We start from the raw sequence: 114822 nt of genomic DNA on the forward strand, positions 1-114822 counted from the left end.
AGTGTGTGTGGGGGGGGAGGGTGGCGGGGTGCGGGTCGCGTTCGGGGTGGGGGATGGGCGCGGCCCGTCTGGAACGCCGACGGGCCGGATGTGCTCAGGCCCTGAGCCACACCCGTAGCGGGCCCGCGGGCTCGCAGCCCGACCGCAGCGCCGCCGTCAGGTCGTCGCCCCCTTCGTAGCCGACCACCGGGAGCCGGGGCCATCTCGACGTCACCGCCGACAGGCAGCCCGCCCAGGCCGACTCCAGGTCGTCGTCCAGCGTGAAGAGGTTGGAGATCCCCGCCGCCCCCACCGTGGTGCTCAGCACCACTCCCGCCGTCACACGGCCGCCCCGGTCGCGTGCCGCGAGCAGCGTTGTCGTCGGGTCCGCGAGCAGTTCCGCGCGGAACAGGCCGGCGAGCCCCTGGCCGCCGTCCCACGCCGTCGCCCACTCGGCCAGTTCCCCGGCCGTCGTCACCGGCGACCACGGCAGGCCCTCCGGGGCCGCGGGGGCCGGCAGGCCCGCCGGGCGGTACAGCCACTGCGCCTCGAACAGCACCTCGAACCCGGCCGCCGCCAGGTCCAGGCGGGCGAAGCTGTCCTTGACCGACGCGCCGGGGCTCGCGGCCGAGGCGTCGATACCCGCCAGGACGTCGGCGGCGGTCGCCTCCGGGGTCAGCGTCACCGCGTCCGGATACAGCGGGGGCGTACGGCGGGTGTTCGTCCACGCGTGTGCGCCGAACGAGCCCGGACGTCCGTGCGCACGGCACATGGCCTCGCACCATTCGGCGTTGTTGCGGGCCGCTCGCAGTGCCCTGTCGTTGCTCATGGACGTGATCATGGCAACTGGCGGCACCCCGGACGAACCGTTTCCGAACGGACCGCGTCTGACCTGCCGTGAGGGGATTCAGGAAGATCTCGCGTCGCGCTCAGCGCGGCATCGCCCAGGCCGTCATGCTCGGATGCGTGCTCGCACTCGCGCCCGCGACCTGGATGCACGCCGTGGCCGACAGCCGGGTCCGTGCCGTTGCCGACGTGCCCGCCCAGGAGGTCGCCGTCGTCTTCGGGGCCGGACTGTGGAACGGCCGGCCCACCCCGTATCTCGCCCACCGTCTGGACGCCGCCGCCGAGCTCTATCGGACCGGCAAGGTCAGGGTCGTCCTCGTCACCGGCGACAACAGCCGCGTCGAGTACGACGAGCCGGACGCGATGCGCACCTACCTGACGGAGCGCGGTGTCCCGGACGGCCGGATCGTCAGCGACTACGCGGGATTCGACACCTGGGACTCCTGCGTCCGGGCGAAGGAGATCTTCGGTGTCGAAGGTGCGGTGCTCGTGACGCAGGGCTTTCACATCCGGCGGGCCGTCGCCCTGTGCCGTTCCGCCGGGATCGAGTCGTACGGTGTCGGCGTCGCCGAGCCCCACGACGCCACGTGGTACTACGGCGGCGTCCGGGAAGTGTTCGCCTCCGGCAAGGGGGCGATGGACGCCGTGCTGCGGCCCGACCCGCGGTTCCTCGGGGCGAAGGAGCCGGGCGTACGGGAGGCACTGGAGTCGGCCGGCCGCTGACACACCCCGTCGCGGCACGCTCGCATCCGCGTCCCCGGCGCGCGACAGTGAACCGCATGACGAAAGACGACGCTGCAGAGCTCCTCGCCCGGCACTCCGAGGCGCTCGCCCTCTTCACCGACCGGGTCCACGCGGTGCGGGCCGATCAGTGGGAGGATCCGACCCCGTGCACCGAGTGGTCCGTACGCGATCTGGTCAACCACCTCACGGCCGAGCAGCTGTGGGTGCCGGACCTGGTGACGGACGGAGCGGCCGTCGACGACGTGGGCGACGCGTACGACGGCGACGTGCTCGGCGCACGGCCGCGGGCCGCGTGGGACGCGGCGGCGCGCGCCGCACGCAAGGCGTTCGCCGCCGAGGGCGCGCTGGAGCGGACCGTCCGGCTGTCGTACGGCGAGACACCGGCCGTCGCGTACTGCGCGCAGATGACCGCGGACGCGGTGGTGCACGCCTGGGACCTGTCGCGGGCGATCGGCGCGCCCGAGCAGCTGCCCGACGCACTGGTGGCCTTCGCTCTGGAGGAGGTCACCCCGTACGCGGACCAGCTGGCGGGATCGGGGCTCTTCGCGCCGCCGATCGAACCGCCGCCGGGCGACAGCCATCAGTCCCGGCTGCTGGCGATGCTGGGCCGCCGCGGCTGAGTCCCCCGGCCATCGCGCACGGGCCGCCGCGGCTGAGCGCCCGCCACGCACGGGCCGCCTCACGAGGCACTGCACCACGTACGGGCCGCCTCACGAGGCACGGCACCGTGTGCGGAGCCCGGCGTACCCCGCTTGTAATGTGATGCGCCCGCCGACGTAACACGGATGTTCCACGCTGGGCGTCATGCGCGACGAGACCATCCCGACCCACTGTCCCTACTGCGCCCTGCAGTGCGGTATGAATCTGCGCCCCGGCGGCGCGGCCGAGACGGTCGTCGAGGTGGTCGAGCGCCCCGATTTCCCCGTGAACCGGGGGGCGCTGTGCGGCAAGGGCCGTACCTCCCCCGCCCTGCTCTCCTCCCGGGTGCGCCTGACCGAGCCGCTCATCCGATCCCATGCCACAGGCCGGCTCGAGCCGGCCACCTGGGAGGACGCTCTGCGTACGATCGCCGACGGGCTGCGGCGGACGAAGGACGTCCACGGTCCTGACGCGGTGGGCGTCTTCGGCGGCGGCGGGCTCACCAACGAGAAGGCGTACACCCTGGGCAAGTTCGCCAGGGTCGTCCTCGGCACCTCGCAGATCGACTACAACGGCCGCTTCTGCATGTCGTCGGCCGCCGCCGCGCACAACAAGGCGTTCGGCCTGGACCGCGGGCTGCCGTTCCCGCTGGAGGACATCCCGAAGACGGGATGCGTGATCCTCGTCGGCTCCAATCTGGCCGAGACCATGCCGCCCGCGCTGCGGTTCCTGACGGAGCTGAAGGAGAACGGCGGCACGCTGATCGTCGTCGACCCGCGGCGTACGAAGACCGCCGAGCAGGCCGACCTCCACCTTGCGCCCCGGCCCGGCACCGATCTGGCGCTGGCGCTCGGGCTGCTGCACGTGATCGTGGCCGAGGGGCGGACGGACGAGGCGTTCATCGAGGAGCGCACGAGCGGCTGGGCGGACGCACGGGCCGCGGCGATGGCCCACTGGCCGGAGCTGGTCGAGCGGATCACCGGCGTGGGCGTGCCCCAGCTGCGCGAAGCGGTACGGATGTTCTGCGACGCGCCGACAGGCATGGTGCTCACCGCCCGCGGGCCCGAGCAGCAGTCCAAGGGCACGGACACGGTCAGCGCCTGGATCAACCTGTGCCTGGCCACCGGCCGGGCGGGCCGCCCGCTGTCGGGCTACGGCTGCCTGACAGGACAGGGCAACGGGCAGGGCGGCCGCGAGCACGGCCAGAAGGCCGACCAGCTGCCCGGCTACCGCAAGCTGGACGACCCGGCGGCGCGGGCGCATGTGGCGGAGGTGTGGGGCGTCGACCCGGAGTCGCTGCCCGGACCGGGCCGCAGCGCCTACGAGCTGCTGGACGCGCTGGGCGGGGACGTCAAGTCGCTGCTGCTGATGGGGTCGAACCCGGTGGTTTCGGCGCCGCGCGCGGCACATGTCGAGGAGCGGCTGAAGTCCCTGGACTTCCTGGCCGTCGCGGACGTGGTGCTGTCGGAGACCGCCGCGCTCGCCGACGTGGTGCTGCCCGTGACGCAGTGGGCGGAGGAGACGGGCACCACGACGAACCTGGAGGGCCGGGTGCTGCTGCGCCGCCGCGCGGTCGACGCGCCGCCCGGTGTGCGCAGCGACCTTCAGGTGCTGGGCGGGCTCGCGGGCCTGCTCGGGCACGAGAAGGGTTTTCCGTCCGACCCGGAGGAGGTCTTCGAGGAGCTGCGCCGGGCGTCGGCGGGCGGGCCCGCGGACTACTCGGGGATCACGTACCGCAGGATCGCCGAAGAGGACGGGGTGTTCTGGCCCTGCCCCGAGCAGCAGGAGCCGGAGGCCCATCCGGGGACGCCGCGGCTGTTCCTCGACCGGTTCGCCACGGACGACGGGCGGGCGCGGTTCGTGGCCGTGGGGCACCGGCCCGCCGCCGAGGAACCGGACGCCGAGTACCCGGTGCTGCTGACCACCGGGCGGGTCGTCGCCCAGTACCAGTCGGGGGCGCAGACACGTCGCGTCGACGAGCTGAACGCCGCCGCGCCGGGTCCGTTCGTCGAGCTGCATCCGCAGTTGGCGGAGCGCATCGGCGCCGCGGACGGCGACCCGGTGGCCGTGGTCTCGCGGCGCGGACGGGCGGTCGGCCCCGCCCGGATCACCAACGGGATCAGGCCGGACACGGTGTTCATGCCGTTCCACTGGCCGGGCGAGGGCCGGGTGAACACCGTGACGAATCCGGCGCTCGACCCGACCTCGCGGATGCCCGAGTTCAAGGTGTGTGCGGTGCGCGTGGAGCCGGCGGCCTGAGCCGGCGGCGGGTGCGTCGGAGCGGGTGCGTCGAGGGCGGGCGAGCGGGCCCCGGGCCGGCTTCAGCCGGCGCGGCCCGGTTCACCTCCCCGCCGTACGCGCCCGTCCGCACCAGTCGCCGCTCGCGATGCACCTCCCGTGCGACCGGAGCCCGCGGGCCACGCCGTCCGCGGCGACGTACACCCAGGCGCGTGTCGCGGTGCCGTCCGCGAGGGTCACCTCACGGACGACCCGCTCGTAGAGATTGCGCGGGTGCCCTGGGGCGACGAACTCCTCCAGCCGGTCCAGCGTCGTGAGGAGCCGGGCGTACTCCCCCGGTGCCGCGGTCACGGACGCTCCCGTGACCGGGCCGCCCTCATCGGCGTCCTCCACCAGGTACGGGTAGCCGGGTCCGTCGTACAGCAGGGCGCCGGCGAGTGTCGCCGGGTCCTCGGTGGCGGTCCGGCCCGCGAGGAACAGGCCGTGGTTGTGCTCGCCGGGCCGCAGGGTGCCGTAGACGAAGAAGGGCAGCTGCTCGTTCACGGCGCCGTCGTCTCCGCACGCACCCATGCCGCGTACGCGGCGCCCGACCGCACCACCGGGAAAGCGATGATCTCGGGGGTGTCGTAGTCGTGCACGGCGGTCAGGTGTGCTTCCAGGGCGTCGTAGCAGGCCGGGGTCGTCTTGAAGAGGACCTGCCACTCCTCGGCGCTCTCGATCGCGTTCTGCCAGCGGTACACCGATGTCATCGGTGCAAAGACCTGGGCACAGGCGGCGAGCCTGGCCTCCACGGCGCCCTGCGCGAGTGCGTGCGCCTTCTCGGCGCTGTCGGTGGTCGTCAGCACGGCGAACAGCGGAGGGGAGGCGGGCAGTTGCTCCACGGCGGGTGCTCCTTCGGTAGGCGGCGGATCGGGCCGGGTCGGGTCGCGGGCGGGTCGGGTCGGGGGCGGGCCGGGTCGGGTCAGGTCAGGTCGCGGTCAGGTCGGGTCGCGGGGCCGGGCTCGTACAGGGCCGGGTCGCGGGGCCGGCCAGGGTCGTGGCGCTGATTCACCGGGACCCTGTCCGCCACCGTACGCACCGCCCGGCCCCTCGCCCCGCTCAGGCCGCGTAGGGCCGAACGGCCTTGGCCGACCGCAGTGCGCTGCCCCACCAGGCGAGCTGGTCCAGCATCGTCTTGGCCGCGGCGTCGGGTCCGGCCGGGTCGCGGTGGTTGCCCTCGTCGTCGAAGTGGGCGCCGGCGTTGTGGAAGGAGACGGTGTCGCGGACGGTGACGGCGTGCAGCTCGGCAAAGACCTGCCGCAGATGCTCGACGGCGCGCAGCCCGCCCGAGATGCCACCGTAGGAGACGAAGCCGACCGGCTTGGCCTGCCATTCGCCGAAGTGCCAGTCGATGAGGGACTTGAGGGAGGCGGGGTAGGAGTGGTTGTACTCGGGGGTGAGGACGACGAAGGCGTCGGCGGCGGCCAGGGCGGGGCTGACCTTGGCGAGTTCGGCGGTCACGGCGGGCGACGGCCTGGAGGACAGGGAGGTGGGCAGTTCCGTCTCGGCCAGGTCGACGAGCTCGACCGTGAAGTCCTCGCGCCGGGCGGCGCGGGAGAGGAACCAGTCGGCGACGACGGAGCCGAAGCGTCCTTCGCGGTTGCTGCCGACGATGACGGCGAGCTTCAGCGGGGCCCGGTCGGCGAAGCCGGCGACGGTCGTCTTCTCGGGCGGGTTCTCGGGCGGGTTCTCGGGCGGGTTCTCAGACATGTTCTCGGGCGTGTTCTCAGGCGTGTTCTCAGGCGTGTTGAGGTCCATGCGGAAGAGCGTGGTACCTCATGTTTGGTTGAGGTCAAGCGGCCATATCCCGTCACCCGTTCGGCAGGCGGAGAGCGCGCGACACCAAAGGCACGGCGTCACACCCGGTGACCTGCGGTGACGCCTCACGTCCAGTGCAACACGCCGTTCCGGACCGGTGAATCTGATGGCCCATCAGCAGGCATGGGCTCTGGCGCCGCCCTTATCTCGGAGGGGACGGACCACCGCATCACGCGCCTCCGGAGGACTCCATGCGCACCACTGCCCGCCTGCTGACCGGCGCCGCGCTGGTCATCGCCGCGATAGGCATAGCCGCCCCGGCGACCTTCGCCGGCGACTCCGGATCCCTGGAGATCCACCCATCGGCGGCCGCACCGGGCGACACGGTCACCGTCAGCACTCAGGCCTGCGGCAAGAACGGGCGCGGCACCGGTGACGCGCGGGCGCTGGGCGCGGATGAGTTCAAGCTGTGGCCGGGCACGCACAAGGAGCTCGCGGTGGGGCAGTTCACGGTGCCCGACGAGGCCCGGCCCGGGACGTACGAGATCGGCGTCCAGTGCAAGAACGGCAAGAAGGCCACCGGAGACGTGACCATTCGTCATCACGGTCCGAGCGGCCATGTGAGGACCGGTGTCGGCGGCAGCGTCGGCCCGGACTCCGCCCAGATCGCGGCGGGCGCGGCGGTACTGGCCGCGGCCGCCGTCGGCGGGACCCTGCTCCTGCGCCGCCGGGCGAGCGGCGCGCAGGACAGCTGACGGGCCGGTTCCCACCGGTCCCGTACCGCCCGAGCCCCCGTTCCCGTCCGGCCCCGAGCCGACGGGGGCGGGGTGCGAGCCGGTCCGGCCCCTGAACCTCCGGAGGAGAGATGAGCGCCAGGGCCAAGGGCCTGGGTGTCGCCCTCGCCGTGTGCGCGGGCCTGTGGCTGGTCCAGAACGGTGCGCGGGACGTGACCCCTCCGATGCCGTCGGCCGCGGAGGCGTTCGCGGCGGGACCCGACCAGCACACCGACGCCGCCGCCGACCCGCTGCCCGCTTCCAGGCCCCTGCGGCTGCGCATCCCCGTGATCGGCGTGGACGCTCCCATGACGGGTCTGGGCCTGGCGCGGGACGGCAGCCTGGAGGTGCCGCCGGCCGCGGACCGCAATCTGGCCGGCTGGTACGAGGACGGCACCGCCCCCGGTGCGAAGGGCACGGCGATCGTCGCCGGTCATGTGGACAACGCCCGGGGCCCGTCCGTCTTCTACAGCCTCGGCGCGCTGAAGAAGGGCAACCGGGTCGAGATCACGCGCGAGGACGGCCGGACCGCGGTGTTCACCATCGACGCGATCGAGGTCTACGAGGCGGACGCCTTCCCCGACAGGAAGGTCTACGGCCCCAGCGACCGCGCTGAACTGCGCGTGATCACCTGCGGCGGCGGCTTCTCGGGGAAGACGGGCTACCGGGGCAACGTGGTGGCGTACGGGCATCTGATCGGCGTGCGGCAGGGCGCCGCCGGCAGCACCGCGCAGGCCGGCGCGGCCGCGCGCGAGGCGATCCGGAGCGGCTGACGTCACCGTGAAGATCGACGAGGCGAGGCGCCGAGGCGGCCGGCTCCGGCCCGGTCGAGACCGCCGTCTCGGCGGTGACGGACCGCATACGGACCGCATACGGACCGCACACGGACCGCATACGGATCGCCGCGGACCGCATACGACCATCGCGGACCGCATACGACTCATCGCGGACGGCCGGGCCCCCGCAGTCCCGCCTCGCGGCCTTCTCCACCGAGGTCGCCTACCCCGCGTCCACGGCACGGTCCCTGAGGCGCGGACCTGACGGGCCGCGGGCCGCGTCCTGCTGGAGATCGCCGAGCGCGCGAAGGCCGTGTACGCGGAGACCGCCGCCCCCTCCTGAGCAGCGGTGGCGTGCCCTGGGCCCCGGCAGGCCGACCTACGCGTTCCACTGGTCGAAACCGAGCTTGGCGACCAGCGAGAAGACGACGACCAGCAGCACACCACGTACGAACTCGCTGCCCTTGCGCAGTGCCATACGGGCGCCGATCAAGCCGCCCACCAGGTTGAACACGGCCATGACCACGGCGAGCTGCCAGAGCACGGTGCCCTGGTACGCGAACATCGCCAGCGCTCCCGCATTGGTGCAGACATTGACGATCTTGGCGGTCGCGGAGGCGGTCACCAGGTCGAGGTGGAGGACCGCCGTCAGCGCCAGGACCAGGAACGTGCCGGTGCCGGGCCCGAACAGGCCGTCGTAGAAGCCGATTCCGCCGCCGACCAGGACGATCGCCGCGACCGTACGCGCCCGGCTCACCCGGCGCCGCGCCGCGTCGGTCGCCGTGCCGAAGGAGGGCCGCAGCATCACGAACGCCGCCACTCCGAGCAGCACGACCATGATCACGGGACGCAGGACGTCGCTGCTGATCCCGGCTGCGAAGAAGGCGCCGCCCATCGAGCCCGCGAGGGCCGCGAGGCCGATCCGCACAGCGGTCTTCACCTGGACCGGCGCCTCGCGCACATAGGTGACCGCGGCGCCCGAGGTGCCGACGATCGCCACCGCCTTGTTGGTCCCGAGGACATGCGCGGCCGAGACGTTCGGCAGGCCGAGCAGCAGGGCGGGCAGGAGAAGCAGTCCACCGCCGCCCACCACCGCGTCGATCCAGCCGGCCGCCGCGGCCGCGAGACAGAGGACGACCAGTGTGGTCAGTGATATGTCGGGCACTCTGGCGACCCTATGAACAGGCCGAGTGCGTCGTCCAACAATCCGCTGACTTCTTGAGCGGCCTCTGAGGTTCCCCGCCGGACGGCTGCCGCCTCGGCTCACCCTCTGCGGACCGGGCACCCTCACACTCGCTCTCCACCCCCGCTGAGGGCAGCGTTCCTCGCGGGAAACAGAGGAGAACCTGTCGGGAAACACCGACGACGCACGCTGCTTGCATGACTTCGGAGATCGTGGTGATCGGCGGCGGGACGGCGGGCGCGCGGCTCGCGCGGCAGCTCGGCGCGGACGCCCGCGTCACCGTCATCGGCGAGGAGCAGCACGCCCCTTACAACCGGGTGCTGCTCGCCGAGGTGCTCGCCGGGCGGTACGGCCCCGAGGTGATCGCCTTGCCCGAGGTGCCCGTGCGGCGCGGCGTGCGGGCGACGTCCGTCGACCGCGAACGCCGGCTCGTGCACTGCGCGGACGGTACGGCGGTGGCCTACGACCGGCTGGTCCTCGCGACCGGATCCAACCCGGTTCTGCCGCCGCTGCGCGGCATCGGCCCCGGGCTCCCCGACGGTGTGCACCCCTTCCGCACCCTCGACGACTGCGCCGCCCTGTCGGCGGCCGTCACCCCCGGCATCCGGGCCGTCGTCGTCGGCGGCGGGCTGCTCGGCGTCTCCGCGGCGCGGGCGCTCGCCGAACGCGGCGCCAAGGTGGTGCTCGCCCAGCAGGGCGAGCACCTCATGGAGCGCCAGCTCGACGTCTCCGCCTCGACGCTGCTGCGCAGCCACCTGGAGGCCCTCGACGTCGAGGTGCACACCGAGTGCCGGGTGCGCGGACTGCGCACCGGCCCCGACGACGCGGTCAGCGCCGTGGTCCTCGCCGACGGCTTCGCGCTCGACGCCGAGATCGTGGTCCTGGCCTGCGGGGTACGTCCCCGCGTCGGCCTCGCGGCGGACGCCGGGCTCACGGTGCGCCGCGGCATCGTCGTCGACGACGAGCTGCGCACCTCCGACCCGTACATCCACGCCATCGGCGACTGCGCCGAGCACAACGGCGTGGTCCAGGGCCTCGCGGGCCCGGCCCTCGAACAGGCCGACGTCCTCGCGTCCGTGCTGAAGGCAGAGATGCCGAACGCCGACGGCACCGCGGACACCGGGACCGCCGAGGCCCGCTACACCGGCACCCGGGCCCTGACCCGGCTCACGCTGGCGTCGGCGACGAGTCCACTCGACCTCGCCGCCTTCGGCGACCCGACGCCCCGCCCGGGGGACGACGTCGTCCAGCTCGCCGACGCCACCCGCGGCGCCTACCGCAAGGTCGTCGTCCGAGGGGACCGGCTCGTCGGCGGGGTGCTGCTCGGGGATCTCGCCTCCGTCGGCGCGCTCGCCCGGGCATGGGAGGGCGACGAGGCCCTTCCCGACTCCGTGCCCCTGCTCCACCTGCTCACCAATGATGGAGGCCTCTGAACATGGCTGCGATGTCCACTCCCGCGATCACCCCCACCATCGTGGTCGTCGGCCACGGCATGGTCGGCCAGCGATTCCTGGAGGCCCTCGCCGACCGTGGCGTCACCGAGCGGGCGCGCGTCGTCGTGCTGTGCGAGGAACCGCGCCCCGCCTACGACCGGGTCCGCCTCACCTCGTACTTCTCCGGGAACACGCCCGAGGACCTGTCCATGGTCGAGGACGGCTTCCTGGAGAAGCACGGCATCGAACTGCACCTGGGCGACCCGGCCGAGTCGATCGACACCGCCGGCCGCACGGTCACCGCGCGCTCCGGAGCGACGATCAGCTACGACACGCTGGTGCTGGCGACCGGCTCGTACCCGTTCGTGCCGCCGGTGCCGGGCAAGGACGCCGAGGGCTGCTTCGTCTACCGCACCATCGAGGACCTGCTCGCGATCGAGGAGTACGCGAAGACGGCCCGCGTCGGCGCGGTGGTCGGCGGCGGTCTGCTCGGTCTGGAGGCGGCGGGCGCGCTGAAGGGCCTCGGCCTGGAGACCCACATCGTGGAGTTCGCGCCACGCCTGATGCCGGTCCAGGTCGACGACGGCGGCGGTGCCGCTCTGCTGCGCACCATCGAGAACATGGGGCTCGCCGTCCACACCGGCGTCGGCACCCAGGAGGTCACCGCCGGCGAGAACGGCGCCGTGAACGGCATGGCCCTGTCGGACGGTTCGGTCCTCGCCACCGACCTGGTCGTCTTCTCCGCGGGCGTACGGCCCCGGGACCAGCTCGCCCGCGACGCGGGCCTCGCCGTCGGCGAGCGCGGCGGCATCGTCGTCGACGAGCAGTGCCGCACCTCCGACCCGGCTGTGTTCGCCATCGGCGAGTGCGCCCTCGCCTCGGACGGGCGGGTGTACGGCCTGGTCGCGCCCGGCTACGAGATGGCCGAGACGGCGGCGGCCGCGCTGGAGGGCGACGTGAGCTCGTTCACGGGCGCCGACCTGTCCACCAAGCTGAAGCTGCTCGGTGTGGACGTCGCCTCCTTCGGTGACGCCCACGGCACGGCCGAGGGCTGCCTCGACGTCGTCTACTCCGACTCCCGCGCCGGTCTCTACAAGAAGCTCGTCATCGGCGCCGACGGCACGCTGCTGGGCGGCATCCTCGTCGGCGACGCCGAGCAGTACGGCACCCTGCGGGCCTTCACCGGCTCGAAGCCGCCGGTCTCCCCCGAGCAGCTGGTGCTGCCGGCGGGCGCTGGCGCTCCCGTGGCGCTGGGCCCGGCGGCACTGCCTGACGACGCCGTGGTCTGCTCCTGCCACAACGTCACCAAGGGCACGATCCGCGGCGCCGTCACCGAGCACTCCTGCACCACCGTCCCCGAGGTCAAGAAGTGCACCAAGGCCGGTACGGGCTGCGGCAGTTGCGTCAAGGTGCTCGGCCAGCTGGTCAACGCCGAGCTGGAGGCCGCGGGCGTCGAGGTCGACAAGGGCCTGTGCGGCTGCTTCGGCCAGACCCGCCAGGAGCTGTACGAGATCGTCCGCGCGCTGGGCATCACCTCGTACCAGGAACTCCTCGACAACCACGGCCGCGAGGCGGCGCGCGGCACCGACGGCTGCGAGGTCTGCAAGCCCGCCGTCGGTTCGGTCATCGCCTCGCTGGCGCCCACGATCGGCGCCTCCGGCTATGTGCTGGAGGGCGAGCAGGCGGCGCTGCAGGACACCAACGACCACTTCCTCGCCAACCTCCAGAAGAACGGCTCGTACTCGATCGTGCCGCGCATCCCGGGCGGTGAGATCACCCCCGAGAAGCTGATCGTCATCGGCGAGGTGGCCCGCGACTTCGGCCTCTACACGAAGATCACCGGCGGCCAGCGCATCGACCTGTTCGGCGCGCGGGTCGACCAGCTGCCGCAGATCTGGGGCCGGCTGGTGGACGCGGGCTTCGAGTCCGGGCACGCGTACGGCAAGGCGCTGCGGACCGTGAAGTCCTGTGTGGGGCAGACCTGGTGCCGCTACGGCGTGCAGGACTCGGTCCGCATGGCGATCGACCTGGAGCTGCGGTACCGCGGCCTGCGCTCACCGCACAAGCTGAAGTCGGCGGTCTCCGGCTGCCAGCGCGAGTGCGCGGAGGCCCAGTCGAAGGACTTCGGCGTGATCGCCACCGCCAACGGCTGGAACCTGTACGTCGGCGGCAACGGCGGCGCGACCCCGCGCCACGCCGATCTGCTCGCGCAGGACCTGTCCGACGCCGAACTGATCAGGCTCATCGACCGGTTCCTGATGTTCTACATCCGCACCGCCGACCGGCTCGAGCGCACCTCGACCTGGCTGGAGCGGATCGAGGGCGGCCTCGACCATGTGCGCGACGTCGTCGTGCACGACTCGCTCGGCATCTGCGCCGAGCTGGAGTCCCTGATGGCCGACCATGTCGCCGGTTACCGCGACGAGTGGGCCGAGACGCTGAACGACCCGGAGCGGCTGCTGCGGTTCGTGTCGTTCGTCAACGCCCCCGACGTGCCGGACCCGACGGTGAAGTTCGTGCCCGAGCGCGACCAGGTCAAGCCCGACCTGCCGCTGCTGTCCATCCGTCCGCTGGGCGAAGCCCTGGAAGACTCCCTGGAAGGTACTGCCGCCCGATGACCATCGCGCCTGAGAAGACCCTGCAGAAGACGGACACGCACATCCAGCTCCGGCTGGGTGACGAGTGGCTGGCCGTGTGCCCGCTGTCCCGGCTCACGCCCGGCCGCGGGGTCGCGGTCCTGCTGCCGGACGGCCGGCAGGCCGGACTGTTCCTGGACCGTGACGGCGTGCCGTACGCGATCGACAACCGCGACCCGTTCACCGGGGCACATGTGCTCTCGCGCGGACTGATCGGCACGGCGGCCGGCCGGCCGTTCGTCGCGTCGCCGCTGCTCAAGCAGCGCTTCGACCTGGTGTCCGGGCGCTGCCTGGACGACGAGACGGTTTCGGTGACCGCCTACGAGGTCCGCCTCGGCTGACAGACCCCCGGCTCCGCTCACGCGTCGTCTGTCACTGCCCTGACTCTTCGCGGCGCGTGAGCGGAATTCCCGTCGCCTGCCGGGCCCCTGCGGCCCGGCAGGCGTCCCTGGGTCACGGCGAGCACCGCGCCGGCGAGGAGCACCAGGGCGCCGGCGGCCTGGACGGCGCCGAAGGACTCGTCGAGGAAGATCATGGCCGCGGAGCTGCCGAAGACGGGCACGAGGAACATCATCACCGACGCCGAGGCAGGTCCGACCGTGCCGACCCCGCGGTAGTAGAGGAGATTGGCGAGGGCCGTCGGTCCCACCGCGAGGAACACCACGTTCAGCCAGACCCCGGTGGGTAGTTCGCCCCAGTTCACGTCACCGAGCCGGGGAGCGGAGAACAGGCCGAGGGCCACGGCCCCGGCGCAGGTGGCGTATGCAGTGGCCCGCAGCGGCTCGATGCCGGCGAGCACGCGCGGCCCGGACAGGGTGAAGGCGGCCCAGCAGACGGCGCTGAGCAGGAACAGCAGATCGCCGGTCAGCCGTGTCGCGCCCCCGCCGCCGGTGCTCGCGCCGACGAAGAAGACCACGGCACCCACCACGCCCAGGCCGAGCCCCGCGATGCGCGCCGGCGACGCCGACTCCTTGCGGGTGATCAGCAGGAACGCGGTGGTGAGCACCGGGCTCATGACCGGGACGATCACGCCCGCGTCCATCGAGGGCGCCAGCGAGAGACCCCAGAAGAAGCTCAGGTTGTACACGAAGACGCCGAGCAGCCCGGCGAGTGCCGCCCTTCCCCGGTCGCGGGGTGCCACCCGTGCGTCGCGGCGGCCGAAGAGGCGCACGGCGAGCAGCAGGGCGATCGCTCCGCCGCCGAAGCGGAGGAACGCCGCGACGCTGTACGGCAGTTGCTCCACGACCGTCTTCGAACTGCTGAAGGCGCTGCCCCACAGCACCATGGTCACCGTCAGCAGCAGATACGGATTGTCCTTGCTCTTGGGGGTGTTGATCGTCTTCGCCGAGTCCATGGGGCCAGCGTCGCAGCCCGTGCCCTGCCCGGTCTTGTACGTATGTGCGGGGGGACAATGGGAGCGTGGACACGGCTGACGGGGCACCGGGCGCGTACGGGGAGGGCTGGGCACGCTATTGGCGCGACCCGGACCGTCCGCTGGAGGCGATGCACGCCCACTTCTTCGACCACGTCTACCACCCGCACAGCCATGACGCGTACTCGTTCGGGATCACCGAGGCGGGCGCCCAGCGCTTCAGCTGCCGGGGCGGCGCGCACACCAGCGGCGCGGGCATGGTGATGGCGTTCAACCCGGACGATCCGCACGACGGGCGGGCCGCGGCCGATCTCGGCTACCAGTACCGGATGGTGCACATCGGCCCCGATGTCGTACGCGAGGTGCTGACGGACACGGCCGGTGGGCGGGCGGTCATGCCGCTGTTCCCCGAGCCGGCGCTGAGCGACCCGGTGCTGAGCGGCGCCCTGCTGCGGCTGCACACCGCCCTCGTCGGCGACGCGGACCCTCTGGTGCGCGACGAGCGGCTGATGGCGGCGGTCACGGCCATGGTGGCCCGTGGCACGGCGCGTCCGCCGCGGGCCCGCGTCCCGGCCCGTGAGAGTGCGGCCCGGACGGCGGCGCGCCGGGCCCGGGCGCTGCTGGCGGACGCGTACGCGGAGAAGGTGACGGCCGAGCACCTCGCCGAGACGGCGGGCTGCAGCCGGTTCGCCCTGTACCGGGCCTTCCGGTCCGAGTACGGGATGTCACCGGCCGACTGGCAGCGGCAGGTGCGGCTGCGGCGGGCCCGTGGGATGCTCGCGGCCGGCACATCGGCGGCCGACGCGGCCGCCGCGGTGGGCTTCAGCGACCAGAGCCATTTCCACCGGTGGTTCGTGCGCTGTTTCGGCGTGACGCCAGGGCTGTACCAGCGGGCCGGTCGGTCGTGACGGACGTGTCACAACCGGCCGGCCCGGCCTTCGCGGGGTTCACTTGCCCTGCGCCATTGCCTCCGTGGCCGCCTCCATGTCCATCCAGATGACCTCCCACAGGTGGTGGTCGGGATCCTGGAAGGAACGGCCGTACATGAAGCCGTGGTCCTGGGGGTCGTTGGCCGGCGAGCCGCCGGCGCCGAGGGCCGCGTCCACCAGCTCGTCGACCTTGTCCCGGCTCTCGGCACTCAGGGCCAGGATCACCTCGGTGGACGTGGCGGCGTCCGCGATCTCCTTCTTGGTGAAGTCCTTGAACCGGGGCTCGGTCAGCAGCATCGCGAAGATGGTGTCGCTGATGACCAGACATGCGGCGTTCTCGTCGGTGAACTGCGGGTTGAAGGAGTAGCCGAGCTTGCTCCAGAAGGCCTTGCTCGTCTCCAGGTCGTTCACGGGAAGGTTCACGAAGATCATCTGGGGCATGGCCGTCTCTCTCTCACGGGGCTTCGGTCGGGCGCTTGTGCGGTGCTGTGCGTTCGAAGAGGTAGACGGTGCGGGCGCCGCGTACTCATCGCTCGCGCGCAGAAAAGTTTCACCCCGGCCTCGGGACCCGGACCCGGGCTTGCGCGGAGCCGGGCGCGACGTCCCAGCGCACACCGGGACTGCCCGGAGCGGACGCCTGTGAGCCATGACACGTTGACGTGGCGTCCATGCGCCTCTCCTATGTTCTGCCACGCGCGACCCCGCGGCGCCGGCCGGCGCCGCGGGGCGGTCATCCCACACTGGAGTGACAAGTGGAACGTCGTAGTTTCCTGCGTGGCGCGGTCGTCGGCACATCCGCCGCGGCCTTCGGCTTCACCCTGTGGCAGGGCGCCGCGTCCGCGGCGCCGGCGCAGCCCGGCCCCGGCCCCTACGGTGCGCTCGGCGCGGCCGACGCGAACGGCATCCAGCTCCCGACCGGCTTCACCAGCCGGGTGATCGCCCGGTCCGGCCAGACGGTCGGCTCCACCTCGTACACCTGGCACAACGCCCCCGACGGCGGCGCCTGCTTCGCCAACGGCGCCGGCTGGATCTACGTCTCCAACTCGGAGATCTCGTCGACCGGCGGTGCGAGTGCGATCAGATTCGACTCGTCGGGCGGCATCACCGGTGCGTACCGCATCCTGTCCAACACCAACCGCAACTGCGCCGGCGGGGCCACTCCCTGGAACACCTGGCTGTCCTGCGAGGAGGTCAGCACCGGCTACGTCTACGAGACCGACCCGTGGGGCGTGAACGCCGCTGTCCGCCGCAGCGCGATGGGCCGCTTCAACCACGAGGCGGCCGCGGCCGACCCGGTCCGCAAGGTGATCTACCTGACGGAGGACGCGTCGGACGGTTGCCTCTACCGGTTCGTGCCCACCACCTGGGGCAACCTCTCCTCCGGCACGCTCCAGGTCCTCAAGGCCGGCACCGCCACGTCCGGCAGCTTCACCTGGGCGACCGTGCCGGACCCCGACGGCTCGCCGACCCCCACACGCGACCAGGTGTCCGGCGCCAAGCTGTTCAACGGCGGCGAGGGCTGCCACTACGCCAACGACACTGTGTGGTTCACCACCAAGGGCGACAACCGGCTGTGGCAGCTGAATCTGCTGAACAGCACCTACGAGCTGGCCTACGACGACTCGCTCGTCGTCGGCGGCGGTGCGCCGCTGACGGGTGTGGACAACGTGACCGGTTCCTCGTCCGGTGACCTGTTCGTCGCCGAGGACGGCGGCAACATGGAGGTCTGCGTGATCACGCCGGACGACGTCGTCGCGCCGTTCCTGCGCGTCACCGGGCAGTCCTCGTCGGAGATCTGCGGCCCGGCCTTCTCGCCCGACGGCCGTCGGCTGTACTTCTCCAGCCAGCGCGGCACCACGGGCAGTTCCTCGGGCGGCATCACCTACGAGGTGACCGGTCCGTTCCGCGCGTAGGTCTCCGGCTCCGCCGAGGCGCCGCCGCGCAGCAGGGCGGCGCCCAGCGGGGTGAGCGTGTGCAGGACCGCGTTGCCGTGGCGCAGGGTGACGACGAGTCCTGCCTCGCGCAGCACCGCGGCGTGCTGGCTCGCGGAGGCGAGTGAGACGCCCGCCCTGCGGGCCAGTTCGCTGGTGGTGCAGCCGTTGCGGATGGCCTGGAGCACGGCGGAACGCGTGTGGCCGACGAGGCGGCCCAGCGAGGGGCCCGCGCACTCGCCGAAGGCCGGCTCGCCCCCGTGCGCGACGGGGTAGACGAGCACCGGCGGCAGTGAGGTGTCGCGCAGCACCACAGGCGTGCCGCGGCAGAAGAACGACGGCTGGAGCAGCAGGCCCCGCCCGTCCAGGCACAGTTCGCGGTCGACCGGGTAGTCGGCCTCCAGCACCGGGGCCCGCCAGCGCAGCACGGGCGGCAGCGAGGCGAGGAGCTCGTCCGCGCCCCCGTCGAGCAGCGCGCGGCCCCGCACGGCCCGGTCCGCCTCCACGCGGGCCTGGATGTGCGGCCAGTACGGCTCGACGGCGGCCCGGTAGTACGCGCGCAGAGCGGCCACGAGACGCGACAGGGCCTCCGAGCGGCCCTCGGCGAGGGCGAGGAGCCGGGCGGGCAGGACGCGCAGTGGCGAGCGGTGGGCGACCGTGAGGGCCAGCTCGGTGTGCAGCCGTGCCGGCGGGGTGGCGCGGAGCGCCTCCAGACCCGCGTCGAGGCCGTGCCGGCCCTCCGCGGGCGTCAGAAAGTCGGGGAAGTATCCCCTCGGCGGCACGAGTTGGGCGAGGAGACGTGTTTCACCCTTCAACCGCGCGCGGGCTTCTGAGCGCCATTCACCGAAGACGAGTGCGCCTCGACGGTCGCGCAATCGGTGAAAACTGAGAATGGATTCCCACAACGCGTCGGGCCTGGCGGCCATGCGCACTTTCGCCAGGTCGTCCGCATTGAAATGAATTCGAAGCACCGAACCCCCACATGTTGCACCTGCAATCGCCCCCATCACTGAGTATGCATGCAATCACAGGTTGTTACCACGGTGTTTCAGCCACAGTTGAAACGCCTCGCGAGAGCACAGGGGCAACCGAAAGGCTGTACGACGTCGGGCATGAAACCTACTTCACCGATGTGACGCAGCAAGGACCGTGGGGGGCCTTCGCGTCCGGCGGCGGTGGCGGAGGTTGCGGCTCCGTGTCCGGCACGGGTAATGGGGCGCGGCCGGTGGGTGGGGATCCGCCGGTCGCGCTCCGCCGATTCCTTTGGCGAGAATTTGGCAGAAATTCGTTTCCCGCTGGACGTACGCAATTCAACTGAATGGCGAATCAGCACCGGCGCATCCGACCATTGCGGGCGTCACCACGGCCGGCCTCCCCGCACCCGGCCGCGGGGAGGCCACGCCACCCGAACCCCCGCCCGCGCCCAGGGCGCCCTGGGCGCGGGCGGGGCCGCACGGCGACATATGGCACACGACACACGGCATGCGAAGAGGCGGGCGCCCCGCACAGGCGCCCGCCTCTTTCTTTCGCGTTCCGGAGCCGACACCGGTCGTCGGTGAGGGTTTGGGGTACCGCGCTCCGGGGTCACCCCCGGACCCAGGTGACGGCTCCGGCGTTCAGTGATCCGTCAGCGGGAGTCGCTGCCGGTCGACTGCGCCGCCGCGCGGCCCGCCTCCAGGCGCGCCACGGGGATGCGGAACGGGGAGCAGGAGACGTAGTCCAGGCCCACCTCGTGGAAGAAGTGCACCGACTCCGGGTCGCCGCCGTGCTCGCCGCACACGCCCAGCTTCAGGTCCGGGCGCGTCGCCCGGCCCGCCTCCACCGCGTTGCGTACGAGCGAGCCCACACCGTCCTTGTCGATCGTCTCGAACGGCGACACCCCGAAGATGCCCTTCTCCAGGTACGCCGTGAAGAAGCTCGCCTCCACGTCGTCCCGCGAGAAGCCCCACACCGTCTGGGTGAGGTCGTTCGTACCGAAGGAGAAGAACTCCGCGGCCTCCGCGATCTGACCGGCGGTCAGCGCGGCGCGCGGCAGTTCGATCATCGTGCCGAGCGCCAGCTTGAGCTCCACACCGGTCGCCGCCTGTACCTCCGCGATGACCTGCTCGGCCTCGTCGCGGACGATCTCCAGCTCCTGGACCGTGCCCACCAGCGGAATCATGATCTCCGCACGCGGGTCGCCCTTGGCCTCGATGCGCTCGGCCACGGCCTCGGCGATCGCCCGCACCTGCATGGTGAACAGGCCGGGGATGACCAGGCCGAGGCGTACACCGCGCAGACCCAGCATCGGGTTCTGCTCGTGGAGACGGTGCACGGCCTGGAGCAGGCGGAGGTCGTTCTCGTTGTGGTCCTTGCGGGCCTCGGCGAGGGCGACGCGCACCGACAGCTCGGTGATGTCGGGCAGGAACTCGTGCAGCGGCGGGTCGAGCAGACGCACCGTGACCGGGAGCCCGTCCATCGCCTCGAACAGCTCGACGAAGTCCCGCTTCTGCTGCGGCAGCAGCGCCTGCAGGGCCTCCTCACGCTCCTCGTCCGTGTCGGCGAGGATCAGCTTCTCGACCATCTCGCGACGCTCACCGAGGAACATGTGCTCGGTGCGGCACAGGCCGATGCCCTGGGCGCCGAAGCGGCGGGCGCGCATCGCGTCCTCGGCGTTGTCCGCGTTGGCCCGCACGCGCAGCCGGCGCACCCGGTCCGCGTACGCCATGATCCGGTGCACGGCCCCGACCAGCTCGTCGGCGTCGTCCGCGCCCGCGTGCATCCGGCCCTCGAAGTACTCGACGACCGGGGAGGGCACGACCGGCACCTCACCGAGGTACACCTTGCCGGTGGAGCCGTCGATGGAGACGACGTCGCCTTCCTCGATGACCTGGTCGCCCACGGTCATCCGGCGGCGCTTGGTGTCGACCTCCAGCTCCTCGGCGCCGCAGACACAGGTCTTGCCCATGCCGCGCGCCACGACGGCCGCGTGCGAGGTCTTGCCGCCGCGCGATGTCAGGATGCCCTCGGCGGCGATCATGCCGTCCAGGTCGTCCGGGTTGGTCTCGCGGCGGATCAGGATGACCTTCTCGCCGGACCGGGACCACTTGACCGCGGTGTAGGAGTCGAAGACGGCCTTGCCGACGGCCGCACCCGGGGAGGCGGCGATGCCGCGGCCGAGCAGCTCGGTCTTCGCCGTGTCATCGAAGCGGGGGAACATCAGCTGCGCGAGCTGAGCGCCGTTGACCCGCTGCAGCGCCTCGGCCTCGTCGATCAGGCCCTGGTCCACGAGCTGGGTGGCGATGCGGAACGCCGCGCCGGCGGTGCGCTTGCCCACCCGGGTCTGGAGCATCCACAGTTGGCCGCGCTCGATGGTGAACTCGATGTCGCACAGGTCCTTGTAGTGCGTCTCGAGGGTTTCCATGATCTGCATCAGCTGGTCGTACGACTTCTTGTCGATCGACTCGAGCTCGGCGAGCGGAACCGTGTTGCGGATACCGGCGACGACGTCCTCGCCCTGCGCGTTCTGCAGGTAGTCGCCGTAGACGCCCTGGTGGCCGGAGGCGGGGTCGCGGGTGAAGGCGACACCGGTGCCGGAGTCCGGGCCGAGGTTGCCGAAGACCATGGAGCAGACGTTGACGGCGGTGCCGAGGTCGCCGGGGATGCGCTCCTGGCGGCGGTAGAGCTTGGCACGGTCGGTGTTCCAGGAGTCGAAGACCGCGTGGATGGCGAGGTCCATCTGCTCGCGCGGGTCCTGCGGGAAGTCGCGCCCGGCCTCGGTCTTGACGATCTTCTTGAACTGCTTGACCAGCTTCTTCAGGTCGGCCGCGTCGAGGTCGGTGTCGACGGTGACCTTCTTGGCGGCCTTGGCCTCGTCGAGGGCGTCCTCGAAGAGCTCGCCCTCGACGCCCAGCACGGTCTTGCCGAACATCTGGATGAGGCGGCGGTAGGAGTCCCAGGCGAAGCGCTCGTCGCCGGCCTGCGTGGCGAGGCCGGCCACCGACTCGTCGGAGAGGCCGATGTTGAGGACGGTGTCCATCATGCCCGGCATCGAGAACTTGGCACCCGAACGTACGGATACCAGCAGCGGGTTGTCGGCCTGGCCGAGCTTCTTGCCCATGGACTGCTCCAGGGCGTCGAGGTGTGCGGTCACCTCGTCACGGAGGGCCGGGGGCTCCTGGCCGCTGTCGAGGTAGACCTTGCAGGCCTCGGTGGTGATCGTGAACCCCGGAGGGACGGGGAGACCGAGGTTGGTCATCTCGGCGAGGTTCGCACCCTTCCCGCCGAGCAGGTCCTTGAGGTCCTTGTTGCCCTCGGTGAAGTCGTAGACGAACTTCTGATCTTTGTTTTCCGACACGGGTCTCGACTCCTCGAGGACTCGGTGGCTGCCCTGACGGCGAGGAACATACCCAGATCGAAGGCACCTGGGTACGTCCACTTGCGCGTCATACGGCCTTAACCACTCGTCCGCCAGCAGATCGAAAGTGCCCGGACGGACGGCAGATATAGACCACTCTCTTCAACTTCTGAAGAGATCAGCACGATCAGTCATGATCTGCTGCCGCTTCTCATACGGAGAGTCAAAAATGAAGCCAGGAGGCGAACCCCAAAAGGGTGGCACTGAGTGCCACCCTTTGAAAGATGCAGCAATCCGAATATCGCTCATCTGAGCGCACCCCCTATCAGGGGTGGCGAGGATCACGCCGACCGAGCTGACGGAATTCCACCATCCGGACCGGCCGAACAGCCTCCGAGCAGCGCTCAGCCGCCCGAAGTGTCCAGTTCAGCCTCGGCCGAGACCCCGCCACAGTCGTACGGATCCTTCAGCCAGCCGTCCGGCAGCACCACGCGGTTGTTGCCCGAGGTCCGTCCGCGCGGCCCGTCCGCACCCTCCGGCCACGGCTGGTCCAGCTCCAGCGCGCTCAAGTGAGCGCTCAACTCGTCCAGCGACGAGGTGACCGCCAGCTTCTTGCGCATCTCGGAGCCGACGGAGAAGCCCTTGAGGTACCAGGCGACGTGCTTGCGGAAGTCGATGACGCCCCGCGACTCGTCGCCGATCCACTCCCCCAGCAGCCGCGCATGGCGCACCATCACGTCCGCCACGCAGCGCAGGGTGGGCCGCGCGTAGTCGTCGCCACGGCCCTCGAACGCCGCCACCAGGTCGCCGAAGAGCCACGGCCGCCCCAGGCAGCCGCGTCCCACGACCACCCCGTCACAGCCGGTCTCGCGCATCATCCGCAGCGCGTCGTCCGCGGACCAGATGTCGCCGTTGCCCAGCACCGGGATCTCCGGGACGTGCTCCTTCAGGCGCGCTATCGCGTCCCAGTCGGCCGTGCCGCCGTAGTGCTGCGCCGCCGTGCGTCCGTGCAGGGCGATCGCCGTCACGCCCTCCTCGACCGCGATACGGCCCGCGTCGAGACAGGTGATGTGGTCGTCGTCGATGCCCTTGCGCATCTTCATCGTGACCGGCAGGTCGCCCGCGTTGGTCACGGCCTCGTTGAGGATCGCCCGCAGCAGCGGCCGCTTGTACGGAAGGGCCGAGCCGCCGCCCTTGCGGGTCACCTTGGGGACCGGGCAGCCGAAGTTCAGGTCGATGTGGTCGGCCAGATCCTCGTCCACGATCATGCGCACGGCCTTGCCGACGGTGACCGGGTCCACTCCGTACAGCTGGATCGAGCGCGGCCTCTCGGTCTCGTCGAAGTGGATGAGCTGCATCGTCTTCTCATTGCGCTCGACCAGCGCCCGCGTCGTGATCATCTCGCTCACGAACAGGCCCTTGCCGCCACTGAACTCACGGCAGAGGGTGCGGAAGGGGGCATTGGTGATTCCGGCCATGGGCGCGAGCACCACCGGCGGCTGCACGGTGTGCGGGCCGATCCGGAGCGTGGCGGCGGCGGGGGCGAGCGTGGTCATTGGCCCATTGTCCCGCACCCGCAAGGTCCTCAGGCAGCCGTACCATGCGCCCATGCACGAGATCGGCCGCCGGCACCGGCTCCTGATCCTGGCGATCTGCTGCATGAGTCTGCTGATCGTCAGCCTCGACAACACCGTCCTGAACGTCGCCCTCCCGTCCCTGCGCGACGAGCTGGACGCCTCCTTCGCAGGCATGCAGTGGACGATCGACGCCTACACCCTGGTGCTCGCCTCGCTGCTGATGCTCGCCGGCTCCACCGCCGACCGCATCGGCCGCCGCCGGGTCTTCCAGGCCGGGCTCGTGCTGTTCACCCTCGGGTCCCTGCTCTGCTCGCTGGCGCCCAGCCTCGAACTGCTCGTCGCCTTCCGCATGGTGCAGGCCGTCGGCGGCGCGATGCTCAACCCCGTGGCGATGTCGATCATCACCAACACCTTCACCGACCCGCGCGAACGTGCCCGCGCCATCGGCGTCTGGGGCGGTGTCGTCGGCATCTCGATGGCCGCGGGACCGCTGGTCGGCGGGCTGCTCGTCGACACCGTGGGCTGGCGGTCCATCTTCTGGGTCAACCTGCCCGTCGGGCTCGCCGCCCTCGTGCTCACCTGGCGCTATGTCCCGGAGTCCCGCGCGCCGAGGCCCCGCCGCGCCGATCCGGTCGGCCAGCTCCTGGTGATCGTGCTGCTCGGCTCGCTCACCTACGCGATCATCGAGGCCGACCCCGCGTTCGCCGCGCTCTCGGCCGGGGCCCTGGCCGGTCTCCTGCTCTACGAGCCGAGGCGCCGCGAGCCCCTCATCGACCTGCGCTTCTTCCGCAGCCTGCCGTTCAGCGGGGCCACCGTCATCGCGGTCTGCGCGTTCGCGGCGCTCGCCGGCTTCCTCTTCGTCAACACCCTCTACCTACAGGACGTGCTCGGCCACTCCGCCCTGCGCGCCGGCCTGTACATGCTGCCGATGGCGGGCCTCACCCTGGTGGCCGCGCCCCTGTCGGGACGGCTCGTCGGCAGCCGGGGCCCGCGCCTGCCACTGCTGATCGCGGGCACCACCATGGCCGCGAGCGGCCTCCTGTTCGCCGCGTTCGAGGCAGAGACGTCACAGGTGCTGATGTTCGCCGGCTACGTCCTGTTCGGCCTGGGCTTCGGCATGGTCAACGCGCCCATCACCAATACCGCCGTCTCCGGCATGCCCCGCGCCCAGGCCGGGGTCGCCGCGGCGGTCGCCTCCACCAGCCGCCAGGTCGGCCAGACGCTCGGCGTAGCCGTCATCGGGGCCGTTCTCGCTGCCGGAGTCCCCTCCTCCGCCCACAGCCAGGGCTTCGCCGCCGCGAGCCGGCCCGCGTGGTGGATCATCGCCGGCTGCGGCGTGTGCGTCCTGGCCGTCGGCGCGCTCACCAGTGGCCGCCGCGCGCAGGAATCCGCGCACCGCACGGCCCAGCGGTTGGCGTGTCCCGGCGAAGAGGACACCCGCGCCCTCCGGTGAGGACCCGGCCCCGTCGGGTCGGGCACTCCGCGGCTCCCGCATGAGGAGGCTCGCCATACGGCGGCCGCCGTATGGCGAGCCCCCGTGGCTTCTCCGGCCGCTCGTGGATCCCGGCCGGGGCTGCGGCTGCCGGCACTCTTCCGGATCGTGCTGTCGGACGTGTCCGCCGACCGCGCCGGGGTGGGCAGCGGAGTGAGGGCAACGACGTAGCAGTCCGCGCCGGCGCTGGGGTCGCCACCCTCGGGTCACTGTTCCTGTCGCCGGGGTCGTCGAGGCCGGCATGGCCGGGCGCTGACGGTGAGGCTGCTGCTGCGAGCTCGTGATCATCGTGCCGGCGCTGCTGAGCCCGGGCCTGCCGCACACGGGGGACCGGGGCGGGACACGCGAAGGGGCCCGGACCGCTGCACTACGCGGTCCGGGCCCCTTCGTGGTCATGCGCTCAGGAGGCGTCCTCCTGCGGCTGCTCCGGCTGTCCCTGGGCGCGCTCACGCATCTTGCGCACCAGTTCCTGCTTCTGGTCGGCGGCCGCCTTGCGGTCCGCCGTGCGCTCGGGCCCGTTTCCGTGCGCGTCGGCGCGGGACAGCTTCTTGCGCTGACCGCCGACGCCGAGGAGGTTGTTGCGGCTCTTGGCCATGGGGTTCTCCCAAAGGGGTGAGAAGTGGTTCGGGAATCGGGAGGCGGAGTGACCGCCGCCCTCTCACTCGTCGATCTGGAAGAACGAGGACATGGGTCGAACCGTACCGCGCGGCGAAGGGCCGGAGCACATGGTTTCCGCCCGCCGGGAAGCCATGTGATGACAGATATTCAAATCTGTCAGCCGTCATGTCATAGTCGTCGCTACGACCGACCCTCTGGGAGCCCTCATGACCTCCGTCCCGCACCCCACCCGCCCCCTCGGCGCCACCGGCCCGCGCGTCTTCCCCCTCGGCCTCGGCTGCATGGGCATGTCCGCGCTCTACGGCGAGGCCGACCGTGCCGAGTCGATCGCGACGATCCAGGCGGCCCTCGACGCCGGCGTCACCCTCCTCGACACGGGCGACTTCTACGGCATGGGCCACAATGAGCTGCTGATCAACGAGGCCCTGCGCACCGCCGGCCCCACCGCCCGTGAAAAGGCCCTGGTGAGCGTGAAGTTCGGCGCGCTGCGCACCGTCGAGGGCGGCTTCACCGGCTACGACGGCCGGCCGGCCGCGGTCAAGAATTTCGCCGCGTACAGCCTCCAGCGGCTGGGCACCGACCACATCGACGTCTACCGCATCGCCCGCGTGGACCCGGACGTTCCGATCGAGGAGACCGTCGGCGCCATCGCCGAGCTCGTCGAGGCCGGGCACGTCCGCCACATCGGCCTCTCCGAGGTCGGGGCACAGACCATCCGGCGGGCCGCCTCCGTCGCCCCGATCGCCGACCTCCAGATCGAGTACTCGCTGATCTCGCGCGGTATCGAGGAGGAGATCCTTCCCACCGTCCGCGAGCTCGGCATCGGCGTGACGGCGTACGGGGTGCTCTCGCGCGGGCTGATCAGCGGGCACTTCACCCGTGACCGCGAGCTGGGCCCCGGCGACTTCCGTGGCATGAGCCCCCGTTTTCAGGGCGACAACCTCCGGCGGAACCTGGATCTGGTGGAGCAGCTGCGCAAGGTGGCCGAGAGCAAGGGCGTCAGCGTGGCGCAGACGGCGATCGCCTGGGTGCTGTCGCGCGGCGAGGACATCGTGCCGCTCATCGGCGCCCGCACCCGCACGCGTCTGGCCGAGGCGCTGGGGGCACTGGACGTGGAGCTGTCGGCCGACGATCTGGCGGCCGTCGAGCAGGCGGTCCCCGCGGGTGCGGCGGCCGGTGCGCGGTACCCCGAGGCCCAGATGGCGCACTTGGACAGCGAGCGCTGACGGGTCCGCCTCGGCGGTACTGTCACACCATGCCCACCGAGACCCTGACCGCCGAGCGCATCCTCGAAGCCACCGAGGAGGTGCTGCGCCGCTACGGCCCGGCCAAGGCCACCGTCGTCGACGTCGCCCGGGCGCTCGGGGTCTCCCACGGCAGCGTCTACCGCCACTTCCGCACGAAGGCGGCACTGCGCGAGGCGGTGACCGAGCGCTGGCTCGGCCGCGCGGAGGTCGCCCTCGCGGAGATCACCGGGGCAGCGCACCGCACCGCGTCCGAGAAGCTCGCCGACTGGTTCTCCGCGCTTTTCGAGGCCAAGCGCCACAAGGCGGGCGACGACCCCGAGCTGTTCGCCACGTACGGCGTGCTGATCGACGAGAACAGCGGTGTCGTGGACCGGCATCTGGACGCCATGCTCGACCAGCTCCGGCAGATCGTCGAAGAGGGGGTCCGGGCCGGTGACTTCGCCGACGCCGATCCGGCGGCCACGGCCCGCGCCCTCTTCGACGCGACCGCCCGCTTCCACGACCCGGCGTACGCGCCGGAGTGGCGAAAGCCCACGATCGATGCGGAGTTCGGCGCGGTGGTGGATCTCCTGCTGCGCGGACTGCGCGCCTGAGGGGCCTCTTCCAGCAGGCCCGCCCCTCCTACGTCGCCGTCGGGTCGACCGTCGCCTGGTGCTCCTGGACCAGGTGCTCCTCCGCCTTCAGCCAGGGGTGGTGGTACCACCGGCGAAGCCAGGGGGAGAACTGGACGCTCTTGCGCCACCCGCAGGTGTCGCAGCGCAACAGCCGCTGCACACCGGACCGTTGGACGCGCACGACGTGTTCCCTGCCGTGTCCGTCCCATCTGCTGACCTTGCTGGTGGTCATCGACACCATGCGCCTCAGTCTGCACACAAGCCCCCGGTTCCGTATCAGGAACCGGGGGCTTTGTGACGAACGGGCAGCGGTGATCAGCAGCCCAGCAGGCGGCTGCCCAGGTAGCCCTGGATCTGGTCCAGGGAGACACGCTCCTGCTTCATGGTGTCGCGCTCGCGGACGGTCACCGCGTTGTCGTCGAGGGTGTCGAAGTCGACGGTGACGCAGAACGGGGTACCGATCTCGTCCTGGCGGCGGTAACGGCGGCCGATGGCGCCGGCGTCGTCGAACTCGATGTTCCAGTTCTGCCGGAGGTCGGTGGCCAGGCCCTTGGCCTTCGGCGAGAGCTGCGGGTTGCGGCTCAGCGGCAGCACGGCGACCTTGACGGGCGCGATGCGCGGGTCGAGGCGCATGACGGTGCGCTTCTCCATGACGCCCTTGGCGTTGGGGGCCTCGTCCTCGTTGTAGGCGTCGAGGAGGAAGGCGAGCATGGTGCGGCCGACACCGGCGGCGGGCTCGATGACGTACGGCGTCCAGCGCTCGCCGGCCTCCTGGTCGAAGTACGACAGGTCGGTGCCGGACGCCTTGGAGTGCGCCGAGAGGTCGTAGTCGGTGCGGTTGGCCACACCCTCGAGCTCGCCCCACTCGTTGCCGCCGAACTGGAAGCGGTACTCGATGTCGGCGGTGCGCTTGGAGTAGTGGGAGAGCTTCTCGGCCGGGTGCTCGAACCAGCGCATGTTCTCCTCACGGAGACCAAGGCCCGTGTACCAGTTCCAGCGCTGCTCCATCCAGTACTCGTGCCACTGCTCGTCCTCGCCCGGCTTGACGAAGAACTCCATCTCCATCTGCTCGAACTCGCGGGTGCGGAAGATGAAGTTGCCCGGCGTGATCTCGTTGCGGAACGACTTGCCCATCTGGGCGATGCCGAACGGGGGCTTCTTGCGCGAAGTCTGCTGGACCTGGCCGAAGTTGGTGAAGATGCCCTGCGCGGTCTCGGGCCGCAGGTAGGCGATGGAGCCGGAGTCCTGGGTGGGGCCGAGGTGGGTGGAGAGCAGGCCGGAGAACTGCTTGGGCTCGGTGAACTGGCCCTTGTTTCCGCAGTTGGGGCAGTTGACCTCGGCGAGGCCCTCCGGGAGGCGGCCGTGCTTCGCCTCGAAGGCCTCCTCCAGGTGGTCGGCGCGGTAGCGCTTGTGACAGGAGGTGCACTCGGTGAGCGGGTCGGTGAAGGTGGCGACGTGGCCGGAGGCCTCCCAGACCTCGGTGGCCAGGATCACCGACGAGTCGAGGCCGACGACGTCCTCGCGGGAGGTGACCATGTAGCGCCACCACTGGCGCTTGATGTTCTCCTTGAGCTCGACACCCAGCGGCCCGTAGTCCCAGGCGGCCTTCTGGCCGCCATAGATCTCGCTGCACGGGTAGACGAAGCCACGGCGCTTGCTCAGGCTGACGATGGTGTCGATCTTGTCGGCGGCCACGGTGCTCTCTTCATTACGACGACGGACAGGTGGTGGCGCGGAGCGCCTCGATGGGGGTGATGCTCTGGTACGTGCGGGCGAATGCTTCAGGTTACCGGCGGCCGCACCCTCCGGATCAAATCGGTCCGGGTGGATGCCCAGGCCACAGGGTTTATTGACAATCGTTTCCGATTTTGTTGAAAATGAGTGTCATGAACGTACGACGCCTCATACCCACCACCGCCGTCGCCGGAGCTGTCGCGCTCGGCCTCATGGCCGTCTCCGCCTGCTCCACCTCCGACGCCGCCGAGGGCGGCAGCAGCGACGGCAAGCTGAAGGTCGTGGCGTCTTTCTATCCGATGCAGTATCTCGCCGAGCAGATAGGTGGCGCCAATGTCTCCGTCACCACGCTCACCAAGCCCGGCGTCGAGCCGCACGATCTCGAACTGAAGCCCCGCCAGACCGCCGAGCTGAACGACTCCGGCCTCATCCTCTACCTCAAGGGCGTCCAGCCCGCCGTCGACGACGCGATCGCGGAGTCCGGCGTGAAGCACAAGATCGACGCCGCCACGCTGACGAAGCTGGAGAACCACGCCGCCGAGGGCGGCCACGACCACGGCCACGAGGAGAGCGGTCACGAGGCCGAGCCCGGCCAGGAGAAGAGCGCCCACGAGGGCGAGAGCGAGGCCGGCGCCGACCCGCACATCTGGCTCGACCCCGTGAAGTACGCCGAGGTCGCCAAGGGCGTCGGCAAGGCCATGGAGAAGGCCGACCCGGACCACGCCGCGGCCTACGCCAAGAACACCGACGCCCTCGTCGCGAAGCTCGGCGACCTGGACGCCGACTTCGAGCGGGGCCTGAAGAACTCCGCCACGAAGACGTTCATCACCACGCACTCCGCCTTCGGCTACCTCGCCGAGCGCTACGGCCTGGACCAGGAGGGCATCGCGGGCATCGACCCCGAGTCCGAGCCCAGCCCGGCCCGGATCAAGGAGCTGCAGACCGTCGCGAAGGAGGAGAAGGTCACCACCGTCTTCTTCGAGACCCTCGCGAGCGACAGGACTGCGAAGACCCTGGCGGCGGACACGGGCCTGAGGACGGACGTCCTGGACCCGCTGGAGGGAATCACCGACCGGTCCAAGGGCGATGACTACATCGAGGTCATGCGGGCCAACCTCGCCGCGCTGCAGAAGGCTCTCGGCGCGAAGTGATCCCGCACGACGCGACCCCACCCCGCACACACGAAAGGCGCACGCCATGGAGCCCGTAACGGATTCGGTCGTCTCCGTCAGCGGCGCACGGGCCACGCTCGGCACGCGCACCGTGCTGCGCGGCGTGGACCTCACGGTCGGGCACGGTGAGGTCGTGGCACTGCTCGGCGCCAACGGTTCGGGCAAGTCGACCATGGTCCGCTCCGTGATCGGCCAGGTGCCGCTGACGGATGGCTCGATCGAGCTGTTCGGCACGCCACTGCGCCGGTTCCGGCAGTGGGCGCGCATCGGCTATGTGCCGCAGCGGACGACGGCCGCGAGCGGCGTGCCGGCGACGGTACGGGAGGTCGTGTCCGCGGGCCGGCTCTCCCGGACCCGCTTCCGCTTCTCCTCGCGCGCCGACAGAGCGGCAGTGGAGCGGGCGATCGAGGTGGTGGGGCTCGCCGACCGCATGAAGGACTCGGTGACGGCGCTGTCGGGCGGCCAGCACCAGCGGGTGCTGATAGCGCGGGCGCTGGCCTCCGAGCCCGAACTGCTGATCATGGACGAGCCGATGGCGGGCGTGGACCTCGCGAGCCAGGACATCCTGGCGTCGACGCTGCGCCGACAGGTCGCCGACGGCACGTCGGTGCTGCTGGTGCTGCACGAGCTGGGTCCGCTGGAGCCCCTGATCGACCGCGCGGTGGTGCTGCGCGACGGCTGCGTGGTGCATGACGGACCGCCGCCGCAGGCAGTGGGCCAGCACGCCCTGCCCGGTCACGACCACGTACATCCGCACGCGGCCGACGAGCCGCTCCGCACGGGACTGCTGACCTGATCATGGAAATCCTGGAAACCGACTTCATGCAGCGGGCGCTCCTCGCGGCGCTCCTGGTCGGCATCACCGCCCCTGCGGTCGGCATTCACCTGGTTCAGCGCCGGCAGGCGCTGATGGGCGACGGAATCGGCCACGTCGCGATGACCGGCGTCGGCCTCGGATTCCTGCTGTCCACGAACCCGGTGTGGATGGCGACGCTGGTGTCGGTGCTCGGCGCGGTGCTGATGGAGCTCATCCGCGCCTACGGGCGCACCCGGGGCGACATCGCACTGGCGATGCTGTTCTACGGCGGCATGGCAGGCGGTGTGATGCTCATCAACCTCTCCGACACGGGCTCGACGGCGAATTTGAGCTCCTTCCTGTTCGGTTCGCTGTCCACGGTGTCGCCGGAGGACCTGACGGCGATCTCGCTGCTGGCCGGCTTCGTCGTCCTGGTGTCGCTGGGGCTGCGCAAGCAGCTGTTCGCGATCAGCCAGGACGAGGAGTTCGCGCGGGTGACCGGGCTGCCGGTCCGCGCGCTGAACCTGCTGATCGCGGTGACTGCGGCGGTCACGGTCAGCGTGGCGATGCGCGTGGTGGGCCTGCTGCTGGTCAGCGCGCTGATGGTGGTGCCCGTGGCGGCCGCGCAGCAGGTGACGCGCTCGTTCCGGACCACCTTCTCGCTCGCGGTCGGCATCGGGATCGCCGTGGCCCTGGCCGGAACCACCACCTCCTACTACCAGGACGTGCCGCCGGGAGCGACGATCGTCCTGCTGGCCATCGCCGTCTTCGTGGTGCTCACGGCGCTGGCGTTGCCGCTGGCGCGCCTGCGGGCGAAACCGGCGGCCGGCAGCACCGAGAGCACACTGGACATGCCGGGTACACGACGGCCCACTGACGACGTCAAGGTCTGAGCGCGGACGGTGCCCGCACGCGGGCCTGGCAGAATGGCCCGACACATGTGCGGGCGAGGCGAGGAGGCTCCTGTGACCACGGCGCCAACCGGCGGGAAGACCGCCCCGGTGCGAGGCCGGTCCACCCGGCAGCGTGCAGCGGTGGCTGCGGCGCTCGACGAGGTGGACGAGTTCCGCAGTGCGCAGGAGCTGCACGACATGCTCAAGCACCGCGGTGACTCGGTGGGCCTGACTACGGTCTACCGCACGCTCCAGTCGCTCGCCGACGCGGGCGAGGTCGACGTGCTGCGCACGAGCGACGGCGAGTCGGTGTACCGGCGCTGTTCGACGGACGACCATCACCACCACCTGGTGTGCCGGCTGTGCGGCAAGGCGGTGGAGGTCGAGGGCCCGGCCGTGGAGCAGTGGGCAGAGACGATCGCCGCGCAGCACGGTTATGTGAATGTGGCGCACACGGTCGAGATCTTCGGTACGTGCGCGGAGTGCGCGGCGAAGACCGCCTGACCGGTCCGCTCCCCCTGCCCTTCTCCCTGTCCTTCTCCATGGGGGGCGGCTGGTGGGGTCAGCCCCCGTTCTCGTCCTCGTCGTCCTCCTCGTCCTCGTCGTCGTAGGGGTCGTGCAGGACGCCGCGCAGGTGCGGCTCGATGGGCTCGTCCCACTCGTTCACGGTGCTGTACAGCTCGTACAGCGCCCCCATCGGGTACAGCCACTCGCCGTCCACCGAGCCCGGCAGCCCCACGAACGGGGTGTCGGTCACCACGCGCGTGGCCGGGTCGAAGAACGACGACGGGGCGCGCCCTGTGAGGGGCGCCGGGTCGTACATCCACACGAGCGGATCGTGCGTTCCGCACTCCGCGAACGACCGGCGGATCGCCTCGCCGATGTACCAGGTCGCTCCCTGGACGAACGCGCCGCTCTTCGCGGCCATGACCTCCTCCGCGTCGGCGAACCTCTCCCGCACGAGGTCTTCCAGAGCGTCCAGTGACCGAGCACTGAAGTCCCATCGTTCGAGGGGGCGCCCCAGGGCGGTGGCCCAGGGCTCGAATGCCGCTTCGCGTTCGGCGAGCCATGCCAGCAGTTCGGGACAGCTCTGCCGGTCGAGGCCCTCGTCGATCTGATCACCCATGCGGTCATGGTAGAGAGGGTCTCCGACAGCCCTCTGAACCGCCGTGCCGTGTAACGAAGTTGGCACACGCCACGCCGGCAAACTCGTTGCATCGGGCACCGCATGTGCTTCTAAGGTGGGGGAGTTGGCGGTGGCATGTCACGGGGGCCCCACCGCCCGCACCTTCTGTTCCCATGCCCCCCAGGGGACACCACGTTGAGCAATTCCCTACGCACACGCATCCGGGCACGCATGGCGGCCTGCCTCGCGTCCATCGCCGCAGCCGGAATCCTGGTCACCGGCGTGCCCGCCTTCCAGAGCGAAGCCGACGCCGCACCCGGCACCATCCGCTGCGACAAGAAGTGGCTGGGCAAGGAGTACGGCTCACCGCCCGCCGGCTCCGGCATCCAGGGCAAGAACCAGCCCTTCAGCCAGCGCCCGCAGAACGAGTGGGACGACTACTGGTTCGAGAACCCCTCGCACGCCTTCGACGGCCTCAAGGCACCCAACCGGGCACAGAGCGACCTCGCCGGGGACACCGATGCCGACGCCCAGAAGTGGAAGAAGAAGTTCGAGGCCACCCAGAACCCCAAGTACCGGGTCCTGGAGATCTATGCCCGCTACAACGTCCAGGCCAAGAAGTCCACGGGCATCAAGACGTGGGGCACCTGGCTGGACCAGCGCCTGATCGGCTACGAGGCCAACCGGCTCAAGGGCGACGGCTTCGAAGCCAAGGTCGTGCGTGACTTCAAGCTCGTCGGCCCGGACTGGATCTGCCAGAAGGACGTCCCGGTCTTCGACAAGGACGGCAAGCCCGTCATCGATCCCAAGACGGGCAAGCAGGCCGTCCGCAAGTACGACGCCTACAACGCCAAGACCAAAGAGTTCGTGGAGTTCAAGTCCAACGGCAAGCACATTGCCAAGCAGTTCCGCTACGACAACCACGTCCTGCGCAATCAGCAGTACAGCGACCACAAGCTGCGCCTGATCACCGGCGACTCGACCTCGTCCAACACGGTCAAGAAATACGCCACGCTCAACAAGCAGCTCGAGGCCGAACGCGGCGGCAAGCAGAACCAGGCCACCATCCGTGAGCACCGCTCCACCGGCGCGCCCAGGTGGCGCCCCAACCAGTACACCCGCTACAACCCGATCATGAACCCGGACCCGCGCAGGGTCGGCTCCATCGGCCCGATCAACGACGCCGCCTTCCGCTCCGGATCCACCCCCGGCACCGCCCGGCAGATCCAGCACCAGTACCGGGGTGCCAACGGCAACGGCGTCTTCGGCCGCGGCGGACCGGGCGGCATCGACTTCTCCACCCTGGAGCTGAACTACGTCGGCAGCCCCGTCAAGGGCAAGGGCCTGGACTACTCCTTCAAGGCCGACTACGCCAAGGACCCGGACAACAACCCCGGCTGGGGCGGCAAGGCCAGGCTGCAACTCGCCTCCGACGCCATGTTCACCTGGCTGGCACTGACCCCGGACACGTTCTGGGTCAACCTCAACCCCGACCAGCCCGACAAGATCATGGACAAGACGTTCGGGAAGACCGACGCCGGCCGCGTGCTCCTCGAAGCAGACCTTGAGATGAAGCACGACTACGCGAAGGACATGGACCCCCGCGAGGGTGTCGGCAAGCAGTACTGGGACGCCATGCAGGCCGCGAACATCCCCTGCGGCCACCAGATCCGCCTGTGGATCGTCCCCAAGACCGCCAAGGTCCGCGTGGAGAAGGACGGCATCTACATCCTCGACGCGCCCCTGAAGGTCAACGCCGAACCGCAGAAGGTCGAGTATCCCGACCCCAACGGCAGCGACTGCAAGCTGACCGAGGCGCAGATCCGCACGTCGCAGAGCCTCGTCGACCAGTACGTCATCCCCGATGTCGAGAAGAAGGTGAACACCGGTCCGGCCTACGCCGACCTGCGCCGCGTCTACTCCTCCCGTGTCGCCGCCGAGTACATCCGCGACCAGGACAAGGACCGCGCCACCGACTTCCGCCCCATCATCAACAGCAACAACGTGGCGCGGTGGCCGCTGAGCGCGGAGCACAGGAGCTGGACGCCGAAGAAGACCTGGGACGCCTACATGAAGTCCTACACGGAAGGTGACTACAGCTACCCCTGCAACGTCGGCGGCCAGAACAAGACCTGCGTCATGGGCGGCGTCGACTTCTCCAAGGCCCCCAAGCGCAACATCACCCGGGTCCGCTTCGACCTGGAGCACCCGCGCCTGGACAAGAACACCAAGACGTCGGTGAAGACCGAGACCGCATACCGCGACACCGACACCGCCCTCATCGGCGGCAACGGCTCCGGCGAACCGGCGGGCGGGGACGACGACCCGATTCCCACGCCGACCCCGACCCCGACGCCGACGGACGGTCCGTCCACCCCGTCGCCGTCCGACACCCCCAGCCCGCAGCCCAGCACGCCCGGCGGCGACAAGCCGACCCCGCCCGCGAAGGACCCGGACGGCGACCTCGCCGACACCGGCTCCAGCACACCCGTCGGGCTGATCGCGGGCATCGCCGCCGCCCTCGCGGCGGCCGGCGCAGCACTCACCTGGTGGATGCGACGCCGGAAGGCCACCACAGGCTGACCCGGCACCCGGCGAACACGGCTTCGGCCCCGCACCTGGTCACAGGTGCGGGGCCGAAGCGATTCGGCGTCCACGAGGCCGTAGGCACGCCGACGGGCCGGCGGGGGCCGTCACATCCGCTGGACGTGCCGGTCGAGGAGGTCGCGCAGGCGGTCGACGTCGTCCGGGGCGGGGACGCCGCGCTTGGGGAGGAGCATCACGCCGACGCCGTGCTTGTCTGCGGTGAGCAGGACGAACAACTCGTCGGTCTCGGCATAGCGCGGGTACAGGTCCCAGCGGCTGGTGGCCTCGCTGTCGCGCGTGGTCAGCCGTATGCCCTTGGCGTCGACCGTGGCACGGAACTCACCCTGCCGAACGGCCAGTTGCTGGAGCTGACGGGCCTGTGCCCGGGGCAGCAGATACAGGCTGCCGAAGGCGAAGAAGGTGGTCGCGACGCCCGCGACGAGCCGGGTGGTGTCGATGTCGCCGCTGACGACGGTCAGCGCGACGAGGCACAGGCCCACCACGCCGGTGAAGAGCAGCAGGCGGCGGGTGCGGCGACCGGAGGGTGTACTGCGCGCACGGGCGTCGAGGGCGCCCTTCATGTCGGCGGTTGTGGGCTCGTAGACGAGCGTCACCGTCTGTCCGTCCTGCTGCTGCACCTCTGCCACAAGCTCTCCCGTACCCGAATTGCCGAGCCGTGATCGTATCGGCGGATGCGCTCAATGCTCACGTGGGGTGAGGCGGTTGCTCACAGCTGCGGCAGGTGTCGGCCGAGCGTCGCGCGGAGCCGGTCGGCGTCCTCCGGATCACGCAGGCCGCGCTTGGGCAGGACCTCCACCCACATCACGCCTCGGTCGCGGCTGAGCAGGACGAAGCTGTCGGCGGTCTCGCGGTGGCCGCGGAAGAGGGTCCAGCGCTGGGTGAGCGCGCAGTGGTCGTTCACCGCCGTGACGCCGTCCTCGGTCACCGTCGTGCGGTAGTCGCCCTGCCACTGGACGATGCGCAGCGCCTGCGAGGCGTACAGGTGCGGGATCGCCCACACGAAGGCGCCGAGCAGCATGGGCACCACGGCCGGCCCGCGCGAGGCGGGAGCGAACATCGGCAGGATCCCCCAGGCCAGGAGCAGGGCGGCCGCGACCCACCGCACCCACGTCAGCCGCCGGTAGCTCTCGCGCACGCGGACCGCGCTCAGAATGTCGGCGCGCGCCGGCTTGTAGACCAGCTCGATCGCGTCCGTCGTCCGATCGGTGTCCCGCCCCTGGTGATCCATGGGCGGGACCCTAGCGGCCTTGCGGAACGGACCGTCAGCCGGCCGTCCCCTCGGGCCGCCCGCGCATCGCCTCCAGCTCCTCGTTCGGGATCGCGCCGCCGAAGCGCCGGTCGCGCTGGGCGTACTCCAGGCAGGCACGCCACAGGTCACGGCGGTCGAAGTCGGGCCACAGCACGTCCTGGAAGACCATCTCGGCGTAACTGCTCTGCCAGATCAGGTAGTTGGAGGTGCGCTGCTCTCCGCTGGGCCGCAGGAAGAGGTCGACGTCCGGCATGTCCGGGTAGTACAGGTACTTCTGGAACGTCTTCTCGTTGACCTTGGCCGGGTCGAGCTTTCCGGCCGCCACGTCCCGTGCGATGGCCTGCGCCGCGTCCGCGATCTCCGCTCGGCCGCCGTAGTTGACGCAGAAGTACAGCGTCATCGCGTCGTTGTCGACGGTCTGCTCCTGGGCGATCTGGAGCTCCTGGACCACCGACTTCCACATCTTGGGCATGCGGCCCACCCAGCGGATACGGATGCCCAGTTCGTCCATCTCGTCGCGGCGGCGGCGGATGACGTCGCGGTTGAAGTTCATCAGGAAGCGGACCTCGTCGGGCGAACGCTTCCAGTTCTCCGTGGAGAAGGCGTAGAGGGAGAGGTTCTTGACGCCCATCTCCAGGCAGCCTTTGAGCACGTCGAGGACGACGCCCTCGCCGACCTTGTGCCCCTCGGTACGCGGCAGGCCGCGCTCCTTGGCCCAGCGGCCGTTGCCGTCCATGACGCAGGCCACGTGGTTCGGCACGAGCTCGCCCGGGATCTTGGGCGGGCGGGCACCGGAGGGGTGCGGCTCGGGGACCTTGTACTCGCGGCGGGACCGGCCCAGGAATCCGCGTCGTGCCATGCGGCTCACATCTCCTATTTCTCTACGTATCTGAGCGAGCGCAGGCCGCGCTCCAGGTGCCAGTGCAGATAGGCGGACACCAGTCCGCTGCCCTCCCTGACGTGACGCGCCTCGGCCGCGTCCGCCGTGGCCCAGTCGCCGGTGAGAAGCGCGCTGAGCAGGCCGATGGCCTCCGCCGAGGGTACGACGCTGCCCGGCACCCGGCAGTCGCCGCATATGGCGCCGCCCGCGGCGACGGAGAAAAAACGGTTGGGGCCGGCCAGCCCGCAGCGGGCGCAGTCGTCGAAGCTGGGCGCATAGCCGTTGACGGCGAGGGAGCGCAGGAGGAAGGCGTCGAGCACGAGCCCCGGCGCGTGCTCGCCCCGGGCGAGGGTCCGCAGGGCGCCGACGAGCAGGAGGTACTGCTGGACCGAGGGCTCGCCCTCGTGGTCGGTGAACCGCTCGGCGGTCTCCAGCATCGCGGTGCCGGCGGTGTAGCGGGCGTAGTCGGTGACGATCGCGCCGCCGTAGGGCGCGATGGTCTCGGACTGGGTGCACAGCGGCAGTCCGCGGCCCACGAGCTCGCTGCCCCGGGCGAAGAACTGCACATCGACGTGCGAGAAGGGCTCCAGCCTGGCCCCGAACTTCGACTTGGTGCGCCGCACGCCCCGCGCTACAGCGCGCACCCGTCCGTGACCGCGAGTGAGCAGCGTGATGATGCGGTCCGCCTCACCCAGCTTCTGGGTGCGCAGGACGACGCCGTCGTCACGGAACAGGCTCATGGAGCCATTCTCCCGCACGGCGGACGGCTGCCCGCCCCGGGTTCGTCAATCCTGGATCCGCTCGGTGAGCCGCACGATCACGGTGTCGCCGGCCTCCTTGTGGATCGCCTTGCGGATGTCCGCCTTGACCGGGAGCATGTGCCGGCCGTCACCGAGCGCCATGAAGGAGCTCCGGAACGGATGCCCGTCGATAGTGCCGCGCACCTTGACCAGGCCGCGGGTGCCGAAGAACTCGACGGACTCGGGCCACACCAGATACGTCCACCCGCCCTCGGCGGAGCTCTTCTGCAGCGTCGCGCTGAATTCCCTGTCCATGCAGGAGGGACGGCCCCCGGCGCCGGAACTCATCGGGCCGTGCCGGCCGTGCCCGTTTCCTTCGTTTCTCGCATCCTGAAACACTGCGTGCGCCCGCTTGGCGCCCTGGAGAATCCGGGGCGGACCCATCTCCCCCACACGAGCAGGCCCACGCCCTGGCCGGAGGACCGTTGAGACGCGACATATCCGCCGACACATCCGCCGACGTATCCACCGGCACGTCCACCGGCGCTCCGGCGACCGACGAGCCCCGCTCCCCTGCCACCGCCGGGGAGCCCGAGCCGCCCGGGCTGCTGCGCGACGCTTCCCTGTCCGCGGTGCTGGCCGGACTGGTCGCCGTCGTCGTGTCGTACTCGGGTCCGCTGGTCATCGTGCTCGCGGCCGCGTCGGCGGGACATCTGTCGGCCGGCCAGACCTCCTCATGGCTGTGGGCCATCTCCATCGGCAGCGGTCTGACCTGCATCGCGCTGAGCCTGCGCACGCGGATGCCCGTGATCACCGCATGGTCGACCCCGGGAGCCGCCCTGCTGGTCACCAGCCTGGGCGCCTACCCGTACGAGGAGGCCGTGGGCGCGTTCCTCGTCACCGGCGTGGTCATCACGCTGGTCGGCCTGACGGGTGTGTTCGGCCGGCTGATGCGGCTGATCCCCGGCCCCGTCGTGAGCGCGATGCTCGCGGGCATCCTCTTCTCGTTCGGCACCGGGGTGTTCGCGTCACTGGGGACCGGCCCGTGGATCGCCGGAGCGGTCCTGGTCGGCTATCTGCTCGCGAAGCGGTGGCTGGCGCGGTACGCCGTACTGGTCACCCTCGCCGCGGGCGTCGCCGCCGCAGCGGCGAGCTCCCGTATCGACATCCGACTGGACCGGATCGAACTGGTCCGCCCGGTTTTCACGGCCCCGGACTTCTCCCTCGCCTCCCTGATCGGCATCGCCGTCCCGCTGATCCTTGCGACGCTCGCCTCACAGAACGCCCCCGGCATGGCGGTGCTCTCCGCGTCCGGGTACCGGCCGGACGACCGCCTGCTGATCGGTTCCACCGGGCTCGTGTCCACGGCGCTCGCCCCCTTCGGCTCCCACGCCGTCAATCTGGCGGCGATCACGGCCGCCATCTGCACCGGCCCGGAAGCCCACCGCGATCCGCGCCGCCGCTACGTCGCCGGTGTCTCCTGCGGGGCGTTCTACCTCATCGTCGGGGCGTTCGGCTCGACACTGGTGGTCCTGTTCGCGGGCCTGCCCAAGGAACTCGTGGCGGCCGTGGCCGGCGTCGCCCTCCTCGGTGCGCTGGCCGGCGGGCTCACCGGGGCGATGCAGGAGCCCCGGGACCGGGAGGCGGCACTGATCACGTTCCTCGCCACCGCCTCCGGCCTCACCCTCTTCGGCATCGGATCAGCCTTCTGGGGCCTGCTGTCCGGCGTCGTCGCCCATGTCGTCCTGTCCCGGCGCGGCGTACGCGCGCCGAGCTGATCGGCCCGCTTGGGCCCGGCCGAAAAGGTGGTGCCTCCGCGCGGCCGCTGCGATAGCGTCCGCGGCCATGACACCTCCCCGCATACGGCCACCCTTCTCCGCGGACGAGCGGACGCAGCTGCTCGGCTGGTACGCAATGCAGCGCGCGATCGTCCACTACAAGTGCGAGGGTCTCACCGAGGAGGACGCCCACCGCGCGGTCCTGCCCTCCTCGCCCCTGATGACCATGGCGGGCATCGTCTCCCATCTGCGGTGGACCGAACAGACCTGGTTCGAGGTGCTGTTCCTCGGCCGCCCCGCCGACGGGCCCCAGTTCTCCAAAGACCCATGGGACGCCGACATGCGCGTCGAGGGCGTTCCGCTCGCGCAGCTCCTCGACGAGTACGAGAAACAGTGCGCGATCTCGGACGAGATCATCGCCACGCATTCCCTCGACGAGGCCGGCCGCCACCCGGACTTCGCCTCCGCCAAGGCCTCGCTGCGCTGGATGCTGATCCACATGGTCGAGGAGACCGCCCGGCACGCGGGCCACATGGACACCATCCGGGAACTCCTGGACGGCGAGACCGGCTACTACTGAGCCCGGCCTACGGCAGCTCGCCCCGGCTGCGCGCGTTCACGTACGCGGTCGTCGCGCTGATCCGCTCCGCCGCTGTCGCGGGCCGCACCTCCTCCGGGGCGCACTCCCACTCCCGGCCCCCGCCGACGGGTCTCAGCGAGAGGAAGGGACCGGCCTGCCCCATGAGCCGGCCCACCCGACCGGTGCGGGTGTCGACGACGTACGTACCGATGGGCAGGGTCATGGCGTACGGCCCCCTTCCCTGGGCAGAGCTGCCGCGATCAGGCGGACAGTGTCCACCGAGCAGCGCCCCAATTCGACGAGCGGGCACGGCGTGTCCCGGGCGTATGAGGCGGGTTCAACGCGTAGGGAGGGCAGCGTGATGCCGGACCGTTTCAGGGCTGCGCGCAATACATTCACTGCTTCCTCCGCACCGTTCATGCACATGGTCGCGTGCCCGGCCTTTTCGTTGCTCGGCATGGATTCCCTTTCTGCTCGGAGTTCACGTTTCGCATGAAGATCGTGACGCTGTGCGAGTACGCTGAACAAGGCTGTGCCCACTACAACTGGCCAGCTGCACAAGGGGGTTGGTCCATGGCCAAAGCTCCGCGTCAGGCGGCGTGGGAATTCTTCGGCGCGGAGCTCAAGCGGCGCAGAGAGGTCGCCCAGCTCACGCAGGAGGAACTGGGCGGTCGGGTGTTCGTTTCGGGCGGATACATCGGCCAGTTCGAACAGGCGATTAGGAAGCCGCAGTTGGATGTGGCACAGCGGATCGACGAGATACTGCAAACCGACGGTATTTTCGAGCGGATGTGTCGCAAGCTGATCAATGACTCCCGCTATGCGGAGTACTTCGCTGCCGCGGCGGAGCTGGAGGCGCTGGCGACGAAGATCTGCGACTTCGCGCCCACACTGGTGCCAGGGCTCATGCAGACCGAGGCGTACATGCGGGCAATGATGCTCGCGGACAACCCGTTCACCTCGGACGAGTCCGTCCAGGAGAGGATCCGCGCCCGCCTGGACCGTGCGCTCATCCTGAACAGCGCTTCACGGCCCGTCTACTGGACGATCCTGCACGAGTCGGTGCTTCGCATCCCCGTCGGCGGGCCGGCCGTCATGACCGAGGCGCTGGAGCACATCGCGACGCTCGTCCGCGAGCGGAAGGCCTTGGTTCAGGTCCTCCCGTACGCGACGGGGGCGTACCCGCTGATGGGCAAGATGCTGCGCCTCATGGAGTTCGAGGATGCTCCGCCAACCGCCTATACGGAAGCGGTGTATTCGGGGAATCTGCTGGACGATCCGGCTGTGGTGAAGCGATCCCAGGCGGCCTACGATCTGCTCAGGGCCGCCGCGCTGTCGCCGGAGGCGTCCCTGGCCTTGATCGAGTCGGCGGCGGAGGACTACAGACGATGCGCGAGTACGACCTGAGCAACGCCCAGTGGCGCAAGAGCAGCTACAGCGACGCCAACGGCGGCGAGTGCGTCGAAGTCGCGTACGGCTTCGCGGGCGCGGCCGCCTGGCGCAAGAGCACATACAGCGATGCAAACGGCGGCAACTGCGTCGAGGTGCTGGACGACGTCCCCGGCGTCGTGCCCGTACGGGACAGCAAGAACCCCACCGGCCCCGTACTGATCATCGGCACCGGCGCCTGGGGTACGTTCATCAAGCAGACCTTTGAGAAGGCATAAGCTCGGCTTATGAGGTCATAGGTCAGGGGTGAGTACAAACTTAGGCTTGCCTTTGTTTAGGGTGGCCGACGAGCCAGTTGTCGCCGCTCGAAGGGAACCTGAACATGCCCCGCCCCCTGCGGGTAGCCATCGTCGGAGCCGGCCCCGCCGGGATCTACGCCGCCGATGCGTTGCTGAAGTCCGAGGTGGCCGCCGCCGAGCCCGGCGTCTCCATCGATCTCTTCGAGCGGATGCCCGCGCCCTTCGGGCTGATCCGGTACGGCGTCGCCCCCGACCACCCCCGGATCAAGGGCATCATCACGGCCCTGCACCAGGTGCTCGACAAGCCGCAGATCCGTCTCTTCGGCAACGTCGACTACGGCAACGACCTCAGCCTCGACGATCTGCGCACCTTCTACGACGCGGTGATCTTCTCCACCGGCGCGACGGCCGACCGCGCGCTGGACATACCCGGGATCGAGCTCGACGGCTCGTACGGCGCGGCGGACTTCGTGGCCTGGTACGACGGCCACCCGGACTGGCCGCGCACCTGGTCGCTGGAGGCCGAGAAGGTGGCCGTGCTCGGTGTCGGCAACGTCGCGCTCGACGTGGCGCGCATCCTGGCGAAGACGGCGGACGAGCTGCTGCCGACCGAGATCCCGCCGAACGTCTACGACGGCCTCAAGGCCAACAAGGCCATGGAGATCCACGTCTTCGGGCGTCGCGGCCCGGCGCAGGCGAAGTTCAGCCCGATGGAGCTGCGCGAGCTGGACCACTCCCCCAACATCGAGGTCATCGTCGACCCCGAGGACATCGACTACGACGAGGGCTCCATCGAGACCCGCCGGGGCAACAAGCAGGCGGACATGGTCGCGAAGACCCTGGAGAACTGGGCGATCCGGGACGTCGGCGACCGGCCGCACAAACTGTTCCTGCACTTCTTCGAGTCGCCCACCGAGATCCTCGGCGAGGACGGCAAGGTCGTGGGTCTGCGCACCGAGCGCACCGCGCTCGACGGCACGGGCAATGTGAAGGGCACGGGCGAGTTCAAGGACTGGGACGTCCAGTCCGTCTACCGGGCCGTGGGCTACCTCTCCGACGAGCTGCCGAAGCTGCCCTGGGACATCGAGTCGGGCACGGTCCCGGACCAGGGCGGCCGCGTGATCGAGGAGTCCGGCGAGCACCTGGACTCGACGTACGTCACCGGCTGGATCCGGCGTGGCCCGGTCGGGCTGATCGGCCACACGAAGGGCGACGCGAACGAGACCGTCGCCAATTTGCTGGTGGACTACGCGGGCGGGCGTCTGCAGACGCCCGCTTCACCGGAGCCGGAGGCGGTGGAGTCCTTCCTCGCGGACCGGAACATCCGCTTCACGACGTGGGACGGCTGGTACCGCCTGGACGCGGCCGAGAAGGCCCTGGGCGAGCCGCAGGGCCGCGAGCGCGTGAAGATCGTCGAGCGCGAGGACATGCTCAAGGCGAGCGGGGCGTAGGCGCCGCGAACGAGGGCCCGGTGGCAGCAGCCGCCGGGCCCTCGGCGTTCACGGCTTGGGGACGGTGCACCCCGCGCGGCTCAGGTCGATCTTGCTGCCCGGGCCGATGCAGGCTGCCAGGGGGTACGTCTGCTGCCCGTAGTTGATGCCCTCGCGCACTGTCACGTTGCCGCTCTCGTCGACTTCGCACGGGTTGTTGTCGGTGCACCGACCACCGGACTCGTTGCCCGTGTTGTTGACGGCGACGACCTTGCCGGTGGCGTTGTCGATGACCGGGGAACCGGATGTGCCACCGATGGTGTTGCAGCTGGAGGTGTAGCGGACCGAGTCCTTCCAGGTCCAGGCGCCCTCCTTGAGCCTGTAGGCGAAGCCGTCGATGCTGCAGCTGTAGATCCGCTTCCAGTAGCCCGAGACGACCTTGATGGCCGTGCCCTCGGCCGGGCGGGTGGTGTTCAGCTCCAGGGCCTTGATGCCGTGGCGGGTCTCGATCTGCCCGTAGGTGCTGGTGAGTTGGTAGAGCGAGGCGTCCGTGTCGGTCATCGTCGCGTACGCGATTTTGTCGGCGCGCAGGGTGGCGACGCGAGATCCGGAGGAGTCGAGCAGGCCGAAGCTGCGCGAGGACGGCTGGTCCATCACCACCTCGCCGGGCTGGGGAAAGCCCGTCTCCAGGCAGTGGCCGTTGGAGAGCACGAGCGCGGGGTCGCTCGGCTGGGACGCGGCGGTCCTGACGACGGAGCCGGAACAGTTGCTGAGCGCGACCGTTCCCGCGAAGGTCACCGCCTTTGCGCGCACGGCCGGTTCGGTGGCCGTGTCGGCGGCGACTGCCGGTGCGGCGCCCGCTCCGAGGAGGGTGAGGGCGAGCAGCGTGCCGGCGAGAGGCTTGTTCATGTGGGGGGTCCCCTCGAATGCGACGTGAGTGGCCGATGGGACGGCCAGAGTTGTCATGTGCATTGTTGGGGCACGGCTCTGGTGCGACAAGGCATTGTTTTCGGCCACCGGGGGGTGCCGGGCCCAGGCAGGGCGCGTCGTCCGGGCGGGCGGGCAGGGCGCGTCGTCCGGGCGGGCGAGGGTTTCCCGCCCGGACGGGCCGCTCCTATCCTTGAGGTGGAAGGGAGCGGCCATGGCCGTCCAGTCGGCCCCCTCGGTCGAGCGGGCGCGAGACGCGGCGGCCCGGGATTCCTGGGCCGAGGCGTACGTCCTGCTGCGTGCCGCCGACTCGGAGGCTCCCGGCGCTCTCGCCCCCGCCGACCTCGACACACTCGCCGACGCGGCATGGTGGACCGGGCACGTCGACGAATCGGTCGACGCACGGCTGCGCGCGCACGCCGGATACGAAGCCGGGGGTGACCACCGAGGGGCGGGCTGCACCGCGTGGTGGCTCTTCTTCGAATACCGCAGCCTGGGGCGTCCGGGAGCCGCCTCGGGCTGGCTCCACCGGGCCCGGCGGCATCTGGAGAACGAGCCGGAGTGCCCCGAGCAGTGCTTCCTCGCCTGGACCGATGCGGAGGAGGCGCAGGGGAACCGTGACACCGACGCCGCGCTCGCCGCCGCCCGCCGGATGTGCCGCATCGCCCAGCACTCGGGCGATCCGGACCTCATCGCCCTCGGCCGTCAGGCACATGCGGCGGTCCTGCTCGCCGACGGCCGGACGGACGAGGGCCTCGCCCTGCTGGACGACGCGATGTGCTCGGTCACGGCGGGCGAGCTGAGCGGGATGTTCACCGGCATGCTGTACTGCCTGGCGCTGAGCCGGTGCATGGAGGCCGCGGACTTCGCGCGGGCCGCCGAATGGACGGGCGCTGCCATGGCCTGGTGCTCGGTGCCCTGGTCGGAACACGTCACGCCCCCTTCCGGATCCGTCACGCCGCCCTCCGGCGACACCCCACCGCCCTCCGGCCACACCGAGCCGTCCCCTCTCGCCGCGGCCGGGGCCCCGAGTGCCGCCGCCCCCGTCGACAATCCGTTCCGGGGGCTGTGCCGGGTGCACCGCGTCCAGGTGCTCGACCTGCTCGGCGCATGGCCGCTCGCCACGTCCGAGGCCGAGCGGGTCTGCCAGGAGGTGTGGCCCGACTGCCTCGAAGCCGCCGCGGCAGCCCACTACGCGGCCGGGGAGATCGAGCGCCGCCGAGGCCGGCTCGACGCCGCCGCGGCCTCCTACGCCGCCGCCCACGAACTCGGCATCGTCCCCCAGCCCGGCCTCGCCCTCCTGCGCCTGGCCCAGGGGAAGGCCGACGCCGCCATGACCGGCCTGCGCCTGGCCCTCGCGGAGCGCGACGACGCCCCCGCCGACCTGCTGGGCCGCTCCCGGCTGCTCGCCGCACAGACGGAAGTGGCCCTGGCCATCGGGGACGTGGACCGTGCCGAGCTGGCTGTCGAGGAGCTGGAGACGCTCGCCGGACTCGGCCCCCGGACCCCGGGCGTGACCCTGCTGGGCGCCATGGCCGACACCGCCCGCGGCGCGCTCGCGCTCGCCCAGGACGGCGACCGTGATCCCGACGCGGCCCTGCGCCCGCTGCGCTGCGCGCTGACGGCCTGGCGGGAGATGCGTATCCCGTACGAGACGGCGCAGGTCCGCATGCTGCTGGCCGCCGCGTACCGGGCCGCCGGTGACGCCGAGGCCGCGCGGCTGGAGCTGCGGGCCGCCCGGACCGCCTTCGAGCAGCTCGGCGCGGTCCCCGACGCCCGGCGCGCGGCGGCGCTGCTGAACGAACGGGCCAGGGCGCTGCCCGACGGTCTGACCCCGCGGGAGGCGGAGGTGCTGCGGCTGGTCGCGGCGGGCGGCACGAACCGGGACATCGCCCGCGAGCTGGTGATCAGCGAGCACACCGTCGCCCGGCACCTGAACAACATCTACGCCAAGTTGAGCGTGACCTCCCGCGCCGCCGCCACCGCCTACGCCTGTTCCCACGGCCTGGCCTGAGCCTGCTCCCTGTGCACGGATGGGCTGTTCTGCCCATGTCGCGCGCCCGGACGGAGTGGACGGTTCAGGCGATGCGCACCGCGGTGCCCCCGGCCTAGAACGGACTGGTGAGAGCCAGACGCCCTCGCCGGACCCGAAAGCTGGTGCCGTCATGACCGCGCTCACCACCCCCTCCGCCCCCTCCACGCCCACCGCCCTGCTGCCCGGTCCGGCCCGGGAGCTGCTGCACCAGACCGTGCGCGGCGACGTCATCGAGCCCGGCGATCCGGCCTACGACGAGGCCCGCCGCGTCTACAACGCGATCCACGACCGCCGCCCGGCCGCCGTCGTCCGGGCCGTCGACGCCGGCGACGTGATCGCGGCCGTGCACACCGCCCGCGACCACGCCCTGCCGCTCGCGGTCCGCGGCGGCAGCCATGCCGTCGCCGGACACGGCACCTGCGACGACGGGCTGGTCGTCGACCTGTCCCGGATGCGTTCGGTCCGCGTGGACCCCCTCATCCGGACCGCCCGCGCCGAGGGCGGCTGTACCTGGGGCGACGTCGATCACGCCACGCACGCTTTCGGCCTCGCCACCACTGGCGGAGTCGTCTCCACCACCGGGATCGCCGGACTCACCCTCGGCGGCGGCATGGGGCACCTCTCCCGCCGCTGTGGCCTGAGCTGCGACAACCTCATCTCGGCCGATGTCGTGACCGCGGAGGGCACCCTCGTCACCTGCGACGCCGAGCACCACCCCGACCTCTTCTGGGCACTGCGCGGCGGAGGCGGCAACTTCGGTGTCGTCACCTCTTTCGCGTACCGCCTGCATCCCGTGAGCGACATCCTGGGCGGGCCCACCTTCTACCCGCTCGACGGCGACGTGGCGCGTCGCTGGCGGGACATGAACGCCGACGCCCCCGAGGACTTCAACGCGATCTTCGCCGTCCTTCTCGGACCCCAGGCCCCCTTCCTGCCGGAGCGCTGGCACGGCCGCCCGGTCTGCGGTGTCCTGACCTGCTTCAGCGGGCCCGCCGACGAGGACGACAGGATCCGCGCCCGGCTCGGCGAACTCGGCCCGGTCATCGGCCAGTTCCTCGACCGGATGCCGTACCCCGTGATCAACACGATCTTCGACGCAGACCTGCCGCCGGGCCTCTACCACTACTGGAAGGGCAACTTCAGCCGCGAACTGACCGACGGCGCCATCGACGTCCACATGACGTACGGGGAGACGATCCCCTCGATGGAGAGCGACACCGTGCTCTTCCCGATCGACGGCGCGTGCCACCGGGTCGGGGCCGAGGACACCGCCTTCGCGTACCGGGACGCGGCCTACTCCCACGCCTTCGGCGCCAGTTACACCGACCCGGCCGACACCGGGCACAACGTCGCCTGGACCCGCGCGTACGACACGGCACTGCGCCCCCACACCGAGGAGGCCGGGTACATCAACTTCATGGACGCCGACGACCAGGACCGCGTGCGCGCCAACTACCGGCAGAACTACGACCGGTTGCGCGCGGTCAAGCGCCGGTACGACCCGGAGAACCTGTTCCGCATCAACCACAACATCGCGCCCTGAGTCCCCGCCCGAGGCGCTACTCGCCCGGTGTCACCAGGCCTGACTCATAGGCAGTGATGACCAGTTGGGCCCGGTCGCGGGCGCCCAGCTTGCCCATGATGCGGCTCACATGGGTCTTGGCCGTCAGCGGGCTCAGGCCCAGGGTCTCCGCGATCTCCGTGTTGTTCAGGCCGCGCGCGACCAGCGTCAGGACCTGGCGTTCACGGTCGGTCAGACCGTCCGGGCCGCCCGCCTCCGGGAGCCGCGGTGCGCTCAGGACGCGGGCGATCAGCCGTGCGGTGGGGCCCGGGGAGAGCAGGGACTCCCCCGCCGCGACCGTGCGGATCGCGGCCAGCAGGTCGGCCGGTTTGGTGTCCTTCACCAGGAACCCGGACGCGCCCGCGCGCAGCGCCTCGACGATGTGCTCGTCCGTGTCGTACGTCGTGAGCACCAGCACCTTCACGCCCGCCAGGTCCTCGTCGGCGGCGATCAGGCGCGTGGCCTCGATGCCGTCGAGCTCGGGCATGCGGACGTCCATGACGACGACGTCCGCCCTTTCGCTCCGGGCCAGTTCGACGGCCTCGGCCCCCGTCCCGGCCTGGCCCACGACCTCCATGTCGCGTGCGGACTCGACGAGCATCGCGAACGCGGCGCGTACGAGGTTCTGGTCGTCGGCGAGCAGTACGCGGATCATGCGGCGGCCTCCGTGGGCTGCAGGGGCAACATCGCGGCGACCTCGAAGCCGGCCGCGTCCGTGCGCGGACCGGCCGACAGCGTCCCTCCGACGCTGCGGGCGCGTTCACGCATCCCGATGATGCCGAATCCGGACGGACCCGAGGGTGTTCCTGCGGTGCCGGACGACGCCGTGCCGTCGTCGGTGACCGTGACGTGCAGCGTCTCGCCGCGCCGGGTGAGGGCGACCTCGACATGGGCGTCCGCACCGCCGTGGCGCACGGCGTTGGTCAGGGACTCCTGCACGATCCGGTATGCCGCCGCCTCCACCGCGGGCGGCAGCGCGCCCTCCCCGGCGTCCAGCGTCAGCCGCGCGCCCGCGGCCCGTACCAGTCCCGGCAGCGCGGCCAGGTCGGGCAGCGGCCCATCGCCGTCCGGCCCGTCGGCGCGCAGCACCTCCAGGGTGGTGCGCAGCTCACCGCGCGCGGTGCGGCAGGTGTCGGCGATGTCGTCGAGCGCCTTGGCGATCTGGGCCCGGTCGAGGCGGTCCGGGTCGACGGACAGGACGTGGGAGGCGACGGACGTCTGGACGCCGATGAGCGTGATGGAGTGAGCCAGCAGGTCGTGCAGATCGCGGGCGATGCGCAGCCGCTCCTCGGCCACGCGCCGGGCTGCCTCCTCCTCCCTTGTGCGCTCGGCCCGTTCGGCACGGCCCACCACAGAGGCGATGTAGAGGCGGTAGACGCGTACGTCGACGCCGAAGACCAGCACGGCGAGGATCCAGCCGGAGGTGCGCAGCGTCTCCAGCCCCTCATGGGCGCCGACGCCGAACATCACCGTGACGGCGATGCCGATGACGCCGCCGCCGACGAACAGCGTGTGCAGGGGGCGCGCGGTTGCGGCGTATGTGTACAGGGCGAGCAGCGACGCCGGTACGGGGGCGGCGTGGGCGTTGTCGAGCGCGTGGTACGGCGCGACGCACAGCAGCACGGCGACGAGCACGAGGCCGGGGCGCGCCCGGCGCCACACCAGGGGCACGGCGGTCCCGGCGAGCAGCGCCCAGCCGAGGGCGTCGGGCCGCCGGCCGTCGTCGACGAACAGGGCGAGCACGAGTCCCGCCACGCCGACGACGGCGGCGAACACGGCGTCGTTGCGGGTGCGGTGGGGCACGGTGAGGGGGTCGCGGCTCACGGCGGTGAGCAGGCGCTCGCCGAGACGGGGGGCGGGTCGGGCGGTCACGGTTCCATCCTGAGCCAGTCGCTGTCGTTTCCCCACACCCCGCTCCTTCCCGTACCGGGGGCTCCTCCCCCGGGCCCCGGCACCTCAATCTCCCCCACAGGCCGGCGGCCCGGCCCCAGCGGTGCTGGATTTCGCTGCGCGAAAACAGCCCGCCCGGGGTCTCCCTGGCCCAAGCCCGGGGGAGTTCGAGGACACTCCCCTACGGCCTGACCGCCGTGGGTGGGCCACCGGCGAGGCCAGGGGGAGTGTGCCCAGCGGGGCCGGAAGTTGCCCCGCGAGCAACTCCAGCCCGTCCGGGGTCTCCCTGGCCCAAGCCAAGGGGGAATTCGAGGACACCGCCCCGAAGGGCGGTACGAGGCGTGAGGCGAAGCCCCGGGTCGGGATGGGGGCACTCCTCTGGCGGCGCAGGGGGACCCCGCCTACGGCCGCCGGGCCGCAGGGGGTGGGCGGCCCGGCCCCAGCGGTGCTGGATTTCGCTGCGCGAAATCAGCCCGTCCGGGGTCCCCCTGGACGAAGTCCAGGGAAGTTCGAGGACACCGCCCCGAAGGGCGGTACGGGGCGTGGGGCGAGGCTCCCCGAAGCCCGCGCCCAACAGGGCACAGCGCCGCGGAGCCTGGGGCGAGGCCCGGTTCGGGATCGGGGCACTCCTCCTGGCTTCGCCGGGCCCCGCCCACGGCCGCGGGATGGGGAACTGCGCACCCACCTACCGCCGCGCCGCCGGTTCCGGGCGACGCGGCCCCGAGACCACCGGCACCCCCTCGTGCCGCCCCGCCCGCGACAGATTCCCCGGCCACCACACCCGCCGGCCCAGCAGCAGGCTCGCCGACGTCACCAGGTACGTACGGACCAGGAAGGTGTCGAGCAGCACGCCGACCGCCACCAGGAAGCCCATCTCGACGAGCGGCACCAGTGGCAGGTTCATCAGCACGACGAACGTCGCGGCGAGCACGATGCCCGCGGAGGCGATCACGCCGCCCGTGGTGCGCAGGGCGGTGAGGGCGGCGGCTCGCGGGTCGGCGCCGTTCAGCGCCTCCTCACGCATGCGGTGCATCAGGAAGATGCCGTAGTCGACGCCGAGTGCCACGAGGAAGACGAAGGACAGCAGCGGCAGGCTGGGGTCGACTCCCTGGAAGCCGAAGAGCGGCTCGAAGACGAGCCCCCCGAGCCCCATGACCGCGCCCCATACGGCGACGACCGCGGCGATGAGCATGAGCGGTGCGACGAGGCTGCGCAGCAGCGCGATCAGGATGAGCAGCACCGCGCCCAGCACGAGTGGGACGACGATCCTGCGGTCACGGGCGCCCGTGTCCGCGAGGTCCAGCTGCTGGGCGCTGGGGCCGCCGACGTGGGCGCCGTCGACCTCCCCGCGCAGCGCCTTGATGGTGGCTGTCTCCCCGGCGGTCTCGGGCGCGTCCTTGGCGAGGACGGTGATCTCCGTCCAGCCGTCGCCGCTGCGGCCGGGCCGGGCGCTCGCCACTCCGTCGGTGCGGCGGACCTCCTCCAGTGCCCGGCCGGCGGTGTCCGACGGGACGATGACGCTGATGGGCTGGTTGCCGCTGTCGGGATAGGCGTCGGCGAGCGTCCTCATCGCCGAGACGGAATCGGGCCGCTCGGTGAAGGTGTCCTCCTGGGTGAGGTTGCCCGGCGCGCCCAGCGCACCGAGCGCGAGGGTCCCGAGCAGCACCGTGCCCGCCGCGAGGACGACGCCGGGGCGGCGCGCCGCGGAGCTGCCCATCGCGCCGAACAGCGAGCGCCGCTGCTTCGGCTCACTGCCGTGTACGGGCACGAGCGGCCAGAACACGCGGCGGCCGAGGAGCACCAGAACCGCCGGTAGCAGGGTGAGCATGGCGGCCAGCGCGCAGACGACGCCGACGGCGCCGACCGGACCGAGCCCGCTCGCACTGTTGAGGTCGGCGGCGAGCAGGCACAGCAGTCCTGCGGCGACGGTGCCGGAGGAGGCGAGGACGGCTGGTCCACAGCCGCGCAGTGCGGCGAGCATGGCGTCGTACGGCCGCTGGACGCGGCGCAGTTCCTCGCGGTAGCGGGCGACGAGGAGGAGGGCGTAGTCGGTGCCGGCGCCGAAGACGAGGACCGTCATGATGGCGGCGCTCTGGCTGGTGACGGTGAGCCCGAAGCCCTGGATGAGGCCGTACACGACGGCTTGGGAGGCGACCGCGGCGGCGCCGACGACGACCAGCGGCACGAGCCACAGGAACGTACTGCGGTAGGTGAGGATCAGCAGGACGGCCACGACGAGGACGGTCGCGAGCATCAGGGTGCCGTCGATGGTCCCGAAGACCTTCTCCATGTCGGTCTGCACGGCGCCGGTCCCGCCCAGTTCGGCGTCGAGCCCTTCGACGGGGTCGCTGCCGAGTCGTTCGCGCACGTCGTCGACGAGGGCGGCCCGCGCGTCGTTGTCGGTGCCGGGCTCGGTGGTCGACACCGGGTACATCAGGGTGGTGCCGTCCTTGGACGGCACGCCCTGCGGCGGGCCGCTCGCGAGCTCGTGGGCGTCCGCGATCGCGTCGAGCCGCTCCTGCGCGTGGGCGTGGTCGGCGTCCGTCAGCCCGCCGTCGCGGTGGAAGACCACGACCAGGTCCGTGGACTCCCCGCCGGGCAGGGCCTGCTGGATGCGGGCGACCTGGGTGGAGTCGGCGCTCGCCGGGAGGTAGTCCACGACGTTGTCGCGCTGGGCGTCGTCGAGCTTGCCGGCGAAGGGGAAGGCGAGGGCGATGACGGCGGCCCAGAGGACGACGATCGCCCAGGGCAGGACCCGGCGGGCGGACGTTCTCGTCGGCGGTGGCTCGATTGCGGTCGGCAGGGCACCCATGGGCGTCTCCCCTTCGTCACGGTTCCGGTGGCGCGTTTGCGTCACCAGATTCCCGTCGCGCGGAGGGGGTTTCGTCGCACGGAGGACCGAGATCGGGCGTACTGCCCCAGGTGTCGCCCGAGGTCGGTTACTCCCTGGGGAGTACGCCCGTGGGAGCGGTCAGAACGGGGTCCGTGCCGTTTCGAGCAGACGTGCCGTGTCGTCCTCGCCGAACTGGAGCGCGGCGCCGACGGTGGTCAGCACCTCCCGCTCGGCAGGGGTGTAGGGGCCGTCGGCGAGGGCGATACGGGCGCCCTGCAGCAGGATCGACTCCCGCCCCGCGGGCGCGAGATGGGGAGCCAGCGGCTCCAGCGCCTCGTGCAGTTCGATGGCGAGCGCCGCGCCGTAAGGGGTGGTGTCGGTGACATAGCGGCCGGTGTCGGCGGCGAGTGCCTCGATGAGGGAGGTCAGCTGGTCCTCGGTGCAGTCGTCGAGCCCCGCGGCACGGACCGTGTGCACGGCGGTCTCGCGCACGGAGCGGGAGGAGGTGCCGCCGGAGGCGAGGACCGCGAGGGCGACGGTGTGCACGGCGTCCCTGAGCATCGCCGAGAACCGGCTCGTGGTGGGGTGATCCAGGGCGTCGGGGCCGAAGTGGGTGTGGCAGGCGGCGCATTCGACGACGGGCCCCGCGATTCCGCGGCCCATCAGGGGCACGCCGAGGAGCGTGAAGCGGCGGAGTCCGGTGCGGCGGCGGTAGTTGCGGTCGCCTCCGCAGCCGGGGCAGAAGAACTCCCCGTCGCCGACGGTGCTCCAGGACGTATGAACGCCGCATACCCGCTGAATGCCGCAGACCCGCACTTTCCGGCCGAACACTCCCCGGGCTGGCAGCACGCCGCACCTCCGTAACTTCCCCGTAGCCCTTCGGGCACGGGTGGTGCCCCCACGGCAACATTGCCGCGTGGACGTGATGTTAGCCACACGATTGAGGCCGCGTCAGCACCCCGACGGGAGTACGCGCGGACATGGCCGGATCCGCGCGATGCCGAATCAGGCGCACAACGGCGCAAAATCGCCGGGCGCGCTCGGATGCGAGCACGCCCGGCGAGGGAGAAGGTCTTCGGAGTATCAGCGACCCGCGCGGTTGACGGCCGAGACGACGGCCTTCAGAGAGGCGCGGGTGGTGTTGGCGTCGATGCCGATGCCCCACAGGACCTTGCCGTCGATGGCGCACTCGATGTACGAGGCAGCCTGCGCGGACGCGCCCTCGCTCATCGTGTGCTCCTGGTAGTCCAGCAGGCGTACGTCGACTCCGATGGCGTTCAGCGCGTCGAAGAAGGCCGAGATCGGGCCGTTGCCGGAGCCGGTCAGCACCGTCTCGGCGCCCTCGACGACCGCCTCGACGGTCAGGGTGTCGACGCCGTCCTTGTCGGTCGTGGTCTGACCGGAACGGATCTGGATGCGACCCCACGGGTTCTGCGGATTCGGCAGATACTCGTCCTGGAAGACGGACCAGATCGCGGCCGGAGTGACCTCGCCGCCCTCGGTGTCGGTCTTGGCCTGGATGATCCGGGAGAACTCGATCTGCATCCGCCGCGGCAGGTCCAGCTTGTGGTCGTTCTTCAGGACGTAGGCGATACCGCCCTTGCCGGACTGGGAGTTGACGCGGATGACGGCCTCGTAGGAGCGGCCGACGTCCTTGGGGTCGATCGGCAGGTACGGCACGGCCCACTCGATCTCGTCGACCGTCTTGCCCTGCGCGGCCGCGTCGGCCTCCAGCGCGTCGAACCCCTTCTTGATGGCGTCCTGGTGGGACCCGGAGAAGGCGGTGTAGACCAGGTCGCCCGCGTAGGGGTGGCGCGGGTGGATCTCCATCTGGTTGCAGTACTCGCTGGTGCGGCGGATCTCGTCGATCTGCGAGAAGTCGATCTGCGGGTCGACGCCCTGGGAGAACAGGTTCATGCCCAGGGTGACCAGGTCGACGTTGCCGGTGCGCTCGCCCTGCCCGAAGAGGCAGCCCTCGATGCGGTCGGCGCCCGCCATGATCGCCAGCTCGGCGGCGGCGACGGCGGTCCCGCGGTCGTTGTGCGGGTGGACGGACAGGCAGATGTACTCGCGCCGGGTCAGGTTCCGCGACATCCACTCGAACCGGTCGGCGTGCGTGGAGGGCGTCGAACGCTCCACGGTGGCCGGCAGGTTGAGGATGATCTCGCGGCCCGGGCCGGGCTGCCACACGTCGCAGACCGCCTCGCAGACCTCCAGGGCGAAGTCCAGCTCGGTGTCGGTGAAGATCTCGGGGCTGTACTGGTAGCCGAAGGCGGTCTCGGGGCCCAGCAGCTTCTCCGCGTACTCCATCACCAGGCGGGTGCCGTCGACGGCGATCTGCTTGATGTCGTCCTTGGAGCCCCGGAAGACGACACGGCGGAAGGTCGGCGCGGTGGCGTTGTACAGGTGGACCGTGGCGCGCTTGGCGCCGACCAGGGACTCGACGGTCCGCTCGATCAGGTCCTCACGGGCCTGGGTCAGTACCGAGATGGTGACGTCGTCGGGGATCGCGCCCTCTTCGATGATGGAGCGCACGAAGGCGAAGTCCGTCTCGCCCGAGGAAGGGAAGCCGACCTCGATCTCCTTGTAGCCCATGCGCACCAGCAGGTCGAACATCTCGCGCTTGCGGGCGGGGCTCATGGGGTCGATCAGCGCCTGGTTGCCGTCGCGCAGATCGGTGGACAGCCAGCGCGGCGCCTTGGTGATCCGCTGCTCGGGCCAGGTGCGGTCGGGGATGTCGACGGCCTCGTAACGGCCGTACTTGTGGATCGGCATCCCGGACGGCTTCTGCGTGTGCGTCGTGTTGGTGATCGGGGTGGGACGGCCGATCCACTGCGACTGGGACATTGCGTAGGGCTCCTCGGGGTCCATCTAAGGGACGGCCGACTGTGTCGAAGCAGCACCAGACTCCGCGGTGAGGGGGTCGGCCTACGACTACAGGCCCTCGCCGCGGCAGCTAAGGAGAAGCAGCCCGAAACGCATGATGCAAAGAAGGCTAACTGAGCCTCGGCGGGAGTGCGCGTCCGTTCCAGTATGCGGGACGACCAATCAGTAACGGTCAAATGTGGCCTATCACTCCATTTCACTAATCGATGTCGCATGTCGTGACAGTCACTTCACTCACTGCCACATTGCCGGACATGGACATTCACACCCCGGTCTTCTGCGGCATCGTGCCGCCGCACATCCTCGACAAGCTCGCCCGCTCGGGCGATCCGGGCCTCTCGGAACCCGCCCGCCGCACGCTCCAGGCGGACGCCGCGCAGCGCACCGGCCGGCGGCTGACCACGGTTCTCGGCCCCGCCGCCCGGCCCGCTCCGGAAGCCGCCGAGGGCCCCCGCCGTACGCTCTACGACGCCGAGAACGGCACCGCTCTGCCGGGCACGAAGGTGCGCGGCGAGGGCGAGGAGCCGGTCGCGGACGCCGCCGTCAACCGCGCGTACGCGGGGCTCGGCGCCACCTTCGAACTGCTGCGCACCGCGTACGGACGAAACTCGATCGACGGCCAGGGGCTGCCGCTCGACGCGAGCGTCCACTACGACGAGAAGTACGGCAACGCCTTCTGGAACGGCGAGCAGATGGTGTTCGGCGACGGGGACGGCGAGATCTTCCTCGACTTCACGGTGGCCGTCGACGTCATCGCCCACGAGCTCGCCCACGGCCTGACCCAGTACACGGCGAACCTGAGCTACTTCGGCCAGCCGGGCGCGCTCAACGAGTCCGTGTCGGACGTGATCGGCTCGCTGGTCAAGCAGCACACCCTCGGGCAGACGGCCGACCAGGCGGACTGGCTGATCGGCGCGGGCCTGCTGGCTCCGCGCGTCACCGGGAAGGCCCTGCGCTCGCTGAAGGCGCCGGGGACGGCGTACGACGACGACGTGCTCGGCAAGGACCCGCAGCCGGCGACGATGGCGGACTACGTCCGCACCGGCCGCGACAACGGCGGCGTCCACATCAATTCGGGCATCCCCAACCACGCCTTCTACCTGCTGGCGAACCGGCTGGGCGGCCGGGCCTGGGAGCGGGCGGGGCAGATCTGGTTCGACGTGCTGACCGGCGGCGACCTGTCCGCGGACGCGGACTTCGCCAGTTTCGCCCGGTTGACGGCGGCCGCGGCCCGCGACCGGTTCGGCGCGGGCGAGGAGCACGAAGCGGTGATGAAGGCCTGGTCGCAGGTCGGAGTCCAGACCGCCGGCTGAGCCGGCGGCAGGCTGCGGGCGGGCGGCTGCGGGGCGTTCCGGTGTCGCCCGCACACGATCCGTACTAGAACGGGAGCCATGCGTATCCAGGTAAGGCGTACGGGCGGGTTCGCGGGGATCGAGCGGCTCGCCGAGGTGGAGACCGACGGGCGCGCCGACGCGGACGAGGTGCGCGGCCTCGCCGAGCGCGCGATGGCCGACGGCCGGGAAACGCCCCCGGTCGGGGTGCCCGACGGGTTCAGTTACCAGATCACGGTGGACGGGCGGACGGTGTACTGCTCAGATCCGCGGCTGTCCGAGGCCCAGCGGGACCTGATCTCGCTGGTGCTCAAGGAGGGTTCGTGACGACGCTCGACCGGAGGCCGCCGGCCACCGAGCGGGCGGCGCGCTCCCGTTCGTCCCCCGCGGCTACGGCGAAGTCGACGAGCGCGCCGGTGAGGACGTCCTCCGGCGTGTAGCCGCCCATGATGTAGCCGGCCCGGTCCAGTTGGGCGATCCCGTGCATCTGCGCGAAGAGCTGGCGCACCAGCAGGTCCGGGTCCACGTCCGCGCGGAAGCGGCCCGCCTCCACGCTGCGGCTGATCGCGTCGCACGGGAGGCGCAGGACGGACACGGCCATGCTGCGGTCCTCGTCGTCAAGCTCGAATCCGGCCAGGGTGGAGCCGCCGAACAGGACCGCGTAGACGTGCGGCTCGTCGCGGGCGAAGTCCTGGTAGCAGCGGCACAGCGCGGCGACGGCCGCGACGGCGTCCTCACTCTGCGGAACGGCCAGCGCCCGGGTGCGGAAGCGGTCGAACCCCTCCCGCATCACCTCGCGGATCAGGTTCGGCATGGAGCCGAAGTGGGTGTAGACGGCCATGGTCGAGGCACCGACCGCCTTCACGAGCCGGCGGGCGCTGAGCGCGGCGGGCCCCTGCTCGGCCAGCACCCGAGCGGCTTCGTCGAGAAGCCGTCGGCGGACCGAGGGGGCCGGGGAAGCGGCGGTGGGGGCGGAATCTGCGGTTGGCACGGCAGCAGGGTAACGCCGTTATGGGCATGACAGTGTTACGCAGGGGACCATGCTGTGAGGCGTGACAGCCCATGTCCCCCGCCTGTCGGCGGCCGACGGGACAGCGGACTCACCACGGGCCACGGCCCGGGGGTTCGCAGCCGACCGCTTCCGGCGGCCACGCCGGTGGACTGTCCCCCCGCGCTCCCCGGCGCCCGGGCTCAGAATCCGAGCTTGCGGAGCTGCTTCGGGTCGCGCTGCCAGTCCTTGGCGACCTTCACATGGAGGTCGAGAAAGACCGGCGTGCCCAGCAGTGCCTCGATGTGCTTGCGCGACTTGATGCCCACGTCCTTCAGGCGCTTGCCCTTCGGGCCGATGATGATGCCCTTCTGGCTGGGCCGCTCGATGTAGACGTTCGCGTGGATGTCGAGCAGCGGACGGTCCGCCGGGCGGTCCTCGCGCGGCAGCATCTCCTCGACGACGACCGCGATCGAGTGCGGCAGCTCGTCCCGTACGCCTTCCAGCGCGGCCTCGCGGATCAGCTCCGCGACCATCACCTGCTCCGGCTCGTCCGTGAGGTCGCCCTCCGGGTAGAGCGCCGGGCTCTCGGGCAGCATCGGGATCAGCAGGTCCGCGACCAGCTGCACCTGCTTGTCGCCGACCGCCGAGACCGGGACGATCTCCGCCCACTCGATGCCCAGCTCCTTGCCGAGCCGGTCGATGGCGATGAGCTGCTCGGCGAGGGTCTTGGAATCGACCAGGTCGGTCTTGGTGACGATCGCGACCTTCGGGGTCTTCTTGATCCCGGCGAGCTCCTTGGCGATGAACCGGTCGCCCGGACCGAGCTTCTCGTTGGCGGGCAGGCAGAAGCCGATGACGTCGACCTCTGCCCACGTGGTGCGCACCACGTCGTTGAGCCGCTCGCCGAGCAGGGTGCGCGGCTTGTGCAGCCCCGGGGTGTCCACCAGGATCAGCTGCGCGTCGGGGCGGTGCACGATGCCGCGCACGGTGTGCCGGGTCGTCTGCGGGCGACTGGAGGTGATGGCCACCTTCTGACCGACCAGAGCGTTCGTCAAAGTGGACTTGCCCGCGTTCGGACGACCGACGAAACAGGCGAAGCCGGCCCGGTGGGGGGCTTCGGAGGACTGGGTACGAGCGCTCATGGCGCCCATTGTCCCCCAAGCCGGAAGCGCCCGGTGACGCCAGGGCCCGCGCGGGTCAGCCGGCGGTCACCGTGGACCTGAGCTCCCCGTCGGGGCCGGCCAGCAGCACCGGGGTCGCGGCGCCGCCCAGGTCGCGTACGGCGGCACGGTCCGCGTCGGACGCGGTGTCCGCCTCCGAGACGACGGCCGCGGCCTCCAGGGACTTCGCGCCGGACGCCACCGCCATCGCGACCGCGGTCTGCAGGGCACTGAGCTTCAGGGAGTCGAGCGCCACGGTCCCCGCGACATACGTGCGTCCGGTCTCGTCGCGCACGGCGGCGCCCTCGGGCACACCGTTGCGGGCCCGGGCACTGCGGGCCAGCGTGATGATCTTGCGGTCCTCGGGGCCGAGGTCGGTGCTCTGCGTCATGCCCCGAGCATAGATCGGCCGCCCGGAGGAGCTCCGGGCGGCCGGTCATGAGGTGGTGGGGGGTCAGCTGGTGGCGCCCTTGACGAACTTGTCACCGACCCGCGTGACGACGTCGCCGAAGCTCTTCTGCGCCGCTGCGCCACCGTCGTTCAGGAACGCGACGCGCGTGGCGCCCGTGCCCTGGTGGGCGACGACCAGATTGGAGTTGATCGCGATGCCGGGCGCGATCTCAAGGGTCATCGTGAAGGCCTGCGAGGCCTCACCGACCTTCGGGGCCCCCTCGATCCGCTTGATCTTCACCGGGACCTTCGTGCCCTCCATCTCGACGGACAGGCTGGTGCAGCTCCCGAGGGCCGTGTCGATCCCCTTGATGTAGTCGGCGGCCCCCGTGGCGGGGAACGTGAGAACCAGCTGGCTCAGCTGGGTCTTGCCGTCCTTGTGCTTGAAGTCGACGCTCCCGCCGTTGGTCGCGCCCTTAATCTCGTCGCCCATCACGTCGGCGAGCGGCTGGCACTCCGGCTTGTCGGCCTTGGGAGCCGCGTCGTCCGAGGCCGGGACCTTTGTAGCGGTCCAGCCGGCCGGCAGGTCGCCGACCTCAGTGAGCGCGGCCTTCATCTGCGCGGCCGTCAGCGGCTCGGTGGACGCCTTCTCCTCGGCGGGCTTCTCGCTCGCCGAGTCCTTGGCGCCGCCCTTCTTGTCGTCGCCGCTGCCGCAGGCGGCCGTGAAGCAGAGTGCGGAGACCGTCAGTGCCGCGGCGACGCCGCGAAGGATGTTCCTACGCATAAAAGTGCTTCTCCCCATGGGAAATCGCTCGTTGGGGAGCTTCCCCCCTCCCCGGTGACGCACAGACGATACACAGAAGCGGAGGTCAGCCCGCCACCGGATACAGCGTTCCCCGGCGTCCTTCCGGGCTCGCCAGCCAGTGAAGCTTCGCCGCGGTGTCCGACTTCGCGTCCGGAACCGGAGTGTGCATCACGATCACCAGGTCCGGCCGGGCGGGGACGCGCAACTGGGTCGACTCCACCACCAGCCTGCCGACCAGCGGATGTTCCATCTCCTTGCGGATCTGGCCGCCGGGGGCGACGTCACGCCGCTCCCACAGTTCGGTGAACTCCGGGCTGAGCGCCTTCGCCTCCTCCACCACGGCCTTGAAGCCCTCGTCGTCGGGGCATTCGGAGCAGGCAGCCCGGAACTGGGCGACGAGCCGCGGGGCGACCTCCTCCCAACCCCAGCTGCGGGCCCGGTAGACGGGGTCGGTGAAGAACGCGAGGAGGCAGTTCTGGACGACGCCGGGGCGCATGCCGAGCACCATCGCCGCCGCGTCGTTGTACATCACGGTGTTCCAGTAGACGTCCATGATGTGCGCGGGGTAGGGCATCCACGTGTCGATCAGGCGACGCAGTCCCGCGCACATGTCCTTGTCGCCCGGATCCACCTCCGGAGGCGGCGGGTTGAGCCCGGCCAGCACATACAGATGGCGGCGCTCGGTGCTGCTGAGCCTGAGCACCCGGCCCACCGCGTCGAGCACCTGCGGGGACACGGTGATGTCCCGGCCCTGCTCCAGCCACTGGTACCAGGAGACGCCGACGCCCGCGAGGACCGCGACCTCCTCCCGGCGCAGACCCGGAGTGCGGCGGCGGGCGCCGCCGTCGGGCAGCCCCGCCTCGGTTGGGCTGATCCGCGCACGCCTGCTCATCAGGAACTCGCGCAGCTCTGCCAGCCGGTGCGCCTTCATCGCGTCCGGTTCGGACGTGGCCACCTGCTTCCCCCGTCCGTCAGCGTGGTGGTGCGACCAACAGGATAAGTCCCCGCTCCCCACGGGTATTCCGGCCGCCGGAAGGTGGTGGCCATGGTTACCGACACCTCCCTCCCCACGTCTGCGGGCACCGTCCCGCCGCCCCGGCTCGCCCCCCGGGCCCGGCTGATCCTGTTCGTGCTGTGCGCCGCCCAGTTCATGGTCGCCCTGGACTTCTCCGTACTGAACGTGGCACTGCCCGACCTCGGCCGGGACCTCGGCCTGAGCCCGTCCGCCCTGCAGTGGGCGGTCACCGCCTTCGCGCTGCCGTCGGGCGGTTTCCTCCTGCTGTTCGGCCGGATCGCCGACCTGTACGGGCGGCGCAGGCTCTTCCTCTTCGGCCTCGCCCTCTTCGGCGCCGCCTCGCTGCTCGCGACCTTCGCCTGGGACCCGGCCTCCTTCCTCGCCGGCCGTGCGCTGCAGGGTCTCGGCGCGGCCGTCATCGTGCCGACCGGCATGTCGTTGCTCACCACGACGTTCCCGGAAGGCCCTCAGCGCGACCGGGCGCTCGGCATCAGCGGCACCCTGCTGTCCCTCGGCTTCACCATCGGCATGGTGCTGGGCGGCGTCATGACCGACACGCTGGGCTGGCGCTCCACGATGGGGCTGCTCGCGCTCTTCACTCTGGTCGTCCTGCCGCTCGCGCTCCGGTTGCTGCCCGAGTCGCGGACGCCGGAGCGGCCCCGGCTCGACATCCCCGGTGCGGTGAGCGTCACCGGCGGTCTGCTCGCCGTGATCTACGCCTTGTCCACGGCCGCGGACCGGGGCTTCGGCGGCACGGACGTCCTTCTCACGCTGGTCGCGGGCATCGCGCTGCTGATCGTGTTCGCCGTCGTGGAGTCCCGCAGCGACGCGCCGCTGGTGTCCCTGCCGATGCTGCGCCGCCGTACGGTCGCGTTCGGCAACCTGGGCGGCTTCGTGACGTTCTCGATGATGAGCACGGTGGTGTTCGTGCTCACCCTCTACCTCCAGGAGACGCTGGGGCTCTCGGCGTTCGCGACCGGCCTGGTCTTCGGTGTGCAGGGCGTCGTCTCGGTGTTCGCGGGTTCCTTGGTGCCGAAGGTCATCGGCCGCATCGGGGCGCACCGGACGCTGGTGTACTCGCTGCTGGGCCAGGGCGTGTTCGTGGCGGCACTGGTGGGCGTGGGCGCGGAGTCAGGCGCATTGCTGGCCGGGATCGGCGTCTCACTGGCGAGCATGTGCCACCTCGGCGCGATCATCTCGTACGGGGTGACGGTGACGTCCGGGGTCCCCGACGGGGAACAGGGACTCGCGACGGGCCTGGTGACGACGACGCAGCAGGTGGGCATCACGGTCGGCATCCCGCTGCTCGGCGTCCTCGCGACGACGACCGGCACGTCCCTGCTGGAGGGCGTGCGGCTGGTGCTGGCGATCGACGCGGGGTTGGTGGTGGCGGTGGCGCTGTTGGTGGGCGCGGGCCTGCGGGGCGCGGCGCGGAGGGTGTGACGTTCCGCTGCTGCCCCGTCCCCGCCCCGGGGGCCGGGGCTTCGCCCCAAGCCCCCGTGTGGCCTTGTGCCTTGGGGGCACGGTCTACGGGGCTTCGCCCCGGGCCCCGTATCGCGCTTCGCGCGGTGTCCTCAATCTCTCCCTACGGCCTGGCGGCCGTGGGAGGGGACCCCCAGACGGGCTGATTTCGCTCCGCGAACAGCCCCGCCGGGGGCACCCCCCTGGCTTCGCCAGGGGGACCCGCACCCGCAACCGCCAGGCCGCAGGGGAAAGCGGACGCGGTGCCCGCCGGCAGCACTCCCCGTCGCCTCGCCGGACAACCCCCAACCCAGCCCGCCAGGCCGACAGACCGCAGCGGCAGCGGCAGCGGCAGCGGCAGCGTGAGACGCGGTGCCCGCCGCGAGCACTCCCGTCGCCTCGCCGGAGAACCCCCACCCCAGCCCGCCAGACCGCAGGCGTGGTGGGGGTCCCCCGCCCGCCGGACCGTAGGGGAAGGGGCCCCCTGCTAGCCCCGGTCCAGCCGGAGGCGCTCCGTCTTCGGCAGACCCGCCACCACCAGGTCGTACGAGTCCTCGATCAGCTCCCGGACCATCCGGTCCGGGAGCTCGCCCACCGTCACGGTGTTCCAGTGGCGCTTGTTCATGTGCCACCCCGGCACGATCGCCGGGTGCTCCGCCCGTAGCTGGATCGCCAGCTCCGGCTCGCACTTGAGGTTCACCGTCAGGGGCTCGGCGTCCAGCGCGCCGAGGGCGAACATCTTGCCCAGCACCTTGAACACCGACGTTTCGGGGCCGAACGGAAACTCCTCGACCGCCGCGTTGAAGCCGAGGCAGAACGCCCGCAGTTCCTTCGCCTTCACCCCATCGCCCCCTCTTCCGCCGGCTTCTCCACCGGCTCCGACAGCACCGTGACGATCTTGTTCCGCCGGCCGGCGGGGGACTCGGCCGTCAGTCGCAAGGCACGTCCGTCCGGCAGGTCGACCACCGCACGCGCGCCCGCGATCGGGACCCGGCCCAGCGCCTTGGCGAGCAGGCCGCCGACCGTCTCGACGTCCTCGTCGTCGAGCTCGTCGGCCCCCAGGCCGTACAGCTCACCGAGGTCGCCGATGTCGAGGCGCGCGGTGACCCTGAAGCGTCCGTCGCCGAGTTCCTCGACCGGCGGCAGCTCCCGGTCGTACTCGTCGGTGATCTCGCCGACGATCTCCTCCAGGATGTCCTCGATCGTGACGATGCCCGCCGTGCCGCCGTACTCGTCGATGACGACGGCGACGTGGTTGCGCTTCTGCTGCATCTCGCGCAGCAGGTCACCCGCGTTCTTCGTGTCGGGGACGAACACGGCCGGACGCATCGCCGTGGAGAGCGGATCGGTCTCCGCATCGCGGTTGACGTGCGTCTTGCGGACCAGGTCCTTGAGGTAGACGACACCCACGACGTCGTCCTCGTTCTCCCCGGTGACGGGGATGCGCGAGAAGCCGGAGCGCAGCGCCAGCGTCAGCGCCTGCCGCACGGTCTTGAACCTCTCGATGGACACGAGGTCGGTGCGCGGGACCATCACCTCGCGCACCAGGGTGTCGCCGAGTTCGAAGACCGAGTGCACCATGCGGCGCTCGTCGTCCTCGATCAGCGACTCCCGCTCGGCGAGGTCGACCAGGGCCCGCAGCTCGGCCTCGGAGGCGAACGGCCCCTTGCGGAAGCCCTTTCCGGGCGTGAGCGCATTGCCGATGAGGATCAGCAGCTGTGGGATCGGGCCCATGATCCGGGCCAGCGGCAGCAGGACGTACGCCGCGGCGGTCGCGGTGTTCAGCGGGTGCTGACGGCCGATGGTGCGCGGCGAGACGCCGACGGCGACATAGCTGACGAGCACCATCACGGCGATGGCGACCAGCAGCGCCGACCAGGTCTCCTCGAACTCCTCGAGGCACGCATAGGTGACGAGCACTCCGGCCGCCATCTCGCACGCGACCCGCACGAGCAGGGCGACGTTGAGGTAGCGGGTGGGGTCCGCGGCGACCTGCTCCAGTTTGGTGGCGCCGCGCCGGCCCGACCGTACGGCCTCGGCGGCGCGGAAACTCGAGACCCGGGCCAGACCGGCCTCCGCGCAGGCGGCGAGCCAGGCGACGACGACCAGCGCGACGGCGCCCGCGAGCAGTTGGCCGATCATGAGACGGTCGGCGCCGGGGAAGGACCGGTGAGGCCCTTCTCCGACCGCCAGCCGTCGACGATCGCGGCCTGCAGCCCGAACATCTCCGCCTTCTCGTCCGGCTCCTCGTGGTCGTAACCGAGCAGGTGCAGCACTCCGTGGACGGTGAGGAGCTGGAGCTCCTCGTCCATGGAGTGCTGCGTCGGGGCTTCCTCGCCCTGCTTCTTGGCGACCTCGGGGCAGAGCACGATGTCACCGAGGAGACCCTGCGGGGGCTCGTCGTCGTCCTTGCCCGGCGGACGCAGCTCGTCCATCGGGAAGGACATGACATCGGTCGGACCGGGGAGGTCCATCCACTGGATGTGCAGTTGCTCCATGGCCTCGGCGTCCACGACGATCACCGAGAGCTCGGAGAGCGGGTGGATACGCATCCGCGCGAGCGCGTAGCGGGCGACATCGAGGATCGCCTGCTCGTCGACCTCGGTTCCGGACTCGTTGTTGACGTCGATCGACATGGTGCGGCTGGTCTACTTCCCGTTTCGGCTGTCGTACTGCTCGTACGCGTCGACGATACGGCCGACGAGCTTGTGCCGTACGACATCCTGCGAGGTGAGCAGCGAGAAGTGCACGTCCTGCACGCCGTCGAGGATCTCCCGGACCTGGCGCAGACCGCTCTTGGTGCCGCCCGGCAGGTCGACCTGCGTCACGTCACCGGTGATCACGATCTTCGAGTCGAAACCGAGCCGGGTCAGGAACATCTTCATCTGCTCGGGGTTCGTGTTCTGTGCCTCGTCGAGGATGATGAACGCGTCGTTGAGCGTGCGGCCGCGCATGTACGCCAGGGGCGCGACCTCGATCGTGCCCGCGGCCATCAGGCGCGGGATCGAGTCGGGGTCGAGCATGTCGTGCAGCGCGTCGTAGAGCGGGCGCAGATACGGGTCGATCTTCTCGTACAGCGTGCCGGGCAGGAAGCCGAGGCGCTCACCGGCCTCCACCGCGGGCCGGGTCAGGATGATGCGGTTGACCTGCTTGGACTGCAGCGCCTGCACGGCCTTGGCCATGGCGAGGTACGTCTTGCCGGTGCCCGCCGGGCCGATACCGAAGACGACCGTGTGCTTGTCGATCGCGTCGACGTACCGCTTCTGGTTGAGCGTCTTGGGGCGGATGGTGCGGCCGCGGCTGGAGAGGATGTTCTGGGTGAGCACCTCCGACGGGGTCTCGACGGCCTTGCCCCCGGTCTCCTCCTTGAGCATGGCGATGGAGCGTTCCACTGCGTCCTCCGTCATCGGTTGCCCGGTGCGGAGCACGAGCATCATCTCGTCGAACAGGCGCTGGATCAGCGCGACTTCCGTAGCGTCACCGACCGCGCTGATCTCGTTGCCCCGGACATGGATGTCTGCCGCGGGGAAGGCCTTCTCGATCACGCGCAGGAGGGCGTCACCAGAGCCGAGGACCGTCACCATCGGATGCTTGGCGGGGACGGTGAAGTGGGCTCGCGCCTGCCCCGGCGCTGGGGTCTGGGCTGTGGGTGTCTGAGTCATGGGCCGGCTCTGTGGCCTGCACATACCTCCCGTTGCAGGGTTCTCGCTGCTCGACAACCTCTGGACCATCCAGGGTACGACCTGTCACTGACAGGACCGAGGGCTTTTCCGGGGCCGGGCGGGTCCGGGTGGACGCGCTCAGCCGTTGCGGCCGAACCCGATCGTCGGGACCGCGCGGCGCAACGGCCAGGGTCGGGCCGCCGCCGGCAGCAGGTCCGCCAGGAAGGCGTAGCGGCGCAGGGCGGCGGGGTCCTGGCCCGGGAGGCCCTGTACCGACTGCCACCAGGCCGCGATCTCCGACCAGCCCGGCGCCGAGAGGGACCCGCCGAACTCCTGCACCGACAGCGCCGCCGTCAGTCCCGCGAAGGCCAGGCGGTCGGCGAGCGGCCAGTCGGCGAGCGTGCCCGTGACGAAGCCGGCCACGAACACGTCACCCGCGCCGGTCGGGTCCAGCGCCTGCACATCGATGGCCGGGACCTGCGCGCACTCACCGGTCGAGCCGTCGACGGCATACGCGCCCTCGGCACCGAGCGTGACGACCGCGACCGGGACGTGCTCGGTCAGGGCGTGTGCGGCGGCGAGCGGGCAGTCGGTGCGGGTGTAGCGCATCGCCTCTTCGGCGTTGGGCAGGAACGCCTCGCAGTGCTCCAGGTCCGCGAGGTCGGCCGGGTCCCAGCGGCCGGAGTCGTCCCAGCCGACGTCCGCGAAGATCCGGGTGCCCTTGCGGGCGGACTGGGCGATCCACTCGGCGCGGTCGGGCGCGAGGGAGGCGATGGCCGCGCGCGCGGGAGGCGGGCACTCGGGGGCGGGCTCGGGGGGCGGCGCCTCGTGCCCGTGGGACACCATGGTGCGCTCGCCCTCGTACGCCATGGAGACGGTGACGGGCGAGTGCCAGCCGGGGACGGTGCGGGAGAGCGTGAGGTCGATGCCCTCGCCCTGTTCCAGCGCGTCCCAGCAGTACTCGCCGTAGTGGTCGTCACCGAAGGCAGCGGCCAGGGACGTGCGCAGCCCGAGCCGGGCGAGCGCGGTGGCCATGTTGGCGACACCGCCGGGGCTGGAGCCCATGCCGCTCGCCCAGGACTCCGTACCGCGGACGGGGGCGGAGTCGAGGCCGGTGAAGATGATGTCGAGGAAGACGCTGCCGGTGAGATAGACGTCGCAGGGGGGATCCGCCGGCGTCCGCAGGGCGGCCAGGGGATCCAGGCCGGCCGCCGTGCCCAGGTGCTCTCCGTCGCGAGTGGTCACCGTGCGCGCTCCCGTACGTGGTGCAGGTATCAGGCCAGTCTGCCCGAAACCACGCGGTGGGTAGAGGCCCAGGAGAGGGAGGTGGGTGGTGGCCGGGGCACGCCGTGCCCCGGCGGCAGACATCGCCGTACGCGTACGTCGGGGCCGGGGCCCGTCCCTGCGGAGACTCGGATGAAGCCGACGCCAAGCCGAAGCCGGTTGGCCCGATGTTGAAGCCCGCGGCCGCGACGCGCTGCCCGTCCGGCGGGGAGGTGTGGCCGGCCTGCGGGGCCTCGGCCCGCGTGGGAGCGCGCCGGCACGGTCGTCTGCGTTGCCCCCGCGAGGGAGGGGCCGCCGCCCGCGCGGGGACGGTCGCGGGCGGCGCGGGGCTCGGCCGCCCAACCGCCGCAGCGCTGCCCGCCCGGCCGCACGCGTCGCAGGACGTGGCGGGGAAGGGTCCGCCAAAGGCCGCGGGTCAGGGCCGTGGGCGCCCCGCGTGGCCGCGCGGCCTGCTGTCGCGTCAGCAGGCCGCTTGCACTCGGTGCGGGGAGGGTGGCGGCGCAATACTCGATCCCGGCGTCCGGCCGGAGGCGTGTCCACCCATCGGCGACGCGCCGGCGCGCGGCGGGACACATCGCCCCGTGTCCGCGCCGTCCCGCCGCGCGCGGCGCCCATCAGCTGCATGCCGAGGCCGGAGGCGTTCTCATTCCGCCGCGGACCGCCGGACCGGTACGGGTGCCCCGCAGCAGACGCCCCGGGGCCGCACGGGCCCCCGCGGTGCCCCTCGGCCGGCACGGCACGGGCCCCGCGCGGTCCCCGAGGCGCTACCAGTGCCTCGGGGACCAGGTCGGGTCCGCCGTGCGCATCGCCGACGCGTCGTCGCGGTCGCGCATCGTGCCGTCGTCGGCCAGCCAGCGGCGGTGCAGGCGGTCGAGGCGGTCGCGGTCCAGTTCCACGCCGAGGCCGGGGAGGTCGCTCACCGCAAGGCGGCCGTCCTCGAAGGCGAGGCGTTCGGTGATCACATCCTCCGTCTGCCACGGGTAGTGGGTGTCGCAGGCGTGGTCGAGGTTGGGGACGACCGCGGCGGCATGGGTCATCGCGGCCAGGCTGATGCCCAGGTGGGTGTTGGAGTGCATCGAAAGGCCGACCCCGAACGTGCGGCAGACCGCGGCCAGTTCACGGGTGGCGAGCAGTCCGCCCCAGTAATGGTGGTCGCAGAGGACGACCTGCACCGCCCCCAGGGCGAAGGCCTCGGGGATCTCGGCGAAGTGGGTGACACACATATTGGTGGCGAGCGGCATGTCCGTGCCCGCGGCGACCTCGGCCATGCGTGCGGTCGGGGTGGTGGGGTCCTCCAGGTACTGGAGGACGCCCTTGAGCTCCTCGGCGACCTTCAGGGATGTCTCCACGGACCAGGCACCGTTGGGGTCGAGCCGCAGCGGCCGGCCGGGGAATGCACCGGCGAGCGCCCGGATCGCGGCGACCTCCTGCTCGGGCGGGAAGACACCGCCCTTGAGCTTGAAGGACGTGAAGCCGTGGTCGCGGGCGAAACGGCGCGCCTGGGCGACGATGCCGGCCGGGTCGATGGCGGCGCCCCAGTCGTCGGGCTCCCCGGCTCCGCCGGGGTGCTCCGCCCAGCGGTGGAAGAGGTAGGCGCTGTAGTCGACGGCGTCGCGGACCTTGCCGCCCAGCAGGGCGTGCACGGGCAGCCCGAGCGTCTTGCCGAGGGCGTCGAGGCAGGCGACCTCGAAGGAGGAGGCGACGGAGAGCCGGAGCTTGCCGGCTGTCTGGGCGCCGCGCAGCCCTCCGGCGTCGCCCGCGTCCGCGCCGGTCGCCTCGGGCGAGTCCCCGCAGACGCGGGCGGCGAGGGCCGGCAGCCCGTTGACGTCGCAGACCCGGCGGCCGGCCAGCGCATCGGCGAGGGGCCGTGCCAGGTCGAGGTACTTGGTGTCGCCGTAGGTCTCGCCGATGCCGCTCACACCGCCCGCGGTGACGACCTCGACGATCAGCCGCGGGGTGTACGGCTGGTGCACGCCTTGGGTGTTGAGCAGTGGTGGGTCGGCGACCAGGATCGGCGTGAGCCGCACCTCACTGATGGTCAGGTCCTGGCCCATGCTGTCTCCCCACAGAGATCGCGCACATGTATGAGAACTGAGATTAGGTACGCGAACCAGACATGGTCAACGGTGCCGAGTCCTCCACGGTGGGGTGTCGGTGAGGTGTCCAGGTGGATGAACGGGAGCGTCAGTGCAGCGGCATCGGACGCAGGATGCCGAGCAACATCCGCACCAGCTCGTCGACGAGTTCGTCGAGCGTCGCGTCCACCCAGCCGGCGGTCCAGTCGTGCAGCAGGCCGTTCACGCTGCCGATGAACGCCGCGGCGGCGACCCGGTAGTCGCGCGGCTCGGCCTCGCCTTGCTGGACCGCCCGCGCCGCCTCGGCGCAGATGAAATCCACCCAGCGGGCGCGCCGGGTCAGCCGCTGCCGCTCCATCGCGGGGCTGACCCCGACGATCTCGGTGAAGGTGATGCGGATACGCCGCGGGTCGCCGGTCACGTTCGCCGCGTAGGCACGGAAGACGGCCGTCGCCCGCTGCGCCAGGGGCAGGCCCTCCGCATCGGCGAGCGCGGCCAGGGCCGCCTCCTCGGCCCGGTCGTTGACCTGGAGGTGGAGCGCCGCCAGCACGTCCTCGAGCGTGCGGAACTCCTCGTAGAACTGACGGGTCGACAGTCCCGCGGCCTCGCTCAGCGCCGCGACCGTCGTTCCCCGGTAGCCGGGGCTGTCGCCGAACAGCCGCAGCCCCGCGTCGAGGAACCGCTGCCGCCGCTCGGCCTGGCGCTCCTCGGCCGACCTGCCCCCGTAACGCCCCGTCGGACCCTTGAGCCTGCCCGTCACCGGCCCTCCCTCGTCGTCCGGCTCACTTTGTCGTGTCCGGAGTCTTGTGGAGTCTGCCACCACTCGTTACTTTCCAGTAGCCCAATCTGAACGCACGTGTATTCAGACTGCGCCCGGTGTCGGACCGGCCGCCTGCCCGGAAGGAACGACGATGTCTCTGTCCAGCACCAGGCGGGCCGCGGGCGCGATCGCCGCCGTCCTCGCCCTCGCGGCCGGCGGTGCGCTCCCGGCCCACGCCGAAAACGCACAGAGCACCCCTGGCGCAGCGGACACAGCGGACACAGCGGGCAGCGCCGCGCTCCGCGAGGTGATGTTCGTCGGCAACAACTGGGACGGCACCGCCGACGTCATCGAGGCCGAGGGCGACTTCACCAGGATCGGCCGCGTCGACGTCGTCCCCGACAAGGAGGAGCGGCTGAGGGAGATCCACCTCAACCCCGTCAAGCTCGCCTTCTTCCTCGGCATCAGGCAGGGCCCGGGCGAAGGACACGACCAGTTCGTCGACGACATGTACGCCACGCCGGACGGCAGAGCCATGGTCGTCTCACGGCCGAGCTTCGCCGACGTCGTCTCCATCGACCTCGCCACCGGGAAGCTCAACTGGCGCTTCCCGGTGTCCGGTTTCCGCGCCGACCACATGGCCGTCTCCCCCGACGGCAGCCGCGTCGCCGTCTCCGCCTCGACGTCCGGCACCGTGCACGTCCTCGACATCGAGACCGGTGAGCAGGCCGGCTCGTTCACGACCGGTGACAAGCCGCATGAGAACGTCTTCACCGACGGCGGCCGATACCTGTGGAACATGTCGATCGGCGAGGTCACCACCGCGCTCGACGCGCCCTGGCTGGACTGGACGAAGGGCGACCGCAGGATCACCGTCGTCGACGCGCGGACGTTCCAGCAGGTGAAGGTGATCGACATGCGTCAGCGCCTGGACGCCTTCGGCCGCAGGGACCTCTCCGACGCGATCCGTCCAGTGGCGTTCACGCCCGACGAGTCGAAGCTCTACTTCCAGGTGTCGTTCTTCCACGGCTTCCTCGAGTACGACGTCGCCGCCGACCGGATCACCCGGGTGAAGGAACTGCCGAAGAACCCGGCGACCAGCGAGGACCGCACCACATGGGTCAACGACTCGCGCCACCACGGCATGTCGATGAGCCCCCGGGGCGACAAGCTCTGCGTCGCGGGCACGATGGACGACTACGCGACGATCGTCGACCGCGCCACGCTGCGGGAGAGCCCGCCGGTGCCGGCGTCGAAGCCGTACTGGGCGACGGTGAGCGGCGACGGGCGGTCCTGCGTCATCTCGGAGAGCGGCGCCGACGCCGTCACCGCGATCGACTTCGCGACCGGCAGGAAGGTCGCGACCGTGTCCGTCGGCGACCATCCGCAGCGGGTGCGCGTCGCCCGTGTCCCGGCGGACTGGACGGGCCCGGCGACCCGCTAGCCCCGGTGCCCGGAGTCCTGTGCGGGGCGCCCGAAGTCGTACGCCGCGACCTCGGCCAGATACCGGGCCCGCAGTTCCTCCTCGTCGTCGAGGAACGACGCCAGGAAGGAGTTGCGGGCCAGCTCGCGCAGGTCCTCGTCGCCGAGCGGCAACGCCTCGCGCACGGCACGGAAGTTGTCGCCCGCGTACCCGCCGAAGTAGGCGGGGTCGTCGGAGTTGACCGTGCACATCAGACCGGCCGCCATCATCCTCGGCAGGGGGTGGTCCGCGAGGGTGTCCACGGCCCGCAGCCGGACGTTGGACAGCGGGCACAGCGTGAGCGGGACGCGCTCGCGCACCAGCCGCGCCACCAGGTCGGGGTCCTCCATCGACCTCAGCCCGTGGTCGATCCGCTCGACGCCGAGCACGTCCAGCGCCTCACGGATGTACGCGGCCGGGCCCTCCTCCCCCGCGTGCGCGACCCGGCGCAGCCCGAGGGCGGCCGCGGCCTCGTAGACCTCGCGGAACTTCGACGGCGGGTGCCCGACCTCCGCCGAGTCCAGACCGATCCCCGTGATCCGGTCCAGATACGGCTCCGCCTCCCGCAGCGTCGCGAGCGCGGCATCGGCCGGCTCGTCGCGCAGGAAGCACATGATCAGGCGCGTGGACACCCCGTGCCGCTCCCGGGCGCCGTCCAGCGCCCGCCCCAGGCCCTCGATCACCGTGCCGATCGGGACACCGCGGGCAGTGTGCGCCTGCGGGTCGAAGAAGATCTCCGCGTGCCGCACGCCCTGCGCGGCGGCGCGCGCCAGATAGGCGTTCGCCAGCTCGGCGAAGTCGTCCTCGGTGCGCAGCACGGCCATCAACCCGTAGTACAGGTCGAGGAACGACTGGAGGTCCTTGAAGTCGTATGCCCTGCGCAGCTCTCCGGCATCCGCGAAGGACAGGTGGACCCCGTTGCGCGCGGCGAGGGCGAAGGCGAGCTCGGGCTCCAGGGTTCCTTCGACATGAAGGTGAAGTTCGGCCTTGGGGAGGGACATGTCCCGATTCTAGGCCGTACGTCCTTCAGGACCGCTTGGGCACGGGGATGCGCCACAGATCCCGGGCGACGGTCACCTCGCCGTCGAACCCGGCGGCCCTGGCCTGGCGTTCGAAGGTGTCGGCGGCGTCCGCGTAACGCTGCGAGAAGTGCGTGAGGACGAGGTGCCGTACGCCTGCCTCGTGCGCGACCCGGCCGGCCTGACCTGCGGTCAGATGACCGTGCTCGGTGGCCAGTCGCTCGTCCTCGTCGAGGAACGTGGACTCGATGACCAGCATGTCGCAGCCCTCGGCGAGGGCGTGCACCCCGTCGCAGAGCCGGGTGTCCATGACGAAGGCGAACCGCTGTCCGCTCCGGACCTCGCTGACGTCGTCGAGCGTGACGCCGCCGAGCGAGCCCTCGCGCTGGATCCGGCCGACGTCCGGGCCCTTGATGCCGTGCGCGGCGAGCCGGTCGGGCAGCATCCTGCGGCCGTCGGGCTCGACGAGCCGGTAGCCGTAGGACTCGACGGCGTGGGAGAGCCGGTGCGCGTGGAGCGTGTACGTGCCGGTCCGGGCGAACATGCCGTCGGCGGCGACGGGCGTCTGAACGAGCCGCACGGTCTCGCGGTAGGCCGTCGCGTACCGCAGACGGTCGAAGAAGCGCTGACCGCTCGCGGGATAGTGCGCGACGACCGGATGCGGGACCTGGTCGAGGTTGATCCGCTGGATCACCCCGGCCAGGCCCAGCGAGTGGTCACCGTGGAAATGCGTGACGCAGATCCGGTTGATGTCGTGCGCCGAGACACCGGCGCGCAGCATCTGCCGCTGGGTGCCCTCGCCCGGGTCGAAGAGAATGCCCTCGCCGTCCCAGCGCAGCAGATAGCCGTTGTGGTTGCGGTGCCGGGTCGGGACCTGGCTGGCGGTGCCGAGCACCACCAGTTCACGTACGGACACTGGTCTGTCCCACCCCTACCCGGGAGGCCACTCGAGACCGCGGCCGCCCAGTACGTGCGCGTGGGCGTGGAAGACGGTCTGGCCCGCGCCGGAGCCGGTGTTGAAGACGATGCGGTAGCCGGTCGCGTCGGCCTTGTCGTCGGCGGCCACCTGACCTGCCTCGCGCAGCACGTCCGCGGCGAGCTCCGGCACGGCGGCGGCGAGGGCGGCGGCGTCGCGGTAGTGGGCCTTGGGGATGACCAGGACGTGGGTGGGCGCCTGGGGGTTGATGTCCCGGAAGGCGACGGTGGTCTCGGTCTCGCGCACGATGGTGGCGGGGACCTCCCCTGCGGCGATCTTGCAGAACAGGCAGTCCGATTGCGGTTCTCCGGCCATGCGCGGGGCGCCTCCTCGCGGGTGGTGTGTCACTGCTGACGGCATGCTATCGGCCTGGAAGGGGCTGTTCCCCCCACCCCGCCCTCCCCTGCACCTGGCGGCATGGGCGGTGCCCCGACCCCGGAACCGGGGTGCAGTACTGCCCTTCAGGGCCCCTCCCGGGTCCGACGGCCGTGAGAGGAGCCCGTGGGCGATGCCCCGACCTCGGAACCGGGCCCGGGCCGGCCCCGTACTGCCCCTCGGGGCTCCTCCTGGGCCCAACGGCCATGGGACGCCGAACGAACTGGATAGCCGCTGCTCGGAACTTCAGCCGCGTCGGGGAACCCGGCCCGCCGGGAGACCCGGGCCAGGCGGCGCTGTGAGCCGCGGGATGCGGCTCACAGCGCCCCGCGGCCTGCCCATGCAGCCGCGCCGGCAATTGAGGCGTCGGCGCAGCGCTCGCAGGGGCGCGGCGGGACGGCGGGGCCCCGCCCGGGAGGACGGCCCGGGAGGGCCGGACGGCCCGGTCCGACCGCGACCGGCCGAGGCGATGACGATCGCCGGCATGGCCTTCGTGAGCCTGTCGCGGAGCTCACGCCCGGGAGGCACCCGGAGTGATTACCGATGGACCCGCGAAAGACCAGTTGGACCCGACCCGCGAGGGACCGGAACGACTCGGGAGGGACCCGGCAGGTGACCGGGACCCGGAAGGGAACCGGCAGGCACCGGGATCCGGCAGGGACCGGCAGGGACCGGCAAGGATCCGGCACGCCCTGGCGGGTCAGCGCGAGGCCGTGCGGGGCGCCTTACCGGCAGGGGCCGGGAGGACCCGGGGCGGGAGCTACGGCAGGCTCGGCGGGGTCTTCGCCGGGTTCTCCGTCAGGGCCGCCAGTGACATCCTGATCGCCTCGTCCAGTTGCGGGTCCCTCCCCGCCGCGTGGTCCTGCGGGGTGGTCACCACCTCCACGTCCGGATCCACGCCCCGGTTCTCCACGTCCCAGCCGTAACCCTCCAGCCAGAATGCGTACTTGGGCTGCGTGACCAGCGTGCCGTCGACCAGGGAGTAGCGGCTGTCGATGCCCACCACGCCGCCCCAGGTCCGCGTGCCCACCACCGGGCCGATGCCGAGCGCCTTGATCGCCGCGTTGACGATGTCGCCGTCCGAGCCGGAGAACTCGTTCGCCACCGCCACCACCGGCCCCCGCGGAGCGTCCAGGGGGTAGCTGGACGGCTGCATCCCGCGCGGCAGGTCCCAGCCCACGATGCGGCGGGCCAGCTTCTCGACGACGAGTTGCGACGTGTGGCCGCCACGGTTCTCGCGTACGTCGACGACCAGACCCTCACGTGCCACCTCGACCCGCAGGTCCCGGTGGATCTGGGCCCAGCCCGGCGCCTGCATGTCGGGCACATGGAGGTAGCCGACGCGTCCGCCGGACCTCTCATGGACGTACGCCCTGCGGTCCGCTACCCACGCGTGGTAGCGCAGCGGCTCCTCGTCGGCCAGGGGCACCACGACGGCGTGCCGCGGATCGCCGCCGCCCGCCGGGGACACGGTGAGTTCGACGGGCTTGCCGGCCGAGCCGACGAGCAGCGGCCCGGGGCCCCGTACGGGGTCGACGGGCCGCCCGTCCACGGCGACGATCGCGTCGCCCGCGCGCAGTGCGACCCCGGGCGCCGCGAGCGGCGAGTGGGCGTCCGGGTCGGAGGTCTCGGACGGCAGGATGCGGTCGATCCGCCACGACCCGTCCCCGGCGCGGGAGATGTCCGCGCCGAGCAGACCCTGCCGCGTCGCGCCGCTGCCGTACCCGCCGCGCGGCATGACGTACGCGTGCGAGGTGCCGAGTTCGCCCTGCACCTCCCACAGCAGGTCGACGAGGTCGTCGTGCGTGGCGACCCGGGCCAGCACCGGCCGGTAGCGCTCCAGCACCGCGTCCCAGTCGACGCCGCCGAGGTCCGGGCGCCAGAAGTGGTCGCGCATCAGCCGGCCGGCCTCGTCGTACATCTGCCGCCACTCGGCGGCTGGATCGATCGTCCGGCGCACGCGGCTGAGGTCGACGGTGATGTTGGTGTCGGAGTCCTCGTCACGGGAGGCCCGCCGGTCGCTGGGGACGACCTTGAGCTTGTCGTCGGTGTGCAGCAGGACCCGCCTGCCGTCGCCGCTGACGCGGAAGTAGGCGGCGTCGCCGGACAGTTCCTCGACGTGCTGCTGGGCCAGGTCGTACCGCTCCAGCACGGTCTTCGGGCCCGGGTCGTCGGGCGTGGCACGGGCCGTGCCGAGGACTCCGCGCAGCGGATGCCGCAGCCACAGCAGCCCGTCCTTCGCGGCGCGCAGCGTCGAGTAGCGGGCGGCCTCGACGGGGAACGGCACGATGCGGTCCGCGAGTCCGTCGAGGTCGATGCGGGTGACGGGCGCGGCGCCCTCGTCCGTGGCGGAGTCGGACGGACCGTCCTTGTCGGAGTCGAAGGCCCGCCCGTGCCGCTGCGGACCGAACGGCGACGGCGTCGTCGCGGCCAGCGTGATCAGATGCGGCCGGCAGCCGCCGATGAAGGCGAGGTCGAAGACATGCGTGTCGTAGACGGGGTCGAAGGCACGCTCGGACAGAAAGGCGAGGTGCCTGCCGTCGAGCGTGAACGCGGGCTGGAAGTCCGCGAACCGCAGTGGCGTCGCCTCGGAGACCGTCAGATCACCGGTGTTGGCGAGTTTGATCTGGCGCAGCGGGCTCGGGCCGGGGTGCGACCAGGCGAGCCAGCCGGAGTCGGGCGAGAAGACGAGCCCCTGGGCGTCGCCGTGCTCACTGCGGTCGACCTCGCGCACCTCGCCCGATTCGCGTTCGACGAGGAGCACCCGGCCGTCGTGCGAGGCGACGGCCGCGCGACTGCCGTCGGGGGCGACGGCGAGGCTCAGGACGCGGCCGAGCCGGCCGGCGGCGAGCCGGCGCGGCGGGGCACCCGCCGCTGCCCCGGTCGCCGGCGCGAATTCGAGCGCGTCGTCCCCCTCGGCGTCGGTCACCCAGACGACGTGCTCCTCTCCGTCGACCCGGAACGTGCGCGGCAGCCTGGCCCGTACGCCGGGCTCCACGGCCAGCGCACGCGCCGGCCCTCCGCGGTGGGTGACCCAGTGGATGCCGCCGCGGACCTCGACCGCGCTGCCGCGGCCTGTGTGGTCCGGGGCGGCGTCGCCCAGGTGGTGGTCGGCGTCGACGGGCCGGGGACGCAGATCGGTGCGCTGGCCGCCGAGCCTGATGTCGAGCCGGCGCGGTTCGGCGCCGTCCAGGTCGTCGAGGACCCACAGCTCGCCGGCCGCGGCATAGGCGACGCGGGTGCCGTCGGTGGCGGCATGGCGGGCGTAGAACCCGTCGATGCCGGTGTGGCGGCGGAGGTCGGAGCCGTCGGGCAGCGACGAGTAGAGGGCGCCGACGCCCTCGTGGTCGGAGAGGAAGGCGATGCGCTCCCCGACCCAGAGCGGGCACTCGATGTTGCCGTCGATGTCCTCGTGGAGGCGAATGAACTCCCGGCCACCGGCCTTCCCGCCACCGGCCGCCTCGTCACCCGGCTTCCCGCCACCGGCCGCCTCGTCACCCGGCTTCCCGCCACCGGCCGCCTCGTCACCCGGCTTCCCGTCGGCGGGCTTCCCGTCAGCGGCCGTCTCGATCCACAACTTGCCCGCGGTACCGCCCCGGTAGCGCTTCCAGGCGGCGGCCTCGCGTCCCATCGTCGCCGACAGCAGCAGCGTGCGCGGGCCGAAGGCGACATCGCCGACGGGCCCGTACGGCAGGGTCGTGGCGGGGCCGCCGTCGAGCGGCACGGCCCGCGCCCAGGTGCGGCGCAGCGACGCCTGCCCGTGGGTGGTGAGCGCCAGGACATGGCCGTCGGGGGTCCAGCCGCGTACGGACGTCTTGTCACTGCCCCAGTAGGTGAGCCGGTCCGACGGCCCGCCGTCGAGGGGCGCGACATGCACCTCGGGCGCGCCGTCGCGGTAGGAGGTCCAGGCGATGTGCGTGCCGTCGGGCGAGATTCTCGGACGGCTCACGGGGACGTCGTCGGCGCTGACGCGCCATGCGCGGCCGCCGTCGAGGGGCGCCACCCAGACGTCGTCCTCGGCGGTGAAGGCGATCGACTCGCCGTGCAGATGGGGAAACCGGAGGTAGGCAGGCTGCGTCACACCGTCACCCTAGGCAGGTGGGGGGCCTGCGCGGGAGGCTTTGGATCACTTGGCCGGAACGGCGGTCACGGTGACGGTCTCGGTGACGGTGACGGTTTCGGTGACCGTGGGATGGGGCCGGGACCCGTCGGAGGGCCGGGGCGGGGTGGTGGTCGGCACCGCCGAGCAGTCTCCGAGCATGGTCGCCTGGAAGACGACCTTCCTGTCGATCCGGGCGGTCAGGTCCCCCCGTACGCACCTGCCGGCGCGCTCGTCCGTCACCCGGCCCTTGACGGTGATGTCCTGGCCGGATCCGGTCTCTCCCCGGCAGTCGACGGCCGCGCCGCCGGCCGCCTTCGATTCCCCCGGGGCCGCCTTCGACGCCCCTGTGGCCGCTCTCGACGTCCCAGGGTCCGGATCGACCTTCGCGGTGCAGCTCAGCCATGCCACGTCGAAGGTCAGCCGTTCCAGTGTGGCGGTCGCGGTCCGGTCGGTGGTGACGGCCACGGCGGCGGAGTCGAGCCCCCCGGCCGCCGGTTCGCATCCGGCGAGGCTCGCGACGGCGATCCCGCAGGCACCGATGGGGCCCACGATTCTCAGCACCCTCATGGCGGGCAGAGTGCCACCGGCGAGGGCTGTGGCAAAAGGCAGGTTGTGGCCAGTGTGCGACCGTAGGCCCCAGGAGCAGCGTGATGCCTCCCAGCCCCAGCCCGGGTCCGCGTCAGGTCCCGCAGGCTCCCTTCAGGCCCGGTCGGCCGGTGTCCGGCCCCTGTCAGGGGCGGCCCCCGCGAGCCAAGCTCCCTCAGGCCCCCGTCGGCCGGCGCCAGGGCGTCAGGTCCCGCAGGCTCCCCTCAGGCCCCGGCGGCCCGCGTCATGCTCCCGTCAGGGCGTCAGGCCCCGGCGGCCCGCGTCAGGACCAGCGGCCCGTGCGGCCCAGGAGCAGCGCCGTCGCAGCCGTTCCGGCGGTGGACGTGCGCAGCACGCTGCGGCCCAGGCGGTACGGCTTCGCACCCGCCGCGGCGAACGCCTCCAACTCCTGCGGGGACACGCCTCCCTCGGGCCCGACGACCAGCACGATCGAGCCCTGCGAGGGGAGTTCGGCTGTGGCCAGCGGCTCGGCGCCCTCCTCGTGCAGCACGGCGGCGAAGTCCGCGTCGGCCAGAAGTGCCGTGACCTGCTTGGTCGTTGCCGCCTCCGCGACCTCCGGGAACCGCAGCCTGCGCGACTGCTTGCCCGCCTCCCGGGCCGTGGAACGCCATTTGGCCAGCGACTTGGCCCCCCGCTCACCCTTCCACTGGGTGATGCAGCGGGCGGCCGCCCACGGTACGACGGCGTCGACGCCGGTCTCCGTCATGGTCTCCACGGCGAGTTCGCCCCGGTCGCCCTTGGGCAGGGCCTGGACGACGGTGATCCGAGGCGTCGGCTCCGGTTCGGCCGGGCACGCGTGTACCTCGATCGTCAGCCGGTCCTTGCCCTCGGTGGCCAGCACGGTGCCGGCCGCGCCCTGTCCCTGACCGTCCGTCAGGACGATGTCCTCGCCCGGCTGCAACCGCTTCACGGAGACCGCATGCCGCCCCTCGGGACCGTCCAGGGTGACAACGGCGCCCGGCGCGGCGCCCGAGAGCGAGTCGACGACGAACACGGGGGCGGTCACCGCGCACCCCCGAGCGCCAGCGCGGCACGCGCGGCGTCCAGTTCCGCGGCGAGGACCTCCACCAGCTGCCCGGCGGGCAGCTCGCGCGCCAGCCGGTGGCCCTGCCCGGCCCACAACGCCATCCCCTGCGGGTCCCCGGCCTTCGCGGCCGCCTTGCGCAGTCCGCTCGTCAGGTGGTGGATCTCGGGGTAGGCGGCGGGGGCGTACGGGCCGTGCTCGTGCATGAAACGGTTCACCAGCCCGCGTGCCGGCCGCCCGGAGAAGGCGCGGGTCAGGTCGGTGCGGACGAACAGGGGGTTGGTCATGGCCTGCTTGTGCAGGGCGTTCGCGCCGGACTCGGGACACACCAGGAACGCCGTTCCGAGCTGCGCGGCACTCGCTCCCGCCGCCAGCACGGCGGCGATCTGGGCGCCACGCATCAGGCCGCCGGCCGCGACGACGGGAATCCGCACGGCCTCGCGGACGAGCGGGATCAGTGAGAGCAGCCCGATGCCGGAGCCGTCCGCGGCGGGGTCGTCGCGGTGGGTGCCCTGATGGCCGCCTGCCTCGATGCCCTGCACGCACACGGCGTCGGCTCCGGCCCGCTCGGCGGCCTGCGCCTCCTCCGGCGTGGTGACGGTGACCACGGTGATCGTGCCCACGGCGCCCAGCGAAGCGAGCTCGTCGCGGGAAGGGCAGCCGAACGTGAAGGACACGACCGGGACGGGATCGTCGCGCAGGATCGCGAGCTTCGCCTCGTAAGCGTCGTCCCGTCCCGCGTCGGGGTCGCCGAGGGGGGTCTCGTACCAGGTGGCCTCACCGGCGAGCTGCTGCCGGTAGACGTCGACGGCCGCCGGGTCGGCGGTGGCGGGCTGCGGCATGAAGAGATTGACGCCGAAGGGCCGCGCCGTGAGGGAGCGGATCTGTTTGATCTCCTGGAACATGCCGTCCACCGTCTTGTACCCGGCGGCGAGGAAGCCGAGCCCGCCGGCCTCGGACACGGCGGCCGCGAGCTGGGGACACGACGCGCCGCCCGCCATCGGGGCCTGCACGATCGGATGACGGCATAGATCGGTCAGCGCGGAGGACATGCAGGCATCGTGCCATGTCCCCGCGACGGGGCCGAATCCCCGTTCCCGGGGGGCGGTGCACGGTGCCTGCGGCGGGCGCTTCCCCAGGCTGCGCCCGAGGCCCTGCAACTCCTGAGGGACGGGATACGCCCCTGGCTTCGCCGGGGGACCCCCACCCACGGCCGTCAGGCCGTAGGTGGGGATGGAGGCGCGGGGGGACGCGCGGAGGCCCCCCGCAGGCCGCTCGCCCCCACCGGGCTACCGCCCGTTGAACGCGTCCTTCAGGCGTGAGAAGAGCCCCTGCTGTCCCGGCTGGAACTGACCCGTCGGCCGCTCCTCGCCCCGCAGCTTCGCCAGATCCCGCAGCAGACGCTCCTGCTCGGGGTCCATCTTGGTCGGCGTCGTCACCTCGACGTGGACGATCAGGTCGCCCCGGCCGCCGCCCCGCAGGTGCGTGATGCCGCGGCCGTGCAGCGGGATCGACTGGCCGGACTGCGTACCGGGCCGGATGTCGACCTCCTCCATGCCGTCGAGCGTCTCCAGCGGACACTTCGTGCCCAGCGCCGCCGCCGTCATGGGGATCGTGACCGTGCAGTGCAGATCGTCGCCGCGCCGCTGGAAGACCGGGTGGGCGATCTCGTGGATCTCGACGTAAAGGTCGCCGGCGGGGCCGCCGCCGGGGCCGACCTCGCCCTCGCCCGCGAGCTGGATCCGTGTGCCGTTGTCGACACCGGCGGGGATCTTCACGGTCAGCGTCCGCCGCGACCGGATGCGGCCGTCGCCCGCGCACTCCGGGCACGGGGTCGGCACGACCGTGCCGAAACCCTGGCACTGCGGGCAGGGACGGGACGTCATGACCTGGCCCAGGAAGGACCGCGTCACCTGCGAGACCTCACCGCGGCCGCGGCACATGTCACAGGTCTGCGCCGAGGTGCCGGGGGCCGCGCCCTCGCCGGAGCACGTCGTGCACACCACGGCCGTGTCGACCTGGATGTCCTTCGTCGTACCGAAGGCCGCCTCGCTGAGCTCGATCTCCAGGCGGATCATCGCGTCCTGGCCGCGCCGGGTGCGCGAACGGGGTCCGCGCTGCGACGCCGTGCCGAAGAAGGCGTCCATGATGTCGGAGAAGTTGCCGAAGCCGCCCGCGCCGAAGCCGCCCGCGCCGGCGCCGGCGGACTGGGACAGCGGGTCTCCGCCGAGGTCGTAGACCTGCTTCTTCTGCGGGTCCGACAGCACCTCGTACGCGGCGTTGATCTCCTTGAAGCGCTCCTGCGTCTTCGGGTCCGGATTCACGTCCGGGTGGAGCTCGCGCGCGAGGCGGCGGAAGGCCTTCTTGATCTCGTCCTGCGATGCGTCGCGGCGTACGCCGAGTACGGCGTAATAGTCCGTGGCCACTTACGACTCCGCCAGGATCTGTCCGACGTAACGTGCCACTGCGCGTACCGCTCCCATCGTTCCGGGGTAGTCCATGCGGGTCGGTCCGACCACGCCGAGTTTGGCGACTGCCTCGCCGCCCGAACCGTAGCCGACCGAGACGACGGACGTGGAGTTCAGTCCCTCGTGGGCATTCTCATGCCCGATTCTCACGGTCACGCCCGATTCCTTGGCCTCGCCGAGGAGCTTGAGCAGCACGACGTGCTCCTCCAGCGCCTCCAGCACCGGCCTGATCGTCAGGGGGAAGTCGTGTCCGAAGCGGGTCAGATTGGCGGTGCCGCCGATCACCAGCCGCTCCTCGGTCTCCTCGACCAGGGTCTCCAGCAGGGTCGCGAGCACCGTGGAGACCGTGCCGCGGTCCTCGCTCTCGAACGACTCCGGCAGGTCCTGCACCAGCTGCGGCACGTCCGCGAAACGGCGGCCGACGACGCGGCTGTTGAGCCGGGCCCGCAGGTCGGCCAGCGAGGTCTCGCCGAACGGCGCGGGGCAGTCGACCATCCGCTGCTCGACGCGGCCGGTGTCCGTGATCAGCACGAGCATCAGCCGGGCGGGCGCGAGCGAGAGCAACTCCACGTGCCGGACCGTCGAACGGGTCAGCGAGGGGTACTGGACGACGGCGACCTGGCGGGTCAGCTGCGCGAGCAGCCGGACCGTACGGCCCACGACGTCGTCGAGGTCGACGGCTCCGTCCAGGAAGTTCTGGATCGCACGGCGCTCGGGCGACGACAGCGGCTTGACGCCGGCCAGCTTGTCGACGAACAGCCGGTACCCCTTGTCCGTGGGGATGCGGCCGGCGCTGGTGTGGGGCTGGGCGATGAAGCCCTCCTCCTCCAGCACGGCCATGTCGTTACGGACGGTGGCCGGCGAGACGCCGAGCTGGTGCCGCTCGGTCAGGGCCTTGGAGCCCACCGGCTCCTCGGTGCCGACGTAGTCCTGGACGATGGCGCGCAGGACCTCGAGTCTGCGTTCGCTGAGCATCGCGCGCACCTCCAGCTGCCGGTCGTCGGTGTGGCCTGGCACTCGTTACGGCCGAGTGCCAGCATTCCCCCGGCCAGTGTACGGCGGCGGGGTACGCCCCTAGCAAGGGCGGCCGACCACGCTATCGCGAGACCTGTGCTGGTCGATGCGGATAGCGTCGCCGTATGGACGCCGCTTGGGAAGACTTCGGGTGGGAACGGCTGGGCGACGGCGTCGGCCGGCGCAGGATGCCGACCTGGGACGCGACCGTGGGTCTGGTGGTGGGCGACGACCACGTCCTGCTGTACGACACGGGCTCGACGATCCGCGAGGGCGCCGAGGTCCGTGCGCAGGCGCAGGCACTGGCGGGCGGGCGCCGCGTGACGTACATCGCACTGAGCCACCCGCACTTCGACCATGTGCTGGGTACGGCCGCCTTCGCCGGTGCGGAGATCTACGGTGCTGTGGGCATGGACACGCTGCTGGGCCGCGGGCGGGACACCATCCGCGCCGACGCGGTACGGCACGGGGTCCCGGAGGCCGCGGCCGCGGAGGCGGCCGATCTGCTCGTGCTGCCGCATCATTCGGTGAGCGGCGAGTGCACGCTCGACCTGGGCGGCCGCCGGGTGCTGCTGGCCAACGTCGGTCCCGGCCACTCGGGGCACGATCTGGCGCTGTTCGTGCCCGGTGAGGGGGAGGTCGTCTTCTGCGGGGACCTCGTGGAGGAGTCCGGCGAGCCGCAGGCGGGCCCCGACGCGATCGGTTCACGCTGGCCGGCGGCGCTGGACCGCCTGCTTGCGCTGGGCGGCGAGGACGCGCTGTACGTGCCGGGGCACGGTGCGGCGGTGGACGCGGCGTTCGTGCGGAGGCAGCGTGACCTGCTCGCGGCGCGCTTCGGCGTGTCGTAGGGGAACCGGTCGTATCGTCATGCGACATGCGCAGTTACAGCCCTGACCTGACACCCCCGTGGAAGCGGTCGGCACCGGTTCCGGAGGTCCCCGCGGAGCCCGATCTGGTGGTGGAGGAGGTCGCGACCGGCTTCTGCGGGGCGGTGATCCGCTGCGAGGCGGGCACCGTCACGCTGGAGGACCGCTTCGGCAAGCACCGGGTCTTTCCGCTCCGGCCGCGGGGTTTCCTGCTGGAGGGCAAGACGGTCACGCTGGTCCGCCCGTCCGCCTCGGCACCGGCCCGCCCCGCCCGTACGGCCTCGGGCTCGCTCGCGGTCCCCGGCGCGCGGGCCCGGGTCGCCCGCGCCGGCCGCATCTACGTGGAGGGCCGCCACGACGCGGAGCTGGTGGAACGGGTGTGGGGAGACGACCTGCGCATCGAGGGCGTGGTCGTCGAGTACCTGGAGGGCATCGACGATCTCCCGTCGATCGTCGAGGAGTTCGCACCCGGCCCGGACGCACGCCTCGGCGTCCTGGTCGACCATCTGGTCGCCGGGTCCAAGGAGTCGCGTATCGCGGCCTCGGTCACGGACCCGCATGTGCTGGTCGTGGGCCACCCGTACATCGACGTGTGGGAAGCGGTGAAGCCGTCGTCGCTCGGCATCGCCGGGTGGCCAGGGGTCCCGCACGGCCAGGACTGGAAGAAGGGCGTGTGCCGGGCGCTGGGCTGGCCGGAGAACACAGGCGCGGCCTGGCAGCGCATCCTGTCGCGGGTGCGTTCGTACAAGGACCTGGAGCCGGCGCTGCTGGGCCGGGTCGAGGAACTGATCGACTTCGTGACGGCGCCGGAGGACTGAGCGGGCGGCATCCTCGGGTGACGGGCGCGGGAGGACTGAGGGGGCGGGGATCCCGGGAGATCCCGGGGAATCCTTCAGTCCACCAGGTCCCGCACCACGCCGTCCGCCAGCAGCCGCCCCGGCAGGGTCAGCACCGCCCGGCCCTCCGCGTATGGCCCGGCCTGCAGCAGGCCGTCACCCAGCGCCCTGGAGGCCGCCGCGAGGCCCGCCTCGCGCAGCAGCGACAGCGGCACCCCCTCCCGCAGCCGCAGCTCCAGCAGGATCCGCTCCACCCGGCGGTCCTCGGCGCTCAGCTTCTCGCGGCCCGCGCCCGGCGAGCGGCCCTCGGCCAGTGCCGCCGCGTACGCGCCAGGATGCTTCACGTTCCACCAGCGCACGCCGCCCACATGGCTGTGCGCACCCGGGCCCGCACCCCACCAGTCGGCGCCGCGCCAGTACAGCTCGTTGTGCAGGCAGCGGCCGGCCTCGGACGTGGCCCAGTTGGACACCTCGTACCAGGAGTAGCCGGCGCCCGCGAGAACGTCCTCCGCGATCAGGTAGCGGTCCGCGTGGACGTCGTCGTCGGTCATGGGAACCTCGCCGCGCCGGATGCGCCGGGCCAGCTGTGTGCCTTCCTCGACGATCAGCGCGTACGCCGACACATGGTCCGGTCCCGCACCGACAGCCGCTTCCAGCGAGGCCCGCCAGTCGTCGTCGCTCTCGCCCGGTGTGCCGTAGATCAGGTCGAGGTTGACGTGCTCGAAGCCCGCCGCCCGCGCCTCGGCGACGCATGCCTCCGGGCGCCCGGGTGTGTGCGTGCGGTCGAGCACCTTCAGCACGTGCTGCCGGGCGCTCTGCATGCCGAACGAGATGCGGTTGAAGCCCCCGGCCCGCAGCACCTGAAGATACTCCGGGCCGACCGACTCCGGGTTCGCCTCCGTGGTGATCTCCGCGTCGTCGGCGAGGCCGAACTCCTCCCGTACCGCGCCCAGCATCCGTACGAGATCCCCGGCCGCGAGCAGCGTCGGCGTGCCGCCGCCGACGAAGACGGTCCGCACCGGGCGGGGGTCGTCGCCGAGGACCTTGCGGGCCAGCCGGATCTCGTCGGCCAGCGTCTCGGCGTAGTTGTCGCGGGAGGCGAGCACGCCGCCCGAGCCCCGCAGCTCGGTCGCGGTGTAGGTGTTGAAGTCGCAGTAGCCGCAGCGCGTGGCGCAGTAGGGCACGTGCAGGTAGAAGGCGAGCGGCCGGTCACCCGCGTCGTCGAGGGCGGACGCGGGCAGTGAGCCGTCGTCGGGGACGGGCTCGCCGTCGGGCAGTACGGAAGGCATGCCCCCCATTGTCCGTCACCGGCGGCGTCATCCCGCCTGGAGCACCAGCAGCGCCAGATCGTCGCCCGGCGGCGTCTGCGCGAACGCGTGCACCGCAGTCCTGATCCGTTCAGCGACGCCCTGCGCCGACAGCCCCGCGCACCCGGCGAGGACCGCGGCGAGACCGTCCTCGTCGTCGAACATGCGGCGTCCGCAGCGCCGCTCGGTCACTCCGTCGGTGACGCAGAGCAGCGTCTCGCCCGGCGCCAGGTCGAAGGTGCTGCTCCGGTACGCGACGTCGTCGACCACCCCGAGGAGCACCTGCGGCTCGGCGATCACGGTGACCGTTCCGTCGGGGCGCAGCAGCAGCGGCAGCGGGTGGCCGGCGCTGGCGAGGGTGCACCGTGCGCCGCCGCGGCCGTCCGGCGAGGGCACGACCTCGCCGTAGAGCAGGGACAGGAAGCGGGAGTGCTGCCCTTCCGGCAGGCCGGGCCCGTGCCCGCCCGTGACGAGCAGGGCGGCGGCCTCGGCGGCCTCCATGGCGTCGTCGAGGAGCAGGCCGTTGAGCCGGTCGAGCACCTGGCCGACCTGGTAGCCCTCGCGGGCGAGGAGCCGCAGCCAGGGGCGGGCGACTCCGGTGACGACGGCGGCCTCGGGTCCGCTGCCCTGGACGTCGCCGAGCACGAAGCACCAGCGGCCGCTCGACCCGGCCCGGAAGACGTCGTAGAAGTCGCCGCCCGCGACGCCGTCCCCGCTCGGCTCGTAGACCAGGCAGGTGTCGACGCCGGGGATCTGGCCGACCTTGCTGGGGAGCAGCCCGCGCTGGAGGACGCGGCTGATGGTGGCCTGCCGGGTGTATTCACGGGCGGCGCTGATGGCGAGGGCCACCCGGCGGGTGAAGTCCTCGACGAGCGCGGTCACTTCGTCGGGCAGCCGGGCGGTGTCCTGCTGGGCGACGACGAGCACGCCGAGCCCTCGGCCGCCCGCCGCCAGCCGGTACGCCAGCGCCGCCCCGCCGCTCTGCCGACCGTCCACGTCCCCGCCTACGTCCCCGCCCGTGTCCCCGTCCGGGTGCGGGCCCTGATGCCCGCCCTGGTGCACGCCCGGCCACGGGACCGGTACGGGGCCGCCGAAGCCGGGGTCGGGCGGTTTGGGCGCCTCCGCACCGAGGGCCGCCCGCAGCTCTTCCACGGCGGCCTCGTCGCGGTGCCAGACCCCGGCCAGGCGCGGCGCGGCCGCCGTGCGGCCCGGCTCGCGCAGGCCGTGCCGGCCGGTGTCGCCGTCGAGCCAGACGGCGCACCAGTCGGCGAGCCTCGGCACGAGCAGCTGTCCGGCGAGGGCGGCGACCATGTTCTCGTCGAGCTGCCCGGCGAGCAGGTCCGATGCCTCGGCCAGGAACGAGGCCGCTCCGCCGCGCGCCAGCCAGTGGTGGTCGTCCCGCCCGGGCGAGGGGACCTCGGAGGCGGCGTCGCCGAGCGGGGGCCTGCGTAGGGGCACGGGCTCCTCGCCGGTCCGCGGCCGGATGCCGCGGCCGTCGAGCGGCAGCCTGGCCCAGACGGTCTTGAGCGCGGCGCGGTAGGTGACACCCCAGCGTTCGGCGAGGGCCGCAACGAGATGGAGGCCGCGCCCGTAGTCGGGGGTGCCCGACTGGTCGAAGCCGTGCGGGTGGCTGTGGACCGGGCGGTCGGGGTGGTGGTCGGAGACCTCGACGATCACGGCGGGCCCGTCCACAGCGTCGGCAGCGTCTTCGGCGAGCTGTTCGAACCGGCACACGAGATCGGCTGCCGTGCCCGCGTGGACGACGGCGTTGGTGACGAGTTCCCCTGCGACGAGGGCGGCGTCGTACGCGAGCCGCTCGGGGCAGGGAGTGCCGGGCGGGCAGCCGCCGTCGAGCCCGTCGCAGCGGGGGCAGGAGTCGAGCAGCCCGAGCCCGGTCCACTCGGCGACGGCCGCACGGACGAGCCGCCGTGCGGTGCCGGGCGCCAGGAGGCTCCCGGGCAGGCTGATGCGGACCCCCGCGCCGGGCTCTGACAACCCGGCGGACACGGGTGGTGGCCGGTTGCCGGTGTCTCGCTGCAACGGAATGGACCCCACGTGCGGCTCCTGGTCGGTGCTGTGTGCGCCGCTCTGACACCGACAGGGTGACAGACCGAGCCCGCCCATAAGCACGGAGTCACCGAACTGGTGGGGTCCTTTCGCATTCCGGCTGGTCGTACGGTGTGTTGCGAGGATCACGCCGCACGCCTGTGTCGCGATCGTGCGGCGTTCTCCCCTGCCGGGCGCGGTTCCCCGGCGCCCGGCGTCACGTCAGGATGGGCGCTCGGGCACGGCGCGTCCCGGTGTCGGGAGCAGCCGTCGGACCGCCCGTGAGCCGGCGGTCACGCCTCCCGGGAGCCGGCGTACATGTCCTCGATCAGGTCCTTGTACTCCCGCTCGACGACCGGACGCTTCAGCTTGAGGCTGGGCGTCAGTTCGCCGTGCTCGATGTCCAGGTCGCGCGGCAGCAGGCGGAACTTCTTGATCGTCTGCCAGCGCTGCAGGCCCTCGTTGAGGCGCTGCACATAGCCCTCGATGAGCTGCTCGGTCTGCGGGGAGGCGACGACCTCCGCGTAGGACTTGCCGCCCAGGCCGTTCTCCTCGGCCCAGCCGAGGATCGTGGGCTCGTCGAGGGCGATGAGCGCGGTGCAGAAGTTCCGGTCAGCGCCATGCACCAGGATGTTGGAGACGAACGGGCACACGGCCTTGAACTGGCCCTCGACCTCGGCCGGTGCGATGTACTTGCCGCCGGAGGTCTTGATCAGGTCCTTCTTGCGGTCCGTGATGCGCAGGTAGCCGTCCGCGGACAGCTCCCCGATGTCACCGGTGTGGAACCAGCCGTCGGATTCGAGGACTTCGGCCGTCTTCTCGGGCAGCTTGTGGTAGCCCTCCATGATGCCGGGGCCGCGCAGCAGGATCTCGCCGTCGTCGGCGATGCGCACCTCGCAGCCGGGCACGGGCTTGCCGACCGTGCCCGTCCGGTACGCCTCACCGGGGTTGACGAACGACGCGGCACTGGACTCGGTGAGACCGTAGCCCTCCAGGATGTGGATGCCGGCGCCGGAGAAGAAGTAGCCGATGTCGGGGGCGAGGGCGGCGGAGCCGGAGACGGCGGCGCGCAGCCGGCCGCCGAACGCCTCGCGGAGCTTGGAGTAGACGAGCGCGTCGGCGACCTTGTGCTTGGCGCCGAGGCCCAAGGGCACCGAGGCGGTGCCGGTGCGGCGGAAGTTGTCCTGCGAGACCTTGGCGTACTCGCGGGCGACGCCGGCCGCCCACTGGAAGATCTTGTACTTGGCGCCGCCGCCGGCCCGGGCCTTGGCGGCGACTCCGTTGTAGACCTTCTCGAAGATGCGGGGCACGGCCGCCATGTAGGTGGGCTGGACGACCGGCAGGTTCTCGATGATCTTGTCCACGCGGCCGTCGACGGCGGTGACATGGCCGACCTCGATCTGGCCGGAGGTCAGCACCTTGCCGAAGACGTGCGCGAGCGGCAGCCACAGGTACTGCACGTCGTCCTGGGTGATGAGGCCGGTCGCGGCGGTGGCCTTCGCCATGTACGACCAGTTGTCGTGCGGCAGGCGCACGCCCTTGGGGCGGCCCGTGGTGCCGGAGGTGTAGATGAGCGTCGCGAGCTGGTCGGCGGTGATGGCCGCGACCCGCTCCTTGACGGCCTCGGGGTGCTTCTCGAGGTACGCGGCGCCGCGGGCCTCCAGATCGGCGAGGGTCAGCACCCAGCCCTCGGGGTCGGCGGCGTCCGGCTGGACGCCTTCGGCGTCGAAGACGACGACATGACGCAGCGTGGGCAGCTCGGCGCGGCGCTCACGGGCCTTCGCCAGCTGGGCGGCGTCCTCGGCGAAGAGCACCAGGCTCTCGGAGTCGGCGAGGATGTACGCCGCCTCCTCGGCATTGGTGGACGGGTAGATCGTGGTGGTCGCGCCGCCCGCGCACATCACGCCGAGGTCGGCGAGGATCCATTCGACTCTGGTGGAGGAGGCGAGCGCGACCCGCTCCTCGGCGGCGAGCCCGAGGTCGATCAGGCCGGCCGCGATGGCGTAGACGCGCTCGGCGGCCTCGCCCCAGCTCAGGGACTTCCAGTCATCGGGCCCCGTTCCCGAGGCGGGGGGCACCGGATAGCGGTACGCCTCGGCGTTCGGCGTGGCCGACACTCGCTCGGTGAAGAGGGTCGCCACCGATGGCGGTCGGTTCTCGATCTGGGTCTGGGTTTCGCTCACGACGTCCTCCGGGCCTGCGGCAGCTTGCACGACTGGCTGGTTGTTTAACTGGCGAGTAACCATCGAGCCGTGATCAGGGTAGAGGGCACATCGGCGGCGCGTAAGTGCCTGCGGGCTGCCGCTTCATAACGAACAGAGCGCACGTCCGCTCTTCGGAGCAACCAGTCGGTGCTATGTACATGTAACGATTGACACCTCTCCGGATGGCCGAAAAGCGCCCGTCCTGAGCCGGACGGGCGCTTTTCGGCACGGGTGCGACAGGCGGCACAAGCCGCCCTGGTCACTTCTTGCTCTTGCCGCCCTCGTCGCTGGACAGCACCGCGATGAAGGCCTCCTGCGGGACCTCCACGGAACCGACCATCTTCATCCGCTTCTTGCCTTCCTTCTGCTTCTCCAGCAGCTTCCGCTTACGCGAGATGTCACCGCCGTAGCACTTGGCGAGGACGTCCTTGCGGATCGCCCGGATCGTCTCGCGGGCGATGACCCGGGAGCCGATGGCGGCCTGGATCGGCACCTCGAACGCCTGCCGCGGAATGAGCTCGCGCAGCTTGGCGACGAGCCGCACACCGTAGGCGTAGGCCGCGTCCTTGTGGGTGATGGCGGAGAAGGCGTCGACCTTGTCGCCGTGCAGCAGGATGTCGACCTTGACGAGGCTGGACGCCTGCTCGCCGGTGGGCTCGTAGTCGAGGGAGGCGTACCCGCGCGTCTTGGACTTCAGCTGGTCGAAGAAGTCGAAGACGATCTCCGCGAGGGGCAGGGTGTAGCGGATCTCCACCCGGTCCTCGGAGAGGTAGTCCATGCCGAGCAGCGTGCCGCGGCGGGTCTGGCAGAGCTCCATGATCGAACCGATGAACTCGCTCGGCGCGAGGATGGTCGCCCGCACGACCGGCTCGTGCACCTCGCTGATCTTGCCCTCGGGGAACTCGCTCGGGTTCGTGACCGTGTGCTCGGTGCCGTCCTCCATGGTCACGCGGTAGACCACGTTCGGAGCGGTGGCGATCAGGTCCAGGCCGAACTCCCGCTCCAGCCGCTCACGGATCACGTCCAGGTGCAGCAGACCGAGGAAGCCGACACGGAAGCCGAAGCCGAGAGCCGCGGACGTCTCCGGCTCGTAGACCAGGGCCGCGTCGTTGAGCTGGAGCTTGTCGAGCGCGTCGCGCAGCTCGGGGTAGTCCGAGCCGTCCAGCGGATACAGGCCCGAGAACACCATCGGCTTGGGGTCCTTGTAGCCGCCGAGCGCCTCCGTGGCGCCCTTGTGCAGGGTGGTGATCGTGTCGCCGACCTTGGACTGGCGGACGTCCTTCACACCGGTGATCAGATAGCCCACCTCGCCGACGGCGAGACCGTCGGCAGGCAGCATCTCCGGCGAGTTGGTGCCGATCTCCAGCAGCTCGTGGGTGGCGCCGGTGGACATCATCCGGATGCGCTCGCGCTTGTTGAGCTGGCCGTCGATGACACGTACGTACGTGACGACACCGCGGTACGAGTCGTAGACGGAGTCGAAGATCATCGCGCGGGCGGGGGCGTCGGCCACACCGACCGGTGCCGGCACCTCGCGGACCACCCGGTCGAGCAGCGCCTCGACACCGAGGCCCGTCTTGGCGGACACCCTGAGCACGTCGTCCGGGTCGCAGCCGACCAGGTTCGCCAGCTCCTCGGCGAACTTCTCCGGCTGCGCGGCCGGCAGGTCGATCTTGTTGAGGACCGGGACGATGGCGAGGTCGTTCTCCATCGCCAGGTAGAGGTTGGCGAGGGTCTGGGCCTCGATGCCCTGCGCGGCGTCGACCAGGAGGATCGTGCCCTCGCAGGCGGCCAGGGACCGGGAGACCTCATAGGTGAAGTCGACGTGCCCAGGCGTGTCGATCATGTTGAGGATGTGGGTCCTGCCCTGGTCCACGCCCTCGGTGGGCGCCCACGGCAGACGGACCGCCTGGGACTTGATCGTGATGCCGCGCTCGCGCTCGATGTCCATACGGTCGAGGTACTGAGCACGCATCTGCCGCTGCTCGACCACGCCGGTCAGCTGGAGCATCCGGTCGGCAAGCGTGGACTTGCCGTGGTCGATGTGCGCGATGATGCAGAAATTGCGGATCAGCGCCGGGTCGGTACGGCTCGGCTCGGGCACGTGGGTAGGAGTCGCGGGCACGCAGGGTCCTGATTCTTTGGCAGACGCCGGGTCGGAACTCGGCTCGGGTCCGTGTCGGATCGATACGTAGGCTCCATGGTCCCACGCGTCGGGCACTGTGCTCGGTTTGGGCCGTCTGTGGGGCGACTGGTAGCCTGAGCAGCTGTGTCTCGTGCCCTCTCTGGGGGCACCTCCCGTACCGAAGGGTTACGGGGGGAGGGACGCAACCTCAAAGATCATCGAACCTGCAAAGGCTCTTTCGTGGCGAACATCAAGTCCCAGATCAAGCGGAACAAGACGAACGAGAAGGCGCGCCTGCGCAACAAGGCCGTCAAGTCGTCGCTCAAGACCTCCATCCGCAAGGCCCGCGAGGCTGTCGCCGCCGGCGACGTCGAGAAGGCGACCGTGGCTGCTCGTGCCGCCGCGCGTCAGCTCGACAAGGCCGTCTCCAAGGGTGTCATCCACAAGAACGCCGCCGCCAACAAGAAGTCGGCGCTGGCTTCCAAGGTTGCCTCCCTGCAGGGCTGAGCACCTTGACTGATCGCCGCTAGGGATCAAGCGGGCCCTCTCATCCGCTCCCGACCGGCACCCCTCGCGCCGCACGCGGCCTGCGTTCGCCACGCGGGTGCGGCGCACCCAGCTTGACGCCGAGGCCCCGCCCGGTCCTTCCCCAGGACTGTGCGGGGCCTCTGCCATGCCTGCGGGGCCGCCGGGTGCGGGCGGGCCGGACGGCCCGGGGCGTAGGGACAGGGCTGGGCCCGGCGGGAGGCGCATGGGGTGGGCGGCGCCGTGAGGCAGGCGGCGTGCCGGAGACATGGCCAGGCGGGGCGGAGGCGGGCGGCGCCGTAAGGCGGGGCTTCAGGACACGTGGCTACGCGCGGCGGAGGCGGGCCGCTCGGGCGACGGTGACGACCGCCTTCTCCAGGGCGTACTCCGCATCGTCCCCGCCGCCCTTCACCCCCGCGTCCGCCTCCGCGATCGCCCGCAGGGCCATCGCGACGCCGTCCGGTGTCCAGCCACGCATCTGCTGGCGGACCCGGTCGATCTTCCAGGGCGGCATACCCAGCTCACGGGCGAGGTCGGCCGGCCTCCCGCCCCGCGCGGCGGACAGCTTTCCGATCGCGCGCACGCCCTGTGCCAGTGCGCTTGTGATCAGCACCGGCGCCACGCCCGTCGACAGCGACCAGCGCAGCGCCTCCAGCGCCTCGGCCGCCCGGCCCTCGACCGCCCGGTCGGCGATGTTGAAGCTCGACGCCTCGGCTCGACCGGTGTAGTAACGCCCGACGATCTCCTCGTCGATGGTGCCCTCGACGTCGGCGGTCAGCTGGGACACCGCGCTGGCCAGCTCCCGCAGGTCGCTGCCGATCGCGTCGACCAGGGCCTGGCACGCCTCGGGTGTCGCCGACCGCCCCAGCGCACGGAACTCCGAGCGAACGAAGGTGAGCCGCTCGGCCGGCTTGGTCGTCTTGGGGCAGGCGACCTCACGCGCGCCCGCCTTCCGCGCCGCGTCAAGCAGGCTCTTGCCCTTCGCACCGCCGGGGTGCAGGAGCACGAGAGTGATCTCCTCCGCCGGGGCGTCGAGGTACTCCTTGACGTCCTTGATCGTGTCGGCCGAAAGATCCTGCGCATTGCGCACGATCACCACCTTGCGCTCGGCGAAGAGCGAGGGGCTCGTCAGCTCTGCGAGCGTGCCGGGCTGCAACTGTTCGGCGGTGAGGTCGCGTACGTCGGTGTCGGAGTCGGCGGCCCGGGCCGCAGCCACCACCTGCTGCACGGCGCGGTCGAGGAGCAGATCCTCCTGGCCCACGGCGAGCGTGACAGGGGCGAGGGGGTCGTCGGTCGAATTCTTCCTGGCCATTGCGGTCAAGCATCCCACGGGCCACTGACACTCCTCGGCGCATCCCGCGGCGTACCGGAGAATGAGCCGGTGAGCGAACGACATGTACTGGTGCTGCCCGACCGCGACGCCGCCGAGGACGCGGCCGAGGAACTGGCCGGACGCTTCGGCGTCACCGATGAACCGCAACTGGTGCGGGACGCGCTGGCCGGCGAGGACGACGCCGAGGACGCCCAGTGGCTCGTCGTGGTGGAGGACCCCGACGGGCGCCTGGACGCGCACGCCCTCGACGAGTTCGCCGCGGAGTACGAGGGCTGGCTCGAGGCCCCATAGCCTCGCGACCTGTCGGGCGCCACCCGTGCGGCCGGCGGCGTGCAGCCCCGCTACCGGAGCGACGCGGCATCCGTCGGGCGGTACGCGCGCGTACACGGACCCGAAGGGCACATCACCGGGCCGCGGGATCGGGCGGCAGCCGGTCGAGCACCAGCCCGAATTGCTCCTGGTAGGCCGCCAGCACCGCAGCGTCGTCGGAGAGCTGCCGCTCGTGCCGCTCACCGTGCTCGGTGACCACCAGCTTGCGTCCGCTCAGCGTGACCCGGCCTTCGGGAGTCAGCCGTGAGCAGACGAGGGACTGCGTGAAGTGCGAAGCGGGCGACGTGCGGTGGTACCAGGCCCCCGCCTCGAAGTCGGCGAGTTCACGCGGCCGGGTGTCCACCCGGAACTGCGGCTTGCCGCCCCGCAGCAGGTCGAGGTCCCCGTACCGCCCCCCATCCACGATCCGGAACACACCGGCCGGGTCCTGCTGGTCCTCCCTGTCGTCCAGCGCGAGCGGATGGTGGCTGTGGTCCCCGAACCCGACGTCGGCCAGCCAGGGCCCGGTGCCGTCCACCGTCTCCACCCGCAGGGTGAGGTGGTCGTACGGGATGCCCAGCCGCCCGCCCTGTCCGAAGACGCGCGCTTGGTACAGCGTCACGGTGAAGCCCAGAGCTCGGAGCAACGCCGCGAACGCGCCGTTGAGTTCGTAGCAGAAGCCGCCCCGCCGCGCCTCCACGATCTTGGCGACGAGCGGCTCGTCGGCGAGGACGAGGTTCTCACCGCGATGGATCGACAAATTCTCGAACGGCACGGTGTGCAGATGCCTGAGCTGGAGCTCGCGCAGGGCGGCCGCGTCGGCCCGCGCCGGGCGGTCGGCGCCGATTCGGCGCAGGTAGGCGTCGACGGTCCGCTGGGGGAGCGCTCGCGGTGGCTCGGACTCCTGTCCTGGTGTTCCCATACCGTGAAGTCTCCTCGGTCTCATGCCCGCATGCCATGCGCCTCGGGTCCCGGGCCAGGCGGTCGCCAGTCCCCGGCCGCCCGGCGGAGCGCCTCCGTCCCCGGCCCTAGTGCTCTGCGGGGCCTGCGCGGGTCGTGACCCGCAGCCGTGGTCCCGCTCCCGCCACCGCGATCGCCCCGTCCCGGTCTGTGCGCAGCACCATCGCTCCCTGGGCCCGCAGCATGCCGACGGTCCTCGGCGCAGGGTGACCGTACGGGTTGTCCCGGCCGCAGGAAATGAGTGCCAGTCTCGGGCGGATGCCGGCGAGCAGCCCTGGGTGCTGGTACGCCGAGCCGTGGTGGGCCACCTTGAGCACGTCCACCCTCGGAATCGCGGGATGCGCCCGCAGCAGGGCTTGCTGGGCGGGCGGTTCGAGGTCGCCGAGCAGCAGCAGCGACAGGCCACCGGCCGCGCGGACCAGCAGGGCGACGCTGGCGTCGTTCGGCCCCTGCGGTCTCGTGCCCTGCCGGTGGTCCGGCCACAGCACCTGCCAGTCGACGCCGCCGGTGCGGCGGTGCTCCCCCAGTGCCGCGTGCACGACCGGCACACCGGCCTCCGCGGCGACCCGCCGGACGAACGCGGCCTGCCCGGGCGGCTCCTGGAGTCCCGTCGTCTGAATGACTCCGATGCTCCGTCCCTTGAGCGCGCCGGGCAGGCCGGCGACATGGTCGGCGTGGAAGTGCGTGATCAGGAGCAGCGGAATCCTTGTCACGCCGAGGTCCCGCAGGCAGCGGTCCGCCAGTTCGGGGTCGGGGCCCGCGTCGATGACCACAGCCGTCCCGCCCCCGGCCGCGAGCACGGTGGCATCCCCCTGACCGACGTCGCACATCACGTAGTTCCACTCCGGCGGCGGCCAGCCGCTGATGACTCTGGTGAGCGGCGGCGGGCGCAGTACGACGAGGAGCACCAGCAGCGCGCACACCGCGCCGGCCAGGGGATGGCGCGGCAGGCGTCGGACCAGAAGCAGGAACACGGTCGTGACCGCCGCCAACAGCAGCCCGCCGGTCCAGCCGTCCGGCCACTCCGCGTCGGCGCCGGGCAGCGCCGCGCCGGTCCGGGCGACCTGGGCGATCCAACTGGCCGGCCACCCCGCGCAGCGGGCCAGCACTTCCGCGACCGGTATCACCAACGGCGCCGCCGCCAGCGCGGCGAAGCCCAGGATCGTGGCGGGCGCGACGGCGACTTCCGCAACGAGGTTGCAGGGGATCGCGACCAGGCTGACCCGGGCGGCGAACACCGCCACCACGGGGCCGCACACTGCCTGAGCGGCGGCGGCCGCCGCGAATGCCTCGGCGAGCCGCGGCGGCACGCGCCGCCGCTGGAGTGCGGCGCTCCATCCGGGCGCGACGGTGAGCAACGCCCCCGTCGCCAGCACGGAAAGCACAAATCCGTAACTGCGCGCCAGCCATGGGTCGTACAGCACGAGCAGGAGCACGGCGGCGGCGAGCGCGGGGAGGAGCGATCTGCGGCGGCCCGTCCCGATGGCGAGCAGGGTGACGAGCCCGCAGGCCGCTGCCCGCAGCACGCTCGGCTCCGGCCTGCACACCACGACGAAGGCGAGCGTGAGCGCTCCGCCCAGAAGGGCCGTGCCGCGCAGGGTGATGCCCAATCGTGGTGCCATGCCGCCCCGTTCGGCGAGCAGGGCCCGGCCCGGAGGACCGACCAGGAGGATGAGGACGATGGTGAGGTTGCTGCCCGATACAGCGAGCAGATGCGTCAGGTCCGTGGCCTCGAAAGCCTCGTGCAGGTCCTCCGGCACGCGGGAGGTGTCGCCGACGACCAGGCCGGGCAGCAGCGCCCGCGCGTCCGGCGCCAGGCCGTCGGACGCCTCGCGCAACCCGGCGCGCAGATCCCCGGCCAGGCGCTGAAGAGCCGTCGGCGGTCCGGTGATCCGAGGCGGGCCGGGGCCTTGCGTGTGCAGCACGGCGGCGATGCGGTCGTCCGGCCGGAGTGGCGGTACGAGGCGGCCCGTGAGCCGCAGCCGGGTGGAGGGGAGCAGCCGCTGCCACTCGGCGGCCGCTCGGCCGGCGGGGACCATCACCAGGATCGGTGTGCGCGTGTCGGTGGTGACAGCGCCGGGTCCCGTCACCCGCCTCGCCTCGGCGTTCAGCACCGTGGCTCCCGGTGCCAGCCGGTTGCCGACGACCTTGGGGCGCACGGGTCTCGGGTCCGAGGTGACGGTCAGCTCCAGCGTGACGTGCGCACGCTGGTGGGCGAGGCCGGGTAGCGGGCCCCGCCGCAGATCAGCGCTGTGCAGCCCAGCGGAGGCGGCCCCGGCGGCGGCGCACAGCAACACGGCCACGACAGCGGTGGCATTGAGCCGCAGGAGCGAGCCGCCCGCTTCGGGGACACGTGGCACAGGGCCGCTCGCCTCGGGGCCGTATGGCACCCCGGCACGGGCCCTGACCCGCCGTTGCGCGATCACCGCGAGCGCGATCGTGCCCGCGGCAACGAGACATGCGGCCACACCCGTTGCCGTCCACCGGCCCGGCGCGGCGACTGCGAGCGCTGCCGCGCCCCAGGCCGCCAGAGCGGGAAGGACGAGACGGAGGTCGGTGGGTCCCTCCGGCCGCGGGTCTGCCACGCCCAGCCGGTTCCCCGACGCGGCGTGGACGGTCGCGTATGTCATGGCCGCACCCGGTTCTGCAGGTCCGCGAAGCGCCGGTCACCGATCCCGTTGACCTCGCGCAGTTCGTCGATCGAACGGAAGCCGCCGTGCCGGGTGCGGTGGTCGATGATGTGCTGGGCCAGTACCGGGCCGACGCCGGGCAGCGTCTCCAACTGCTCGGCAGTGGCCGTGTTGAGGCTGACCGGCCCGGCATCCGCCCCTGCGAGACCCGGGCCCGTCAGGCCGGACGGACCGGCTGCTCCGACAGGCGGTGGCCCTCCGACCACCACCTGCTCTCCGTCCATCAGCACACGTGCCCGGTTGAGGCCCGTCAGGTCCGTTCCTGCGGCGACTCCCCCGGCCGCCTCCAGAGCATCGGCCACCCGCGACCCGGCAGGCAGGCGCAGCACTCCCGGCCGACGGACCTTGCCGCTCACGTCCACGACGATCCGGGCAGCCCGCCGTGCCTCGGGGAGCGGGGGCGCAACCGTCGACGGGACCGGTCCCGTCATGGGCTCCTCCGACAGCGGCTGCGCGGCTCCCTGCCGCACCACCTCCGGAGCCCGCACAGCCTGCGGCCGCCCTGCCCAGAAGTGCTGGGCGGCGAACAACGCAGCGGCAACGAGCACGACGGCGAGCGCCGCGAGCGTCCTCGGTTCCAGGCCACATCTCAGCTGCACCCACACGGGCAGCCGCTCCCGCAGCGCAAGGCCCCGCCACGGTGCCGTGCGCCGCGGCTCCCGCCCCGTGCCGGTGACGTCGGCGCGGCGCGGCACCCCGATGTCGGGTCCGCGCCCGCCTCCGTCCGCCGTCGCTGCCGTGTCCGCTCCCGGACCGGGTCGCCTGACGCGGAGACCGCCCCCGTGGGCCGAGGCGCGCAGCTCCGCTGCTGCGGCACGGGATCCGTCGTCCAGAGGACGATACGCCGGGGCGCGGGAGGTGCCGGGCGCAAGCGAGGCGTCGAGGCGGGCCCGGATGTCATGGCTCGCCTGGGTCTCCTGGTTCGTCCGGGTGTCAATGCTCGGCCGAGTGCCATGGCTCGACCCGGCGTCCTGGCCCGTCCGGGCCTCCTGCCTCGGCCGGGTGCCATGGGTCGGCCGTGTGTCATGTCTCGCGCCTGCGGAACGTGCCGCCTCCCGCCGGGCCGGCGGAGCTCCCGCAAACAGTGCGTCGGCCCTCCGGCGGAGGGCGTCGGCGGAGGGGGACGACGCCCGGCCGCGCCGGAGCCGCCCCGGCCGCAGAAGACCGGACTGCGCGGCAGCAGGCGGAGCGCCGGGCCTCGGGACAGCCCCGCCTCGGGCACTGAATCCCCCGGCCGCCGCCCGCAGATCGGCGTCAGGACTGGCACCCGCCACGGGATCGGCTCCGGCGAACGGCGGCGGGCTCGCCCCCGCTCCCGCTTCCCCACCCACGCCCGCCGTCGGCCCCACTCCGGCCGTTGGCGACACCCCCGCCACGGACGCCGGCCCCACACCCGAGCCCGAGCCCAGCCCCACCCCCACTCTCGCCACCGGGCCCGGCCTCGCACCCAGCCCCATCCCCGCCACCGAGCCCGCGCCCGTACCCCCTCCCGATCCTGCTCCCACCACCGCGCCCCAGCCCGCGCCCGTACCCCCTCCCGATCCCGGTCCCGATCTCGCCGGTTGTCCCGAGCCGGGCCACGAAGCCTGCTCCAGGCGCCGGTTCACCGGGGGACCGTCCCCGACAACTGGGTCGGCTGCGGAGGTTCGCGCGTCGCCCCGTCCCACGGCACGGTGACGGCCCCTGGGGCCGAGGCGCAGGCGGCCTTGGTGCGTGCGTCCGTCCGAGGCCGGGGCACGGCCGGGTCCACTCGTTGCGGAGCGTGATCGAAGAGTCATGCCACAGGACGGTAGGCACATGTGCCCGAATCTGCCGAGCAGGCCCAATTTCTGTGGACAACAAGCCCGTTGTGAATATCTCCGCCACTCTCGCGAGTGAGAGGCTGCGCGACTACCCCGCCGCACCGGCCCCTTCAGCGAGCCGAGACCACAACTCCCAGCAGGCCGGGTCCGGTGTGCGCACCGATCACCGCACCGACCTCGCTCACATGGAGGTCCGCCAGTCCGAGAACCCGGTCGCGCAGCCGGTCCGCGAGGGCCGCCGCCCGCTCGGGCGCGGCGAGGTGATGGACCGCGATGTCCACTGGAGCCGTACCGGCCCGCTCCACGACGATCTCCTCCAGCCGGGCAATGGCCCGGGAGGCGGTCCGTACCCGTTCCAGCGGTTCGATCCGGCCCCCTTCGAGCTGGAGGAGCGGTTTCACGGCGAGCGCGGAGCCGAGCAGGGCCTGCGCGGCGCCGATCCGGCCACCGCGGCGCAGATAGTCGAGGGTGTCGACGTAGAAGTACGCGGAGGTTCCCCCGGCGCGCTTCTCGGCCGCCGCGGCGGCCTCGTCCAGGGAACCGCCCGCCTGCGCCGTCTCGGCGGCGGCCAGTGCGCAGAAGCCGAGCGCCATGGCGACCATTCCCGTATCGACGACCCGCACCGGCACGGGGGCATCCTTCGCCGCGAGCACCGCCGCGTCGTAAGTCCCGGAGAACTCCGAGGACAGGTGCAGCGACACGATCGCGGTCGCACCGGTTTCGGCGATCGCCCGGTAGGTCTGCGCAAACGTTTCGGGACTGGGCCGGGACGTGGTCACCGGCCTGCGCTTCTGCAGCGCGAGGGCCAGCGAGCGGGCCGAGATCTCGGTGCCCTCCTGCAGCGCCTGATCGCCGAGCACGACGGTCAGGGGCACCGTGGTGATGCCGTGCCGCTCCATCATCGGTGGCGGCAGGTAGGCCGTTGAATCGGTGACGATAGCGACATGGCGGGACATGAGCGGGAGGTTACCCGCAGGCGGGGCCGTGCGGCAGCCCGACCCCGCTCCGCGCTCCTCCGGGGCGCTCGGCAGACGGGTCCGAACGGCGGCGCGACCGCTCTGCCCTGATCAGTTGGTGGTCTCGGGGCGGGCGGACTTCTGCCAGGGATAGGCGGTCTGCTGCCGTGGATCCCGTGCCGTGATGGCCTGCGGCTGTCCCGGAGCGGACCGCTCCGATTCCTGCGCCGACAGCCCCGAGGGCTCTGAGGGCTCTGAGGGCTCTGAGAGCCCGGACGGACCCGACGGCTCCGCCCAGGACCGGTCGGCCGACCCGCCGGGCGTCGCGGAAGCCTGGGCCGACCACGGCGAGGGCTCCGCCGCCGGCGCCGCGTCCGGCTCCTGTGCGGACCAGTGCCTCAGCGCACCCGCCTCCATGTCGATCTGGGCGCTGAGCACGTCCAGATCGTCTTCGGCGAACTTCTGTGCGCGGTCCCTCGCCGCCCAGCGCAGCGACTCCGCGGAGTGCGTGATCCTCTCGGTACGCTCCCGCAGGCCCGGCAGCAGCGAGGCCACCGTCGCCCGGTCGGGCTCGCGCTCCAGCCGCTTGAGCTCCGCGTCGAGTTCCTGCCCATGGGCGCTCAACCGGTGGAAAAGGGCCAGCGACTCGGAGAGCGACGCGTCCTCCGCCACACCCGCGTGCAGCGCTTCCTGGGTCGCCCGCATCGATGTGCGCAGGGCCAGCCGCAGCTGTGCCAGCTCGCCGGTCACACCGCCCTGTCCGTAGCTCCTCGCCCGCAGTGTGGTGTCCTCGACGGTGCGCCGGGCCTGGGTGACCGTGCGCTCGACCCCGCGCTTGGCCGCGCCCACGACCTTCACTGACACATAGACCCCCAATGCCACGAAGGCGAAGAAAAGCAGCGCCAGGATCGTGATTACGGCTCCGGCATCCATGAACGCCCTCCGGCAATCGGTTCTGGTACTTCCCACCGTAAACGGAAAGGGCAGGTCGAGGGTTCCATCCAAACCCTCGACCTGCCCCTAGGGGAGACCCCCGGTCCTGTTACGCGGGAACGATGTTGACCAGCTTCGGCGCCCGCACGATGACCTTGCGGATGCCCGCGCCGCCCAGCGCCGCCACGACAGCGTCTTCGCCCAGAGCCAGTGCCTCCAGGTCCGCGTCACTGATCGACGGGGACACCTCCAGCCGGGCCTTGACCTTGCCCTTGATCTGCACGACGCAGGTCACGGTCTCGTCCACGACGTACGCCGGGTCCGCGACCGGGAAGGCGGCGTGCACGACCGAGCCGGTGTGGCCCAGCTTGTGCCACAGCTCCTCGGCGATGTGCGGGGCCAGCGGAGCGACCAGCAGCACCAGCCGCTCGGCGACCGAGCGCGACAGCGGACCAGCCGTCTTGGTCAGGTGGTTGTTCAGCTCGGTGATCTTGGCGATCGCCGTGTTGAACCGCATCGCCGCCAGGTCCTGGCCGGCGCCGTCGATCGCCTTGTGCAGGGCGCGCAGCGTGTCCGCGTCGATGTCGGCGTCCTCGGTGTCGACGACGGTGACCTCGCCTGTCGACTCGTCGACAATGTTGCGCCACAGGCGCTGCAGCAGCCGGTACTGACCGACGACAGCGCGGGTGTCCCACGGGCGCGAGACGTCCAGGGGGCCCATCGCCATCTCGTACAGCCGCAGGGTGTCCGCACCGTACTCGGCGCAGATCTCGTCGGGAGTGACCGCGTTCTTCAGGGACTTGCCCATCTTGCCCAGCTCGCGCTTGACGGGCTCGCCCTCGAAGAAGAACTTCCCGTCCCGCTCCTCGACGTCGGTGGCCGTCACCGGGAAGCCGCGGCTGTCCCGGTAGACGTACGCCTGGATCATGCCCTGGTTGTACAGCTTGTGGAACGGCTCGGCGGACGAGATGTGCCCCAGGTCGAACAGCACCTTGGACCAGAACCGGGCGTACAGCAGGTGCAGTACGGCATGCTCGGCACCGCCGACGTACAGGTCGACGCCGCCGTGCGGCTGACCCTCGCGGGGGCCCATCCAGTACTGCTCGACGGCCGGGTCGACCAGTTTCGCGCTGTTGTCCGGGTCCAGGTAGCGCAGCTCGTACCAGCACGAACCCGCCCAGTTGGGCATGGTGTTGGTCTCGCGGCGGTACTTCTTCGGACCGTCGCCCAGGTCCAGCGTCACATTGACCCAGTCCTCGTTGCGGGACAGGGGCGTCTCGGGCTGAGTGTCGGCGTCGTCGGGGTCGAAGGTGCGCGGCGAGTAGTCGTCGACCTCCGGCAGCTCCAGCGGCAGCATCGACTCGGGCAGGGCGTGCGCGACGCCGTCCTCGTCGTAGACGATGGGGAAAGGCTCGCCCCAGTAGCGCTGGCGGCTGAACAGCCAGTCACGCAGCCGGAAGTTGATGGTCCCCTCGCCGATACCCTTGGCCACCAGCCACTCGATGATCCGGCTCTTGGCCTCGGCGACGTCCAGCCCGTTCAGCGAGATCTCGTCGTTGGCGGAGTTGATGGCCGTGCCCTGGCCGGTGAACGCCTCGCCCTCCCAGCCCTCGGGCGGCTGAACGGTGCGGACGATCGGCAGCTCGAAGGCCTCGGCGAACTCCCAGTCCCGCTCGTCCTGTCCCGGCACGGCCATGATCGCGCCGGTGCCGTAGCCCATCAGCACGTAGTCGGCGACGAACACGGGGATACGGGAGCCGGTGACGGGGTTCAGCGCGTAGGCGCCGGTGAAGACACCCGTCTTGTCCTTGTGCTCGGTCTGCCGCTCGACGTCGCTCTTGGTCTGGGCCTGCTTGCGGTAGGCGGCGACGGCGTCGGCCGGAGTGGCCGCACCGCCGGTCCAGGACTTCTTGGCGTCCTCGGGCCACTCGGCGGGCAGGATCGAGTCGATCAGGCCGTGCTCGGGCGCCAGCACCATGTACGTCGCACCGAACAGGGTGTCGGGGCGAGTGGTGAAGACGGTGATCTTCGCGTCGGGACGGGAGTCGACGGAGAAGTCGACACGGGCGCCCTCGGAGCGTCCGATCCAGTTGCGCTGCTGCAGCTTGATGGCCTCGGGCCAGTCCAGCGCGTCCAGGTCGTCCAGCAGCCGGTCGGCGTAGGCGGTGATGCGCATGTTCCACTGGCGCAGCTTGGCCTTGAAGACGGGGAAGTTGCCCCGCTCGGAGCGGCCGTCGGACGTCACTTCCTCGTTGGCCAGCACGGTGCCCAGTCCGGGGCACCAGTTGACGGGCGCTTCGGAGGCGTACGCCAGGCGGTACTCGCCCAGGACGTCGGCGCGCTCCTTGGCGCTCAGGTCGCTCCACGCGCGCGTGCCGGGCACGGAACGCTCACCACTGGCGAACTGGGCGACCAGTTCGTCGATGGGGCGGGCCTTCTTCGCCTTGTCGTCGTACCAGGAGTTGAAGATCTGCAGGAAGATCCACTGGGTCCACTTGTAGTAGTCCGGGTCGATCGTGGCGAACGAGCGGCGCTTGTCGTGGCCCAGACCCAGCCGGCGCAGCTGGGCGGTCATGTTCTCGATGTTGGCCTCGGTGGACACCCGGGGGTGGGTGCCGGTCTGCACGGCGTACTGCTCCGCGGGCAGGCCGAAGGCGTCGAAGCCCAGGGTGTGCAGGACGTTGTGCCCGGTCATGCGCTGGTGGCGGGCGAAGACGTCGGTGGCGATGTAGCCCAGGGGATGGCCGACGTGCAGACCCGCACCGGAGGGGTACGGGAACATGTCCATGATGAACTTCTTGGGGCGGGCGACCACGTCCGCGTCGCCGGCCAGAACACCGCTCGGGTTCGGCGCCTCGTAGGTCCCCTCGGCGTCCCAGAAGTCCTGCCAGCGTGCCTCGATGTCGGCTGCCATGGCAGCCGTATAACGATGCGGGGCTGCTGCCTCGGCAGCAGAAGTCATCTCGCTCATGATCCTTAAAAGCTCCATCGATCGTCTCTGCCAGCTGCCGCTGATTCATCCGGTGACGAAATGAAAAATCCCCTCGCACAGGAGGGGACGCCGCGCCGATTCCGACGGGTTCTTTCATCCGCCGGGACTGATCAGCGCGGCTCGCTAAGCAGAAGGCGTACGGCACGCATGGCGTCAGGGTACCGCAGCGGGGGAAGTGGCCGCATACGCCTTCCACCGCGCCGCGCGACAGGCCGAGCGGCCACTCGGAGCGATCATGGCATCCGCGTTACTCCGCGTATCGACCCTATACAGGGCAACCCCCGGGTCAGTTGCCGGAGCTTCACCGTTAATAACAGTGAAACCTCGTACCGGGCAGTATGGGTCGACCTAGAGTGCGTCAACGGGACAGCTTTCCCGCACCATTCGGAGTCGCCCCATGAACCCTCGTCTCAAACAGCGTTTGTCGCCGGGCCCCGGGCCCGCACTCGGCCGCCCGGTGCAAGGCGGCCTCTACGCGGCCGCGTTGATCCTCATCCCCGTGCTCGCCATCGGAGGCAGCGACAGCTTTCGCGCCGCACTCGACTTCACCACCGGGGTTCTGTCCCTGGTGTCGCTGACCGCCTCCGTCGCGTGGGGACTGATCGCCACCGACCGGGTGCTCCTCTCACCGCGCCACCGCCTGCTTGCCCAGGGCATCCACCGGACGACCGCGGTCGCCTCGCTCGGCTTCCTGCTGCTGCACGCCACCGTGAAGGTCTCGCTCGGGCATGTGGCACTGATCGGCGCCCTGATCCCGTTCGGCCTCGGCGTCACGGGCACGTCCGCCCTGATCGGCTTCGGATCGCTGGCCGGATTCCTGATGGTGGTCGCCGCCACGACGGGCGCGCTGCGCAGCGCGCTGGCGGGCAACCCCCGGGTCGCCGGCCGCTGGCGGCCGCTGCACATGCTGGCCTATCCGGCCTGGTCTTTCGCCCTGGTGCACGGACTCTACGCGGGTCGCCCCGCCGCCACCTGGGTCGTCACCATGTACTGCCTGGCCCTGCTGGGCGTGGCCGCCGCCGTGTCGGTCCGGCTGCTGCCGCGGCCGGTGCAGCGGCGCGTCGCCGCCAGGATCATGTCCCTGACCGGCGCGGCCGACGGCGGACCGCTCTCCGCCGATGAGCAGGCGCAGCGGGATCCCGCCACGTCGCCGCTGCCTGGCGCGGGCGGACTGAACGGGACGGGCCGCCCGACCGTATCCGCGGGCATGGACCGCATGGACCGCATGGACCGGGCGAACGGCATTCCGCCGCAGCGCCCGTACGAGCAGGAGTTCCAGCCGCCGCTCGGACAGGCGCGTGCGCAGCCCCCTCGGCTGGCCGCCCCCTCGCCGCAGCTCTACGAGGCCCCGCCGCCCCCGGACTCCGAACCGACGGTGGTCCCGAGCGGTTCCGGCACCCGCCGTGGGCCCCGAATGGCCGCGGCCTACCGCGCCGTGTCCCTGGCGGCCGAGGACCCGGCTCCGCTCGCCGAGCGGGTGCCGATGACCGAGGAGATACCCGTGGTGTCCGAGACGGGATCCCGTCCGGGCACCTGGCCCACCCCCTCGCCGCCCCCGCCGGCCCAGGCCGTGCGCCCTGAGCAGGCATCCCCGCTGTACGACACGCCGCCCCCGCCGCCGTTCGACCCGGCGCCCTCCTACGACACCCCACCCCCGCCGCCGTTCGACCCGGCGCCCTCCTACGACACCCCGCCCGCCTACGACTCCACCACGCCGTCCTACGAACCCGCCGCCGCGTCGTACGGGTCCACGGCGGCCTACGACGCCGTGGCCACCGACGACACCACCGGGGGCTACGGCTCCCCTGCCGCCTCCTACGGCGCCGCCGGCGCGAACGAGGCCGCTTCACCCTCCCCGTACGACGACCGCTCCGCCTACGGGACCGGCGCCCCCGCCACGTACGACGACCGCTCCGCGTACACGACCGGCGCCCCCGCCGCGTACGACGAGACAGCGCCTATGCCAGGCCCCCTCTTCCAGCCGCCGGCCGGAGAACCCTGGAACGCACCTGCAGGAGAACGACCGTGAACACCCCGCTCCCCGATGTCCCCGAGGTCCGCGTCGTCGGACTCCCCCAGCTGACACAGGGTTTCGACCTGGTCGAACGCCTCGACCTGCAGATGCACCTGAAGGTCCACGGGCCGCTGGAGCCGGTCAGCGGCGAGCGGCTCGCCCAGCTGGCCGAGGAGATATCGCTGACGGGCCGCGGCGGCGCCGGGTTCCCGTTCGGCAAGAAACTGCGCGCCGTCGCCAAGTCGGCGATCCGGCGCGGTGTACGGCCCGTCGTCGTCGTCAACGGCAGCGAGGGGGAGCCCGCCTGCCGCAAGGACACGGTGCTGCTCAACCGTGCACCCCATCTCATCCTGGACGGCGCGCTGCTGGCCGCGGAGGCCCTCGGCGCACGCACCCTGGTCGTCGCGGTCACCCGTAATTCCACGGAGATCTCGATGCGTGCGGCCCTCGCCGAACGCGGGCTGAGCGACCGGCGCGGGCAGCAGCTGCGCGCCAGGGTCGTCCGCACCCCCGAGCGGATGGTCTCCGGTGAGGCCTCCTCCGTCATCCGCGCGGTCAACGGCGGCCCGGCGCTGCCTCCCGGCCGCCGGGTGCGTGCGGCGGACTCCGGGGTCGGCGGCGCGCCGACGCTGCTGTCCAACGCGGAGACGTTCGCCCAGCTCGCCGTCGCCGCGCGTATCGGCTCGCGCCGCTACAGCCACACGGGCCTGGACTCCGAGCCCGGCACGGTCATGCTGACGATCTCCGGCGCGGTCGCGCGCCCCATGGTCGTCGAGGTCCCCACGGGCGTCCCGCTGCGGTACGTGCTCCAGATGGCCGGAGCACCGCCGCTGCCACAGGGCGTGCTCACAGGCGGTTACCACGGCAACTGGATCGACTCCGTCGCGGTGCACGAGGCGGTCGTCTCCAAGGCGTCCCTGGCATCCGTGGGGGGTGCCCTGGGCGCGGGGGCGATCCTGCCCATCGGCCCGGAGACCTGTCCGCTCGGCGAGTCGCTGCGCGTGGCCAACTGGCTCGCCGCGGAGACCGCGGGTCAGTGCGGGCCGTGCAAGCTCGGCCTGCCCGCCGCGGCCGGCGGTCTCGCCGATGTGATCAACGGCGGCGGCCCGGCGGCACTGGAGGCGCTGCGGGAGGTGACGGGAGCGGTGAAGGGACGCGGCGCGTGCAAGCACCCCGACGGTTCCGCACGCTTCTTCGCGTCGACCCTGTCCGCGTTCACCGACGACCTCGCCGCCCATGTGCTGGACGGCGGATGCGGACGCCCGACGACCGGGGTGCTGCCCCTGCCGCTGCCCGGCTACGAGGAGGCGGAGGAGTCCATTCCCAGCGGCGAGAAGGTCTTCATCGACTGGACGCTCTGCCAGGGGCACGGGCTGTGCGCGGACATCATCCCGGAGCTGATCCGGCTGAACCCCGACGGCTACCCGTCGGTGGCCGACGCGGTCGTACCGATGCACATGCGCGGGCGCGCACAGCGTGCCGTGCGCCGCTGCCCCGCGCTCGCGATGCGCATCGAGCAGGTGGCGGCCCCGGCACAGGAGCCGTCGCGCCCCGCGCTTCCCAGCAGCAACCGTAAGGCGCTGGGCAGCGGCCGGAGTTGACGGAGGGCGCAACGGACAAGAAGGCGGGCCACCCGATCCGGGTGGCCCGCCTTCTTCATTCTGTGGAGCTAAGGAGAATTGAACTCCTGACCTCCTGCATGCCATGCAGGCGCTCTACCAACTGAGCTATAGCCCCTTGTTGTGTGCCGCCCCATCCGGGTTTCCCCCGCGGCGACGTAGAGAACATTAACGCCCCCGTCGGCGCATCTCCAAATCGTTTCCGACGACGACCAGCAACGCCCGGAATGTCCACTTCGCGGAGGCGAGGAGCGGAGGGTGCGGAGGGCGGCTCAGGCGGTGGCGAACGAGTAGAAGCGCTTGAGGGTGCAGTGCTCGTCCAGCAGCCGGCCGTAGATCGGCTCCCCCTCGAGCTCCCGGTAGGTCTCGATGGGGTCGCCCTTTATGATCAGCGCCCGCGCGCACTCCTCGCACCAGTACTGGTACTCCGGATTGACCGGATCCATGTCCCTGACGATCGGCGTACCGCTGCCGCACCAGTCGCATTTCCGCCTGTGGGCACCCATCATTCAGCTCCAGCTGTGGCCGCAGGCCGTGCACACGTAGGAAACGCCTCCGTTGTCCCCGAGGACCTGGGCGACATGGGCGGAACCGCAGGATGGACAGTTGAGGCGAGCACGAGCCTCCGCCGTGGCAAGCAGGTCATCGGCAGCCTCCTCGGCTTCCTCGCCGCTGGCGGACATCGTGCTCTCCCTCCCGTACCGCCGGCGTCCCCTCCGGCCGTCCGATTCTGCCATGGCCACGCAACGAGGTCAGCGGCGTTTGCGAACGAGACCGGCCATGGCACCCAGTCCGCAGACTGCCGCCACCGCGAGCGTGGTCACCCGGAGTGCGTTCCCGGAACCGCGCGGTCCAGATTCGGTGAGCCGGCCGGGGAAGAGCGTGCCGAACAGCGCGATGCCGATGAGCTGTCCCATCTGGGTGACGGTGACCAGCAGCCCGCTGGCGTCCGTGGCGTCCTCCTGCCACACCTTCGTCAATTCGCCCGTCAGGGTGGGGCTGTAGACGGCGGCCATCCCGGCACCACTGACGACGAAGGCCGCGAACAGCAGCGGTCTGCCGTCTTTGCCGTCCCGCAGCAGCGCGCCCATGGCGGCAGTCGTCAGACCGGTCACGACGAACCCCGCTGGAACCATGGCCCGTTGCCATGCGACCGGCAAGCGACGCCAGGTCGTCGCCACGACGCCGAACACGACGGCGGAGGGCGCGAACAGCAGCCCGGCGCGCAGTGCGCTGCGCCCCAGCCCGCCCTGGAGGCGGAGCGTGATCGCGAACAGGAGGGCGGCGTTCACCGCCCTGATGGCGGCGATCCTCAGCGCCGCCGGGACCGCGGGGGAAGACGTTCCGTCACCGGGCGGTGGGTGAGGTGCGGATGACGTCGGTGTCGCTGTCGATCAACGGGATGCCAGAGCGCCGGAGTGCCGGATCGTGGCTTATGCGCCGGACGACGAGAAGAGCAGAACGCGGATACGGACGCTGCACACGATGCGGGACTGACCGGCGTCGAGCGCACTCCAAAGAGTCCCATGTGGGGATCGCAAAGGATCACAACGCGAAGATCCCGCCCCCTGCCGGGGACGGGATCCTGATTGTGGAGCTAAGGAGAATTGAACTCCTGACCTCCTGCATGCCATGCAGGCGCTCTACCAACTGAGCTATAGCCCCGCGTGTTCTTCGCGCGTCGCGCTGCGAACAAGAAGAACTTTAGCCTGCGACCTGCCGGAAAGTGAAATCCGGGTCCGTGGGCCGCCCCGACGGTGGTCGCCGGGGCGTGACCGGTGCCGGACCGGTGGCCTCTGCGCGGCAGGGCGGGAGCCTGCCGGGAGGGCCGTGGGACCTCAGGTGTCGTCGCCGAGCACCGGCTGGGGAAGCGTTCCGGCGTTGTGCTCCAGCAGCCGCCAGCCGCGCGCGCCCTCGCCGAGCACGGACCAGCAGCAGTTCGACAGACCGCCGAGGCTCTCCCAGTGGCGGGCCTCCAGGCCCAGGAGTCGGCCGATGGTCGTACGTATGGTGCCGCCGTGGCTGACGACGACGAGCGTGCCGTCGTCGGGCAGCTTCTCCGCGTGGTGCAGGACCACGGGCGCGGCCCGGTCCGCGACCTCGGTCTCCAGCTCGCCGCCGCCGCGGCGCACGGGCTCGCCGCGCTTCCAGGCGGCGTACTGATCGCCGTACTGCGCGATGATCTCTTCGTGGGTCAGCCCCTGCCAGACGCCCGCGTACGTCTCGCGCAGCGCCGCATCATAGGAGACGTCCGCGCCCGTTACGGCGGCCAGCTCGCCCGCCGTCGCCGCGGCCCGCTTGAGATCGGAGGCCACGATCGCGTCGGGCTTCAGCGCGGCGAGCAGCCGGGCCGCGCGGCGCGCCTGTGCGATCCCGGTCTCGGTCAGTTCGATGTCCGTGGAGCCCTGGAAGCGGCGCTCCAGGTTCCACGAGGTCTGTCCGTGGCGCCACAGGACCACACGACGGCCCCGCTTCCTGCTGGTGCGGACGTCCCCGGCCGCACCCCCGCCCTTCATGCCGTTCAGCTCAGCTCACCTTCCGCTTCCTTGCCGGCGAGCCGGGCGTGCTCCTCGGCCTTGCCGCGGGTCTTCTTGGCGTCCTCGGGCAGCGGGAGCTCGGGGCAGTCCTTCCACAGCCGCTCCAGGGCGTAGAAGACGCGCTCCTCGCTGTGCTGGACGTGGACGACGATGTCGACGTAGTCGAGCAGGATCCAGCGGGCGTCACGGTCGCCCTCGCGGCGCACCGGCTTGGCGCCGAGCTGCTTGTTCAGCCGCTCCTCGATCTCGTCGACGATCGACTTGACCTGACGGTCGCTGGGGGCTGAGGCGAGCAGGAAGGCGTCAGTGATCGACAGCACGTCGCTGACGTCGTACGCGATGATGTCGTGCGCGAGCCGGTCGGCGGCCGCCTGGGCGGCGGTGTTGACGAGCTCGATGGAACGGTCCGTGGCGGTCACAAGCAGGCTTTCGTCGGCGGTCAGGAACCCTTCAAGGGTCTCACGGACCGCCGACACACCTCGCCGACATTGCCCGGGGGGCCGCGTCAGGCGCCGGGGCCCGGCCGCCGGGCCCCGCCCTCGGGCTGCGGCGACGGGCCCGCCACGGTCGCCGGGCGGGCCCGCATCAGTCGGCCGCCCGCCTCGATCCGACCGACCCGGCCCCCGCATCAGTCGGCCCGGCCCCCTCAGTCGGTCGTGTCGCCGGCCTTGAAGTCGGAGCCGAGGACCACCGACACATCGGCGTTCGCGGCGCCCTTGCCCTTCTTGACCACGTCCGGGGACAGATCTAGCGTCTTGGCGACCTCGACGGCCTTCGCCTTCTGCGCCTCGTCCCCGTAGGTGATCCGCGAGGTGGCGACGGTGTCGGCCCTGCCGCTGTCGATCACCGTGTAGCCGCCGTTGACGAGCGAGATCCTGGCCGTCTCGGTGGCCTTGTCGTCGCCGGAGGCGTTCTTGATGCCGACCCGCACGGCCGCACCCTGCTCCGGTGCGCTGACCGAACCGCCCAGCACGTCCTTGACCACGCTGTTCGCCGCCTGCTCGGTGAGCGTGCCGTCCTGCTGCACGGGCAGCAGGGCGGTCCGGTAGTCGCCGCCCTTGGCGTGTTCGGCGAGGGAGGCGAGCGAGGTGCCGAGGTCCTTCTCGTTCAGGGAGGGGTCGAGGATCTGCGCGAGCGTCTCGATGACGACGGTCGCCGACCTGGGGTCGTCCGGGAGCTTCTTCAACACCCCCTGCATGACCTGGCCGAAGCGCTGCAGCTGCTTCTCCTCGGCCTCACCGGGCCCGACGTACGTGGCGTAGGCGACGGCGGCGCGTCCGTCGAGGGTCTGGTTCTCGCCCTTCTTCACCAGGGACTCGTCGCCCTTCTTCGCACCGGGCACCTCGGCGTCGGTGGTCAGATCGATCGTCCCGACCAGTTCGACGAGGTTCTCCAGGTACGGGGTGTCCAGCCGCCAGGTGCCGGAGATCTTCGCGCCGAGCAGGGTCCCGATCGACTCGCGCGTCCCGGTCGACCCGTCGTCCTCGACGGACTTGCCGAGCGTGGTGGCGGTGCCGTCGTCGTTGGCGACGGAGAGGGTGTTCGGGAGGAGGACGGTGGTGCCCTGCCCGGTGGTCACGTTGTCGACGAGGAGCGCCGTGGAGGTCCGCTCGCTCTTGGTGTTGTGCAGGTGGACCACGATGACGTCGCGCTTCTGCGGGCCGACCGCCGTGCCGCCGGTGCTCTTGGCATCGGACAGGCCGGGCAGCTTCCCCGCGTACCAGAGGTAACCGACGCCGCCGACGAGGACGAGCGCCAGCGTGACGACGAGCGCGACGACCCGGTTGCGGCCGCGGCGCTTGGCCTCCTCGCGTCGCTCGGAACGGCTCTCGGTGAACTTGAGCCAGTCGATGACGTCCTCGGAGTCCTCATCGGGCTCCTCGATGAAGGAGAACTGCTCGGTGCGGTAGTCGCGGTCGTCCGCACCGCGCCGCTGCTCCGGCACGGCCGCCGGGCCGGGCGCGACCTGCGCCTGGGCGCGGGCCTGGTCGTGGCCCTGCGCCTGTGTCTGCCGCTCGGCGGGGACGGGCTGCTGATGCGGAATGTTCCACTGCTGGGTGGTGTCCACGGCCGCGGGCTGCGTGCCCGTGTCGTAGCTGTACCCCTCGTAGCCGTAGCCCTGGCCACCGGACTGCGGGTGCTGCTGTTGCGTGGCGTAGGGGTCGTACTGCCCGTACTGCTCCTGCCGGCCCGATGTATCCGAGCCCTGCTGGGCGTACGGGTCGTAACCGTAATCCTGTCCGGCCTGGGGCTGCTGCCCCGGCTGCTGCCCCGCGGGCTGCTGGGGATACGGCTGCTGAGGGTGCTGGGGTTGCTGCTGTGCGTAGGGGTCGTACGGCTGGGGCTGCTGATAGACCGGCTGTCCGTACTCGTCGTAGCCGACGATCTGCGGCTGCTGGCGGTACGGGTCGTAAGAATGCTGCTGGTCGTTCACCGGTGCCCCTCTCCGTGGCTCACTTGCCGCGGTACAACTGGCGCTTGTCGATGTAGCGCACCACACCGTCCGGCACCAGATACCAGACCGGGTCACCCTGGGCGACCCTCTCCCGGCAGTCGGTCGACGAGATGGCGAGCGCCGGAACCTCCACCAGGGAGACTCCACCCTCGGGCAGCCCGTCGTCGGTCAGGTCATGGCCCGGCCGGGTCACCCCGATGAAATGGGCGAGCGAGAAAAGCTCTTCGGCGTTCCGCCAGCCGATGATCTGGGAGAGCGCGTCGGCGCCCGTGATGAAGAAGAGGTCCGCGTCGTCGTTGAGGGAACGCAGCTCCCTCAACGTGTCTATCGTGTACGTCGGCCCGGCGCGGTCGATGTCGATCCGACTG

Annotated in this window: 99 protein-coding genes, 2 tRNA genes and 1 pseudogene (1 of these 102 only partly in view); 36 read left to right on the forward strand and 66 right to left on the reverse strand. The window is 71.4% G+C overall.

Annotated features, from left to right (window positions below; genetic code table 11):
* Positions 1 to 94 precede the first annotated feature (94 nt).
* The gene (locus J7E88_RS23555; RefSeq protein WP_215184290.1) at positions 95 to 808 is read right to left on the reverse strand and encodes a hypothetical protein; all 714 of its coding nucleotides are present in this window, start codon (positions 806 to 808) and stop codon (positions 95 to 97) included.
* A gap of 86 nt (positions 809 to 894) precedes the next feature.
* Here J7E88_RS23555 and J7E88_RS23560 point away from each other — a divergent pair, with 86 nt between their 5' ends.
* From J7E88_RS23560 to J7E88_RS23570, 3 genes are all read left to right on the forward strand, one after another.
* A complete protein-coding gene (locus J7E88_RS23560; protein WP_374196318.1) occupies positions 895 to 1548 on the forward strand; it encodes a vancomycin high temperature exclusion protein in 654 nt (217 codons plus the stop codon).
* Positions 1549 to 1604: 56 nt separating this feature from the next.
* A complete protein-coding gene (locus J7E88_RS23565; RefSeq protein WP_215184292.1) occupies positions 1605 to 2189 on the forward strand; it encodes a TIGR03086 family metal-binding protein in 585 nt (194 codons plus the stop codon).
* A gap of 184 nt (positions 2190 to 2373) precedes the next feature.
* A complete protein-coding gene (locus tag J7E88_RS23570) occupies positions 2374 to 4467 on the forward strand; it encodes a molybdopterin oxidoreductase family protein (protein ID WP_215184294.1) in 2094 nt (697 codons plus the stop codon).
* Between the two features lie 81 nt (positions 4468 to 4548).
* On the opposite strand, the gene J7E88_RS23575 is transcribed toward J7E88_RS23570, so the two are convergent.
* The 3 genes from J7E88_RS23575 to J7E88_RS23585 form a co-directional block, all read right to left on the reverse strand.
* Positions 4549 to 5016, reverse strand: a complete 468-nt coding sequence (locus tag J7E88_RS23575; protein WP_215184296.1) for a gamma-glutamylcyclotransferase family protein — start codon at positions 5014 to 5016, stop codon at positions 4549 to 4551.
* Positions 4986 to 5318: a divalent-cation tolerance protein CutA gene (gene cutA / locus J7E88_RS23580; protein WP_251023107.1), complete on the reverse strand. Its 333-nt coding sequence runs from the start codon at positions 5316 to 5318 to the stop codon at positions 4986 to 4988. The genes J7E88_RS23575 and cutA overlap by 31 nt, the downstream gene beginning before the upstream one ends.
* 226 nt (positions 5319 to 5544) lie before the next feature.
* A complete protein-coding gene (locus J7E88_RS23585; RefSeq protein ID WP_215184300.1) occupies positions 5545 to 6195 on the reverse strand; it encodes an NADPH-dependent FMN reductase in 651 nt (216 codons plus the stop codon).
* 299 nt (positions 6196 to 6494) lie between these two features.
* Between J7E88_RS23585 and J7E88_RS23590 the strand changes: the two genes are divergently transcribed.
* Positions 6495 to 6998, forward strand: a complete 504-nt coding sequence (locus J7E88_RS23590; RefSeq protein ID WP_215184302.1) for a hypothetical protein — start codon at positions 6495 to 6497, stop codon at positions 6996 to 6998.
* Positions 6999 to 7108: 110 nt separating this feature from the next.
* Positions 7109 to 7789 carry a class F sortase gene (locus J7E88_RS23595; RefSeq protein WP_215184303.1) on the forward strand — a complete coding sequence of 227 codons (681 nt, stop codon included), beginning with the start codon at positions 7109 to 7111 and terminating at the stop codon, positions 7787 to 7789.
* 382 nt (positions 7790 to 8171) lie between these two features.
* Here the strand turns inward: J7E88_RS23595 and J7E88_RS23600 are convergent, their stop codons facing one another.
* Entirely contained in the window at positions 8172 to 8957 is a 786-nt protein-coding gene (locus J7E88_RS23600; RefSeq protein ID WP_215184305.1) for a TSUP family transporter, read from the reverse strand.
* A 215-nt stretch (positions 8958 to 9172) separates the two neighbouring features.
* On the opposite strand from J7E88_RS23600, the gene J7E88_RS23605 reads away from it, so the two are divergent.
* From J7E88_RS23605 to nirD, 3 genes are read left to right on the forward strand one after another with little or no spacing between them, the layout of a single operon-like run.
* Positions 9173 to 10408 (forward strand): NAD(P)/FAD-dependent oxidoreductase, encoded by a 1236-nt coding sequence (locus J7E88_RS23605; RefSeq protein WP_215184307.1) that lies wholly within the window; start codon positions 9173 to 9175, stop codon positions 10406 to 10408.
* Between the two features lie 11 nt (positions 10409 to 10419).
* A complete protein-coding gene (gene nirB, locus J7E88_RS23610) occupies positions 10420 to 13026 on the forward strand; it encodes a nitrite reductase large subunit NirB (RefSeq protein WP_215184705.1) in 2607 nt (868 codons plus the stop codon).
* Positions 13023 to 13385 carry a nitrite reductase small subunit NirD gene (gene nirD, locus J7E88_RS23615; protein ID WP_215184309.1) on the forward strand — a complete coding sequence of 121 codons (363 nt, stop codon included), beginning with the start codon at positions 13023 to 13025 and terminating at the stop codon, positions 13383 to 13385. The genes nirB and nirD overlap by 4 nt, the downstream gene beginning before the upstream one ends.
* A gap of 17 nt (positions 13386 to 13402) precedes the next feature.
* On the opposite strand, the gene J7E88_RS23620 is transcribed toward nirD, so the two are convergent.
* Positions 13403 to 14398 carry a DMT family transporter gene (locus J7E88_RS23620; RefSeq protein WP_215184311.1) on the reverse strand — a complete coding sequence of 332 codons (996 nt, stop codon included), beginning with the start codon at positions 14396 to 14398 and terminating at the stop codon, positions 13403 to 13405.
* A gap of 149 nt (positions 14399 to 14547) precedes the next feature.
* On the opposite strand from J7E88_RS23620, the gene J7E88_RS23625 reads away from it, so the two are divergent.
* Positions 14548 to 15324 (forward strand): AraC family transcriptional regulator, encoded by a 777-nt coding sequence (locus J7E88_RS23625; RefSeq protein ID WP_215184707.1) that lies wholly within the window; start codon positions 14548 to 14550, stop codon positions 15322 to 15324.
* Positions 15325 to 15363: 39 nt separating this feature from the next.
* Here J7E88_RS23625 and J7E88_RS23630 read toward each other — a convergent pair whose 3' ends face one another.
* Entirely contained in the window at positions 15364 to 15786 is a 423-nt protein-coding gene (locus J7E88_RS23630; protein ID WP_215184313.1) for a VOC family protein, read from the reverse strand.
* Positions 15787 to 16097: 311 nt separating this feature from the next.
* Between J7E88_RS23630 and J7E88_RS23635 the strand changes: the two genes are divergently transcribed.
* Positions 16098 to 17258, forward strand: coding sequence for an alkaline phosphatase PhoX (locus tag J7E88_RS23635; RefSeq protein ID WP_215184315.1), 1161 nt, complete (start codon positions 16098 to 16100; stop codon positions 17256 to 17258).
* Here J7E88_RS23635 and J7E88_RS23640 read toward each other — a convergent pair.
* From J7E88_RS23640 to dusB, 3 genes are all read right to left on the reverse strand, one after another.
* On the reverse strand, positions 17228 to 18247 hold the full coding sequence (locus J7E88_RS23640) for a helix-turn-helix transcriptional regulator (protein WP_215184318.1): 1020 nt from the start codon (positions 18245 to 18247) through the stop codon (positions 17228 to 17230). The two genes, J7E88_RS23635 and J7E88_RS23640, sit on opposite strands and share 31 nt — an antisense overlap.
* Before the next feature lie 656 nt (positions 18248 to 18903).
* Positions 18904 to 21612 carry a pyruvate, phosphate dikinase gene (gene ppdK / locus J7E88_RS23645; protein WP_215184320.1) on the reverse strand — a complete coding sequence of 903 codons (2709 nt, stop codon included), beginning with the start codon at positions 21610 to 21612 and terminating at the stop codon, positions 18904 to 18906.
* Between the two features lie 404 nt (positions 21613 to 22016).
* Positions 22017 to 23168, reverse strand: coding sequence for a tRNA dihydrouridine synthase DusB (dusB, locus tag J7E88_RS23650; protein ID WP_215184322.1), 1152 nt, complete (start codon positions 23166 to 23168; stop codon positions 22017 to 22019).
* A 52-nt stretch (positions 23169 to 23220) separates the two neighbouring features.
* On the opposite strand from dusB, the gene J7E88_RS23655 reads away from it, so the two are divergent.
* Entirely contained in the window at positions 23221 to 24642 is a 1422-nt protein-coding gene (locus tag J7E88_RS23655; protein ID WP_215184324.1) for an MFS transporter, read from the forward strand.
* A gap of 439 nt (positions 24643 to 25081) precedes the next feature.
* On the opposite strand, the gene J7E88_RS23660 is transcribed toward J7E88_RS23655, so the two are convergent.
* Positions 25082 to 25276, reverse strand: a complete 195-nt coding sequence (locus tag J7E88_RS23660) for a DUF6243 family protein (RefSeq protein WP_215184326.1) — start codon at positions 25274 to 25276, stop codon at positions 25082 to 25084.
* Between the two features lie 229 nt (positions 25277 to 25505).
* Between J7E88_RS23660 and J7E88_RS23665 the strand changes: the two genes are divergently transcribed.
* Entirely contained in the window at positions 25506 to 26525 is a 1020-nt protein-coding gene (locus J7E88_RS23665) for an aldo/keto reductase (protein WP_215184328.1), read from the forward strand.
* Positions 26526 to 26554: 29 nt separating this feature from the next.
* Positions 26555 to 27139, forward strand: a complete 585-nt coding sequence (locus J7E88_RS23670) for a TetR family transcriptional regulator (protein ID WP_215184330.1) — start codon at positions 26555 to 26557, stop codon at positions 27137 to 27139.
* A 28-nt stretch (positions 27140 to 27167) separates the two neighbouring features.
* Here the strand turns inward: J7E88_RS23670 and J7E88_RS23675 are convergent, their stop codons facing one another.
* Both J7E88_RS23675 and J7E88_RS23680 read right to left on the reverse strand, forming a co-directional pair.
* Entirely contained in the window at positions 27168 to 27401 is a 234-nt protein-coding gene (locus tag J7E88_RS23675) for a hypothetical protein (protein WP_215184332.1), read from the reverse strand.
* Positions 27402 to 27475: 74 nt separating this feature from the next.
* Positions 27476 to 28855, reverse strand: coding sequence for a glycine--tRNA ligase (locus tag J7E88_RS23680; protein ID WP_215184333.1), 1380 nt, complete (start codon positions 28853 to 28855; stop codon positions 27476 to 27478).
* A 191-nt stretch (positions 28856 to 29046) separates the two neighbouring features.
* On the opposite strand from J7E88_RS23680, the gene J7E88_RS23685 reads away from it, so the two are divergent.
* The 4 genes from J7E88_RS23685 to J7E88_RS23700 all read left to right on the forward strand — a co-directional run bounded on the left by J7E88_RS23685 (position 29047) and on the right by J7E88_RS23700 (position 32259).
* Complete coding sequence (locus J7E88_RS23685; protein ID WP_215184335.1) at positions 29047 to 30045, forward strand: metal ABC transporter substrate-binding protein; 999 nt, start codon at positions 29047 to 29049, stop codon at positions 30043 to 30045.
* Positions 30046 to 30091: 46 nt separating this feature from the next.
* Positions 30092 to 30862: a metal ABC transporter ATP-binding protein gene (locus J7E88_RS23690; protein ID WP_215184337.1), complete on the forward strand. Its 771-nt coding sequence runs from the start codon at positions 30092 to 30094 to the stop codon at positions 30860 to 30862.
* A gap of 2 nt (positions 30863 to 30864) precedes the next feature.
* The gene (locus J7E88_RS23695; RefSeq protein ID WP_215184339.1) at positions 30865 to 31755 is read left to right on the forward strand and encodes a metal ABC transporter permease; all 891 of its coding nucleotides are present in this window, start codon (positions 30865 to 30867) and stop codon (positions 31753 to 31755) included.
* 72 nt (positions 31756 to 31827) lie between these two features.
* Positions 31828 to 32259 (forward strand): Fur family transcriptional regulator, encoded by a 432-nt coding sequence (locus J7E88_RS23700; protein WP_215184341.1) that lies wholly within the window; start codon positions 31828 to 31830, stop codon positions 32257 to 32259.
* A gap of 58 nt (positions 32260 to 32317) precedes the next feature.
* Here J7E88_RS23700 and J7E88_RS23705 read toward each other — a convergent pair whose 3' ends face one another.
* Positions 32318 to 32881: a hypothetical protein gene (locus J7E88_RS23705; RefSeq protein ID WP_215184343.1), complete on the reverse strand. Its 564-nt coding sequence runs from the start codon at positions 32879 to 32881 to the stop codon at positions 32318 to 32320.
* 195 nt (positions 32882 to 33076) lie between these two features.
* Between J7E88_RS23705 and J7E88_RS23710 the strand changes: the two genes are divergently transcribed.
* Positions 33077 to 35464 carry a hypothetical protein gene (locus J7E88_RS23710; RefSeq protein ID WP_215184345.1) on the forward strand — a complete coding sequence of 796 codons (2388 nt, stop codon included), beginning with the start codon at positions 33077 to 33079 and terminating at the stop codon, positions 35462 to 35464.
* A gap of 110 nt (positions 35465 to 35574) precedes the next feature.
* On the opposite strand, the gene J7E88_RS23715 is transcribed toward J7E88_RS23710, so the two are convergent.
* The 5 genes from J7E88_RS23715 to J7E88_RS23735 form a co-directional block, all read right to left on the reverse strand.
* On the reverse strand, positions 35575 to 36114 hold the full coding sequence (locus J7E88_RS23715) for a YcxB family protein (RefSeq protein ID WP_215184347.1): 540 nt from the start codon (positions 36112 to 36114) through the stop codon (positions 35575 to 35577).
* Between the two features lie 80 nt (positions 36115 to 36194).
* Positions 36195 to 36716, reverse strand: a complete 522-nt coding sequence (locus J7E88_RS23720; protein WP_215184350.1) for a YcxB family protein — start codon at positions 36714 to 36716, stop codon at positions 36195 to 36197.
* 34 nt (positions 36717 to 36750) lie between these two features.
* Complete coding sequence (locus J7E88_RS23725; RefSeq protein WP_215184352.1) at positions 36751 to 37596, reverse strand: isoprenyl transferase; 846 nt, start codon at positions 37594 to 37596, stop codon at positions 36751 to 36753.
* A gap of 14 nt (positions 37597 to 37610) precedes the next feature.
* Complete coding sequence (gene recO / locus J7E88_RS23730) at positions 37611 to 38357, reverse strand: DNA repair protein RecO (protein ID WP_215184354.1); 747 nt, start codon at positions 38355 to 38357, stop codon at positions 37611 to 37613.
* Between the two features lie 45 nt (positions 38358 to 38402).
* Positions 38403 to 38672 carry a DUF1905 domain-containing protein gene (locus J7E88_RS23735; RefSeq protein WP_215184356.1) on the reverse strand — a complete coding sequence of 90 codons (270 nt, stop codon included), beginning with the start codon at positions 38670 to 38672 and terminating at the stop codon, positions 38403 to 38405.
* Between the two features lie 170 nt (positions 38673 to 38842).
* Between J7E88_RS23735 and J7E88_RS23740 the strand changes: the two genes are divergently transcribed.
* Both J7E88_RS23740 and J7E88_RS23745 read left to right on the forward strand, forming a co-directional pair.
* Positions 38843 to 40135, forward strand: coding sequence for a benzoate/H(+) symporter BenE family transporter (locus J7E88_RS23740; RefSeq protein WP_251023097.1), 1293 nt, complete (start codon positions 38843 to 38845; stop codon positions 40133 to 40135).
* Between the two features lie 67 nt (positions 40136 to 40202).
* A complete protein-coding gene (locus tag J7E88_RS23745) occupies positions 40203 to 40715 on the forward strand; it encodes a DinB family protein (RefSeq protein WP_215184358.1) in 513 nt (170 codons plus the stop codon).
* Positions 40716 to 40722: 7 nt separating this feature from the next.
* On the opposite strand, the gene J7E88_RS23750 is transcribed toward J7E88_RS23745, so the two are convergent.
* Positions 40723 to 40938, reverse strand: a complete 216-nt coding sequence (locus tag J7E88_RS23750) for a hypothetical protein (protein WP_215184360.1) — start codon at positions 40936 to 40938, stop codon at positions 40723 to 40725.
* A gap of 350 nt (positions 40939 to 41288) precedes the next feature.
* Here J7E88_RS23750 and J7E88_RS23755 point away from each other — a divergent pair, with 350 nt between their 5' ends.
* From J7E88_RS23755 to J7E88_RS23765, 3 genes are all read left to right on the forward strand, one after another.
* Positions 41289 to 42122: a helix-turn-helix transcriptional regulator gene (locus tag J7E88_RS23755; protein WP_215184711.1), complete on the forward strand. Its 834-nt coding sequence runs from the start codon at positions 41289 to 41291 to the stop codon at positions 42120 to 42122.
* Entirely contained in the window at positions 42104 to 42382 is a 279-nt protein-coding gene (locus J7E88_RS23760) for a DUF397 domain-containing protein (protein WP_215184362.1), read from the forward strand. Before J7E88_RS23755 ends, J7E88_RS23760 begins: the two co-directional genes overlap by 19 nt.
* Positions 42383 to 42486: 104 nt before the next feature.
* Positions 42487 to 43854 (forward strand): FAD-dependent oxidoreductase, encoded by a 1368-nt coding sequence (locus tag J7E88_RS23765; RefSeq protein ID WP_215184363.1) that lies wholly within the window; start codon positions 42487 to 42489, stop codon positions 43852 to 43854.
* 48 nt (positions 43855 to 43902) lie between these two features.
* Here J7E88_RS23765 and J7E88_RS23770 read toward each other — a convergent pair whose 3' ends face one another.
* Positions 43903 to 44742: a serine protease gene (locus J7E88_RS23770; RefSeq protein ID WP_215184365.1), complete on the reverse strand. Its 840-nt coding sequence runs from the start codon at positions 44740 to 44742 to the stop codon at positions 43903 to 43905.
* A gap of 232 nt (positions 44743 to 44974) precedes the next feature.
* Between J7E88_RS23770 and J7E88_RS23775 the strand changes: the two genes are divergently transcribed.
* A complete protein-coding gene (locus J7E88_RS23775) occupies positions 44975 to 46774 on the forward strand; it encodes a LuxR family transcriptional regulator (RefSeq protein WP_215184367.1) in 1800 nt (599 codons plus the stop codon).
* A 151-nt stretch (positions 46775 to 46925) separates the two neighbouring features.
* A complete protein-coding gene (locus J7E88_RS23780; protein WP_215184369.1) occupies positions 46926 to 48338 on the forward strand; it encodes an FAD-binding oxidoreductase in 1413 nt (470 codons plus the stop codon).
* 16 nt (positions 48339 to 48354) lie between these two features.
* Here the strand turns inward: J7E88_RS23780 and J7E88_RS23785 are convergent, their stop codons facing one another.
* The 5 genes from J7E88_RS23785 to leuA all read right to left on the reverse strand — a co-directional run bounded on the left by J7E88_RS23785 (position 48355) and on the right by leuA (position 55926).
* Entirely contained in the window at positions 48355 to 49011 is a 657-nt protein-coding gene (locus J7E88_RS23785; RefSeq protein ID WP_215184371.1) for a response regulator transcription factor, read from the reverse strand.
* On the reverse strand, positions 49008 to 50228 hold the full coding sequence (locus J7E88_RS23790; RefSeq protein ID WP_308307583.1) for a histidine kinase: 1221 nt from the start codon (positions 50226 to 50228) through the stop codon (positions 49008 to 49010). The genes J7E88_RS23785 and J7E88_RS23790 overlap by 4 nt, the downstream gene beginning before the upstream one ends.
* 703 nt (positions 50229 to 50931) lie before the next feature.
* On the reverse strand, positions 50932 to 53058 hold the full coding sequence (locus J7E88_RS23795; RefSeq protein ID WP_215184373.1) for an MMPL family transporter: 2127 nt from the start codon (positions 53056 to 53058) through the stop codon (positions 50932 to 50934).
* A gap of 159 nt (positions 53059 to 53217) precedes the next feature.
* Complete coding sequence (locus J7E88_RS23800; RefSeq protein ID WP_215184375.1) at positions 53218 to 53928, reverse strand: TerB family tellurite resistance protein; 711 nt, start codon at positions 53926 to 53928, stop codon at positions 53218 to 53220.
* A 234-nt stretch (positions 53929 to 54162) separates the two neighbouring features.
* A complete protein-coding gene (gene leuA / locus J7E88_RS23805) occupies positions 54163 to 55926 on the reverse strand; it encodes a 2-isopropylmalate synthase (RefSeq protein WP_215184377.1) in 1764 nt (587 codons plus the stop codon).
* Positions 55927 to 56219: 293 nt separating this feature from the next.
* Here leuA and J7E88_RS23810 point away from each other — a divergent pair, with 293 nt between their 5' ends.
* Together J7E88_RS23810 and J7E88_RS23815 are read left to right on the forward strand one after the other, a co-directional pair.
* Entirely contained in the window at positions 56220 to 57278 is a 1059-nt protein-coding gene (locus tag J7E88_RS23810; RefSeq protein WP_215184379.1) for a M4 family metallopeptidase, read from the forward strand.
* Positions 57279 to 57356: 78 nt separating this feature from the next.
* Entirely contained in the window at positions 57357 to 57623 is a 267-nt protein-coding gene (locus tag J7E88_RS23815) for a protealysin inhibitor emfourin (protein WP_215184381.1), read from the forward strand.
* Here the strand turns inward: J7E88_RS23815 and J7E88_RS23820 are convergent.
* The 5 genes from J7E88_RS23820 to J7E88_RS23840 all read right to left on the reverse strand — a co-directional run bounded on the left by J7E88_RS23820 (position 57607) and on the right by J7E88_RS23840 (position 61573).
* A complete protein-coding gene (locus J7E88_RS23820) occupies positions 57607 to 58287 on the reverse strand; it encodes a TetR/AcrR family transcriptional regulator (RefSeq protein ID WP_215184383.1) in 681 nt (226 codons plus the stop codon). The genes J7E88_RS23815 and J7E88_RS23820 overlap by 17 nt on opposite strands.
* Positions 58288 to 58487: 200 nt before the next feature.
* Complete coding sequence (era, locus tag J7E88_RS23825) at positions 58488 to 59429, reverse strand: GTPase Era (RefSeq protein ID WP_215184385.1); 942 nt, start codon at positions 59427 to 59429, stop codon at positions 58488 to 58490.
* A 55-nt stretch (positions 59430 to 59484) separates the two neighbouring features.
* Positions 59485 to 59838, reverse strand: coding sequence for a cytidine deaminase (locus J7E88_RS23830; RefSeq protein WP_215184387.1), 354 nt, complete (start codon positions 59836 to 59838; stop codon positions 59485 to 59487).
* 63 nt (positions 59839 to 59901) lie between these two features.
* Positions 59902 to 60621: a hypothetical protein gene (locus J7E88_RS23835; RefSeq protein ID WP_215184389.1), complete on the reverse strand. Its 720-nt coding sequence runs from the start codon at positions 60619 to 60621 to the stop codon at positions 59902 to 59904.
* Positions 60622 to 60706: 85 nt separating this feature from the next.
* Positions 60707 to 61573, reverse strand: a complete 867-nt coding sequence (locus J7E88_RS23840; protein ID WP_215184715.1) for a helix-turn-helix transcriptional regulator — start codon at positions 61571 to 61573, stop codon at positions 60707 to 60709.
* A gap of 114 nt (positions 61574 to 61687) precedes the next feature.
* Between J7E88_RS23840 and J7E88_RS23845 the strand changes: the two genes are divergently transcribed.
* On the forward strand, positions 61688 to 63100 hold the full coding sequence (locus J7E88_RS23845; RefSeq protein WP_215184391.1) for an MFS transporter: 1413 nt from the start codon (positions 61688 to 61690) through the stop codon (positions 63098 to 63100).
* Positions 63101 to 63605: 505 nt separating this feature from the next.
* Here the strand turns inward: J7E88_RS23845 and J7E88_RS23850 are convergent.
* The 7 genes from J7E88_RS23850 to J7E88_RS23880 all read right to left on the reverse strand — a co-directional run bounded on the left by J7E88_RS23850 (position 63606) and on the right by J7E88_RS23880 (position 70899).
* Positions 63606 to 63959 (reverse strand): MmcQ/YjbR family DNA-binding protein, encoded by a 354-nt coding sequence (locus J7E88_RS23850; protein WP_215184393.1) that lies wholly within the window; start codon positions 63957 to 63959, stop codon positions 63606 to 63608.
* The gene (locus J7E88_RS23855; RefSeq protein ID WP_215184395.1) at positions 63956 to 65260 is read right to left on the reverse strand and encodes a hemolysin family protein; all 1305 of its coding nucleotides are present in this window, start codon (positions 65258 to 65260) and stop codon (positions 63956 to 63958) included. The genes J7E88_RS23850 and J7E88_RS23855 overlap by 4 nt, the downstream gene beginning before the upstream one ends.
* Positions 65257 to 65754 carry an rRNA maturation RNase YbeY gene (ybeY, locus tag J7E88_RS23860; protein WP_215184397.1) on the reverse strand — a complete coding sequence of 166 codons (498 nt, stop codon included), beginning with the start codon at positions 65752 to 65754 and terminating at the stop codon, positions 65257 to 65259. The genes J7E88_RS23855 and ybeY overlap by 4 nt, the downstream gene beginning before the upstream one ends.
* A 12-nt stretch (positions 65755 to 65766) precedes the next feature.
* A complete protein-coding gene (locus tag J7E88_RS23865; RefSeq protein WP_215184399.1) occupies positions 65767 to 66780 on the reverse strand; it encodes a PhoH family protein in 1014 nt (337 codons plus the stop codon).
* 138 nt (positions 66781 to 66918) lie between these two features.
* Complete coding sequence (locus J7E88_RS23870) at positions 66919 to 68025, reverse strand: PfkB family carbohydrate kinase (protein ID WP_308307584.1); 1107 nt, start codon at positions 68023 to 68025, stop codon at positions 66919 to 66921.
* An 803-nt stretch (positions 68026 to 68828) separates the two neighbouring features.
* Entirely contained in the window at positions 68829 to 70118 is a 1290-nt protein-coding gene (locus tag J7E88_RS23875; protein ID WP_215184403.1) for an enolase C-terminal domain-like protein, read from the reverse strand.
* Positions 70119 to 70248: 130 nt separating this feature from the next.
* Positions 70249 to 70899, reverse strand: coding sequence for a TetR/AcrR family transcriptional regulator (locus tag J7E88_RS23880; RefSeq protein WP_215184405.1), 651 nt, complete (start codon positions 70897 to 70899; stop codon positions 70249 to 70251).
* Between the two features lie 151 nt (positions 70900 to 71050).
* Here J7E88_RS23880 and J7E88_RS23885 point away from each other — a divergent pair, with 151 nt between their 5' ends.
* Complete coding sequence (locus J7E88_RS23885; protein ID WP_215184407.1) at positions 71051 to 72343, forward strand: YncE family protein; 1293 nt, start codon at positions 71051 to 71053, stop codon at positions 72341 to 72343.
* Here the strand turns inward: J7E88_RS23885 and J7E88_RS23890 are convergent.
* The 9 genes from J7E88_RS23890 to hrcA all read right to left on the reverse strand — a co-directional run bounded on the left by J7E88_RS23890 (position 72340) and on the right by hrcA (position 83906).
* Positions 72340 to 73362 (reverse strand): adenosine deaminase, encoded by a 1023-nt coding sequence (locus J7E88_RS23890; RefSeq protein ID WP_215184409.1) that lies wholly within the window; start codon positions 73360 to 73362, stop codon positions 72340 to 72342. The genes J7E88_RS23885 and J7E88_RS23890 overlap by 4 nt on opposite strands.
* Before the next feature lie 25 nt (positions 73363 to 73387).
* Positions 73388 to 74296 (reverse strand): ribonuclease Z, encoded by a 909-nt coding sequence (locus tag J7E88_RS23895; protein WP_215184411.1) that lies wholly within the window; start codon positions 74294 to 74296, stop codon positions 73388 to 73390.
* Between the two features lie 15 nt (positions 74297 to 74311).
* A complete protein-coding gene (locus J7E88_RS23900; RefSeq protein WP_215184413.1) occupies positions 74312 to 74671 on the reverse strand; it encodes a histidine triad nucleotide-binding protein in 360 nt (119 codons plus the stop codon).
* A gap of 820 nt (positions 74672 to 75491) precedes the next feature.
* Complete coding sequence (locus tag J7E88_RS23905; RefSeq protein WP_215184415.1) at positions 75492 to 78812, reverse strand: S41 family peptidase; 3321 nt, start codon at positions 78810 to 78812, stop codon at positions 75492 to 75494.
* 45 nt (positions 78813 to 78857) lie between these two features.
* Positions 78858 to 79400: a hypothetical protein gene (locus J7E88_RS23910; RefSeq protein WP_251023099.1), complete on the reverse strand. Its 543-nt coding sequence runs from the start codon at positions 79398 to 79400 to the stop codon at positions 78858 to 78860.
* Positions 79401 to 79701: 301 nt separating this feature from the next.
* On the reverse strand, positions 79702 to 80445 hold the full coding sequence (locus J7E88_RS23915; RefSeq protein ID WP_215184417.1) for a 16S rRNA (uracil(1498)-N(3))-methyltransferase: 744 nt from the start codon (positions 80443 to 80445) through the stop codon (positions 79702 to 79704).
* The gene (locus J7E88_RS23920) at positions 80442 to 81515 is read right to left on the reverse strand and encodes a nitronate monooxygenase (protein WP_215184419.1); all 1074 of its coding nucleotides are present in this window, start codon (positions 81513 to 81515) and stop codon (positions 80442 to 80444) included. Before J7E88_RS23920 ends, J7E88_RS23915 begins: the two co-directional genes overlap by 4 nt.
* Before the next feature lie 237 nt (positions 81516 to 81752).
* On the reverse strand, positions 81753 to 82889 hold the full coding sequence (gene dnaJ / locus J7E88_RS23925; RefSeq protein WP_215184421.1) for a molecular chaperone DnaJ: 1137 nt from the start codon (positions 82887 to 82889) through the stop codon (positions 81753 to 81755).
* Entirely contained in the window at positions 82890 to 83906 is a 1017-nt protein-coding gene (gene hrcA, locus J7E88_RS23930) for a heat-inducible transcriptional repressor HrcA (RefSeq protein ID WP_215184719.1), read from the reverse strand.
* Between the two features lie 164 nt (positions 83907 to 84070).
* Between hrcA and J7E88_RS23935 the strand changes: the two genes are divergently transcribed.
* Positions 84071 to 84793, forward strand: a complete 723-nt coding sequence (locus J7E88_RS23935) for an MBL fold metallo-hydrolase (RefSeq protein ID WP_215184423.1) — start codon at positions 84071 to 84073, stop codon at positions 84791 to 84793.
* A 26-nt stretch (positions 84794 to 84819) separates the two neighbouring features.
* Positions 84820 to 85629, forward strand: coding sequence for a DUF3097 domain-containing protein (locus tag J7E88_RS23940; protein WP_215184425.1), 810 nt, complete (start codon positions 84820 to 84822; stop codon positions 85627 to 85629).
* Between the two features lie 74 nt (positions 85630 to 85703).
* Here the strand turns inward: J7E88_RS23940 and hemW are convergent, their stop codons facing one another.
* From hemW to lepA, 4 genes are all read right to left on the reverse strand, one after another.
* Entirely contained in the window at positions 85704 to 86936 is a 1233-nt protein-coding gene (gene hemW / locus J7E88_RS23945) for a radical SAM family heme chaperone HemW (RefSeq protein WP_215184427.1), read from the reverse strand.
* Between the two features lie 27 nt (positions 86937 to 86963).
* Positions 86964 to 89009, reverse strand: a complete 2046-nt coding sequence (locus J7E88_RS23950) for a SpoIIE family protein phosphatase (RefSeq protein ID WP_308307585.1) — start codon at positions 89007 to 89009, stop codon at positions 86964 to 86966.
* Positions 89010 to 89293: 284 nt separating this feature from the next.
* Positions 89294 to 91183, reverse strand: coding sequence for a long-chain fatty acid--CoA ligase (locus J7E88_RS23955; RefSeq protein WP_215184429.1), 1890 nt, complete (start codon positions 91181 to 91183; stop codon positions 89294 to 89296).
* A 280-nt stretch (positions 91184 to 91463) separates the two neighbouring features.
* Entirely contained in the window at positions 91464 to 93329 is a 1866-nt protein-coding gene (lepA, locus tag J7E88_RS23960) for a translation elongation factor 4 (protein ID WP_215184431.1), read from the reverse strand.
* Positions 93330 to 93569: 240 nt separating this feature from the next.
* Here lepA and rpsT point away from each other — a divergent pair, with 240 nt between their 5' ends.
* A complete protein-coding gene (gene rpsT / locus J7E88_RS23965) occupies positions 93570 to 93836 on the forward strand; it encodes a 30S ribosomal protein S20 (RefSeq protein ID WP_215184434.1) in 267 nt (88 codons plus the stop codon).
* 343 nt (positions 93837 to 94179) lie between these two features.
* On the opposite strand, the gene holA is transcribed toward rpsT, so the two are convergent.
* Positions 94180 to 95166 carry a DNA polymerase III subunit delta gene (gene holA / locus J7E88_RS23970; protein ID WP_215184436.1) on the reverse strand — a complete coding sequence of 329 codons (987 nt, stop codon included), beginning with the start codon at positions 95164 to 95166 and terminating at the stop codon, positions 94180 to 94182.
* A gap of 69 nt (positions 95167 to 95235) precedes the next feature.
* On the opposite strand from holA, the gene J7E88_RS23975 reads away from it, so the two are divergent.
* Positions 95236 to 95478, forward strand: coding sequence for a hypothetical protein (locus J7E88_RS23975; RefSeq protein ID WP_215184438.1), 243 nt, complete (start codon positions 95236 to 95238; stop codon positions 95476 to 95478).
* Between the two features lie 112 nt (positions 95479 to 95590).
* On the opposite strand, the gene J7E88_RS23980 is transcribed toward J7E88_RS23975, so the two are convergent.
* The 6 genes from J7E88_RS23980 to leuS form a co-directional block, all read right to left on the reverse strand.
* Complete coding sequence (locus J7E88_RS23980; RefSeq protein WP_215184440.1) at positions 95591 to 96418, reverse strand: arylamine N-acetyltransferase; 828 nt, start codon at positions 96416 to 96418, stop codon at positions 95591 to 95593.
* A gap of 106 nt (positions 96419 to 96524) precedes the next feature.
* Positions 96525 to 99086, reverse strand: a complete 2562-nt coding sequence (locus tag J7E88_RS23985; RefSeq protein WP_215184442.1) for a ComEC/Rec2 family competence protein — start codon at positions 99084 to 99086, stop codon at positions 96525 to 96527.
* Positions 99083 to 99841 (reverse strand): helix-hairpin-helix domain-containing protein, encoded by a 759-nt coding sequence (locus tag J7E88_RS36130; protein ID WP_374196314.1) that lies wholly within the window; start codon positions 99839 to 99841, stop codon positions 99083 to 99085. Before J7E88_RS36130 ends, J7E88_RS23985 begins: the two co-directional genes overlap by 4 nt.
* Before the next feature lie 1217 nt (positions 99842 to 101058).
* A complete protein-coding gene (locus J7E88_RS23995) occupies positions 101059 to 101904 on the reverse strand; it encodes a DegV family protein (protein WP_215184446.1) in 846 nt (281 codons plus the stop codon).
* A gap of 111 nt (positions 101905 to 102015) precedes the next feature.
* Complete coding sequence (locus J7E88_RS24000) at positions 102016 to 102837, reverse strand: hypothetical protein (protein ID WP_215184448.1); 822 nt, start codon at positions 102835 to 102837, stop codon at positions 102016 to 102018.
* Positions 102838 to 102946: 109 nt separating this feature from the next.
* Positions 102947 to 105808, reverse strand: coding sequence for a leucine--tRNA ligase (leuS, locus tag J7E88_RS24005; protein WP_215184450.1), 2862 nt, complete (start codon positions 105806 to 105808; stop codon positions 102947 to 102949).
* Between the two features lie 418 nt (positions 105809 to 106226).
* Here leuS and J7E88_RS24010 point away from each other — a divergent pair, with 418 nt between their 5' ends.
* Entirely contained in the window at positions 106227 to 107858 is a 1632-nt protein-coding gene (locus J7E88_RS24010; protein WP_215184452.1) for a hypothetical protein, read from the forward strand.
* The gene (locus J7E88_RS24015; protein ID WP_215184454.1) at positions 107855 to 109444 is read left to right on the forward strand and encodes an NADH-quinone oxidoreductase subunit NuoF family protein; all 1590 of its coding nucleotides are present in this window, start codon (positions 107855 to 107857) and stop codon (positions 109442 to 109444) included. Before J7E88_RS24010 ends, J7E88_RS24015 begins: the two co-directional genes overlap by 4 nt.
* A 63-nt stretch (positions 109445 to 109507) precedes the next feature.
* Here the strand turns inward: J7E88_RS24015 and J7E88_RS24020 are convergent.
* From J7E88_RS24020 to J7E88_RS24030, 3 genes are all read right to left on the reverse strand, one after another.
* Positions 109508 to 109580, reverse strand: a tRNA-Ala gene (locus J7E88_RS24020).
* A 154-nt stretch (positions 109581 to 109734) separates the two neighbouring features.
* On the reverse strand, positions 109735 to 109908 hold the full coding sequence (locus tag J7E88_RS24025; protein ID WP_018846673.1) for a hypothetical protein: 174 nt from the start codon (positions 109906 to 109908) through the stop codon (positions 109735 to 109737).
* A 306-nt stretch (positions 109909 to 110214) separates the two neighbouring features.
* On the reverse strand, positions 110215 to 110754 hold the full coding sequence (locus J7E88_RS24030; RefSeq protein WP_215184456.1) for a hypothetical protein: 540 nt from the start codon (positions 110752 to 110754) through the stop codon (positions 110215 to 110217).
* Between the two features lie 23 nt (positions 110755 to 110777).
* Between J7E88_RS24030 and J7E88_RS36135 the strand changes: the two are divergent.
* A pseudogene (locus J7E88_RS36135) lies at positions 110778 to 110959 on the forward strand (transcriptional regulator); the annotation flags it as partial.
* Positions 110960 to 111054: 95 nt separating this feature from the next.
* On the opposite strand, the gene J7E88_RS24035 reads toward J7E88_RS36135, so the two are convergent.
* From J7E88_RS24035 to nadD, 5 genes are all read right to left on the reverse strand, one after another.
* Positions 111055 to 111127, reverse strand: a tRNA-Ala gene (locus J7E88_RS24035).
* A 173-nt stretch (positions 111128 to 111300) separates the two neighbouring features.
* Positions 111301 to 111978, reverse strand: a complete 678-nt coding sequence (locus J7E88_RS24040) for a histidine phosphatase family protein (RefSeq protein WP_215184457.1) — start codon at positions 111976 to 111978, stop codon at positions 111301 to 111303.
* A 5-nt stretch (positions 111979 to 111983) separates the two neighbouring features.
* The gene (rsfS, locus tag J7E88_RS24045; protein WP_215184459.1) at positions 111984 to 112418 is read right to left on the reverse strand and encodes a ribosome silencing factor; all 435 of its coding nucleotides are present in this window, start codon (positions 112416 to 112418) and stop codon (positions 111984 to 111986) included.
* A gap of 227 nt (positions 112419 to 112645) precedes the next feature.
* Complete coding sequence (locus J7E88_RS24050; protein WP_215184461.1) at positions 112646 to 114433, reverse strand: LCP family protein; 1788 nt, start codon at positions 114431 to 114433, stop codon at positions 112646 to 112648.
* A 19-nt stretch (positions 114434 to 114452) separates the two neighbouring features.
* Positions 114453 to 114822, reverse strand: the 3' portion of a protein-coding gene (gene nadD / locus J7E88_RS24055; RefSeq protein ID WP_215184463.1) for a nicotinate-nucleotide adenylyltransferase. Its footprint extends 254 nt past the window's final position; the window shows 370 of its 624 coding nt (coding positions 255-624); its start codon lies off the right edge, out of view; it ends in the stop codon at positions 114453 to 114455.

The sequence above is a fragment of the Streptomyces sp. ISL-10 genome, assembly GCF_018614575.1.
In the GTDB taxonomy this organism is placed as follows: Bacteria; Actinomycetota; Actinomycetes; order Streptomycetales; family Streptomycetaceae; genus Streptomyces.

Bases quoted from the DNA above. Each gene is read 5' to 3' on its own strand.
- J7E88_RS23980 (WP_215184440.1), bottom strand. From the start codon at position 96,418: ATGGGAACACCAGGACAGGAGTCCGAGCCACCGCGAGCGCTCCCCCAG.
- J7E88_RS23810 (WP_215184379.1), top strand. From the start codon at position 56,220: ATGGACATTCACACCCCGGTCTTCTGCGGCATCGTGCCGCCGCACATC.
- J7E88_RS23755 (WP_215184711.1), top strand. From the start codon at position 41,289: ATGGCCAAAGCTCCGCGTCAGGCGGCGTGGGAATTCTTCGGCGCGGAG.
- J7E88_RS23590 (WP_215184302.1), top strand. From the start codon at position 6,495: ATGCGCACCACTGCCCGCCTGCTGACCGGCGCCGCGCTGGTCATCGCC.
- J7E88_RS23775 (WP_215184367.1), top strand. From the start codon at position 44,975: ATGGCCGTCCAGTCGGCCCCCTCGGTCGAGCGGGCGCGAGACGCGGCG.
- J7E88_RS23655 (WP_215184324.1), top strand. From the start codon at position 23,221: ATGCACGAGATCGGCCGCCGGCACCGGCTCCTGATCCTGGCGATCTGC.
- J7E88_RS24000 (WP_215184448.1), bottom strand. From the start codon at position 102,837: ATGGATGCCGGAGCCGTAATCACGATCCTGGCGCTGCTTTTCTTCGCC.
- nirB (WP_215184705.1), top strand. From the start codon at position 10,420: ATGTCCACTCCCGCGATCACCCCCACCATCGTGGTCGTCGGCCACGGC.
- J7E88_RS23940 (WP_215184425.1), top strand. From the start codon at position 84,820: ATGCGCAGTTACAGCCCTGACCTGACACCCCCGTGGAAGCGGTCGGCA.
- J7E88_RS23920 (WP_215184419.1), bottom strand. From the start codon at position 81,515: ATGTCCTCCGCGCTGACCGATCTATGCCGTCATCCGATCGTGCAGGCC.
- J7E88_RS23995 (WP_215184446.1), bottom strand. From the start codon at position 101,904: ATGTCCCGCCATGTCGCTATCGTCACCGATTCAACGGCCTACCTGCCG.
- J7E88_RS23865 (WP_215184399.1), bottom strand. From the start codon at position 66,780: ATGACTCAGACACCCACAGCCCAGACCCCAGCGCCGGGGCAGGCGCGA.
- J7E88_RS23835 (WP_215184389.1), bottom strand. From the start codon at position 60,621: ATGCGTAGGAACATCCTTCGCGGCGTCGCCGCGGCACTGACGGTCTCC.
- leuS (WP_215184450.1), bottom strand. From the start codon at position 105,808: ATGAGCGAGATGACTTCTGCTGCCGAGGCAGCAGCCCCGCATCGTTAT.
- J7E88_RS23660 (WP_215184326.1), bottom strand. From the start codon at position 25,276: ATGGCCAAGAGCCGCAACAACCTCCTCGGCGTCGGCGGTCAGCGCAAG.
- leuA (WP_215184377.1), bottom strand. From the start codon at position 55,926: ATGTCCCAGTCGCAGTGGATCGGCCGTCCCACCCCGATCACCAACACG.
- J7E88_RS23760 (WP_215184362.1), top strand. From the start codon at position 42,104: ATGCGCGAGTACGACCTGAGCAACGCCCAGTGGCGCAAGAGCAGCTAC.
- holA (WP_215184436.1), bottom strand. From the start codon at position 95,166: ATGGCCAGGAAGAATTCGACCGACGACCCCCTCGCCCCTGTCACGCTC.
- J7E88_RS23695 (WP_215184339.1), top strand. From the start codon at position 30,865: ATGGAAATCCTGGAAACCGACTTCATGCAGCGGGCGCTCCTCGCGGCG.
- J7E88_RS24010 (WP_215184452.1), top strand. From the start codon at position 106,227: ATGAACCCTCGTCTCAAACAGCGTTTGTCGCCGGGCCCCGGGCCCGCA.
- J7E88_RS23690 (WP_215184337.1), top strand. From the start codon at position 30,092: ATGGAGCCCGTAACGGATTCGGTCGTCTCCGTCAGCGGCGCACGGGCC.
- J7E88_RS23840 (WP_215184715.1), bottom strand. From the start codon at position 61,573: ATGAAGGCGCACCGGCTGGCAGAGCTGCGCGAGTTCCTGATGAGCAGG.
- J7E88_RS23595 (WP_215184303.1), top strand. From the start codon at position 7,109: ATGAGCGCCAGGGCCAAGGGCCTGGGTGTCGCCCTCGCCGTGTGCGCG.
- J7E88_RS23685 (WP_215184335.1), top strand. From the start codon at position 29,047: ATGAACGTACGACGCCTCATACCCACCACCGCCGTCGCCGGAGCTGTC.
- J7E88_RS23985 (WP_215184442.1), bottom strand. From the start codon at position 99,086: ATGACATACGCGACCGTCCACGCCGCGTCGGGGAACCGGCTGGGCGTG.
- J7E88_RS23725 (WP_215184352.1), bottom strand. From the start codon at position 37,596: ATGGCACGACGCGGATTCCTGGGCCGGTCCCGCCGCGAGTACAAGGTC.
- J7E88_RS23720 (WP_215184350.1), bottom strand. From the start codon at position 36,716: ATGGATCACCAGGGGCGGGACACCGATCGGACGACGGACGCGATCGAG.
- J7E88_RS23875 (WP_215184403.1), bottom strand. From the start codon at position 70,118: ATGGGCCAGGACCTGACCATCAGTGAGGTGCGGCTCACGCCGATCCTG.
- J7E88_RS23675 (WP_215184332.1), bottom strand. From the start codon at position 27,401: ATGGTGTCGATGACCACCAGCAAGGTCAGCAGATGGGACGGACACGGC.
- J7E88_RS23855 (WP_215184395.1), bottom strand. From the start codon at position 65,260: ATGATCGGCCAACTGCTCGCGGGCGCCGTCGCGCTGGTCGTCGTCGCC.
- J7E88_RS24040 (WP_215184457.1), bottom strand. From the start codon at position 111,978: ATGAAGGGCGGGGGTGCGGCCGGGGACGTCCGCACCAGCAGGAAGCGG.
- J7E88_RS23630 (WP_215184313.1), bottom strand. From the start codon at position 15,786: ATGCCCCAGATGATCTTCGTGAACCTTCCCGTGAACGACCTGGAGACG.
- J7E88_RS23745 (WP_215184358.1), top strand. From the start codon at position 40,203: ATGACACCTCCCCGCATACGGCCACCCTTCTCCGCGGACGAGCGGACG.
- hemW (WP_215184427.1), bottom strand. From the start codon at position 86,936: ATGCCTTCCGTACTGCCCGACGGCGAGCCCGTCCCCGACGACGGCTCA.
- J7E88_RS24025 (WP_018846673.1), bottom strand. From the start codon at position 109,908: ATGGATCCGGTCAATCCGGAGTACCAGTACTGGTGCGAGGAGTGCGCG.
- J7E88_RS23735 (WP_215184356.1), bottom strand. From the start codon at position 38,672: ATGGACAGGGAATTCAGCGCGACGCTGCAGAAGAGCTCCGCCGAGGGC.
- J7E88_RS23570 (WP_215184294.1), top strand. From the start codon at position 2,374: ATGCGCGACGAGACCATCCCGACCCACTGTCCCTACTGCGCCCTGCAG.
- J7E88_RS23620 (WP_215184311.1), bottom strand. From the start codon at position 14,398: ATGGACTCGGCGAAGACGATCAACACCCCCAAGAGCAAGGACAATCCG.
- J7E88_RS23770 (WP_215184365.1), bottom strand. From the start codon at position 44,742: ATGAACAAGCCTCTCGCCGGCACGCTGCTCGCCCTCACCCTCCTCGGA.
- J7E88_RS23785 (WP_215184371.1), bottom strand. From the start codon at position 49,011: ATGATCCGCGTACTGCTCGCCGACGACCAGAACCTCGTACGCGCCGCG.
- J7E88_RS23705 (WP_215184343.1), bottom strand. From the start codon at position 32,881: ATGGGTGATCAGATCGACGAGGGCCTCGACCGGCAGAGCTGTCCCGAA.
- J7E88_RS23555 (WP_215184290.1), bottom strand. From the start codon at position 808: ATGAGCAACGACAGGGCACTGCGAGCGGCCCGCAACAACGCCGAATGG.
- J7E88_RS23625 (WP_215184707.1), top strand. From the start codon at position 14,548: ATGCACGCCCACTTCTTCGACCACGTCTACCACCCGCACAGCCATGAC.
- J7E88_RS23890 (WP_215184409.1), bottom strand. From the start codon at position 73,362: ATGTCCCTCCCCAAGGCCGAACTTCACCTTCATGTCGAAGGAACCCTG.
- J7E88_RS23665 (WP_215184328.1), top strand. From the start codon at position 25,506: ATGACCTCCGTCCCGCACCCCACCCGCCCCCTCGGCGCCACCGGCCCG.
- J7E88_RS23565 (WP_215184292.1), top strand. From the start codon at position 1,605: ATGACGAAAGACGACGCTGCAGAGCTCCTCGCCCGGCACTCCGAGGCG.
- ybeY (WP_215184397.1), bottom strand. From the start codon at position 65,754: ATGTCGATCGACGTCAACAACGAGTCCGGAACCGAGGTCGACGAGCAG.
- J7E88_RS23670 (WP_215184330.1), top strand. From the start codon at position 26,555: ATGCCCACCGAGACCCTGACCGCCGAGCGCATCCTCGAAGCCACCGAG.
- era (WP_215184385.1), bottom strand. From the start codon at position 59,429: ATGAGCGCTCGTACCCAGTCCTCCGAAGCCCCCCACCGGGCCGGCTTC.
- J7E88_RS23830 (WP_215184387.1), bottom strand. From the start codon at position 59,838: ATGACGCAGAGCACCGACCTCGGCCCCGAGGACCGCAAGATCATCACG.
- J7E88_RS23585 (WP_215184300.1), bottom strand. From the start codon at position 6,195: ATGTCTGAGAACCCGCCCGAGAACCCGCCCGAGAACCCGCCCGAGAAG.
- recO (WP_215184354.1), bottom strand. From the start codon at position 38,357: ATGAGCCTGTTCCGTGACGACGGCGTCGTCCTGCGCACCCAGAAGCTG.
- dusB (WP_215184322.1), bottom strand. From the start codon at position 23,168: ATGACCACGCTCGCCCCCGCCGCCGCCACGCTCCGGATCGGCCCGCAC.
- J7E88_RS23780 (WP_215184369.1), top strand. From the start codon at position 46,926: ATGACCGCGCTCACCACCCCCTCCGCCCCCTCCACGCCCACCGCCCTG.
- J7E88_RS23845 (WP_215184391.1), top strand. From the start codon at position 61,688: ATGGTTACCGACACCTCCCTCCCCACGTCTGCGGGCACCGTCCCGCCG.
- J7E88_RS23815 (WP_215184381.1), top strand. From the start codon at position 57,357: ATGCGTATCCAGGTAAGGCGTACGGGCGGGTTCGCGGGGATCGAGCGG.
- nirD (WP_215184309.1), top strand. From the start codon at position 13,023: ATGACCATCGCGCCTGAGAAGACCCTGCAGAAGACGGACACGCACATC.
- J7E88_RS23765 (WP_215184363.1), top strand. From the start codon at position 42,487: ATGCCCCGCCCCCTGCGGGTAGCCATCGTCGGAGCCGGCCCCGCCGGG.
- J7E88_RS23750 (WP_215184360.1), bottom strand. From the start codon at position 40,938: ATGACCCTGCCCATCGGTACGTACGTCGTCGACACCCGCACCGGTCGG.
- hrcA (WP_215184719.1), bottom strand. From the start codon at position 83,906: ATGCTCAGCGAACGCAGACTCGAGGTCCTGCGCGCCATCGTCCAGGAC.
- J7E88_RS23605 (WP_215184307.1), top strand. From the start codon at position 9,173: ATGACTTCGGAGATCGTGGTGATCGGCGGCGGGACGGCGGGCGCGCGG.
- J7E88_RS23935 (WP_215184423.1), top strand. From the start codon at position 84,071: ATGGACGCCGCTTGGGAAGACTTCGGGTGGGAACGGCTGGGCGACGGC.
- J7E88_RS23575 (WP_215184296.1), bottom strand. From the start codon at position 5,016: ATGGGTGCGTGCGGAGACGACGGCGCCGTGAACGAGCAGCTGCCCTTC.
- J7E88_RS23795 (WP_215184373.1), bottom strand. From the start codon at position 53,058: ATGGGTGCCCTGCCGACCGCAATCGAGCCACCGCCGACGAGAACGTCC.
- J7E88_RS23885 (WP_215184407.1), top strand. From the start codon at position 71,051: ATGTCTCTGTCCAGCACCAGGCGGGCCGCGGGCGCGATCGCCGCCGTC.
- J7E88_RS23900 (WP_215184413.1), bottom strand. From the start codon at position 74,671: ATGGCCGGAGAACCGCAATCGGACTGCCTGTTCTGCAAGATCGCCGCA.
- J7E88_RS23910 (WP_251023099.1), bottom strand. From the start codon at position 79,400: ATGAGGGTGCTGAGAATCGTGGGCCCCATCGGTGCCTGCGGGATCGCC.